Raw genomic sequence first — 110777 nt, forward strand, 5'->3', positions numbered from 1 at the left:
CCCCCCCCGGCCCCCGCCCCCGCCCCCCCCCCGCACCCCCCCCCCGCGCCCCCGGGGCCCGGGGGGCTTCGTCGTACGGGGTGGATCAGCTGCCGAGGGCGTCGAGCCAGATCTTGCGGGCGTCGAGCGCTTCCTGCGCGTCCTTGATCTTGCGCGCGTTGCCGGAGGCCTGTGCCTCGGCGAGCTCCGACTCGAGCTTGCCGATGGCGTCCTCGAGCTGGCTCGCGAGCCCCGTCTGGCGGGCCTTGCGCTCCGGGTCGGACGCCTTCCAGTGCTGGTCCTCGAGCGAGCGCACGTGGTCCTCGACGGCGCGCAGCCGGTCCTCGATGCGGCGGACGTCGCCGCGCGGGACCTTGCCGATCTCGTCCCAGCGACGCTGGATGCCCGTGAGCGTCCGGCGTGCCGCGACCCGGTCGGTCTCCTGCAGGAGCGGCTCGGCCTCGGTCAGCAAGGCCTGCTTCGCCTCGAGGTTGCCGGAGAACTCCTCGTTCTCGGCAGCGCTCTCGGCGTGACGCTGCTCGAACAGCACGTCACCCGCGGCCTTGAACCGGGCCCAGAGCGCGTCGTCGTGGCGCTTGCCGGCGCGACCCGCCTGCTTCCAGTCGTCGAGGAGCTCCCGGTACGCCGGGATCGCGTCCGAGCCGCGGGGCGCGAGGGCCTCGGCCTGCTGGACGAGTTCCTGCTTGCGGTTGCGGGCGTCGCGGTGCTGGGCGTCGAGCTCCGAGTAGAACGCGCGACGGTGCTGGTCGACCGTCGAGCGTGCGGCACGGAACCGCTTCCAGAGCTCGTTCGCCTCGTTCTTGGGGATCCGCGGCCCGTCGTGCTGGTGCTGCTGCCACCGGGCGAACACGTCGTCGAGCTGCGCGGTGATCTGCTTCCACTGCGCACGGGCCGGGTCGACGGCGGCCAGCGCCTCGGCTTCCTCGACCAGTGCGGCGCGGTGCGCGAGCGCGTCGGCCAATGCCTGCTGCGCCTGCTCGGCCTGCTCCTTGGTGAGGGAACCGAGCTGTTCGGTGAGCGCCCCGACGCGGGTCTCGAGCGACTTGAGGTCGCCGACCACGCGGGCCTCGGCCACGAGGGTCTGGAGGTGCTCGACCGTCCGGGCGACGTCGTTCGCCGACGCCCCGCGCTGGACGCGCTGCTCGGCGATCTTCACCTGCCCCTCGAGGTCGGCGTACTTCCGCGCGAAGTAGGCGAGGGCTTCGTCGGGCGTCGCGTCCGGGTACTCACCGACGGCTTTCTCGGTGTCCTCGTACCGGACGTACACCGTCCCGTTCTCGTCGACCCGCCCCCAGGTCGTTGCTTCGTCAGATCCCACAGGTCTCGCCTCGATCGTGGTAGTGCATCACCGACGTCGCCGTCGGCACGGTCAGGTCGTCAGCCTATTGCACGGACGGCCTCTGCGACCCGCCCGGACAGCGCGCCTGTGGACTACTTCTCCTGCTCGATCGTCGCGCCGGTGATCTTCGTCGCCACCTTCGGCTCGCCGGTGCCGTCGCTGCCGGCCGAGGAGATGCCCTTCGACGTGATCTTCGACTCGAGCTCGTCGAGGCCGCTCGTGACCTTCCCGACGACGGTGTACCCGCCCGTCGAGCCGTCGAGCGTGGTGTCGCCGTAGACGATGAAGAACTGCGTCGTCTGCGAGTAGGCGGACGAGCTGCGGGCGATCGCGATGGTGCCCTTCTCGTACTTCCCGTCGCTCGGGACGTTCTCGAGCGGGCCGTACTGGAACCCGGCGTCGCCCGTGCCGTCGCCGTTCGCGGAACCGCACTGCAGGAACTCGAACCCGTCGCTGTCGGCGAGCCGGTGACAGGTGGTGCCGTTGTAGAACTGCTCCTGGATGAGCTTGATCTCGACGCTCGCGGCCTGCGGCGCCTTCTTCCCGTCGAGCTCGATGCCGAGCTTCACGTCCTTGTTGAGCGTGAGGGACCCCGTCCAGGTCGAGTCCTTCGCGATCGACTTGCTCGGGACGTCGCCGGTGTTCGCGGCGGTGGCACTGGCCGACGGGGTCGGCGTGGCCGTCGCACTGGCGCTGGCCTCGGCCTTCTCGTCGGACCCCTGCGAGCCGGCGAACGCGAGTTGCGATCCGGTGGCCAGTGCGGCGATGAGGACGAGCACGCTCGCACCGACGAGGTTGTCCCGCAGGCGACGGCGGCGCTGCCGGTCGTGCAGGCCCTGGCGGGCCTTGTAGAGGCGGAGGCGCTCACGTGCCTCGCGGTTGTCACGCGCCTGGTTCTTCGGTGCCACGGTGCTGGTCGTACCTCTCGTCGAGTGTGCGACGAGCGTACTAGAACCCCCACCCCCACCGCCCTGGAGGCACGCCCCTGTCAGCGGGTCGGCCTACGATTGGGTGCATGGCAGCGGACCGTTCGGGCATGCGTGCGCCCACCACCGGCGGTCGCGCCGGGCTCGCGCAGGGTTCCGTCCCGCTCGCGGTCCGGATGCGGCCGACCAGCCTCGACGAGGTCGCCGGCCAGCAGCACCTGCTCGGCCGCGGCAGCCCCCTCGTGCAGCTCGCGACGGGCACGCGCGACAACCCCGGCGGTGTCTCGGTGATCCTCTGGGGGCCGCCCGGCACCGGCAAGACGACCCTGGCCCAGGCGATCGCGCGGCAGTCCGGCCGCGAGTTCGTCGAGCTCTCCGCGGTGACCGCCGGCGTCAAGGACGTGCGCGAGGTCATGGAAAAGGCGCTCACGCACCGCGACCTCTACGGCTCCACCACGGTGCTGTTCCTGGACGAGATCCACCGCTTCAGCAAGGCGCAGCAGGACGCGCTGCTGCCAGGGGTCGAGAACGGCTGGGTCATCCTCATCGCCGCGACGACCGAGAACCCCTCGTTCTCGGTGATCTCCCCGCTGTTGTCCCGGTCGCTCCTGCTGACCCTCAAGCCCCTCACCGATGAAGACCTCGGCATGCTCGTCGACCGCGCGGTGGAGGACCCCCGCGGGCTCGGCGGATCGGTCGTCCTCGGGGACGAAGCCCGCAGTGCCATCGTGCGGCTGTCGTCCGGGGACGCGCGCCGGGCCCTCACCGCGCTCGAGGCCGCAGCGTCGTCAGCCGTGGCTGCCCAGGCCGACGACGGCGACGACGCCCTCGACGGTGTGGAGACCGTACCGGTCATCGACGCCGACACCGTCGCCGCGGCCGTGGACCGTGCCCTCCTGCGCTACGACCGGCAGGGCGACGAGCACTACGACGTCATCAGCGCGTTCATCAAGTCCGTGCGGGGGAGTGACGTCGACGCCGCGCTGCACTACCTGGCCCGGATGATCGAGGCGGGCGAGGACCCGCGGTTCATCGCCCGCCGGATCATCATCTCGGCGTCGGAGGACATCGGCATGGCGGACCCGCAGGCCCTGCCGATCGCCGTCGCCGCCGCGCAGGCCGTCCAGCTCATCGGCATGCCTGAGGGACGGATCCCGCTGGCCGAGGCCGTCGTCTACCTGGCGACCGCGCCGAAGTCGAACGCCGCCTACAACGGGGTGAACGCCGCCATCGCCGACGTCAAGGCCGGCCGGCTCGGGGTCGTGCCGATGCACCTCCGTGACGCCCACTACCCCGGGGCGAAGCGGCTCGGGCACGGCAAGGGCTACGTCTACTCGCACGACGCCGAGCACGGGGTCGCCGAGCAGCAGTACCTCCCCGACGCGCTCGAGGGCACCGAGTACTACACCCCGACGGCGAACGGCTTCGAGCGCGAGGTCGGCCCGCGGCTCGAGCGACTCCGGAAGATCACCCGCGGCGAGTAGTACCCGGGTCGAGTTCCTGCTACCATTACCGGGCCTACGTCCTGGTCCTCGAGCACGGCTGCGTCGAGGACAGAGTGCCACTCCGGTGGTACGGGGGCAGAGGTTCGGACTGTAGCCGTCCGATCCCACAGGCTCATCCCTCTGGATCCCTTCGTCGGGTTCGACCACACGTGCGCGTGCGTTGGCCGACGATCAGTTCAGTTCAGTACAGAGAAAAGGACCCTGTGTCTACCAAGTCACGTACCCGCAGCAAGACCCGCCTGTCGCGCGCGCTCGGCATCCCGCTGACGCCGAAGGCGGCCCGTTACCTCGAGAAGCGCCCCTACGGCCCCGGTGAGCACGGCCGCACCCGCCGTCGTGCGGACAGCGACTACGCCGTCCGCCTCCGTGAGAAGCAGCGTCTGCGCGCCCAGTACGGCATCCGCGAGAAGCAGCTCCGCATCGTCTTCGAAGAGGCCCGCAAGACGAAGGGCCTGACCGGTGAGAACCTGGTCGAGCTCCTCGAGCAGCGCCTCGACGCCCTCGTGCTCCGTGCCGGCTTCGCCCGCACCACCGCGCAGGCCCGTCAGCTGATCGTGCACCGTCACATCCTCGTCGACGGCAAGCTCGTCGACCGTCCGTCCTTCCGCGTGAAGGAGGGGCAGCTCATCCACGTGAAGCAGCGCTCCGAGTCCCTCGAGCCGTTCCAGGTCGCCGCCGCCGGTGGGCACCAGGAAGTCCTGCCGAAGGTCCCGGGCTACCTCGAGGTCGAGATCGACAAGCTCCAGGCCCGCCTGGCTCGTCGCCCGAAGCGCGCCGAGGTCCCCGTGACCTGTGAAGTGCAGCTCGTCGTCGAGTACTACGCAGCTCGCTGATCCACTGATCACACCCGAACGGCGGGTCGTCCTCTCACGAGGGCGGCCCGCCGTTCGGCGTCGGTGCCCGGTGTCGTCGGTAAGATCGTCTGGGCACGCACCGCTCGCGTGCACAGAGGGAGAGGCACCGTGAAGCAGCTGTTCTTCGTCGCCGTCGGCGTCGTCATCGGGTTCGCAGTCGCGCACAAGGTCGCGAACACCCCCGGAGGCGCCCGGTTCTTCGCCGACGTGAACGCTCGCACGCAGGCCTTCCGGGGTGCCGTCGCCGAGGGCTACCGCTCTCGTGAGGCCGAGCTCCGCACCGACGTCTGACCGTCGTCCGACCGACCTCTCCTCCCACGCACACGACCTGAAACCAGGAAGCACCATGCAGACCGCAGAGATCCGCCGCCGTTGGCTCCAGTTCTTCGGTGACCGCGGCCACACCGTCGTCCCGTCCGCCTCGCTCGTCTCGGACGACCCCTCGCTCCTGTTCACGGTCGCCGGCATGGTGCCGTTCATCCCGTACCTGACCGGGCTCGTCCCCGCGCCGTACCCGCGTGCCACGAGCGTGCAGAAGTGCATCCGCACGAACGACATCGAAGAGGTCGGCAAGACCCCGCGGCACGGCACGTTCTTCCAGATGAACGGCAACTTCTCGTTCGGCGACTACTTCAAGGAGCAGGCGATCCAGTTCGCCTGGGAGTTCCTGACGAAGCCGGAGTCCGACGGTGGTCTGGGCTTCTCGCCCGACGACCTCTGGGTGACCGTCTACGAGGAGGACGACGAGGCGATCGCCTTCTGGAAGCAGCACTCCTCCCTGCCCGAGGAGCGCATCCAGCGCCTCGGCAAGGACACGAACTACTGGTCGACCGGACAGCCCGGCCCGGCGGGTCCCTGCTCGGAGATCTTCTTCGACCGCGGCCCCGAGTACGGCATCGACGGCGGCCCGGCCACCGACGACGACCGCTACGTCGAGATCTGGAACCTCGTGTTCATGCAGTACCAGATCGCCGACGTCCGCTCGAAGTACGACTTCGAGATCACCGGCGAGCTCCCGAACAAGAACATCGACACCGGCATGGGCCTCGAGCGCGTCGCGTTCATCAAGCAGGGCGTCGACAACATGTACGAGATCGACCAGGTCCGCCCGGTCCTCGACCAGGCCGCGGCGATCTCCGGCCGGCAGTACGGCGCCGTGCACGAGGACGACGTCCGCATGCGCGTCATCGCCGACCACGTCCGGTCGTCCCTCATGCTCATCGCCGACGGCGTCAGCCCGTCGAACGAGGGCCGCGGGTACATCCTCCGTCGCCTGCTCCGCCGCACGGTGCGCGCGATGCGCCTGCTCGGCGTCGAGGACGCGACGTTCCCGCGCCTGTTCCCGGCGTCCCGTGACGCCATGCGCGAGGCGTACCCCGAGGTCGCGTCGGACTACGACCGGATCGCCCGGATCGCCTACGCGGAAGAGGAGACCTTCCTCCGCACGCTCGCGCAGGGCACCACGATCCTCGACGTCGCCGTCGAGCGCGCCAAGCAGGACGGTGCGCCGTCGATCGGCGGCGACACGGCGTTCCTGCTCCACGACACCTTCGGCTTCCCCATCGACCTCACGATGGAGATGGCCGAGGAAGCCGGCGTCCGGGTCGACCGGTCAGCGTTCGAGACCCTCATGTCCGAGCAGCGTGCCCGCGCGAAGGCGGACGCGAAGAGCAAGAAGACGGCCCTCGCCGACCTCAGCGTGTACAGCGCGTTCCGGGCCAAGGGCGAGACGGTCTTCCTCGGCTACGACGCGCTCGAGGCCGAGACGAACGTCCTCGGCATCATCGTGGGCGGTGTCAGCGTCGACCGTGCGGTCGCGGGCGACATCGCCGAGGTCATCCTCGGTGAGACCTCCCTGTACGCGGAGTCCGGCGGCCAGGACGCCGACCAGGGCTCCATCGTCGGCAACGGCTTCGACCTCGAGGTCCTCGACGTCCAGCGTCCGGTCGCGGGCCTCTGGAGCCACACCGTGCAGGTCCGCTCCGGCGAGGTCGGTGTCGGTGCCCCGGCGACCACCGTCGTCGACGCGGAGTACCGCCGCGGTGCGACCCAGGCCCACTCGGCGACGCACCTCGTGAACGCCGCGCTGCGCGACATCCTCGGCCCGGAGGCGCTCCAGGCCGGCTCGTACAACAAGTCGGGCTACATGCGCCTCGACTTCTCGTGGTCGCAGCCCGTCTCCACCGAGACCCGCTCCGAGATCGAGGAGGTCGTGAACACCGCGATCCGCTCCGACCTCGAGGTCTCCACGCGGGTGCTCCCGCTCGACGAGGCGAAGTCCCTCGGGGCGCAGGCGCTGTTCGGCGAGAAGTACGGCTCCGAGGTCCGCATGGTGGACATCGGCGGGCCGTGGTCCCGCGAGCTCTGCGGTGGCACGCACGTGGCGTCCAGCGCGCAGGTCGGTCTCGTCAACCTGGTGGGGGAGTCGAGCGTCGGGTCGACCAACCGCCGTGTCGAGGCCCTCGTCGGACTCGAGGGCTTCCGGGACCTCGCCGTCGAGCGCACGATCGTGTCGCAGCTGTCGAGCGCCCTGAAGGCTCCGCGCGCGGACCTGCCGACCCGCGTGCAGTCCCTGATGGAGGACCTCCGGACCGCGCAGAAGCGGATCGCCGAGTTCGAGTCGGCGAACCTGCAGCAGCGCGTGCCGTCGATCGCACGACAGGCCACGACCGTCGGCGCGACCACCGTGGTCGCCGAGACCGTCGAGGGCCTGCAGTCCGGCGACGACCTCCGTGCCCTCGTGACCGGCGTCCGCAGCCAGCTCGGCGACGGCGCTGCAGTGGTCGTCCTGGGCGCGGTCATCAACGACAAGCCCGTCGTCATCGTGGCCACCAACGACGCTGCCCGCGCGGCCGGTGTCCAGGCCGGTCCGCTCGCGAAAGAGGCGGCCGGGGTACTCGGTGGTGGCGGTGGCGGCAAGCCCGACCTCGCGCAGGGCGGTGGCACCGACGCGTCGGCGCTCCCGGCCGCGTTGCGTGCGGTGACCGACCGGCTCGCGGCCTGACCGTGGCGATCCGATCCGGGCGCCGGCTCGGCGTCGACGTCGGGCGGGCCCGGATCGGTGTCGCGGTGTGCGACCGTGACGGGCTCCTCGCGACGCCCGTCGAGACCGTCGCCCGGAAGGAGGCCACCGACGTGCGCCGGATCGCCGAGATCGCCGAGGAGTACGACGTCCTCGAGATCGTGGTGGGTCTGCCACTGTCGATGTCCGGAGGGGACACCCCGTCGACCGCCGACGCCCGTGCGTTCGCCGAGCGTCTCGCCGAGCACCGGCCCGTCCGGCTCGTGGACGAGCGGCTCTCGACGGTGACCGCGCAGCGGGGGTTGCACCAGGCCGGGAAGAACACGAAGAAGTCGCGCGCCGTGATCGACCAAGCGGCCGCTGTTATCATTCTGCAACACGCGCTCGACCACGAGCGTGCGTCCAGTGCCCCACCGGGGGCCACGCTCCCCTGACAGTGCGCCACAGCACCGTTCCCCTGACCGCGGCTGCCACACCGTCGCCCAGCACCGTAGCCCAGGCGGAGTTCCCGACCGAGAGACCGAGGACCGTTGGCAGACGACCTGGACTGGAACGCGATCATCGCGCCCGGCAACGACGCCGAGGGGCGGAAGACGACTTCCGCCCATGAGGCCACCGCACGACCGATGTCCCGCCGGGAAGCCCGAGCGGCCGAGGCGGCGGAGGCAGCTCGCGCTGCTGACGCCGACGCACCCGCTCCGGCCGGAGCGGCACCCGCAGCACCCGTCCCTCCGACGCCTGCGGGCGTCGACCCCGAGGTGCACGCGCTCCTCACCGGCGAACTGCACGTCGACGACGACCAGCGTGCCGCCGCGAGCGGCAGCACGAACCAGGACGCGGGCACGCGCGGACCTGTCCAGGGCGACGACGGCCCTGGAGGCGCGGGAGACGACGGACGCGGCGGTCGCGGCGGACGCGGGGGAGCCTCCAGGGCGCCACGCGAGCCCCGTGAGCCGCGTCGCCGCCGACGCCGCGGACCGCTCATCGCCGGCATCGTGATCGTCGCGGTCGTGCTCGGCGCCGGGGTCTCGGCGTACGCGTTCGCCGCGCCGAAGGTGCAGCAGGTCATCGCCGCGATCAGCGGCAACAAGGAACCCGACGACTACACGGGCAGCGGCACCAGCAAGGTGACCATCACGATCAAGCAGGGCGACATCGGCGAGGACGTCGCGAAGACGCTGCAGCGCAGCGGCGTCGTGAAGGACTCGAAGGTGTTCTACAAGCTGCTGCTCGCCTCGCCCGACGTGCAGTTCCAGCCCGGCTCGTACTCCCTCAAGAAGGAGATGAGCTCGAAGTCGGCCCTCGCAGCGCTGCAGGACTCGAAGAACCACGTGCAGGCCTCGATCGTCATCCCCGAGGGCACGGCCCTCAAGGACATCGAAGCGGGCATGGTCTCGAAGGCCGGGCTCACGGCGGCCGAGGTCGACGCCGCGGCGAAGGACCTGTCCGCCTACGGCCTGCCGGCGAACGTCACCACCCTCGAGGGCTGGCTGTTCCCCGCCACGTACCCGATCAACCCCGGGTGGACGGCCACGCAGTACTTCAAGTCGATGGTCGACACGATGAAGGAGCACCTGTCCGCGGCCGGCGTCGCCGAGGCCGACCAGGAGCACGTGATCGTCTTCGCGTCGCTCGTGCAGAAGGAAGCCGGCCTCGCGGCCGACTACCCGAAGGTCGCGCGGGTGTTCCAGAACCGTCTCGACAAGGGGATGCTCCTGCAGTCCGACGCGACGGTGGCGTACGGCACGGGCAACACGCACACCGTCACGACGACCGACGCCGAGCGTGCGGACGCGTCGAACAAGTACAACACCTACGTGCACGAGGGGCTCCCGCCGGCACCGATCTCGAACCCGGGCGACATCGCGATCACCGCGGTGACGAAGATGGCGACGGGCAACTGGGAGTACTTCGTGACGGTCAACCTGGAGACGGGCGAGACGGTCTTCTCGGACACCTACGCCCAGCACCAGGTGGCGGTCAGGCAGTTCCAGGCCTGGCTGCGCGCGCACCCCGACTACCAGTAGTCGGGGGCGCGTCGCACGGGTCGGCGCTGTGGGAAGATGGACACCATGCTTCGTTGGTTGACTGCTGGTGAGTCGCACGGACCCGAACTGATCGCGATGCTCGAGGGCCTGCCCGCGGGTGTCCCGGTGTCGTTCGAGTCCATCCGTACCGATCTCGCGCGTCGCAAGCTCGGCTACGGCCGTGGCTCGCGCATGAAGTTCGAGCAGGACGAACTGCACGTCTCCGGCGGCGTCCGTCACGGGTACTCCCTGGGCAGCCCGATCGCGATCCGCATCGGCAACACCGAGTGGCCGAAGTGGGTCGAGGTCATGAACCCCGAGCCGGTCGAGCAGACCGAGATCTCGCGTGGTCGCAGTGCGCCCCTGACCCGGCCGCGTCCCGGGCACGCGGACCTGGTCGGCATGCAGAAGTACGGCTTCGACGAGGCCCGTCCGATCCTCGAGCGCGCCTCCGCTCGCGAAACCGCGGCCCGGGTGGCGCTTGGCGCCGTCGCGAAGTCCTTCCTCGCCGAGCTCGGCATCCGGTCGGTCGCGCACACCCTGCAGGTCGGCACCGTCCGGGTCCCGGACGGCACGGCGCTCCCGCTCCCCGACGACGTCGACCGGCTCGACGACGACCAGCTGCGCTGCTTCGACGCCGAGACCTCGGCGCGCATGGTGACCGAGGTCGAGGCCGCGAAGAAGGACGGCGACACGCTCGGCGGTGTCGTCGAGGTCCTGTTCTACGGCGTGCCCCCGGGCCTCGGCTCGCACGTGCAGTGGGACCGCCGTCTCGACGCCCGGCTCGCCGCGGCGATCATGGGCATCCAGGCGATCAAGGGCGTCGAGGTCGGCGACGGCTTCGCGACCGCCGCTCGTCGCGGGTCCGAGGCGCACGACGAGCTGTTCCGTGAGGACGGCGAGATCTACCGCACGACCGACCGCGCCGGTGGCACCGAGGGCGGCATGTCCACGGGCACCGTGCTCCGCGTCCGCGCCGGCATGAAGCCGATCGCCACGGTCCCGCACGCACTGCACACCGTCGACGTCACCACGGGCGAGGACGCCTCGGCGCACCACCAGCGTTCGGACGTCTGCGCCGTCCCCGCCGCGGGCGTCGTGGCCGAGGCCATGGTCGCCCTCGTCCTCGCTGACGCTGTGCTCGAGAAGTTCGGCGGCGACAACGTCGTCGAGACGAAGCGGAACCTCGACGCGTACCTCGCGTCGATCCCGGAGACGCTGCGCACCCGGCGCACCGAGGCCGCCGAGCACACCTCGGCCTGGTGACGCACGCACCCGAGCCGGCGGCGGAGTCGTCGTCGGCCGGTCCCGCGGCACCGGTCGTCATCATCGGGCCGATGGGCGCCGGGAAGTCCAGCGTCGGCAAGCGCGTGGCCAAGGCGCTCGGTGTGCCCTTCACGGACACCGACCGGGTGATCGTCCGCGAACACGGACCCATCCCGGGCATCTTCGCCGACCGCGGCGAGCCGGCGTTCCGCGAGCTCGAGGCGCAGGCCGTGCGCACCGCGATGGCGACCGGCGGCGTGATCGCCGTCGGTGGCGGGGCCGTCACGCACGTGGCGACGCGCGAGGCCATGGCCGGTGCCGCTGTCGTCCTGCTCACCGTCTCGCCGGAGGCCGTCGCCGACCGCATCGCCGGCAGTGACCGACCACTGCTGGCGAACGGCGGCATCGACGCCTGGCAGACCATCATGGACGAGCGGGCGGCCACCTACGCCGAGCTCGCGCACGCGGTGTTCGACACCTCGCGCCGGCCGATGTCGCACGTCGTCGACGACGTCGTGGCGTGGCTGCGGCTCGCCGACGGGCCCACGGGACCGTCCAGCACCACGAACGAAGGAGCACCGTGACCGAGTCCACCCAGTCGATCCTGCCGGAGGGCACCACCGAGATCCGCGTCGGCGGGGACGACGGGTACGTCGTGGCCGTCGGGAACGGTCTGCTCGGGTCCGTGCCGGCACTGCTCGGCCCGCGCGTGGCGAAGGTCCTCATCGTGCACGCGCCGACCCTCGGTGCGCGCGCGAACGACCTCCGCCAGCTGCTCGTCGACGCCGGCCTCGAAGCCCTCATCGCCGAGGTCCCCGACGCCGAGGGCGCCAAGCGCGTCGAGGTCGCGGCGTTCTGCTGGCAGATCATGGGGCAGTCCGACTTCACCCGCACCGACGCGGTCATCGGCCTCGGCGGCGGAGCGGTCACCGACCTCGCCGGGTTCGTGGCGGCGACGTGGCTGCGCGGTGTCCCGTACGTCGCGATCCCGACGAGCGTGCTCGGCATGGTCGACGCGAGCGTCGGCGGCAAGACCGGCATCAACACGAACGAGGGCAAGAACCTCGTCGGCGCCTTCTACCCGCCTCGTGCCGTCGTCGCGGACATCGACCTCGTCCGCACCCTGCCGCGCAACGAGATCCTCACCGGGTTCGCCGAGATCGTGAAGGCCGGGTTCATCGCCGTGCCGGAGATCCTCGAGATCGTCGAGGCGGACGTCGCCCGGGTCACCGATCCGTCGACGCCGGAGTTCCGCCGGGTCGTCGAGCTCGCGATCGAGCTCAAGGCGCAGGTGGTCTCCGACGACTTCACCGAGCAGGGCCGCCGCGAGATCCTCAACTACGGACACACCCTCGGGCACGCGATCGAGCACGCCGAGCGCTACCAGTGGCGACACGGTGCCGCGGTGGCCGTCGGGATGGTGTTCGCCGCCGAACTCGCGCGCCTCACCGGACACCTCGACGACGCGACGGTCGACCGGCACCGGGCGATCCTCGAGTCGCTCGAGCTCCCCACGTCGTACGGCCTCGGCCGCTGGGAGGGCCTCCTCGCCACGATGCGTCGTGACAAGAAGGCCCGTGCCGGCATGCTGCGGTTCATCATCCTGGACGGCGTCGGCAAGCCGGTCACCCTCGAGGGCCCCGAGGACCACCTGCTGTTCACCGCCTACCAGGAGGTCGGGGTCTAGGCAGCGAACTGCTGCACGCCCAGGTGCTCGCGCAGGTGCCGGCCGGAGTACTCCGTCCGGTGCAGCCCGCGGCGCTGGAGCTCCGGCACGACCAGCTGCGTGAAGTCCTCGACGCCGGTGGGGAAGTGCGTCGGTACGGCCAGGAACCCGTCGCACGCACCCGCCTCGGACCACTCCTGCATGGTGTCCGCGATGCTCGACGGCGACCCGATCATCTTCCGGTAGCTGCCCTCGGCGAAGTACCGGGCGGTCTCGATCGTCGAGAGTCCCTGGTTCCGTGACACCGCCATGATCGCCTCGCGGTGCGACTTGCCGGCGTTCGACTCAGGCAGCTCGGGGACGGGGAGATCCGGGTCGAACTGCCGGAAGTCGACACCACCCGCGAGAGGCTTGAGGTTGCTCAGGGCCAGGTCGTCCGGGATGAGTGCCATCATCCGGTCGGCGAGGTCCCGTGCCTGTGCGTCGGTCTCGCCGACGATCGGGGTCATCCCCACCAGGACCTTGACGTGTTCCGGGTCGCGGCCGAACCGCTCTGCCCGGGCACGGATGTCGTCCCGGAACGCGCGGCTCTCGCCCGGGTCGGACTGCAGCGTGAAGACGACGTCGGCAGTCCGGGCCGCGAGCAACCGGCCGGGCTCCGAGGCCCCCGCCTGGAACACCACCGGCCGGCCCTGCGGGCTCCGTCCGGTCGTGAGCGGGCCGCGCACCCGGAAGTGCTCGCCCTCGTGCTGCAGGAACCGCATCTTGGCGATGTCGAAGTACGTGCCGGACTCCTTGTCGCGGGTGATCGCGTCGGCGTCCCACGAGTCCCAGAGCCCGGTGACGACGTCGACGAACTCGCTCGCACGCTCGTAGCGGGCCGCGTGCTGGACGTGGGCGTCGAGGCCGAAGTTCTGCGCTTCGTCCTCGTTGAACGACGTCACGAGGTTCCAGCCGGCGCGACCGTTGCTGATGTGGTCGAGCGTCGAGAACCGCCGGGCCAGGTTGAACGGGTCGTTGAAGGTCGTCGTCGACGTCGCGGCGAGCCCGAGGCGGGAGGTCCGCATCGCCAGGGCTGGCAGGAGCATCGTCGGGTCGAAGTGGACGGAGCGCGGGTTCGCCGCGCCGTAGTCGTCGCCGGCGAGGATGTCGTTGCTGCGGCGGACGGCGGCCTGGTCCTCGAAGAAGATCGCGTCGAGCTTCGCGGCCTCGGCGAGTTCGGCGGCGCGGACGTAGTGCTCGATCCCGAGGTCGAGCTCGGGGACGGCGTCGGGCAGGCGCCAGGCACCGAGGTGGTAGCCGGGGAACAGGAACATGGCGAGGTGGATCTGCTGCACGGTGGTGTCCTCTCAGGGGGACATCGGTGGGACGTCGGTGGACGGTGACGTGGTGCGGCCGACGCGTCTGCGCCGGTCGCGGGGTCGCTCGTCAGTGCCCGTGCGCGATCGCACCGCGGGGCCAGCGGCGGGGCGCGTACTGCGAGTCGTGTGCCGTCATCGCTGCCCCTTCCGTGTCCGCCAGCGGTTCGTCCCGACGATACGGGCGGGGTGTTTCCGCCGCGTTTCGACCGGGAAACACCCTCGAAACCGAGCGCCGCTAGCGTCCTCGCCATGTCCGGACCAGTCCTCGCCCCGTTCCCCACCGAGCTCCGTGTCGGCGTCCCCGAGTGGCTCCGGGCGGCGCAGCTCGCCGCCCCGACGCAGTTGCCCGACCGCGCCGGACGGTTCGCGCTCGTGACCGAGCTGGCCACCCGGAACGTCGACGAGGGTACCGGCGGACCCTTCGCCGCGCTGGTCGTCGACGAGGAGTCCGGCGACGTGCTGTCGATCGGTACGAACCTGGTCCTGCACTCGAACGTGTCGTCGATGCACGCCGAGGTCGTCACGATCGGCCTGGCGCACGCCCGGGTCGGCGCGTGGAACCTCGGCCGTGACGTCGGGCGGCGCCGCACCCTCGTGGTGAACGCGCAGCCGTGCGTGATGTGCCTCGGTGCACTGCTGTGGTCGGGGGTGTCCGCCGTGGAGTTCGCGGCCGACTGCGCCACGGTCGAGCGCATCACCGGGTTCGACGAGGGCCCGGTGCCGTCCGACTGGCAGGAGCAGCTGCGCGCCCGGGGCATCGACGTCCACCAGGAGCACGGTGTCGGGGCGGAGCACGCGTTGCACCGCTTCCGGGAGCTCGTCGAGTCCGGCGCCACCGCTCGCTACAACGGCGACGGTGCCTGACCCGGCCGGTTCACCGCAGCACGCGGCGGGTGCGTCGCCACCACCACTTCACCCGCATCGAGAGGGTGATGACGTCGGTCCGCCGCCACTCGCGGTACTCCGCCATGGTGGCTCCGAGCTCCCATGCGTCGACCTCGTCGTCGTCATCGTCCAAGCCGGGCGCGTCGGGCAGCGGCCTGAAGATCGCCATCAGTCGTCTCCCTCGGTTCGTACGGTCGACCGCGGTGTCGAGCGTCTCCGGAGCGCCCGAGACGCCAGCCGTCGGCCCTTCTTCGACCACCACGCTACGGTCTCGAGCCGTCGGAGCACAGTCGCTGAAATGTCGTACGCACGGTCCTCTTCTCGCTGCGACACGGACCACGTGAACCGGTCCCACGCGTGGTCGCGATCGGCGGTGCGGCGGTTCTGGAACGCCCCGAACCAACTGACGACGGCGGCGACGATCGCCGCGCCCGCGGCGATCACCGCGCCGGTGAGTGCTGTCTCCATGCCCGCAGCCTGACGCCGTGGAGGCGCACCGACGGCGGGCGTCAGCCGATCCGTGGACGGTGAGCCGCGCCTCCAGGCTGTGGAGGACCGACCACGCAGGCCGGGGGAGCACACTGGATCCGTGCCCACCCCGCCCCGCCTGAGCGACCTCGGCGGCTCGCCGGAGGTCGCGGCCGGAACGCTCCGGTCCCGCGGCCGACGGTTCGCCGAACTCCTCGCCATCGCCCGCCGTCACGAGCTCCTGCCGTTCCGCCGCCTCGACTTCTCGCACGACCCGGCGACCTCCGCGCTCCGGACCAGCCAGGCCGACCACCTGCGCCGTGCCCTCGAGGAGGCGGGCGGCGGGTTCGTGAAGATGGGACAGCTGCTGTCGACGCGCGACGACCTGCTCCCCGAGGAGTGGACCGAGGGCCTCGCGCACCTGCAACGGAGCGTCACCCCGGCCGACCCGGACGACGTCCGGGCGCTTCTCGAGCGCGAGCTCGGTGCTCCCGTGGACCAGGTGTTCGCCGCCTTCGACCCGGTCCCGGTCGCCGCGGCGTCGATCGCCCAGGTGCACCGCGCGCGGCTCGTGGACGGGACGAGCGTCGCGGTGAAGGTGCAGCGGCCGGGGATCGACCGAGCGGTGCGTCGGGACGTCGACATCGCGCTCCGGGTGGTCCGGTTCATGTCCCGGCTCTCGACCGAGGCCCGTCAGGTCGGCGTGCAGGACGTCGCCGCGCAGTACGCCGACGACCTCGTGCGGCAGGTGGACTTCTCGTCGGAGCTCCGGAACCTCGTCACGCTCCGGGCCGCCCAGGCCCGCAGCGCCCGCCCGGACGAGGTGCGGTTCCCCACCCCGTACCCCGACCTCTCCGGGCGTCGGGTGCTCGTGATGGAGTTCCTGGAGGGCGACACCCTGAGTGCCATCCGGTCGGAGCGGTCCGACCGTGACCTCGACGAGCCGATGCGTGCGATCCTGCGCGCGTTCCTCCGGCAGGTCGTGTTCGACGGGGTGTACCACGCCGACATGCACCCCGGGAACATCCTGCTGCTGCCGGACGGCCGACCCGGACTCATCGACTTCGGATCCGTCGGGCGGCTCGACCCCGGCCTCCGGGACACCGTGCAGCAGCTCCTCGCCGCGTACATCCAGGACGACACCGAAGCGATCGCCGACGCGGTGCTGCGGATGGCACCCGTCCGTGACGCCGAGGACGAACCCGACTTCCGTCGCGCCATCGCCCGTTTCGTCGCGGACGAGCTCGGGCCGGGTGCCCGCATCGGCGTGGAGACGGTGGACGATGCCGTCGAGGTGTTCGGACGGTACCGGTTGAAGCCGCCGCCGGACTTCGTGGCCGCGGCCCGCGCCCTCGCGATCTTCGAGGGCACGCTCCGCACGCTCGCGCCGTCGTTCGACCTGCTCGACGAGTCCCGCGGCCTCGCCCGCGAGCAGATCCGCGACCAGCTCCGGCCCGGGAAGCTCCGGGACGTCGCGGTGCGCGAGCTGTTCGGGGTCGTGTCGGCCGCACGCCGTCTGCCCCGGCGCGTGGACCGGATCGGCGAGGCGATCGAGACCGGCAAGCTCTCGGTCAACATCCGGCTGTTCGCGGACCGACGGGACCGACGCACGCTGAACGGCGTCGTCCGCCGGGTCCTGCTCGTGCTGCTCGGTGCCGGGGCGGGCATCCTGGCGATCGTGTACCTGGCGTCACCGGCCCGGCCGACCGCCGTGATCTCCACGGGCGTCGCCGGTGCACTGCTCGGGGGAGCGGCGGTGGTGCTGCTCGGCTGGGCGGCGATCGACTCGGTGCTGGCGCGGAAGCGCGAATGAGCCGTCCGCTACACTCGTCCGGGGCGTTCTCGCCCGCAGACCTTCACAACACGACGAACGGGACATCGAACACTCATGGCCAGTACCACTGACATCAAGAACGGCGCCGTTCTCATCATCGACGGGCAGCTCTGGTCGGTCGTCGAGTTCCAGCACGTCAAGCCGGGCAAGGGCGGTGCGTTCGTCCGCACCAAGCTCAAGAACGTCGTGTCGGGCAAGGTCGTCGACCGCACCTTCAACGCCGGCGCGAAGATCGACACCGCGGTCGTCGACCGTCGCGACTACCAGTACCTCTACGAGGACGGCGACTCGTACGTGTTCATGGACACCGACACGTACGACCAGATCCCGGTGTCGGCGACGGTCGTCGGGGACGCCAAGAACTTCCTGCTCGAGTCGGCGATGGTCACCATCGCGATGAACGAGGGCAACCCGCTGTACGTCGAGCTCCCGACGTCGATCGTGACCGAGGTCGAGACCGAGCCCGGCCTGCAGGGCGACCGCTCGTCCGGCGGCACCAAGGACGCGACGATCATCGCGACGGGTCACCGCATCCAGGTCCCGCTGTACCTCGAGAGCGGCACCCTGGTGAAGATCGACACGCGCGACGGCAGCTTCCTCGGCCGCGTCAACTCCTAGGCGCTGACCGTATGAGTGCTCGTTCGAAGGCCCGCAAGCGCGCCCTCGACATGCTGTACGTGGCCGAGGTGCGGGAGCTGCCGATCTCGGACGTCCTCGCGACCGAGACCGTGCGGCACCTGGACCAGCCGGAGCGCGCCTCCAGCTGGGACTACGCACGACAGATCGTGACGGGTGTCGACGACGACCGCGCTGAGCTCGACAAGGTGATCGTCGAGCACGCGCAGGGCTGGTCGATCGCCCGGATGCCCGTGCTCGACCGGTGCATCCTGCGCATGGGCGTCTGGGAGCTCCGGTTCAACCCCGAGGTGCCCGACGCCGTCGCGATCGCCGAGGCCGTCGAACTCGCCCAGTCGCTCTCGACGGAGGAGTCCGCCGGGTTCGTCAACGGCGTGCTCGGAGCGGTCGCCGGCGGGCGTGCACCCGGCGAGAAGACGAGCGGTGCACCGTCCGGTCGGACGGTCGCAGAGGACCAGGAGTCCCGGTAGGGTTGACCACGTCAGCATCCTTTAATGCCGTCCGGTGAGGCGGGGAAGGAGGTCGGCGTGGGAACCAGAACGGTTCTGCAGCACCCCGACATCACGCGTGCTCTGACACGCATCGCGCACGAGATCCTCGAGGCCAACCACGGCGCCTCGGACCTCGTGCTCCTGGGCATCCCGACACGGGGTGCCGTCCTGGCCGAGCGGCTCGACCGCATCCTGTCGGACATCGAACCCGAGTGGACGAGCGAACCCGCGGACGCGTCGACGCCCGGCCCGTCGCACCGCGTCGGCACGCTCGACGTCACGATGCACCGTGACGACCTCGGGCACGGCATCGGGCGGGCACCGCACCGGACGACCATCCCCGCGAGCGGCATCGACGGCAGGGTCGTCGTGCTCGTCGACGACGTCCTGTACTCCGGCCGCACGGTCCGGGCGGCGCTCGACGCGCTGCAGGGGATCGGCCGCCCGCGTGCGGTCCGGCTCGCGGTCCTGGTCGACCGCGGGCACCGCGAGCTCCCGATCCGTGCAGACCACGTCGGCAAGAACCTGCCGACGGCGTCCGACGAGCGGGTCACGCTCCGCCTGACCGAGACCGACGGCACCGACGAGGTCGTCATCGAACAGAGCGAGACGCAGCGCGACGGGGGGATCGCGTGAAGCACCTCCTCTCCACCGCCGATCTCTCCCGCGCCGAGGCGATCCACATCCTCGACGTCGCCGAGGAGATGGCCGAGGTCAACACCCGCGAGGTCCGCAAGCTCCCGGCACTCCGCGGCAAGACGGTCGTGAACCTCTTCTTCGAGGACTCCACGCGCACCCGGATCTCGTTCGAGGCCGCCGCGAAGCGACTCTCCGCCGACGTCCTGAACTTCGCCGCGAAGGGCTCGAGCGTCTCGAAGGGCGAATCCCTCAAGGACACCGTGCAGACCCTCGGCGCCATGGGCATCGACGGCATCGTCATGCGGCACGGCGCGTCCGGGGCGCCCCGCGTCCTCGCCGACGCCGACTGGATCGACGTCCCCGTGGTCAACGCGGGCGACGGCACGCACGAGCACCCCACGCAGGCGCTGCTCGACGCGTTCACGATGCGCCGTCGCCTGCACGGTGCCGGCAGCCGCGGCCAGGGCCTCGACGGCGTGCGCGTGCTCATCGTCGGCGACGTCCTGCACAGCCGCGTCGCACGGAGCAACGCGTGGCTCCTCCGGACCCTCGGCGCGAACGTGACGTTCGCCGCGCCGCCGACGCTGCTGCCCGCGACCACGACGCCGTTCGGGGCCGCGGTGCACCACGACCTCGACGTCGCCCTCGCCGAGGACCCGGACGTCGTGATGACGCTCCGCATCCAGCAGGAGCGGATGAACGACGCCTTCTTCCCGAACCCGCGGGAGTACACCCGGCACTGGGGGCTCACGGCGAGTCGATTCGCTCGGCTGGACGAGCGCACCCTGATCATGCACCCCGGTCCGATGAACCGCGGCCTCGAGATCGCCGGCGTCGCCGCCGACGACCCGCGCTCGACGGTCGTCGAGCAGGTCGAGAACGGCGTGTCGGTCCGGATGGCCGTGCTCTACCTGGCCCTCACCGGGTCCGAACCGAACGCAGCAACGAAGGAGACCGTCGCATGACCGCCCACCTCATCCGCGGCGCGCAGCTGGTCGACGGCACGCGTGCCGACATCCGTCTGGAGGCGCGGCGCATCACCGCGGTCGGGTCCGGTCTCGACGCGGCCGGCGCCACGGTCGTCGACGCGGACGGGCTGATCGCCCTGCCCGGTCTCGTGGACCTCCACACCCACCTGCGCGAGCCCGGCTTCGAGGAGTCGGAGACGGTGCTCACCGGCTCGCGTGCCGCGGCCGCCGGCGGCTTCACCGCCGTGAACGCGATGGCGAACTCGTCGCCGGTGGCCGACACGGCCGGCGTCGTCGAGCAGGTGCAGGCGCTCGGTGACGACGCCGGGTACGTCACGGTCCGCCCGATCGGCGCGGTCTCGCAGGGACTGCAGGGGACGCACCTGTCCGAGATCGGTGCGATGGCGACGAGCCGGGCGAGGGTCCGGGTGTTCTCGGACGACGGCTCGTGCGTGTCCGACCCGCTCCTGATGCGTCGGGCGCTCGAGTACATCAAGGGCTTCGGCGGCGTGCTCGCGCAGCACGCGCAGGAGCCGAGGCTGACGATCGGCGCGCAGATGAACGAGGGCCGTCTGTCGTCGGAGCTCGGGCTCGCGGGTTGGCCGGCCGTCGCGGAAGAGGCGATCATCGCCCGCGACGTGCTGCTCGCCGACCACGTCGGAGCACGACTGCACGTCTGCCACGTCTCGACCGCCGGCAGCGTCGAGGTGATCCGCTGGGCGAAGTCCCGCGGCATCGACGTCACGGCCGAGGTCACCCCGCACCACCTCGTCCTGACCGAGGACCTCATCGCCGGACACGACGGCGCCCCGGGGTACGACGCCCGCTACAAGGTCAACCCGCCGCTGCGCTCCCGCGAGGACGTCGACGCGCTCCGGGCCGCCCTGGCCGACGGCACGATCGACATCGTCGCGACGGACCACGCCCCGCACACCGCCGAGGCGAAGTGCTGCGAGTGGCCGGCGGCGGCGAACGGCATGGTCGGCCTCGAGTCGGCGCTGAGCGTGGTGCACGCGGCCGTGGTCGACAGCGGCCAGCTCGACTGGGCCGACGTCGCCCGCGTGCTGTCCGAGGCGCCCGCGCGGATCGGGCAGGTCGAGGGCCACGGGCAGCGCATCGCCGAGGGCGCCCCCGCCGAGATCACGCTCTACGACCCGTCGGTGCGCCGGGAGTTCGCGGTCACCGACCTCGCCGGCCAGTCGCAGAACTCGCCGTACCTCGGCATGCAGCTGCCCGGCCGCGTCGTCGCGACCTTCCACCACGGGTACCCCACGGTCCTGGCGGGGGAACTCGTCGACGCCGAGACGATCGCCGGGCACGCCCGCGCGACCCGGACGGCGGCGACCGCATGAGCGGTGATGCGCTGCGCTGGCTCGAAGGCGGGATCATCCTCGCCCTCGTCGTCGCGCTGTTCGTCGCCATGGCGCGCACCTGGCGGACGCGGGCCAGGAAGCAGGCGGAAGCCGTGCCTCCAGTCGGTGTCCCGGCCGACCTGTCACCGGCGGCCGGTGCGTGGGACGGGTTCACCGTCGCGACGACCCGCGCCGATCAGCCGCTCGAACGGATCACGGCGGGCGGTCTCGGCTTCCGGGGCCGCGGCGGCGTGACCGTCCACGACACCGGCGTGGTGCTGCACCACGCCGGCACCCCCGACCGGTGGATCGCAGCCGACGCCGTCCGTGGCGCCGACCGCGCCACGTGGGCCATCGACCGTGTGGTCGAGCCCGGGGGACTGGTCCGTCTGCGATGGACGGCGACCGGCGCCGCAGGTGCGACGGACCTCGACACCTACTTCCGGTTCCCGGAGGGCGACGCAGCAGCGCTCGTCGCCCTGCAGGGACTGTCGACGAAGCACGAACACCCGCACACCGCGGGCGAAGGGACGAACTGATGACACGCGAACGGGCCGTACTGGTCCTCGAGGACGGCACCCGGTACGACGGCTGGGCCTACGGCGCCCGCGGGCGCACGCTCGGCGAGGTGGTCTTCGCGACCGGCATGACCGGGTACCAGGAGACGCTCACCGACCCCTCGTACGCCGGGCAGATCGTGGTGCAGACCGCGCCGCACATCGGCAACACGGGTGTGAACGACGAGGACCCCGAGTCCCGTCGCATCTGGGTCGCCGGCTACGTCGTGCGCGACCCCAGCCGCGTCGTGTCGAACCACCGTGCGAACGCGTCGCTCGACGAGCACCTCGTGCGTGACGGCATCGTCGGCATCTCCGGCATCGACACCCGGGCGCTCACCCGCCGGATCCGCGACGCCGGCGCCATGAAGGGCGGCCTGTTCAGCGGTGCCGACGCGGCGCTGTCCGAGTCGGAGCAGCTGGACGCGGTCCGCGGGCAGGCGACGATGGCGGGCGCGAGCTTCTCGTCGATCGTGTCGACACCCGAGACCTACGTGGTCCCCGCGGTCGGCGAGCAGATCGGCCGGCTGGCCGTGCTCGACCTCGGCGTGAAGGCCTCCACCACGCGCTACCTCGCCCAGCGCGGCTTCGAGGTGCACGTCGTGCCGCAGGACATCACCGCGGCTTCGCTGGAGGAGCTCGCGCCGGACGCGCTGTTCTACTCGAACGGCCCCGGTGACCCCGCGGCATCCGACGCCCAGGTCGAGCTGCTGCAGGCGAGCCTGAAGACCGGACGCCCGTTCTTCGGCATCTGCTTCGGCAACCAGCTGCTCGGCCGTGCGCTCGGCTTCGGCACCTACAAGCTGCCGTTCGGGCACCGCGGCATCAACCAGCCGGTGCTCGACACGACCACGGGCAAGGTCGAGATCACGAGCCAGAACCACGGCTTCGCGGTCGACGCGCCCCTCGGCGAGGTCCTCGAGTCGCCGGCCGGCTTCGGTCGCGTCGAGGTCTCGCACTACTCCCTGAACGACAACGTCGTCGAGGGCCTCCGCGCGCTCGACGTGCCCGCGTTCAGCGTGCAGTACCACCCGGAGGCGGCGGCCGGTCCGCACGACTCCATGTACCTCTTCGATCGGTTCGCGGACCTGGTGCGCGCGCGTCGTGACGGGGAGCCGCTCGACGCGGCCACCGCCGACGCCACGACCCCCGCAGCAGACATCACCAAGGAAGCGAACTGATGCCCAAGCGCGCAGACATCAACTCCGTCCTCGTCATCGGCTCCGGCCCGATCGTCATCGGTCAGGCCGCCGAGTTCGACTACTCCGGTACCCAGGCGTGCCGCGTCCTCCGTGCCGAGGGCGTCCGCGTGATCCTCGTCAACCCGAACCCGGCGACGATCATGACCGACCCGGACTTCGCCGACGCGACCTACATCGAGCCGATCACGAGCGCGTCGCTCGAGGAGATCATCAAGATCGAGCAGCCGGACGCCGTGCTGCCGACCCTCGGTGGCCAGACCGCCCTGAACGCCGCGATCAAGCTCGACGCCGAGGGCATCCTCGACAAGTACGGCGTGGAGCTCATCGGCGCGAAGGTCGACGCCATCCAGCGCGGCGAGGACCGCCAGCTCTTCAAGGAGCTCGTCCTCGAGTCCGGCGCCGACGTGGCCCGCAGCCACATCGCGCACACGCTGGAAGAGGCGAAGGAGTTCGCGAAGGACCTCGGCTACCCGCTCGTCGTCCGCCCGTCCTTCACCATGGGCGGTCTCGGTTCCGGCTTCGCCTACAACGAGGAAGAACTCGTCCGCTTCGTCGGTGACGGGCTGCAGTCCAGCCCCACGACCGAGGTCCTGCTCGAGGAGTCCATCCTCGGGTGGAAGGAGTACGAGCTCGAGCTGATGCGGGACAACTACGACAACACCGTCGTGATCTGCTCCATCGAGAACGTCGACCCCGTCGGCGTCCACACGGGCGACTCGATCACCGTCGCCCCCGCGCTGACGCTGACCGACCGCGAGTACCAGAACATGCGGAACATCGGCATCGACATCATCCGTCGCGTCGGCGTGGACACCGGCGGCTGCAACATCCAGTTCGCCGTCGACCCGTCGAACGGCCGCGTCATCGTCATCGAGATGAACCCGCGTGTGTCCCGCTCGTCCGCGCTCGCGTCGAAGGCGACGGGCTTCCCGATCGCCAAGATCGCCGCGAAGCTCGCCATCGGGTACCGCCTCGACGAGATCGAGAACGACATCACCCGCGTCACCCCGGCGAGCTTCGAGCCGACGCTGGACTACGTGGTCGTGAAGACCCCGCGCTTCGCGTTCGAGAAGTTCCCGGCGGCCGACGCCACCCTCACCACGACGATGAAGAGCGTCGGCGAGGCCATGGCGATCGGGCGCAACTACGCCACGGCGCTGCAGAAGTCGCTCCGATCGCTCGAGAAGCGCGGCTCGTCGTTCCACTGGGACACCCCGGCGGCCGAGCTCGACAAGGACGCCCTGCTGCAGAAGTCGACGATCCCGACCGACGGCCGCATCGTCACGGTGCAGCAGGCGCTCGTCGCCGGTGCCACCGCGGAGGAGGTCTTCGAGGCCACCAAGATCGACCCCTGGTTCATCGACCAGATCGTCCTCATCAACGAGGTCGCGGAGGAGGTCCGGAACGCCGAGACCCTCGACGCGGACACCCTGCGCTGGGCGAAGGAGCACGGCTTCAGCGACGTCCAGATCGCCAGCTTGCGGGGGATCACCGAGCAGGAGGCCCGTGACGCCCGCCACGCCCTCGGCATCCGACCGGTGTTCAAGACCGTCGACACCTGCGCCGGCGAGTTCCCGGCCCTGACGCCGTACCACTACTCGTCGTACGACGCCGAGACCGAGGTCGCACCCAGCGACCGCAAGAAGGTCGTCATCCTCGGCTCCGGCCCGAACCGCATCGGGCAGGGCGTCGAGTTCGACTACTCCTGCGTGCACGCGTCCTTCGCGCTGAGCGACGCCGGGTTCGAGACGATCATGATCAACTGCAACCCGGAGACGGTCTCGACCGACTACGACACCTCCGACCGCCTGTACTTCGAGCCGCTGACCACCGAGGACGTCCTCGAGGTCATCGAGGCCGAGGCGGCGTCCGGCGAGCTCGTCGGCGTCGTCGTGCAGCTCGGCGGCCAGACGGCCCTCGGGCTCGCGAAGCCGCTCGAGGCCGCGGGCATCCCGATCCTCGGCACCTCGCCGACGGCCATCGACTCCGCCGAGGAGCGCGGGCAGTTCTCCGCGATCCTCGACGAAGCGGGCCTGCTCGCACCGCGGAACGGCACGGCGCACGACCTCGCCAGCGCGACCGCGGTGGCCGAGGAGATCGGCTACCCGGTCCTCGTCCGCCCGTCTTTCGTGCTCGGCGGCCGCGGCATGGAGATCGTCTACGACTCCGCGACCCTCGCCGACTACTTCGACCGGATGGCCGACCAGGCGATCATCGGCCCGGACCTCCCGCTGCTCGTCGACCGCTTCCTGGACGACGCGGTGGAGATCGACGTCGACGCGCTCTACGACGGCGAGCGGCTCTACATCGGCGGCATCATGGAGCACCTGGAGGAGGCCGGCATCCACTCCGGCGACTCCGCCTGCACCCTGCCGCCGGTCGGCCTCGGCCGCGCCGAGATCCAGGGCGTCGTCGACGCGACCGAGAAGATCGCGCGCGGCATCGGCGTCCAGGGGCTGCTCAACGTGCAGTTCGCCATCGGCGCGGGCGTGCTCTACGTGCTCGAGGCGAACCCGCGCGCCAGCCGCACGGTCCCGTTCGTCTCGAAGGCGCTCGGCATCCCGCTCGCAAAGGCCGCGGCCCGCCTGATGACCGGCACCACCATCGACGCGCTCGTCACCGAGGGCCTCCTGCCCGCCCGTGACGGCGCCTTCGTGCCGATGCAGTCGCCGATCGCCGTGAAGGAGGCCGTCCTGCCCTTCCGCCGCTTCCGCACCCGCGAGGGTCAGGTCGTCGACTCGGTGCTCAGCCCCGAGATGCGCTCCACCGGCGAGGTCATGGGCATCGACCGCGACTTCCCGCGCGCGTTCCTCAAGTCGCAGGAGGCCGCGTACGGCGGACTCCCGACGAGCGGCACCGTGTTCGTGAGCGTCGCCGACACCGACAAGCGCCAGGTCGTCCTGCCGGTGCACCGGCTGCAGCAGCTCGGCTTCACGATCACCGCGACCGAGGGCACCGCCGAAGTGCTCCGTCGCAACGGCATCGAGGTCACGATCGTCGGCAAGTACAGCGAGGGCGGTGAGAGCGTCGTCGACCTGCTGGCCCGCAACGAGGTCGACATCGTCATCAACACACCGTCGGGTGCCGCCGGTCGTGCGGACGGGTACGAGATCCGTGCGGCGACGGTCGCGGCGGACAAGCCGCTGTTCACGACGATCGCGCAGCTCGGGGCCGCGGTCGCGGCGATCGAGACGATCGGGTCGCCGCACAGCGTGCGGAGCCTGCAGGACTACGCGCTCGAGCGCGCGACCTGGTGAGCACCACGACCCTGACTGGAGGCCCGGCCTCCTTCGGCGTCCGGCTCGCGTCCGCCATCGGGTCGCGTTCCGCCCTCTGCGTCGGCATCGATCCCCACGCCGCCACCCTGGCGGCGTGGGGGCTCGGCCGCGACGAGCAGGGCCTGACCGCGTTCGGCGCGACCCTGGTCGACGCGGCCGCCGGCCGCGCCGCGGTCGTGAAGCCGCAGATCGCCTTCTTCGAGGCGGCGGGGGTCGCAGGTTACCGAGCGCTCGACGCGACGATCCGTCGGGCACGCGATGCGGGCCTCCTGGTCGTCGCCGACGTCAAGCGGGGCGACATCGGCTCGACGGGGGACGACTACGCGCTCGCGTGGCTGGACCGCGACGGGCCGTTCGCGGCCGACGCGATGACGGTCTCCCCGTACCTCGGGTACGGCTCCCTCGCGGGGACGGTCGAGGTCGCGCGCCGGAACGGTGCCGGCGTCTTCGTGCTGGCCGCGACGAGCAACCCGGAGGCCCGCGTGCTGCAGACCGCCGTGCTCGCCGAGGGACCTCGTTCGGGGCGGAGCGTCGCGGCCGGTATCGTCTTGGACGTGGCAGACGACAACCGGGCCGGCGGCGACCAGCCCCTCGGGGACGTCGGGCTCGTGCTCGGCGCCACCCTCGACCTCGACGACTTCGGCATCGACGCGGACACCATCGGCACGTCGCCGATCCTCGCTCCGGGTTTCGGTGCCCAGGGTGCCCGCATCGAGGACCTCCGTGCGCTGTACGGCGCGCGAGCGGAGCAGGTGCTCGTGAGCGAGTCCCGCGGCCTGCTCTCCGACGGACCCGACGGCGTGGCGGCCCTCGTCGCCGACCGCGCCGACCGCATCCGCGCCGCGCTGGGGGCGGCCGCATGACGTCGGACCGCGACGACCTCCCCGCCCACCGGAACCCGCCGGAGGTCGACCGTGTCGCCGCTGCGGCGGCCGCGGTGGCGGCACGACGCGCCCGGGCCGCGGTGAAGGCCGCCGTCGCCTCGGGGGAGCGGTCGGCGCTCGACGTCGCCCGCACCGCGTGGTCGGACGCCGAGGCCCCGGCGGAGAAGTCCCTGCGGGTCCGCGACCTGCTGACGAGCCTGCCCGGCATCGGTCCCGCGCGGGCCGAGTCGATCATGGGGGACCTGCGGATCGCGCCGTCGAAGCGCCTCGGCGGCCTCGGCACCCGGCAGCGTTCGGAGCTCGCCGAGTGGCTCGCGGCCCGCGGTCGGAAGCGCGGTTCCTCGAAGCTCGTCGTCCTCGCCGGGCCCACCGCGGTCGGCAAGGGCACCGTGAGCGCGTACATCCGGGAGCAGTACCCCGACGTCAACCTCAGCGTCTCGGCGACCACCCGCAAGCCCCGCCCGGGCGAGGTCGACGGGGTGCACTACTACTTCGTGGACGACGCCGAGTTCGATCGGATGGTCCGCGACCGCGAGCTGCTCGAGTGGGCGACGGTGCACAACTCGTACCGGTACGGCACACCCCGCCCGCCGATCGACCGCGCGCTGGACGCCGGCGACAAGGTGATGCTCGAGATCGACCTGCAGGGCGCCCGGCAGGTGCGCGACGCCATGCCAGAGGCCGTCCTCGTCTTCCTGCTGCCCCCGTCGTGGGAGGAACTCGTCCGCCGACTGATCGGTCGTGGCACCGAATCGGCCGAGGAGCAGGCCCGCCGGCTCGACACCGCGAAGGTCGAACTCGCCGCCCAGGACGAGTTCGACGTGCGCATCGTGAACTCCGATGTCGGCACTGCGGCACGCGAGGTCGTAGACTTGTTCACTGCGCCCTAGCCGGGCGCGCCTGCGCCCCGCCGGGTGCGACCGATCTTTCCGTCGACAGGAGACACCATGGCCAACCCCCAGGGCATCATCGACCCGCCCATCGACGACCTGCTCGCCAAGGTGGAGTCGAAGTACGCGCTCGTCATCTTCGCCTCGAAGCGCGCGCGGCAGATCAACGACTACTACGCCGACCTGCACGAGGGCTCGCTCTTCGACAACGTCGGCCCGCTCGTCGACTCGACGATCGACGACAAGCCGCTGTCCGTCGCTCTGCACGAGATCAACGAGGACAAGCTCACCGTCACCAAGCAGCAGCAGCCCGCCGACTGATCGCGGTGACGAGCAGCAACCTGCGCCTCTTCACGTCCGAGTCGGTGACCGAGGGGCACCCCGACAAGATCTGCGACCAGATCTCGGACACGATCCTCGACGCACTGCTCGCGGTCGACCCGCACGCGCGCGTCGCCGTCGAGACGATGGTCACGACCGGCCTGGTGCACGTCGCCGGTGAGGTCACGACCTCCGGCTACGTCGAGATCCCGAAGCTGGTCCGTGACGTCATCACGGGCATCGGGTACAACTCGTCCGAGGTCTCCTTCGACGGCCGCACCTGCGGCGTCGAGGTCTCCATCGGTGCGCAGTCGCCCGACATCGCCCAGGGTGTCGACGAGTCCCTCGACGCGCGCTCCGGTGCCGGCGTGGACCCGCTCGACCGGCAGGGTGCAGGCGACCAGGGCATCATGTTCGGCTTCGCGACGAACGAGACCCCCGAGTACATGCCGGTGGCGATCTGGCTCGCGCACCGCCTGGCCGAGCGGCTGGCAGAGGTCCGCAAGTCGGGCGAGCTGACGTTCCTCCGCCCGGACGGGAAGACCCAGGTCACGGTCGGGTACGACGGCGTCGTGCCGAAGACCGTCGAGACCGTGGTGCTCTCCACGCAGCACGCGCCGTCCGTCACGCTCGACGAGCTCACCGCCGCCATCACCGAGCACGTGATCCGCCCGGTCCTCGACCAGGTGGACCTCGACTCGTCGCACGTCGACGTCATCGTGAACCCGACCGGCCGGTTCGAGATCGGTGGCCCCCAGGGCGACGCCGGACTCACCGGGCGCAAGGTCATCGTCGACACGTACGGCGGTGCCTCCAGGCACGGCGGCGGTGCGTTCAGCGGCAAGGACCCGTCGAAGGTCGACCGCTCGGCCGCGTACGCCCTGCGCTGGGTCGCGAAGAACGCGGTCGCCGCGGGTCTCGCCGACCGTCTCGAGGTGCAGGTCGCGTACGCGATCGGCCGTGCGAAGCCGGTCGGACTGTACGTCGAGTCGTTCGGCACCGGTCACGTGGACGACGCCACGATCGAGGCCGCGATCCTGCAGGTCTTCGACCTCCGTCCGGCCGCGATCATCCGCGACCTCGACCTGCTCCGTCCGATCTACGCGCAGACCGCGACGTACGGGCACTTCGGCCGCGAGCTCCCCGGGTTCACCTGGGAGCAGCTCGATCGCGTCGAGGAACTCCGCGCCGCCGCAGGACTCGTCGCCGCAGCCGTCTGAGCCACCGCGTGACCACCGTCGCGCGCGTCGTCCTCGACTCGCCGCTCCCGCAGTTGGACCGTCTGTTCGACTACCGGGTGCCGGACGGGCTCGAGGACGACTGCGTGCCGGGGGTCCGCGTCAAGGTCCCGCTCCGGACGGGTGCACGGATGTCCGACGCCTACGTCGTCGAGCTCGTCGACCAGGGTGACTACCCCGGGGAACTCAGCGACATCGAGACGGTGGTCTCCCCGGTGCCGGTGCTCGCCCCGGAGATCTGGACGCTCGCCCGCGCCGTGGCCGACCGGGCCGCCGGAGTCGCGTCGGACGTCCTCCGGCTCGCCGTCCCGACGCGCCAGGTCCGTGCCGAGAAGGCCTGGCTGGCCCGTGACACGTCGTGGTCGCCACCGGTGGTCGAGGCCCCGTCCGTCACCGGCTACGCCGACGGCGTCCTGGAGGCACTGCTCGCCGACCACGGTCGCGCTGCGGTCGCCGCCGTCCCCCACCCGGTCGCGCTCGGTGACGCCGACGCGCCGGTCTGGGTCCCGGGGTGGGCCGCGACGCTCGCCCAGGCAGCAGCGCACACCGTCGCCGCCGAGCAGTCCGCCGTCATCGCCGTGCCGGACTTCCGCGACGTCACCGACCTCGAACGGGCGCTGCTGGCGGTGCTGCCCGCCGAACGGGTGGTGCGGTTCGACGCCAAGCAGACGAACGGGCAGCGCGCCAAGGCCCTGCTCCAGGCACGGACCCACGCGGTCGTCGCGATCGGCAACCGGACCGCGATGTACGCGCCGGCGACCGAGCTCGGCCTCATCGCGATGTGGGACGACGGGGATGCCTCGTTCATCGAGCCGCGTGCCCCGTACGTGCACACCCGGGACGTCGCCCTCGTCCGGGCTGCACAGTCCGGTGCAGCGCTGCTGTTCCTGTCGCACGCCCGGAGCACCGACGTGCAACGGCTGGTCGAGCTGCACTGGCTGCAGGACGTCACGCCGTACCGGGTGAAGACACCAAAGGTGATCCCCACCGTCCAGCAGACCGGTGCGGAGGGCTACGCCGCCCAGGCCCGCATCCCGAGCTCCGCGTGGCGCGCCGCGCGCGAGGCCAGCCAGCACGGCGCGGTCCTGGTGCAGGTCGCGAGCCCGGGGTTCGGCACCGGACTGGTGTGCGCCGAGTGCGGCGAGCGGGCGCACTGTCGGATCTGCGGCGGGCCGCTCGGCAGTCCGCACCGGGGGGCGACGCCGCAGTGCCGGTTCTGCGGCGCACTCGCGGTCGGGTTCCGCTGCCCGACGTGCGGCAACGGCACCGTGAAGCCCGTCGGCCAGGGAGCCCAGCGCACCGCGGACGAGCTCGGGCGCGCCTTCCCGGGGACGCGGATCGTGGCCGCCGACGGCTCACGGCCCCTCGACGAGGTCCCGGACCGACCGTCGGTCGTCGTCGCGACGCGCGGGGCCGAGCCGAGCGTGCCCGGGGGGTACGCCTGCGTCCTGCTGCTCGACGGGGAACGCATGCTCGCCCGCGAGGGGCTCCGCGTGCAGGAGGACGTCCTGCGCTTCTGGACGAACGCCGCTGCGAAGGGTGCACCAGGGGCCGAGGCCTACCTCGTCGGCATCGGCGGCAAGCTCGCGACGGCCCTGGCGCTCTGGCGACTCGACGGGCCCGCGCACGACGAACTCGTCGATCGGCGCGAACTGCACTTCCCACCGGCGGTCCGGGTCGCGACGTTGAGCGGTACGGACGAGGCCGTGACGGCCGCGGTCGAGGCGCTCGAGGGGCTCACCGCCGGCGCAGTGCTCGGACCCGTGCCGGTCGAGGACGACGCGCTCCCGGGGACCGTCCGCGCGATCGTGCGCTTCCCGTACGCGCACGGCGCCGAGGTCGCGGCGACGCTCAAGGCCGAGGTGATCCGGCGGTCGTCGACCCGTCGGGTGCTGCCGGGCGGGAACCGACGTCGTGCGGCGCCGGCGCTCCGGGTGCGGCTCGACGACGCGGAGCCCTTCAGCGAGGTCTGACCCGGCCGGCCGTGCACCCGTGTCCGCGGGGGCGAGGCGGACCCGCACCGTGCCTCCAGGCCGCCCGTCGCGCCGCGCGCCGCCTGCGCGCCGTCCGTCCGCCGACCCGGAACGACGAGTCCGAGGTCGTACGACATCGGCGATGTCGCTCCGGCGCGTCCGCGAATGCGCGCGTGCGCAACCACCGACGAGTCCGACGTTGTACGACGTCGGCGATGTCGTACCGAGTCGACCGTCGCTGCCAGACGCGACCTGTGCCAGGCTGGACGACGGCGGTCACGAGCCGCCACGGACACACATCACGCACGACGAGGTGACGCGGATGACGCCGATGAGGGCGCTGTACAAGCCGGATGCTGCTCCGGGACTGACCATGACCGAACGGCCGGTGCCGGTCCCGACGGAGGACGAGGTCCTCATCCGGGTGCTCCGCACCGGGATCTGCGGGACCGACCTGCACATCCGTCGGTGGGACGACTGGGCGGCCTCCGCGGTCACGGCCCCGCTCGTCCCCGGACACGAGTTCTTCGGCGAGGTGGTCGAGGTCGGCTCCGCCGTCCGTGACGTCGCGGTGGGGGACCGGGTGTCCGGCGAGGGGCACATCGTGTGCGGGACGTGCCGGAACTGCCGCGCCGGCCGACGCCAGATGTGCATCCGCACGAAGGGGCTCGGGGTCCAGCGTGACGGCGCGTTCGCGGAGTACCTGACCCTGCCGGGTGCGAACGTCTGGGTGCACCACACCGACGTCGCCCCCGATGTCGGTGCACTGTTCGACCCGCTCGGCAACGCGGTGCACACGGCGCTCGCGTTCCCGGTGGTCGGCGAGGACGTGCTCGTCACCGGGTGCGGTCCCATCGGGCTCATGGCGATCGCGGTGGCCCGGCACGCCGGCGCCCGGTTCGTGGTCGGCACCGACGTCAGCACGAACCGGCTCGCGATGGCGACCGAGATGGGGGCCGACCTCGGCGTGGACGTCAGCGGTGGCGACGGTGTGGCCGCGCTGCGGAGTGCACAGGGACAGCTCGGCATGCGCGAGGGCTTCGACGTCGGCTTCGAGATGTCCGGTGCGCCGACAGCGCTGCCGTCGATGGTCGACACGATGAACCACGGCGGTCGGATCGCGATGCTCGGGCTGCCGACGGGGGAGATCGGCGTCGACTGGGGGAAGGTCGTCACCCACATGCTGACCGTGAAGGGCATCTACGGTCGCGAGATGTTCGAGACCTGGCAGACCATGAGCTCGATGCTGCAGACCAGCGAGGTCCTGCGACACCGCATCGGCTCGATCGTCTCGGCGCGGTTCGCCGCCCGGGACTGGGAACAGGCGTTCGCCGCGGCGGCGAGTGCGGACGGCGGCAAGGTCGTCATCGACTGGACGGAGATCTGATGTACGGCGCGATCAAGGACCACCTGGCGGCGGAGCTCGCGGGCATCGAGGAGGCCGGGCTGACGAAGCGGGAGCGCGGCATCGCCGGCCCGCAGCGCGCGGCGATCGAGGCGGACGGCGTCGACCTGCTGAACTTCTGCGCGAACAACTACCTCGGGCTCGCCGACTCCGCCGATCTGGTCGAGGCCGCGAAGGGCGCGCTCGACCGGTGGGGCTACGGCATGGCGAGCGTGCGGTTCATCTGCGGCACGCAAGACCTGCACCTCGACCTCGAGCGACGGGTCTCGTCCTTCCTCGGGACCGAGGCGACGATCCTGTACTCGTCGTGCTTCGACGCCAACGGCGGCCTGTTCGAGGTGCTGCTCGGCGCCGAGGACGCGATCATCTCCGACGAACTGAACCACGCCTCGATCATCGACGGCGTGCGGCTGTCGAAGGCGCAGCGGTACCGCTACCGGAACCGCGACGTGCAGGACCTCGAGGCGCAGCTGATCGCCGCCGGGGACGCCCGCTTCCGCGCGATCGTCACCGACGGCGTGTTCTCGATGGACGGTTCGATCGCGCCCCTGGCGGAGATCTGCGACCTCGCGGACCGGTACGACGCGCTCGTGATCGTCGACGACTCGCACGCTGTCGGCTTCGTCGGCGAGCACGGTCGGGGCACCCCGGAGCTGTGCGGGGTCGCGGACCGGGTCGACGTCTACACGGGTACGTTCGGCAAGGCCCTCGGGGGTGCCAGCGGCGGGTACGTGGCCAGCCGCCGGGAGATCGTGGACCTGCTGCGGCAGCGGTCCCGGCCGTACCTGTTCTCGAACTCGCTCGCGCCGGTGATCGCCGCGGGGACCGTCGCCGCGCTCGACCTCATCGAGCGGTCGGACGACGCCCGTGCCCGGTTGCGCGAGAACGCCGCGCTGTTCCGGTCGCTCATGACGGATGCCGGGTTCGACCTGCTGCCGGGGGAGCACCCGATCGTCCCGGTGATGTTCCACGACGCCGCCCTGACCGCGCGGGTCGCGGACGAGATGCAGACGCGCGGGATCTACGTCACGGCGTTCAGCTACCCGGTCGTCCCGAAGGGCCGGGCGCGGATCCGCGTGCAGCTGTCGGCGGCGCACACCGAGGAGCAGGTCCGGCGGTGCGTGACGGCCTTCACCGAAGCCCGGACCGCAGCCGACGCCAGCGCCAGCGCAGGCACCGGCACCGGCACCGCTTCGGTCACGCAGCGCTGACGGGGCGGCGGCGCTCGCGCGGGAACACCACGCCGAGCGCCACCATCCCGATCGAGAGCACCAGGTGGAGCCAGTTGTCCGCCCAGTTCAGCGGCACGAAGTTCGCGCCGAAGGAGTGCCCGGCGGTGAAGAGCCCGTACACCCAGAGTACGAAGTAGACGACGCCGCCGAGGACGAGGTACATCCGTGACCCGGTCGCGTACCCGGCCGCCAGCAGACCGACGACACCGAACAGCAGGTGCACGATGTTGTGCAGCACCGACACCTGGAACAGTCCGAGCAGCATCGCCATCGATCCGTGCCCGGCACCACCGAGGTCACCGGTGGTAAGGCCGGGGACGAACCCGGCGATCCCGACCAGCAGGAAGACGATCCCGACGAGGAGTGAAACCTTCTGGATGCTCGAACCGGCGTAGCGGTCGGTGGGGGTGGTGACGTCGGACATGGTGGAACCTCCTCGTTCGGCTGCGGCCGACGGTACCGATGCCGGACCCGGCCGTCCGGATGCTGCGGACATGGGAGGATCGAACCCATGCGTCTCGTCGTCGCCGGCAGCCCCGCTGCGGCCGTCCCCACCCTCCGCCGCCTCGCGGCGTCCGAGCACGAGATCGCCGCGGTGCTCACCCGTCCGGCGACCCCGCAGGGCCGGAAGCGCGTCCTCACCCCGACCCCCGTCGCCCAGGTCGCCGAGGAGCTCGGCCTCCCGGTGATCGAGGCCTCCCGCGTCGACGACGAGGTCACCGCCCGCATCGCGGACCTCGGGGTCGACCTCGGCGTCATCGTCGCCTACGGCGCGCTGCTCCGTCGGCCGGCGCTCGACGCCCCGCGGCTCGGCTGGGTCAACCTGCACTTCTCCGACCTGCCGCAGTACCGCGGCGCCGCTCCGGTCCAGCGTGCGGTGATGGCCGGCGACACCCGCACCGCCGCGACGGTGTTCCAGCTCGTCGAGGCGCTCGACGCCGGCCCGGTGTACGCGAGCGACCCGTTCGACATCGACCCCGAGGCCACCTCCGGCGAGGTCCTCGCCGCGATGGCCGAGACGGGCGCCGAGACGGTCGTCCGCGTCGTCGACGGCATCGCCGCCGGCGCCGCGGTCGCCACCGAGCAGTCCGGCGAGCCCACCCTCGCCCCGAAGCTCACCATCGACGACGGCCGCGTCGACTTCGCCGCACCCGCCGCCGCCGTCCACGCCCGACTGCGCGGGGTCACGCCCGAGCCCGGCGCGTACGCCCACCTCGGCGAGACCCGCGTCAAGCTGCTCCGCAGCTCCAGACTGCCGGGAGGCACGCCGGACCCCGCCCCGTCGCTCGCCCCCGGCGCGCTGACCGTCCAGGGCGGTCGGCTGCTCGTCGGGACCGCCGACGACCCGCTCGTGCTCACCGAGGTGCAGCCGGCAGGGAAGAAGGCGATGGACGCCGCCGCCTGGGCCCGCGGCCTGGGCGGACTCGACGGGAAGGTCCTCGCATGAGCGGCACGAACTCCGGCCAGCGCCGGAACCACGGTCCCCGGCAGACCAGCGCCCGACGGGTGGCGTTCGACGTCCTCCGCGCCGTGCAGGTCGACGACGCGTACGCGAACCTGCTCCTGCCGACGCGCATCCGCCGTGCGGGCCTGAGCGCGCGAGACGCTGCGTTCGCGACCGAGCTGACCTACGGGTCCATCCGGATGCTCGGTCGGTACGACGCGATCGTCGCCCTCGCTTCGGGACGCCGGATCGACAACATCGAGTCCGACGTGCTCGACGTCATGCGCCTCGGTGCCCACCAGCTGCTCGGCATGCGCACCCCGACGCACGCCGCGGTGTCCGCCACGGTCGAGCTCGCCCGCGAGGTCGGCGCCCACCGTGCCACCGGCTTCGTCAACGCCGTGCTGCGCAAGGTCGGCGCCCGCACCGATGACGAGTGGGACGCGCTCATCACCGAGGGGCGCGGTGGTGACGCCCTCCTCGCTGCCCGCTGGTCGCACCCGGTGTGGGTCGTCTCCGCGCTCCGTGACGCGCTCGCGGCCGAACGCTCGCGCGACGAGCTCGCCGCACTCCTCGCCGCGGACAACGTCGCACCCCGCGTGCAGCTCGCGGCGCTGCCCGGGCTGGCCACCGCCGAGGACGTCACCGCCGCCACCGCCCACGCCGCCGTCGTTGACGACGTGCCCGATGACGTCGACGTGCCGTCCGACGAGTCGGCGCCGGCCGCCCCCGGATCCGCAGCCGACGAGGACACGGAGGCCGCGCCTCCCGTCCGACCCACCGACCACGAGGCGGACCTGCCGGTCTCACCCGTCGGCATCCGCGGGATCAGTGGCGACCCGGCCCGCGTGCCCGGCGTCAGCGCCGGGCGGCTCCGCGTGCAGGACGAGGGCTCGCAGCTCGCGGCGCTGGCGCTGAGCCGGTCGTCCGCGGTCCGACCGGGGGAGCGCTGGCTCGACCTGTGCGCCGGGCCCGGTGGCAAGGCCGCGTTGCTCGCGGCCGAGGCGGCGCAGGGCGGGGCCGTCCTCGTGGCGAACGAACTCGTGCCGGCGCGGGCCGGACTGGTGCGGAAGGCCCTCGCGGGGTTCGGCGACGGCGTGACCGTCGTCGAGGGCGACGGTCGGCGCTTCGGGCGCGACGGCGCCGGCGTGACGTTCGACCGGATCCTGCTCGACGCCCCGTGCACCGGGCTGGGGGCGCTCCGGCGTCGCCCGGAGGCACGGTGGCGGAAGCAGCCGGAGGACGTCCCGGAGCTCGCCGCCCTGCAGGCCGAGCTGCTCGACGCGGCCGTCCGGGTGCTCGCGCCCGGCGGGACCCTGGCGTACGTGACGTGCTCGCCGCACCTGGCGGAGACGCGCGGGCAGGTCGATGCCCTGATGGCGCGGCACGGGGGCGTGCTCGAGCAGCTCGACACCGCGTCCGTCGTGCGGTCGGTCGCTGCTCGTGACCCGCACGTCGCGGACGGCAACACGGCGCAGCTGTGGCCGCACCGCATCGGGACGGACGCGATGTTCATCGCCCTGTTCCGTCGCACCGCCTGACGCGTTGCCCCGCGGGTGCCGCGGGGCCGATTCTCGCGCTGAGCGACAGTTCTCGAGCCGCGGGGCCCGAGAACCGTCTCTGGCGCCGAGTCCCGCGTGCCCGAGCCGCCGGTAGGGTTGTCAGGTGACGATCCGCATCTCGCCGAGCATCCTGTCCGCCGACTTCGCGAACCTCGAGCGCGAGCTCCACCGCATCGAGACCGCCGACCTGGTGCACGTCGACGTGATGGACAACCACTTCGTGCCGAACCTCACGCTGGGCCTGCCGATCGTGCAGCGCCTGCAAGAGGTCTCCCCGGTGCCGCTCGACGTCCACCTGATGGTCACCGACGCCGATGCGAACGCGCCGAAGTACGCCGAGACCGGGGCGTCGAGCGTCACGTTCCACTTCGAGGCGGCGAACGACCCGGTGGCCACCGCCGCCGCGATCCGGTCGAATGGGGCCCGTGCCGCGGTCGCCGTGAAGCCCGGCACCCCGATCACGCAGGTGCTGCACCACCTCGACGCCTACGACATGATCCTGCTCATGACGGTCGAGCCGGGCTTCGGTGGCCAGTCGTTCATGCCGTCCGTGATGCCGAAGCTCGCCGACGCACGCGCGGCGGTGGACGCCTCCGGGCTGGACGTCTGGCTCGAGGTCGACGGCGGCATCGCGGTCGACACCGTGCCCGAGGCCGTCGCGGCCGGCGCGGACACGCTCGTCGCAGGGTCCGCCGTGTACGGCGGCGAGCCGGCCGCGCGCATCGCGGACCTCCGCGAAGCGGCAGCCAGGGCCCGATCGTGAGCACCCGTCCGGACGGTACGGCGGCCCCCGGGTCCGAGGACGGTAGCCTGGTCGGCGTGAAGACGTTCGACGACCTGTTCCAGGAGCTCACCGAGAAGGCGCGCACGCGCCCCGAGGGCTCCGGCACCGTCGCCGAACTGGACGCCGGCGTGCACCAGATCGGCAAGAAGATCGTGGAAGAGGCAGCCGAGGTCTGGATGGCGGCCGAGTACGAGGGTGACGAGCGCACCTCGGAGGAGATCTCGCAGCTCGTGTACCACCTGCAGGTGCTCATGATCGCGAAGGGCCTCACCCCGGCGGACGTCTGGCGACATCTGTAGGGAGACGCACGCGCCACCCGGCGTCGTCGCGACCCGCAGTCGTCCCCGACCTCCAGCAGAAAGCAGACCCACCTGATGCTCCGCATCGCCGTGCCCAACAAGGGCTCCCTGTCCGAGACCGCTTCCGAGATGCTCCGGGAGGCCGGGTACGCCGGTCGCCGCGACCCGAAGGCGCTCCACCTGCTCGACGAGCGCAACGGGGTGGAGTTCTTCTTCCTCCGTCCGCGCGACATCGCCACGTACGTCGGCTCGGGCGCGCTCGACGTCGGCATCACCGGGCGCGACCTGCTGCTCGACTCCGGATCGGCGGCGCACGAGGTCGACGCGCTCGGCTTCGCCGACTCGACGTTCCGGTTCGCCGGGACGCCCGGTCGGTTCAGCACCCTGCAGGACCTCGACGGCGTGCGGGTGGCGACGAGCTACCCGGGGCTCGTCGGGGACTTCCTCGCGAAGCACGGCGTCACCGTGACGCTCGTGAAGCTCGACGGCGCGGTCGAGAGCGCCGTGCGCCTCGGTGTCGCGGACGCCGTCGCCGACGTCGTCTCGACGGGCAGCACGCTGCGGCAGGCCGGCCTCGAGATCTTCGGCCCGGTCATCCTCGAGTCGACCGCGCTGCTCGTCTCGACCGACGAGTCGATCCCGGGCATCGACGTGCTCCGTCGCCGTCTGCAGGGCGTGCTCGTCGCCCGCGGGTACGTCATGCTCGACTACGACATCCCGACGGCGCTGCTCGAGCAGGCCACGGCGGTGGCCTCGGGCATCGAGTCCCCGACGGTCTCGCCGCTGCACGGTCGCGACTGGTCCGCGGTGCGCGTGATGATCCCGCGCGAGGACGCGAACCTCATCATGGACGCGCTGTACGACCTCGGCGCCCGTGCCATCCTCGTCAGCCCGATCCACGCCGCGCGGCTGTGACCGGGGTCTCCGTCCGGGTCATCCCGTGCCTGGACGTCCAGGGCGGTCGCGTCGTCAAGGGCGTGAACTTCCTCGACCTGCAGGACGCCGGCGACCCCGTCGAGCTCGCGGCCCGCTACTACGAGCAGGGTGCGGACGAGCTGACGTTCCTCGACGTCGGCGCGACGGTGGAGAACCGCGCGACGATGTACGACACCGTGACGCGCACCGCGGAGCAGGTCTTCATCCCGCTCACGGTCGGCGGCGGGGTCCGCAGCGTCGACGACGTCTCGCGCCTGCAGCAGTGCGGCGCCGACAAGATCGGCGTGAACAGCGCCGCGATCGCCCGCCCGGAGCTCGTCGGCGAGATCGCGGACCGGTTCGGCGCACAGGCAGTCGTCCTGTCCCTGGACGTCAAGCGGTCCGACCGGATGCCGTCCGGGTTCGTCGTCACGACGCACGGCGGGCGGACCGAGTCCGACCTCGACGCGATCGCCTGGGCCCGCGAGGTCGTGGAGCGCGGCGCGGGGGAGCTGCTCGTCAACTCGATCGACGCCGACGGCACGAAGAACGGGTTCGACCTCGAACTCGTGGCCGCGGTCCGTGCGGTGTCCTCGGTGCCGGTCATCGCGTCTGGAGGCGCGGGTCGGCTCGAGCACTTCGCCCCCGCCGTCGACGCGGGTGCGGATGCCCTCCTCGCCGCGTCCGTCTTCCACCGCGGCGAGATGACGGTGGGCGACGTCAAGGACGCGCTGCGCGCGTCCGGTCACGCCGTACGCTAGGAGTCTCATGACCGACAGCACCAGCACCAGCACGGACGCGGTCCTCGACCGCGCGCGGTTCGGTGCGGACGGGCTGCTCCCCGCCGTCGTGCAGGAGGAATCGTCGAAGGACGTCCTCATGCTCGGCTACATGGACCGGGAAGCCCTCCGCCGCACCCTCACCGAGGGACGCGTGACCTTCTGGTCCCGCTCCCGGAACGAGTACTGGCGCAAGGGCGACACGTCGGGACACGCGCAGTACGTGCGCGGCGCGGCGTTCGACTGCGACGCGGACACGCTCCTCGTCACCGTCGAGCAGGTCGGGGCCGCGTGCCACACGGGTGCGCACCGCTGCTTCGACGTCGACCCCCTCGATCCCGTGACGGCGTCGGCTCCGGCGAGTGGGGCAGTGGAGGCGACCCGATGACCACGGCGACGCTCTCCGACAAGCCGCACACGACCTCCAGGCCGGAGTTCGACGCCCTGCTGGGCGGCCACCGTGTCGTCCCCGTCGTGCGCGCGCTCTACGCCGACAGCGAGACGCCGGTCGGCGTCTACCGCAAGCTCGCGGACGGCCGGCCCGGCACGTTCCTGCTCGAGTCGGCGGGGCAGGGCGGCCTGTGGTCGCGCTGGTCGTTCGTCGGTGTCCGCAGCTTCGGCGTGCTCACGCAGGACGGCGACCGCGCCGCGTGGATCGACACCGGGATCCCGGCGTCGCGCGCCGTCGACTCCCTCGACGGTGAGCCGCTCGAGGTCCTCGCGCGGCTGCACGAGCGCTGGGCGACCCCGCGCATCCCGGGGACCCCGCCGCTCGTCGGCGGCACCGTGGGGTTCATCGGGTGGGAGGCCGTACGCCAGCTCGAACACCTGCCGAACGTGCCCCCGGCCGACTTCGACGTCCCGGGCCAGGCGCTCTCGTTCGTGTCGGAGCTCGCCGCGCTCGACCACCGCACCGGACTCGTCCTGCTCGTCGCGAGCGTGCTGAACGACGGCACCGACGACGCCGAGACGCTCTGGTCGGACGCGCAGACCCGGCTCGACCGCATGCAGGCCGACCTCGTCGCGCCGAGCATCGCGACCGTGGCCGAGGCGTTCGACATCGCCGAGCCGACGCCGACGCACCGCTCCACCCCGGCCGAGTACCAGGCCGCGGTCGAGCGCTCGAAGGAGTTCATCCGCGACGGCGACGTGTTCCAGGTCGTCATCTCGCAGCGGTTCGACCACGACGTGACGGCGGACCCGCTCGACGTCTACCGCGTGCTTCGGACGCTGAACCCGAGCCCGTACATGTACTTCCTGTCGCTGGCCGACACCGCGGGTGACCCGTTCTGGATCGTCGGAGCGTCGCCGGAGGCCCTCGTGAAGGTGCAGGCCGGTCGTGCCATCACGCACCCGATCGCCGGTTCGCGCCCGCGTGGTGCGACCCCGGAGGAGGACGTCCGCCTCGGCGAGGACCTGCTCGAGGACCCGAAGGAGCGCGCCGAGCACCTCATGCTCGTCGACCTGGCCCGCAACGACCTGCAGAAGGTCTGCGAGCCCGGGACCGTCGCGGTCACCGAGTTCATGACGGTCGAGCGGTTCAGCCACATCATGCACCTCGTGTCGAGCGTCGAGGGCGCGGTGCGTCCCGAGGCCTCGGCGATCGACGTGTTCCGCGCGACGTTCCCCGCCGGCACCCTGTCCGGGGCGCCGAAGCCGCGGGCGTTGGAGATCATCGACGAGCTCGAGCCCGCCAAGCGCGGCGCGTACGCCGGGGTCGTCGGCTACTTCGACTTCGCGGGCGACGCGGACCTCGCGATCGCGATCCGCACGGCGCTCATCAAGGACGGTGTCGCGCGCGTGCAGGCCGGTGCGGGGCTCGTGGCGGACTCCGACCCGGAGACCGAGCACGTCGAGGCGATCAACAAGGCCGCTGCCCCGCTGCGTGCCGTCGCGACCGCGAACCGGATGCGCGAGGTGCGCGCGTGAACGCCCGCCGCTCCCGTCCGCTCGTCGTCGTCGCCGGGCTGGCCGTCGCGGGCATCATCATGCTGTCGTGGACGCAGACCTGGTTCACGGTGCACCTGCACGCCGGTGCCGCGGTCACGTCCACGGTGGACGCCGACGGTGCCGCCGCCGTGCCGTCGTACACCGCGCTGGCGATCGCGAGCCTGGCCCTCTTCCTGGCGATGACCATCGCGGGTCGGGTCGTGCGGATCGTGCTCGCGTGCGTCGAGGTCCTGCTGGGTCTCGGTGTGGTCGTGTCCGGCATCACCGCCCTCGCGGACCCGGTGGCGGCGGCCAAGGGTGCCGTCGGCGAGGTCGCCGGCGTGAGCGACCTGACCGCGGTCCGCCGCGTCGTGTCGACCGTGGACGTCACCGCCTGGCCCGTCGTCGGGATCGTCGGCGGCGTACTCGCCGTGCTGCTCGGCATCGTGGTCCTGTTCGTGCAGCGCTCCTGGCCGGGCCCGAGCCGCAAGTACGGTGCCGCGACCGCCGGCGCCGCCGCGCAGGCACGGGCCGCCGCGCCGGTCGAACGGGACGCCGTCGTCGACTGGGACGACCTCAGCGCCGGGGTCGACCCGACCGCCGCGGACGACACCGCCGCCGACACGGGTGCCGGTACACCCGGGGACGACCCGGTAGGATCGAAGGGGCGCCGGTCGAACGACGGCGCCGGAGCAGAACGAGGAGCACCGTGAGCAACACTGAGCCCGCAGAACTCGGCGAAGGCCACTCGCCGGCCGCCTGGACCGCCGTCGTGATCATGCTGATCGGATTCGCGGCAGGCACGCTGTTCTTCTGGTTCGACATCGCCGCGGGCGTCTGGGCATCCGCAGCCGTCGTGCTCGTCGGGCTCATCGTCGGCGCCGTGATGGCGAAGGCGGGCTACGGCGTGAACGGCCCGAAGTTCGTCCCCAAGCACCACTCCGAGTAGGTCCGGCATGCCGAACGTGCTCGAGACCCTCGTCGCGGGCGCGCTCGAGGACGCCGCGGCCCGTCGCGTCGACCGTCCCTACGCGGACGTCGAACGCGACCTGGACCGTGTCGCGTCCCCGCTCGACGCCCTCGAGTTCCTGGCACCAGGCGACAGGGTGAAGATCCTCGCCGAGGTCAAGCGCGCCAGCCCGTCCCGCGGGTCGATGGCGCCGATCGAGGACCCGGCGTCGCTCGCGGCCGACTACGAGCGCGGCGGGGCGTCGACGATCAGCGTGCTCACCGAGGGGCGCAGGTTCCTCGGCAGCCTCGCCGACCTCGAAGCCGTCAAGGCCCGCGTCGGGGTGCCCGTCCTGCGCAAGGACTTCATCGCCGACCCGTACCAGGTGGTCGAGGCACGCGCGGCGGGGGCGGACGTCGTGCTCCTGATCGTAGCGGCGCTCGAGCAGCAGCAGCTGGTCGAGCTCCACACCCTGGCCGAGGAGCTCGGCATGCGCGTCCTCGTCGAGGCACACTCCGGTGACGAAGTCTCGCGTGGCCTCGACGCCGGCGCGCGGATCCTCGGCGTGAACGCCCGCGACCTGACCGACTTCTCGCTCGACCGCGACCTGTTCGGATCGCTCGCCGACCGCATCCCCGACGGGGTCGTCCGCGTCGCCGAGTCCGCGGTCGCCGGTCCTGCCGACGTCGCGCACTACCGCTCCGCGGGTGCCGACGTCGTCCTGGTGGGGGAGGCGCTCGTGACGGGCGACGACCCCGCCGCCACACTCGCGTCGTTCATCGCAGCCGCCGACCGCGGCTGACGACGGCGTCCATCCCGCCCGGTTCGCCGGGCATGTCCCAGCCCGCTCCGGCGGGCGCGTTCCGGGAGACCCATCGTGACCTCACTCCGTGACCTGCACGGCCCGTACTTCGGCGACTTCGGCGGGCGGTTCGTCCCCGAGTCGCTCGTCCTGGCGCTCGACGAGCTCGAGGCGGCGTTCCGCGAGGCCTGGGCCGACCCGGCGTTCCGCGAAGAACTCGACACGCTCCAGCGCGACTACACCGGCCGCCCGTCGATCATCACCGAGGCGCCCCGGTTCGCGAAGCACGCCGGCGGTGCCCGGATCATCCTCAAGCGCGAGGACCTCAACCACACCGGTTCGCACAAGATCAACAACGTGCTCGGTCAGGCGCTCGTGGCGAAGCGGCTCGGCAAGACCCGCCTGATCGCCGAGACGGGTGCCGGCCAGCACGGCGTCGCGACGGCCACCGCGGCAGCGCTGTTCGGCATGGACTGCGTCGTCTACATGGGCGCGGTGGACACCGAGCGCCAGGCGCTGAACGTCGCCCGGATGCGGTTGCTCGGCGCCGAGGTGATCCCGGTCGAGACCGGTTCGCGCACGCTGAAGGACGCGATCAACGACGCCCTGCGCGACTGGGTCGCCAACGTCGACTCCACGCACTACCTGCTCGGCACCGTGGCGGGCCCGCACCCGTTCCCCGAGATGGTCCGCGAATTCCACAAGGTCATCGGCGAGGAGGCCCGCCAGCAGGTGCTCGACAAGGTCGGTCGGCTGCCCGACGCCGTCGCCGCGTGCGTCGGCGGCGGGTCGAACGCGATGGGCATCTTCGAGGCGTTCCTCGACGACGAGTCGGTCGCGCTGCACGGCTTCGAGGCGGGCGGTGACGGCGTCGAGACCGGCCGTCACGCCGCGAGCATCACGCTCGGCCGCGAGGGCGTCCTGCAGGGCACGAAGTCGTACCTCATGCAGGACGAGGACGGCCAGACGATCGAGAGCCACAGCATCTCCGCCGGGCTCGACTACCCGAGCGTCGGTCCGGAGCACGCCTACCTGGCGTCGATCGGGCGGGCGAAGTACGAGCCCATCACCGACGACGAGGCGATGGAGGCGTTCCGCCTGCTCAGCCGGACCGAGGGCATCCTGCCGGCGATCGAGTCGTCGCACGCCCTCGCCGGTGCGATCAAGCTCGGCAAGGAGCTCGGTCCCGAGGGCGTCATCCTCGTCTCCCTGTCCGGCCGCGGTGACAAGGACGTCGCGTCCGCCAGTCGCTACTTCGGCATCCTCGACGAGAACGCGGTGCAGCTGTGACCAACACCCAGACGAACGCGGACCGCACGGTCGCGACGACGATCGACACCGCCAAAGCCGAGCGCGCGGGCGCCGTCATCGGCTACCTGCCGGCCGGCTACCCGGACGTGCAGACCAGTGTCGACGCCGCGGTCGCCCTCGCCGAGAACGGCGTCGACGTCATCGAGCTCGGCCTGCCGTACTCCGACCCGGTGATGGACGGCCCGGTCATCCAGCGTGCCGCCGAGGAGAGCCTGGCGAACGGCTTCCGTGTCGCGCAGGTGTTCGACGCCGTGCACCAGATCACGGAGCGGGCGAACGTGCCCGTGCTCGTGATGACGTACTGGAACCCGGTGCTCCGCTACGGGGTCGAGCGGTTCGCCGACGACCTCGTCGCCGCAGGCGCCGCCGGGCTCATCACGCCGGACCTCATCCCGGACGAGGGCGCCGAGTGGATCCGCGAGTCCGAGCGCACCGGCCTGGACCGGGTGTTCCTCGCGGCACCGTCATCGTCGGACACGCGCATGCAGCAGGCGGTGGAGTCGAGCCGTGGGTTCGTCTACGCCGTCTCGACGATGGGCGTCACCGGTGCTCGTGAGGGCGTCGACGTCGCCGCGCGCACCGTCGTGTCGCGGCTCCGTGACGCCGGGGTCGCGCGCACGTGCGTCGGTCTCGGCATCTCGACCGCGGAGCAGGTGGGCGAGGTCCTCGAGTACGCGGACGGCGCGATCGTCGGTTCCGCCTTCGTGCGCGCGCTGGCCGACCTGGGTGTCCAGGGTGTGGCCGACCGGGCAGCGGACCTCACCACGGGCGCACAGCGCCGCTGACGGTCACAGTTTCCACAGGACCGCCGTCCGCGTTCCTGACGCAGGCACGTCCCGCGCTACAGTGAGCGGGGCCGACGACACGTCGGCACCGCGCCCAGCAAGTACCGAAAGGCGACAGCACCTCCATGCCCCTCCTGAGCATCCCGAGCCCGAGCACGGCCTGGCAGTACTTCGACCTCACGGCCTGGCTGCGCGACGTGTTCGGCTGGTCGCTGCCCCTCGACTTCCGCATCCACGCCTACGCCATCTGCATCCTGCTCGGGATCGTCGCGGCGGTCGTGCTCGCCAACCGCCGCCTGAACGCGCGTGGTGTCGAGCGCTGGATCATCATCGACATCGCGATCTGGGCGGTCCCGGCCGGCATCATCGGCGGTCGCCTGTTCCACGTCTTCACGCACGTCAGCGACTACTTCGGCCCGGGGCGCGACCCGCTGTCCTTCCTCTACATCTGGGAGGGCGGGCTCGCCATCTTCGGCGCGCTCATCCTCGGCTCTGTCGGCGCCTACATCGGCTGCCGCCAGGTCGGTCTGCGCTTCACGGCGTTCATCGACGCCGTCGTGCCGGGTGTGCTGCTCGCCCAGGCGTTCGGTCGCCTCGGCAACTACTTCAACCACGAGCTGTTCGGCATGCCGACGAGCCTGCCGTGGGGTCTCCAGATCGAGTCGTCGAACCCGGCGTTCCCCAAGGGCCTGCCCGAGGGCACGCTGTTCCACCCGACGTTCCTCTACGAGATCATCTGGAACGTCGTCGGCGTCATCGTCATCCTGCTGCTCGACAAGAAGTTCCGCCTGCAGTGGGGCAAGGTCCTGTCGCTCTACCTGATCTGGTACGGCGTCGGCCGGTCGGTCCTCGAGTCCATCCGCGTCGACACGAGCGAGACGTTCTTCGGCATCCGGACGAACGTGTGGATGTCCTTCGCGGCGATCCTGCTCGGCATCATCATCTTCCTCGTCCAGTCCAAGCGGCACCTCGGCAAGGAGCCGAGCACGTACCTGCCCGGTCGCGAGCCCCGCTCGAAGTCCGGGGTAGACTCGGACGACACCTGGTCGGAGACCGACGACGACGCTCCGGCGTCCGTCACCGACTCCGATCCGGTCACCACCAGCACCGCTGGCCGCGCCTAGGAAGCACCCCTCCTGCGTGTCCGATCCCGATCGGGCACGAGTGCCAGCAGCACCCCCAGGACCCACCACAACCGGGTCCGACACCTCGCACGCCGTCAGGGCAACTCGCTGACGGCGGGCACGGGCACCAGTCCCGCCCGTTCGGGCGGAACGCACCACCGGGCCACCGCTGTCCCTGTTCCACTTCCTCGTGAGGACGGTTCCCCATGGCGCTCCAGCCACCCCAGTCCGCAGGCCTCCTGCCGCCGCACCGCCGGTTCTCCGCGGTTCCCGACGCCGCCGGCATGTACGACCCGGCGAACGAGAAGGACGCGTGCGGCCTCGCGATGGTCGCGACGCTCCGCGGCACGGCCGGTCACGACATCGTCGACGCGGCGCTTGGCGCCCTGCGGAACCTCGAGCACCGCGGTGCGGTCGGTTCGGACGCCGGCACCGGTGACGGCGCGGGCATCCTGTGCCAGGTGCCGGACGAGTTCTTCCGCGCCGAGGTCCCGTTCGAGCTGCCGGCAGCGGGGGAGTACGCGGTCGGCACGGCCTACCTGCCCGTCGACGAGGACGACCGTCACGCGGTGAAGGGCGCCGTCGAGCGACTCGCCCGTGAAGAGGGCCTGCGGGTCCTCGGCTGGCGCGAGGTCCCGGTCCGACCGGAGGTACTCGGCACCCTGGCCCGCGCGGCGATGCCCGCGTTCGAGCAACTGTTCGTCGCGTCGATCCGGCACGACGTGCACGGCGAATCGTGGAGCGGCATCGCCCTCGACCGGCAGGCCTTCCGCCTCCGCAAGCGTGCCGAGCACGACGCCGAGGTGTACTTCATGTCGCTGTCGAGCCGGACCATGGTCTACAAGGGCATGGTCACGACGCTCCAGCTCGAGCCCTTCTACCCGGACCTCAGCGACGAGCGCTTCGCGTCGAAGCTCGCGATCGTGCACTCGCGGTACTCGACGAACACGTTCCCGTCCTGGCCGCTCGCCCAGCCGTTCCGCACGCTCGCGCACAACGGTGAGATCAACACCGTCCGCGGCAACCGCAACTGGATGCGGGCACGCCAGTCGCAGCTGCAGAGCGAACTCCTCGGTGACATGGCGCCACTGCTGCCCATCGTCAGCCCCGGTGCGAGCGACTCCGCCTCGTTCGACGAGGTCCTCGAGCTCCTCACGCTGACCGGCCGGTCGCTGCCGCACGCGGTGTCGATGATGGTGCCGGAGGCCTGGGAGAACCAGGTCGGGATGGACCCGGAGCTCCGCGCCTTCTACGAGTACCACTCGATGCTCATGGAGCCGTGGGACGGACCGGCGGCGATCACCTTCACCGACGGCTCGGTCGTCGGCGCGACCCTCGACCGGAACGGCCTGCGCCCCGGTCGGTTCCTCGTCACCGACGACGGCCTCATCGTGATGGGGTCGGAGACCGGCGTCATCGACGTGCCCGCCGGCAAGGTCGTGCGGAAGGGCCGTCTGCGCCCGGGCCGCATGTTCCTCGTGGACACCGAGGCCGGTCGCATCATCGAGGACGACGAGGTCAAGCGCGAGCTGGCGACCTCCGGCCCGTGGGGCGAGTGGCTCGACGAGGGCCGCATCAACCTCGGCGACCTGCCCGACCGCGAGCACATCGTGCACACCCCCGCTTCGGTGACCCGGCGGCAGCGCGCGTTCGGCTACACCGAGGAAGAGGTCCGCATCCTGCTGCGTCCGATGGCGCAGACCGGAGCGGAGCCCCTCGGCGCGATGGGTTCGGACACACCGATCGCCGTCCTGTCCCAGCGTCCGCGGCTGCTCTTCGACTACTTCACGCAGCAGTTCGCGCAGGTGACGAACCCGCCGCTCGACTCGATCCGCGAGCAGGTCATCACGTCGATGGGCATGGGCCTCGGTCCCGAGCGCAACCTGCTCACCGCCGGCCCCGAGCACGCGAAGCAGATCACGCTCGACTTCCCCGTCATCGACAACGACGAGCTCGCGAAGATCCAGCACTTCGAGACCGAGTCCGGCCGCCACCTCACCGTGACGATCAAGGGTCTGTACCGCGTCGACGCCGGCAAGAAGGCGATGCAGAAGCGCATCGCTGCCGTGTGCGACGAGGTCGACGCCGCGATCGAGTCGGGCAAGCAGTTCATCGTGCTGTCCGACCGCGACGGCAACGCCGAGCAGGCCCCGGTGCCGAGCCTCCTGCTGCTCGCTGCGGTGCACCACCACCTGATCCGCACCGAGCAGCGCATGAAGGTCGGCCTGATCGTCGAGGCCGGCGACGTGCGCGAGGTCCACCACGTCGCGACCCTCATCGGGTACGGCGCGTCGGCGATCAACCCGTACCTCGCGATGGAGACCTGCGAGATCCTCGTCCGTCAGGGCATGATCAGCGGCGTCACGCCGGAGCAGGCCGTCAAGAACGTGATCAAGGCGCTCGGCAAGGGCGTCCTGAAGATCATGTCGAAGATGGGCATCTCGACGGTGTCGAGCTACGCGGGGGCACAGGCGTTCGAGGCCGTGGGGCTCAGCCAGGAGTTCGTCGACCGCTACTTCACCGGGACGTCGTCGATCCTCGGTGGAGTCGGCATCGAGGTCATCGCGAAGGAGAACGCCGAGCGGCACGCCCAGGCGTACCCGCAGGACGGCGCGGTGCTCTCGCACGAGCGCCTGCAGACCGGCGGCGAGTACCAGTGGCGTCGCGAGGGTCCGCCGCACCTGTTCAACCCGGACACCGTGTTCCGGCTGCAGCACGCCACGCGCTCACGCCGCTACGACATCTTCCGCGAGTACTCGCAGGCGGTCGACGACCAGTCCGAGCAGCTCATGACGCTCCGCGGCCTGTTCCGCTTCAAGAACGGTGCCCGGAAGCCCGTGGCACTCGACGAGGTCGAGCCGATCGAGTCGATCGTCAAGCGGTTCAACACCGGCGCGATGTCCTACGGCTCCATCTCGAAGGAAGCCCACGAGACGCTCGCGATCGCGATGAACCGACTCGGCGGCCGATCGAACACGGGTGAGGGCGGCGAGGACGTCGACCGACTGCTCGACCCCGAGCGCCGCAGCGCGATCAAGCAGGTCGCGTCCGGGCGCTTCGGCGTCACGAGCATGTACCTGACGCACGCCACGGACATCCAGCTGAAGATGGCGCAGGGCGCGAAGCCGGGCGAGGGCGGGCAGCTGCCCCCGACGAAGGTCTACCCGTGGGTCGCCCGCACGCGGCACGCGACGGCCGGAGTCGGCCTGATCTCGCCGCCGCCGCACCACGACATCTACTCGATCGAGGACCTCAAGCAGCTCATCTTCGACGTGAAGCGGGCGAACCCGTCCGCTCGCGTGCACGTGAAGCTCGTGAGTCAGTCCGGCATCGGGGCCGTGGCCGCGGGTGTGACGAAGGCCCTCGCCGACGTCGTGCTCGTGTCCGGGCACGACGGTGGCACGGGTGCGTCGCCCCTGAACTCGCTCAAGCACGCGGGGACCCCGTGGGAGATCGGCCTCGCCGAGACGCAGCAGACCCTCATGCTCAACGGCATGCGCGACCGGGTGGTCGTGCAGGTCGACGGGCAGATGAAGACCGGTCGTGACGTCGTCGTGGCCGCGCTGCTCGGCGCCGAGGAGTACGGCTTCGCGACCGCGCCGCTCGTGGTCGAGGGCTGCATCCTGATGCGCGTCTGCCACCTGGACACCTGCCCGGTGGGCGTCGCCACGCAGAACCCGGAGCTCCGCAAGCGGTTCAGCGGCAAGCCCGAGTTCGTCGTGAACTTCTTCGAGTTCATCGCGCAGGAAGTGCGCGAGCTGCTCGCCGAGCTCGGGTTCCGCACCCTCGAAGAGGCGATCGGGCACGCCGACGCCCTCGACGTGGACCGTGCCGTCGAGCACTGGAAGGCCTCCGGCCTCGACCTGGAGCCGGTCCTCAAGGGCCCGCGCTTCGAGGCCGACGAGCCGCGCCGGCACCAGCGCGACCAGGACCACGAGCTGGAGCAGCACTTCGACGTGCAGCTGATCCAGCAGACTTCCGACGTCCTCGAGCACGGCGGCACGATCGCGCTCGACCTGCCGATCCGGAACACGGAGCGGGCGGTCGGCACGATGCTCGGGCACGAGGTCACGCTCCGTCACGGCGAGAACGGCCTCCCGTCCGGATCGATCGACGTGACCCTGCGCGGTTCGGCCGGGCAGTCGCTCGGTGCGTTCCTGCCGGCCGGCATCACGCTGCGGCTCATCGGTGACAGCAACGACTACGTCGGCAAGGGACTGTCCGGTGGCGAGGTCATCGTCCGACCGGACGCCGGCTCGGGCTTCGATCCGGCCGAGAACGTCATCGCCGGCAACGTCATCGGCTACGGCGCGACCCAGGGCAGCATGTTCATCCGCGGCATCGTGGGCGAACGCTTCCTGGTGCGCAACTCCGGCGCGACCGCGGTGGTCGAGGGCGTGGGCGACCACGCGCTCGAGTACATGACCGGTGGCCTCGCGCTCATCCTCGGCGAGACGGGTCGGAACCTCGGCGCCGGCATGTCCGGCGGTACGGCGTACGTCCGCGGTCTCCGGACGGAGCACGTGAACACCGACTCGCTCGCGTCCGGCGAACTGCGGCTCGAGTCGCTCGACAGCGCCGACGTCGAGATCGTGAACGACCTGCTCGCCCGCCACGCGGCCGAGACCGGGTCCACGCTCGCCGCCGAACTGCTCGAGTCCGGTGACCTGAGCGACTTCGTCAAGGTGCTGCCGCGCGACTACGCGGCGGTGCTCGAGACCCGACAGCAGGCCGTCGACGAGGGCCTCGACCCGGACGGCGACGTCGTCTGGAACAGAATTCTGGAGGTGACCGGTGGCTGACCCCAAGGGATTCCTGAAGGTCCAGGAGCGCGAGCTCCCGGCCCGTCGTCCCGTGCCCGTGCGGCTCATGGACTGGAAAGAGGTCTACGAGCAGCAGGAGTCCGGCGCGCTCAAGCGTCAGGCCGGCCGCTGCATGGACTGCGGTGTGCCGTTCTGCCACCAGGGCTGCCCGCTCGGCAACCTCATCCCGGAGTGGAACGACCTCACGTGGCGCGGCGAGGGTCGCCAGGCGATCGAGCGGCTCCACGCGACGAACAACTTCCCGGAGTTCACCGGGCGGCTGTGCCCCGCGCCGTGCGAGTCCTCCTGCGTGCTGGGCATCAACCAGCCCCCGGTGACGATCAAGCAGGTCGAGGTCTCGATCATCGACGAGGCGTTCCAGAACGGCTGGGTCACGCCGCACCCGCCGGAGCGACTCACCGGCAAGACCGTCGCCGTCGTGGGGTCCGGCCCGGCCGGCCTCGCCGCCGCGCAGCAGCTGACCCGCGCCGGTCACACGGTCGCGGTGTACGAGCGCGACGACCGGATCGGTGGTCTGCTCCGCTACGGCATCCCGGACTTCAAGATGGAGAAGCGCCAGATCGACGCGCGTCTCGCCCAGATGCAGGCCGAGGGCACCCGGTTCCGTGCCGGTGTCGAGATCGGCCGGGACATCACCTGGGACGACCTGAAGTCACGCTACGACGCGGTCGTCGTCGCGACCGGCGCCACGGTGCCGCGCGACCTGCCCATCCCGGGGCGCGACCACGACGGCGTGCACTTCGCGATGGACTACCTCGTCCAGCAGAACAAGGCGAACGCGGGCACCACGGTCGACAACCAGCTGACGGCCGAGGGCAAGCACGTCGTCGTCATCGGCGGCGGCGACACCGGTGCGGACTGCATCGGCACGGCGCACCGGCAGGGCGCGCTGAGCGTGACGAACCTGGCGATCGGCAAGCAGCCGCCGCTGGAGCGTCCGTCCGAGCAGCCGTGGCCGATGTTCCCGACGGTCTTCGAGGTCACGAGTGCCCACGAGGAAGGCGGCGAGCGGCACTACCTGGCGTCGACCGTCGAGTTCCTGGCGAACGAGGCCGGCGAGGTCCGCGCACTGCGCGTCGCCGAGACCGAGTACCTCGACGGCCGCCGCGTCCCGAAGGCCGGCACCGAGCGCGAGATCCCCGCGGACCTCGTCCTCATCGCCATGGGCTTCACCGGTCCGGAGACCGACACGCTCGAGCCACAGCTCGGTCTGCCGACGACGGTGTCCGGTGCGGTGTCCCGTCAGGCGGACTACTCCACCAACGAGCCGGGCGTGTTCATCGCCGGCGACGCGGGCCGTGGGCAGTCGCTCATCGTGTGGGCGATCGCCGAGGGGCGTGCCGCCGCTGCCAAGGTCGACGAGTACCTCGAGGGTTCGACGATCCTCCCGGCACCCGTCAAGGCCACCGACCGCGCGATCACCGTCTGAGGTCCGACGTGAACGCATCGGGAACCCGGACCGACCAGTGAGCGTCAGGCCACCAGCACTCGATAGGGTGCTGGTGGCCTCGCTTCGTTCCGCGCGGCCCCACAGCGCGGAAACCCAAGCACCATCCACCACCACGAAGGAATCCATTGAGACGCGCAAAGATCGTTTCGACGCTCGGACCGGCAACGTCGGAGTACGAGACCGTCAAGGAGATCATCGAAGCGGGCGTCGACGTCGCCCGCCTCAACCTCAGCCACGGTGACTACAGCGTCCACGAGGCCAACTACGTGAACGTCCGTCGCGCCGCCGAGGAGCTCGGCAAGCCCGTCGCGATCCTCGTCGACCTGCAGGGTCCGAAGATCCGCCTGGCGAAGTTCGCCGACGGCCCGCACGACCTCGCGGTCGGCGACGTGTTCACGATCACCACCGAGGACGTCCCCGGCTCGAAGGAGATCTGCGGCACGACGTTCAAGGGCCTCCCGCAGGACGTCAAGCCCGGCGACCCGCTGCTCATCGACGACGGCCGTGTCCGCCTCCGCGTGCTGGACACCGACGGCGTCCGCGTCCGCACCGAGGTCGTCGTCGGCGGCACCGTGTCGAACAACAAGGGCATCAACCTGCCCGGCGTCGCGGTCAACGTCCCCGCACTGAGCGAGAAGGACGAGGCGGACCTCCGCTGGGGCATCCGTCAGGGCGCCGACCTCATCGCCCTGTCGTTCGTGCGCAACGCCGCCGACGTCGAGCGTGCCCACGAGATCATGGACGAGGAGGGCAAGCGTCTCCCCGTCATCGCGAAGATCGAGAAGCCGCAGGCCGTCGACGCGCTCGAGGAGATCATCGACGCGTTCGACAGCATCATGGTCGCCCGCGGTGACCTCGGCGTCGAGCTCCCGCTCGAGGCGGTCCCGATCGTGCAGAAGCGCGCCGTCGAGCTCGCCCGCCGCATGGCGAAGCCGGTCATCGTCGCGACGCAGATGCTCGAGTCGATGATCTCGTCGCCGATCCCGACCCGCGCCGAGACCTCCGACGTCGCGAACGCCGTCCTCGACGGTGCCGACGCGGTCATGCTCTCCGGCGAGACCAGCGTCGGCGAGTACCCGGTGCAGACCGTCCGCACGATGGCCCGCATCGTCGAGTCGACCGAGGACCACGGCCTCGAGCGCATCGCGCCCCTCGGCACGAAGCCGCGCACGCTCGGTGGCGCCATCACCCTCGCCGCCGTCGAGATCGCCGAGTTCACCGAGGCCTCGTACCTCTGCGTCTTCACGGAGTCCGGCGACTCGGCCCGACGCATGTCGCGCCTGCGCCACGGCCTGCCGATCATCGCGTTCACCCCGAACGAGGCGACGCGCCGCCGGATGGCGCTCACCTGGGGCGTCCGCTCCTTCCTCGTGGACCGCAAGACCCACACCGACGAGCTCTTCTCGCAGGTGGACGACGTCCTGCTCGAGAACGGCCTGGCCGCCCCCGGCGACCGTGTCATCGTGACGGCGGGGTCCCCTCCCGGCATCGAGGGGTCGACGAACGACCTCCGCGTGCACCGCGTCGGTGACGCGCACGCCGAGGCCGCACCGGCCTACGTGCGGGACTGATCCCAGCGTCCGACGTCCGACGGGGCGCGGACTGGAGGCACGGCGCAGCAGCGTCGTCGGCCGCCGGTCCGCGCCCCGTCGCGTTCTCCCTCCACACGTCGCGACCCGACCTGCCGCGTCCGCAGAACGCCGTGGAGCCGGCCCGACGTCGGCCGGAGGCGGCAGGATGGCGGTGTGAGCCTCCAGACCGGATCCACGGCGCAGCGCGCCGACGTGCGCCGTTGGCGCCGCTACCTCGCCGACGAACGTGCGGAGGGAGCCGTGTACCGGAACCTCGCCGCCCGTCGGTCCGGCGAGGAACGCGAGATCCTGTCCGCCCTGGCCGAGGCTGAGGGGCGTCACGAGCAGCACTGGCTGGACCTCCTCGGGGACGACGTCGGACGACCGCAGCGGGGGAGCCTCCGGACCCGGGTGCTCGCCGCACTCGCGAAACGGTTCGGGTCGGTGTTCGTCCTCGCGCTCATGCAGCGCGCTGAGGACCGCTCGCCGTACGCCGACGACGCCGACGCGACCGCGAGCATGGCGGCCGACGAGCGGATCCACGGCGAGGTCGTCCGGGGCCTCGCGAACCGCGGTCGGATGCGGCTCTCGGGGACCTTCCGGGCGGCGGTCTTCGGCGCGAACGACGGGCTGGTGTCGAACCTCGCGCTCATCATCGGCGTCAGTGCGTCCGGCGCGGACCGCCACTTCGTGCTGCTGAGCGGCATCGCCGGACTGCTCGCCGGCGCCTTGTCGATGGGCGCGGGGGAGTACGTGTCCGTCCGGTCGCAGCGCGAACTGCTGACGGCGTCCGCCCCGCACCCCGAGGCGGGCCGGGCCGTGGCGGACCTCGACGTCGACGCGAACGAACTCGCGCTGGTCTACCGGGCGCGGGGCATGAGCGAGTCGGACGCGCAGACCCACGCGGACGAGGTCCTCGGTGGCGCCACGGTGACGGCTCCGGCGCCGGCGGACGACCACGAGGCGATCGGCAACGGGATGAGCGCGGCGATCTCGAGCTTCTGCTTCTTCGCCTCCGGTGCGATCATCCCGGTGCTGCCGTACCTGTTCGGACTGCAGGGCTGGGCGGCCATCGCCGTGGCGGCAGCGCTCGTCGGCATCGCGCTGCTCGGTACCGGTGCGGTGGTCGGCGTGCTCAGCGGAGCGTCCCCGATCCGTCGGGCGCTGCGGCAGCTCGCCATCGGCTTCGGCGCCGCGGCCGTCACCTACGGTCTCGGCCTGCTGTTCGGGACGGGCAGTGCCTAGACAGGCAGCACCAACGGGCAGTGCCTAGCGCCGGACCGCGGCCCGCGGGGGCAGGAGCAGGAGCGCCGCGGCACCGACGACGATGAGCGCGATGCCGGAGAACACCATGAACACGGTCAGCGCGAGCCCGGGTGCGACGAGGACGACCACGCCACCGAGGATCGAGAGCACCGCGCTGACGATCGTCGGGACGCGTGACGACCCTGGGTGCCCGACGAAGCCGCCGACCAGCGAGGCGATCCCCTCGACGATGAACCCGATCCCCGCGAGCACGGCGTAGACCACGAGCGGGATCGCGGGATCGAGCAGCGTCACCAGGCCCGCGACGCCGACGAGCGCACCCACGATCCCCGAGGTCCACCGCCAGACCGGTGGGGTCCCGTGTCCCCGGACGGCTGCGAACACGCGGAGCGCGCCGGCGACGACGAGGTACACGCCGAACAGCAGCGCGACGACGACCAGCGACGGACGCGGCCAGACGATCGCGACCACCCCGAGGGCGATCGCGACGACGGCGGTGACGATGACGAACACGCGGAACGTGCGGACGGCACGAGAGTCCACGAGCACTCCTCCCTGTCAGAACTGCTCGGTTCGACGGTACCTGCCGTCGCCGAGGTCGGTTCGTGCAACCGGATGCAACGTGGCCGGACGTAGCGTGCGGGCAGGCGCGGACCCAGCGCCCCGACAGAGTCGTCGAAAGGTGTCCACCATGACCATCGCACCCTCGCCCACCACCTACGCCGCCCCCGGCGAGGAGGGCTCGCTCGTCTCGTACCGTTCCCGGTACGACCACTTCATCGGTGGCGAGTACGTCCCGCCGGCCGGTGGCCAGTACTTCGAGAACCCGACGCCCGTCACCGGCAAGGTGTTCACGGAGATCGCCCGTGGCGACTCCACCGACGTCGACCGCGCGGTCGAGGCCGCGTGGAAGGCGTTCCCGGCATGGGGGCGGACGAGCGTCGCCGAGCGCGCCGGGATCCTCAACAAGATCGCCGACCGGATGGAGCAGAACCTCGAGGCCCTGGCGGTCGCCGAGACGTGGGAGAACGGCAAGCCGATCCGCGAGACCATCGGCGCCGACATCCCGCTGGCGATCGACCACTTCCGCTACTTCGCCGGTGCGATCCGCGCGCAGGAGGGATCGACGGGGGAGATCGACCACGACACCGTGGCGTACCACTTCCACGAACCGCTCGGCGTGGTCGGCCAGATCATCCCGTGGAACTTCCCGATCCTGATGGCGGTGTGGAAGCTCGCGCCGGCCCTCGCCGCCGGCAACTGCGTCGTCCTGAAGCCAGCCGAGCAGACGCCGGCGTCGATCCACTTGCTCGTCGACCTCATCAAGGACCTCCTGCCGGCCGGCGTGCTGAACGTCGTGAACGGCTTCGGCATCGAGGTCGGCGCGCCCCTCGCGCAGCACCCGGACATCCGGAAGGTCGCGTTCACCGGTGAGACCACCACCGGCCGGCTGATCATGCAGTACGCGTCCCAGAACCTCATCCCGGTGACGCTCGAGCTCGGCGGCAAGAGCCCGAACGTGTTCTTCGCGGACGTCGCCCAGGACAAGGACGCCTTCTACGACAAGGCGCTCGAGGGCTTCGCGTTCTTCAACCTCAACCAGGGCGAGGTGTGCACGTGTCCGTCCCGGGCACTCGTGGCGAAGGAGATCTACGACGGCTTCGTCGCCGACGGTCTCGACCGGGTCCGTGCCGTGAAGCAGGGGCACCCGCTCGACCTGTCGACGATGATCGGCGCGCAGGCCTCCAACGACCAGCTCGAGAAGATCCTGAGCTACATCGACATCGGGAAGCAGGAGGGCGCGAAGCTCCTGACCGGCGGCGAGCGTGCGGACCTCGGCGGTGAGCTGTCCGGCGGGTACTACGTCACCCCGACGGTCTTCGAGGGCGACAACTCGATGCGGATCTTCCAGGAGGAGATCTTCGGCCCGGTCCTCGCCCTGACGAGCTTCAGCGGGTACGACGAGGCCATCTCGATCGCGAACGACACGCTGTACGGTCTCGGCGCCGGGGTGTGGAGCCGCGAGGCGACCACGCTGTACCGCGCCGGGCGGGACATCCAGGCGGGACGCGTGTGGGAGAACACCTACCACCAGTACCCGGCCGGGGCGGCGTTCGGCGGGTACAAGCAATCAGGCATCGGCCGCGAGAACCACAAGATGATGCTCGAGCACTACCAGCAGACGAAGAACCTGCTCGTCTCGTACGCCGAAGGCCCGATGGGCTTCTTCTGATGAGCACCGACCGCGTGGCGGTCACGCCGGCGGCGGGGGAGCTCCTGCGCTCCCTCGCCGCCCGGCACGGCCCGCTCATGTTCCACCAGTCGGGCGGGTGCTGCGACGGCTCCAGCCCGATGTGCTACCCCGTCGGCATGTTCACGACCGGTTCCGGCGACGTGCTCCTCGGCGCGCTCGACGTCCCAGGGATCGAGCCGATCGAGGTGTACATGTCGAAGTCCCAGTTCGAGTACTGGAAGTACACCCACCTCACGATCGACGTCGTGGACGGTCGTGGCGCGGGGTTCTCCCTCGAGGTCCCCGAGGGCAAGCGGTTCCTCACCCGCTCCCGGATGTTCGACGACGCCGAGCTCGCGGATCTCGGCCTGGTGCCGGCAGGCCCTGGCCCGCGCAGGTCGGCGGACGTAGGCTGACGACACCGACGCACCGACGCGGCGGGCGGACCCGGACGGAGGACGCATGGGTGCACCCCGGACGCTCCGCCCGCTCGTCGCCGAGTCCTGGCAGCGCTCCGCCCGCGTCGACCCGGACGGCGTACCGCAACTCGCGCTCGGTGCCGACGAACTCGAGGCACTGCGCCGCCAGGGACCGCTCGGGACCGCCCTGCCGGTCGTCCGGAAGCTGCTGCTCGACGACGTCCGGGCCGCCGGGTGCATCGCTGCCGTGACCGACGCGTCGGGGCGACTCGTGTGGGTGGACGGCGCGTCGAGCGCACGTCGTGCCGCCGAGGGGATGGGGTTCGTCGCCGGGGCGGACTGGGCAGAGGACCGCGCCGGCACGAGCGCGCCGGGGACGGCCCTCCGGCTCGGCCGTGGCGTGCAGATCCGGTCGGACGAGCACTACGCGAACGCCGTGAAGCGGTTCTCGTGCACCGCCGTGCCACTCCGCGACGCCACCGGCCAGGTGGTCGGCGCCGTCGACATCACGGGCGACGACCGGGCGGTCGAGCGGCACACCCTGCCGCTGCTGACCGCCACCGTCGCGGCCGCCGAGGCCGAGCTCGCCCTCGCGGCGCTGCGACACCCCCGTCGACCTGCTGCCCGCGCGCTGCCCGGCTCCGAACTCGTCCTGCTCGGATCGGACACGGCGACGCTCCGGACGGGCGACCACGCGGTCCGGCTGTCCGAGCGGCACTCCGAGATCACGGCGGTGCTGGCGTCGACGCCCGCCGGTCTCGCCGCCGAGGACCTCGCGGCCGCCGTCTACGGCGACCGCCGCGCGGTGACCACCCTGCGGGCGGAGGTCGTGCGCCTCCGACGCGTCCTCGCGCAGCACGCGCCGGGCGCGACCCTGACGTCGCGGCCGTACCGCCTGGACGGCATCCGCACCGACGTCGACACCGTGCTGTCGGCGCTCGAACGCGGGGCGCGCCTCCAGGCCGTCAGCGGGTACACCGGGCCGGTCCTGCCGGGGTCGGCATCACCCGGCGTCGACGACCTGCGCGACCGCGTCCGCCTGCGGTTCCGCGAGGCGCTCGTCGCCGACGGCGGCTCCGACGCCCTGCAGGCGTGGGCGCGCACCGCGGACGGCGGTGCGGACGAGCAGGTGCTGCGCGCGTTGCTCGCGGTGCTGCCGCGGCGGTCGCCGCGACGCGCCGGTCTCGTGGCGGCGATCGAGGCGCTCGAACGTCCGTGACGACGGCCTGGAGGCGCGGCTCGCGTCGACCGGTCGGCCGACGGTCCGCGCCTCCCGCAGTGGTGTTCCGTGCGTCAGGAACCCGAGGTGGGCACCGGTGACGGCGTCGCGCCGTCGGCAGGCGGGGTCGGCGCGTTCCCGTCCTCCGGCGGAGTCGGGGCCTTCCCGCCCGCGGGCGGTGTGGGCGCGTTCCCGTCCTTCGGCGGGGTGGGCGCCTTCCCGTCCGGGATCGCCACGCAGCCCGGTGCGGGCGCAGGTGCCGGCGCGGCCTTCCCGTCCGCGGGCGGGGTGGGCGCCGCCTTCCCGTCGTTCCCGGGGACGCTCGGTGCACCGCTCGGCGCACCGCTGGGTGCTCCGGTCGGAGCAGCCGCCGGGGTCGTGCTGCCGCTGCTGTCCGCGACCGCTGCGGTCACGCCGAGCCCGCCGAGGAGCAGCGCAGCCGCGGCGGCCGAGCCGATGCCGACACGGCGGAGGGTCCGTCGGCGAGTGTCGTGTCGTTCGTCCTGCATGGTGTCTCCGTTCGTCGAGTCGGTGGACCGGGCGGTCCGCCGACGAGGACGACGCTCGAGCTCGAATCTGAAGCAGAACTAAAGCACAGGGGTTCCCCAGGCGGCTCCATGCTCCGTAGTGGCGGAGCCGACCTACGGTGTCCGCCGTGAACGCTGCAGCACGCATCCTCGTGGTCGAGGACGACGACGCCCTCCGCGCCGCCGTCGGGACGACGCTCCGCGCCGAGGGGTTCCTCGTCGCGGAGTCCGCTGACGGCCGGTCCCTCGTCGACGACATCGACCGAGCCGCGCCGGACCTGGTCCTCCTCGACTGGATGCTGCCCGGGCCGAGCGGCATCCTCCTGGCCGCACGGGTCCGGTCGCGCTCCGACGCATCGGTCGTGATGATGACCGCGCGGGACGAGCTGGACGACCGGTTGCGCGGCTTCGCCGAGGGCGCCGACGACTACGTGGTGAAGCCGTTCGCGATGGCCGAGCTCGTGGCACGCGTCACGGCGGTGCTCCGACGACGCGGCCGCGTGCCGTCCGTGATCGAGGTCGGCGACCTCGTGCTCGACCCTGAAGCCGCCACGGCACGCCGTGCGGGTGCGCTGCTCGACCTGACCGCGACCGAGTTCCGACTGCTCCGCTTCCTTGCCGAGAGCCGGGGGCGGACGGTGTCGAAGGGTCAGATCACGACGCAGGTGTGGGGGTACGACGATGTCGCACCGAACCTCGTCGAGGTGCACCTCAGTGCACTCCGCCGCAAGATGGAGGCGCACGGACCCCGACTCGTGCACACCGTCCGTGGGCTGGGCTACCGACTCGACATCGACCGAGGCGCCGCGTGAGGGCGCCCGACGGCCGGCTCCGCACGACGTCCCTCCGGCTCCGGACGGTCGTCGCGATCCTCGTGCTCCTCGCCGTGCTGCTGACCGGGCTCGTGGTCGCGGTCGAGGCCGTGCTCGGCGTGCGGTTGCGTGCGCAGGTCGAGGACCGTCTCCGCGACCGGGCCTCCGCAGCAGCCGCGCTCGTCGGGGTCCTCGACGCCGACGACCTCGCCGATCGCCTGTCCGCACAGGGGCTCTCGGTCCGCATCGTGCAACCCGACGGAGCCGCGGTCGAGGCCGGCCCGACTCCCGCCCAGCTCCGCGCCGGACCGCCGGACCCGAAGGCCCTGCCGGCGCCGGTACCCGCTGAGGAGGGCTCCTCGGCGGCGGGGTCCACGGCGTTCGGTGCTCGGATCACCTCGTCGTCCGTCCACGAGGACGACGGGGTCCTGACGTTGCGGTCCGACCTCGACGACGGCACCCGCATCACGCTCACGGCCGGCACCCGTGACGTGCAGGAGACCCTGGCGCAGCTCGGCTGGGTGATGGGTGGTGCCTCCGCAGCGTTCCTGGGCGTCGCGGTCGTCGGCGTCGTGGTCGTCGTCCGGCGGACCCTGCGACCCCTGGACGAGGTGACCGCCGCCGCGCGGTCGATCGCCGGCGGTGACCGTGGCCGACGCCTCCGACCCGCCCGCACCGACACCGAGATCGGCCGGGTCGCGACGGCCTTCGACGAGATGCTCGACGCGGTCGAGGGGGCGGAGGCGCAGGCGGTCGCCGCCGAGGAACGGGTCCGAGCCTTCCTGTCGGACGCCGCGCACGAGCTCCGGACGCCGGTCGCCGGCGTCCGGGCCGCCGCGGACACCCTCGTGCGGAACGGGGACGACGACCCGACGACCCGCGAGGTGCTCGCCGTGCACGTCGTCCGGCAGGCGGACCGGGCTGCGCGACTCGTCGACGACATGCTCACGATGGCCCGGCTCGACCGAGGGATCGACCTCGAACGACGGCCGACCGACCTCGTGCCGTGGCTCGACACCGAGGTCGACCGGCTCCGGCTCCGGCTGCCGCTGACGACGATCCGGGTCGAGACGCCGGACACGTCCGTCGAGGCGGACGTCGACCCCGACCGCCTCGCGCAGGTCGTCGGGAACCTCGTCGACAACGCTGCACGGGCGACCGGCCCGGAGGGAACCGTCCGGATCGGACTGACCGACACGGTGGACGGCCCGGTCCTCACGGTCGAGGACGACGGTCCCGGGATCGCGTCGGTCGACCGCGAACGGGTGTTCGACCGGCTCGTCCGACTCGAGGACGCCCGCGATGCGCGATCAGGCGGCGCCGGACTCGGGCTCCCGATCGCGCGGGGCATCGCCGTCGCACACGGCGGGACCCTCGCGTGCGGGGAGGCCGGCGACCTGGGTGGCGCGGTCTTCGTGCTGCGGCTGCCGTCGTCGGCACACGTGCACGCCGTCGCACCCCCGCCTCTGGTGCCGGGCGCATCGGCTCGGTAGCGTCGGAGCATGACCGACGGGGCGCAGGATCAGGCGAGGGTGGTGTCGGTCAGCCGTGACGACGCACACCGCTTCAGCAAACCGGTCGTCGACGAGATCGTGCTCGTCGAGGGCTGGGGCATCGAGGGCGACGCCCACGCCGGCACCACCGTGCAGCACCGGTCCCGTGTCGCCCGCGACCCCTCCCAGCCGAACCTCCGGCAGGTGCACCTCCTGCACGCCGAGGTCTTCGACGAGGTCGCGGACGACGGCTTCCACGTCACACCCGGGGCGATGGGGGAGAACGTCACCACGCGCGGCGTCGACCTGCTCGGGCTGCCCGAGGGCACGCTGCTGCGTCTCGGTGACGAGGCGGTCGTCCGCGTCACCGGTCTCCGCAACCCGTGCCAGCAGATCAACGACTTCGAGCCGGGGCTCCTCCGGGCGGTCCTCGGCCGTGCGGACGACGGCACCGTCGAGCGGAAGGGCGGCGTGATGAGCGTCGTCGTCGCCGGTGGCACGGTGCGCGGCGGTGACCGGATCGACGTCGAGCTGCCCGTCGGCGCGCACGTCCCCCTCGCCCCGGTGTGATCGTCAGGCCGTCGCGGCTCCTGTACCCTGGTGTCCTCTGCGAGTGTGGTGGAATGGTAGACACGGGGCACTCAAAATGCTCTGCTTCACGGCGTGCGGGTTCGAGTCCCGCCACTCGTACAAGGTTCTGACGCGACTGACTTCCGAGGTCTAGTAGGCTTCTGGCTGTGAGTGACACAGAAGCAACTGCACCAGCACCCCGTCGCGTCGTCGTCGCCGAGGACGAGTCGCTCATCCGCCTCGACATCGTGGAGATCCTCCGCGACAACGGATTCGACGTCGTCGGCGAAGCGGGTGACGGCGAGACCGCCGTGCAGCTCGCCACCGACCTCCGTCCGGACCTGGTCGTGATGGACGTCAAGATGCCCCAGCTCGACGGCATCTCCGCGGCGGAGAAGCTCTCGAAGAACCACATCGCTCCGGTGGTCCTCCTCACGGCGTTCAGCCAGAAGGACCTCGTCGAGCGTGCGACCGAGGCCGGCGCCCTCGCCTACGTCGTCAAGCCGTTCACGCCGAACGACCTGCTGCCCGCGATCGAGATCGCCCTCTCGCGTCACCAGCAGATCATCACGCTCGAGGCCGAGGTCGCCGACCTCGTCGAGCGCTTCGAGACCCGCAAGCTCGTCGACCGCGCCAAGGGCCTGCTCAACGAGAAGATGGGCCTCACCGAGCCGGAGGCGTTCCGCTGGATCCAGAAGGCCTCGATGGACCGTCGCCTCACCATGCACGACGTCGCCAAGGCGATCATCGAGCAGCTCAGCGCCAAGAAGTAGTCGCTCACCGACGCTCACGCAGCGCCGCCGGACCCGGTGTCCGGCGGCGCTGCTGTGTTCCCGGGGCACGCCGGGCCGACCACCTGCTTGACTGGAGCCGTGGACGACGTGGTGATCCGTGCCTCCAGGCCCGACGACATGCCCGCGGTGGCCGAACTGCGCTGGCGGTGGAGCGTGGAGGAGGGCGGCGCGACGCCCTCGACGACGTCGGAGGCGTACCGCGAGGCGATGGCGGCGTTCGCCGTCGCACACCCCGAGACACACCGCTGCGTCGTCGCGGAGCACGAGGGCCGCGTGCTCGGGATGGCGTGGCTCGGGCTCGTCGCGCGGCCACCGACACCGGACCGACCCGGGCGCCGGCTGACCGCCGACGTGCAGACGGTGTACGTGCACCCGGACCTGCGCGGGCGCGGCGTCGCGAAGCGGCTCGTCACGGCGCTGCTCGACGTGGCCGACGAGCTCGGGGTGGAGCGCACGTCGGTGCACTCGAGCGTCGACGGCGAAACGCTCTACCGTCGCCTCGGGTTCGGCGATGCGCGGCTCCTGCTCCAACGGCCGCCGGAGGACTGAACCGGTCGTTCGTCAGTTCCGGGCGGGCAGCTGCTGGAGCGTCCAGGCGTTCTCGTCGGGGTCGGTGAAGAAGACGAACCGGCCCCAGGCCATCTCGTCGACACCGATCGCGTTCACCCCGAGCCCCTGCAGGTGGGCGAGGGCCTCGTCGGCGTCGGGAACGACGACCTGGATGGACTTGAGCGATCCGGGGACCACGTCGGGGGACATGATGCCCTCGCCGAAGGCGATCGAGCAGGCCGACCCGGGCGGGGTGGCCTGGACGAACCGGAGCCCGTCGGACACCCGTTGGTCGTGGTCGATGGTGAATCCGATGCGTTCGTAGAACTCGCGAGCGCGATCGACGTCGCTCACGGGGACCATGATGAGTTCGATCTTCCAGTCCATGGCGGACTCCCTGCGTCGGTGCGAGGGGTTCAGCGGGCCTCGCGGATCATGTTGGTGATGCGCACGGTGGAGCAGCGCCGCCCCTGGTCGTCGGTCAGGACGATCTCGTGCGTGGTGAGCGTGCCGCCGAGGTGGAGCGCCGTGCAGGTGCCCGTGACCAGGCCGCTCGTGGCGCTCCGCGAGTGCGACGCGTTCAGTTCGATGCCGACGGCGTAGCGGCCGGGGCCGGCGTGCACGTTCGCGGCCATCGAGCCGAGGCTCTCGGCGAGGACGACGTACGCGCCCCCGTGCAGCAGGCCGACGGGCTGGCGGTTGCCCTCGACCGGGATGGTGCCGACGGCCCGTTCGGCCGAGAGCTCCGTGATGACCATGCCCATCTTCTCGGCGAGCTCGCCCATGCCGCGGTCGGCGAGGCGATCGTCGACGGTCCCGGTGGTGGTGGCTTCGTCGGTCACGCTGGCGGACTCCCGTGTCGGATGGCGTCGGTAGGCTGTCCGGGTGTCGGACTCCGAAAAGCCTACCCTCATGGTCATCGACGGCCACTCGCTCGCCTTCCGGGCCTTCTACGCGCTGCCGGTCGACAGTTTCGTGAACCGCGAGGGGCAGCACACGAACGCCATCCACGGCTTCATCTCGATGCTGCTCATGCTCCTCCAGCGCGAGAAGCCGACCCACCTCGCGGTCGCGTTCGACATCTCCCGGTTCTCGTTCCGCACCCGTGAGTACGAGGACTACAAGGGCACCCGCTCCGAGACCCCGGCCGAGTTCAAGGGTCAGATCCCGCTCCTGCAGCAGGCGCTCGAGGCGATGGGCATCACGACGGTCACGAAGGAGGACTACGAGGCCGACGACATCCTCGCCACCTTCGCCCGTCAAGGGTCCGAGCAGGGCTACCAGGTCTACGTCGTCTCCGGCGACCGCGACTCGATCCAGCTCGTGAACGACGACGTCACGCTGCTCTACCCGTCGGTCCGCGGGGTATCGGAACTCACCCGCTACGACCGCGACAAGGTCTACGAGCGCTACGGCATCGAGCCGCACCAGTACCCGGACATCGCGGCGCTCGTCGGCGAGACCAGCGACAACCTGATCGGCATCGACAAGGTCGGCGAGAAGACCGCGGTGAAGTGGATCACGGCGTACGGCTCGCTCGACGGTGTGCTCGAGCACGCCGATGAGATCAAGGGCGTCGTCGGCAACAACCTGCGCGAGCAGAAGGACCGGGCGATCCGGAACCGCAGGCTCAACCGGCTCGTCAACGACGTCGAGCTGCCCGTCGGTCCGGCCGACGTCGCGCTCCGTCCACTCGACGAGACCGCGGTGCGCGAGCTGTTCGCGAAGCTGCAGTTCCGCACGCTGCTCGACCGCGTGTTCAAGGTCGCGGGCTCCGGCGAGCCGTCGGGGTCCGGCGAGGCCGAGGGCTCGGTCGACAGCGGTGCGCCGACCCCGCCGCCGGTGAAGACCCTGATCGACGAGGAACTCGGCTACTGGCTCGAGCGTCGCAACGCGTCCGAGGCGGCGAACGGCTACGGCGTCGCGGTCGAGGTCATCGACGGTCGTCTCAGCGCGATCGGCATCGCGACGCACGACGATGCGGTCCTCGTGCCCGGCGGCAGCGGCGCGAAGGACTACGAGCAGCTGTCGGCGTGGTTCGCGTCGGACGCCCCGAAGCACTTCCACGACGCGAAGGAAGCCATCAAGGCCCTCGCCGGGGTCGGCATCCAGGTGAACGGCATCGCCGGTGACGCCCGCATCACCGGTTGGCTCGCGCAGCCGGGCAAGCAGGGGCAGCCCCTCACGGACCTCGTCTACCAGGAGCTCGGCGAAGAACTCCCGACGGCGGACCCGAACCAGCTCGTCCCCGAGACCGACCCGGTGAACGTGGGGGTGCACGCCTGGTTCGTGCTGCGGGTCTCCACCGCCCTGCGCGCCCGGATCGACGAGTCCTCGCTGCGGGTGCTCGACGACATCGAGCTGCCGCTCGTCCCCGTCCTCGCGGGCATGGAGACCATCGGCGTCGGCATCGACCGTCCCGTGCTGACCGGGCTCTCGCACGACCTTGGGGAGCGCGCCGCCGAGCTCGCACAGCAGGCGTTCGCCGAGATCGGGCACGAGGTCAACCTCGGGTCGCCGAAGCAGCTGCAGGAAGTCCTCTTCACCGAGCTCGCGATGCCGAAGACCCGCAAGACGAAGACCGGGTTCTCGACCGACGCCGCCAGCCTCACCGACCTGCAGGAACAGCACCCGCACCCGTTCCTCGGTCTGCTGCTGCAGCACCGCGACGCGACGAAGCTCCGGCAGATCGTCGACACGCTCGACGCCGCGGTCGTCGACGGGCGGATCCACACGCGGTACGAGCAGACCGGCAGCAGCACGGGCCGGATCTCGTCGACCGACCCGAACCTGCAGAACATCCCGGTGAAGACCGCGGTCGGCCGTCGGGTGCGCTCGGCCTTCGCCGTGGCCGAGCCGTACACGACGCTCATCACCGCCGACTACTCGCAGATCGAGATGCGCATCATGGCGCACCTCTCCGGTGACCCGGGGCTGATCCAGGCGTTCAACGAGGGCGAGGACCTGCACCGCTTCGTCGGCGCGCGGGTGTTCTCGGTCGAGCCGTCGGACGTCACCCCGGAGATGCGCACGAAGGTCAAGGCGATGTCGTACGGCCTCGCGTACGGCCTCAGCCCGTTCGGTCTGTCGAAGCAGCTCCGCATCGAGCAGTCCGAGGCGAAGACGCTCATGACCGAGTACTTCGCCCGCTTCGGCGCCGTGCGCGACTACCTCCGCGGCGTCGTCGAGCAGGCGAGGGAGGACGGCTACACGGAGACCATCTTCGGTCGCCGCCGTCCGTTCCCGGACCTCAAGAGCCCGAACCGCGTCCTCCGTGAGAACGCGGAGCGTGCCGCCCTGAACGCGCCGATCCAGGGGTCGGCTGCCGACATCATGAAGATCGCCATGCTCGGTGTCGCTCAGGACCTGCGCGAGGGCGACCTCGGGTCGCACCTGCTGCTGCAGGTCCACGACGAGCTCATCCTCGAGGTCGCTCCCGGCGAGCAGGATCGCGTCGAGGAGATCCTCCGCACCCGCATGGGCGGCGCTGCCGAACTGAGCGTCCCGCTGGACGTGTCCGTCGGTCTCGGCCCGAACTGGGAGGCGGCGGCGCACTGACGCGCGACCGTCTGTCGGACCGGAGGCACGGTGTCGGCCGGCACCGTGCCTCCAGTCCGTCTGCGGCCGGGTCGCAGACCCGTCGGCGGTCCTCGATAGGGTCGAGAGCATGACCGAAGACCGACCCGTCCGCCAGCCCTCCGCAGTCGACCGTGTCGCCGAGGACTGGGTGACCACCCTCGTCGACCTCGACCCGACCGTCGCCACGTACATCGGTGTGCCCGGGCGCACGGGGGAGTACGGCGACACCTCGCCCGCCGGCGCAGCGGCCCTCGCCGACGCCGCACGCGCAGCGAAGCGCGACCTCGACGCGGCCGACGCAGTGGACGCCGTCGACCGCGTGACGAAGACCGACCTCGGCGCCGAGCTCGACCTGATCCAGGAGTCGTACGACCGGAAGCTCCACCTCCGCGACCTCAACGTCATCGCGAGCCCGGCGCAGTCCGTCCGCGAGATCCTCGACCTCATGCCGACCGGGACCGAGTCGGACTGGCAGGACATCGCGAGCCGCCTGCAGGCGCTGCCCGACGCGCTCGAGGGCATCCGCGAGACCCTGCTCGAGGGCACCCGCGAGGACGTCACGCCCGCGAAGCGCCAGGTCGCGCTCATCGCCGAACAGGCCGCCCGCAACGGCGCCGAGGGTGGCGTCTTCCAGCAGCTCGTCGACGGTGCCGCACTGGAGGCCGGCGGCTCCGTCCCCGAGTCGCTGCGTGCCGACCTCGCCCGCGGGGCCGAGGTCGCGGCGGCCGCGTACCGGTCGTTCGGGCAGTTCCTCGAGCACGAGCTGCTGCCCCTCGCGACCCCGGTGGACGCTGTCGGGCGTGAGGCGTACGAGCTGCACTCCCGCCGCTTCCTCGGCGCCGTGGTCGACCTCGACGAGACCTACGAGTGGGGGATCGAGGAGCTCGCCCGGATGCGTGCCGAGCAGGAGCGCATCGCCGACCGCATCGAGTCCGGTGCGAGCGTCGCCCGCGCGATCGAGGTCCTCGACACCGACCCCGCCCGTGTCCTCCACGGCACCGACGCCCTGCAGCGCTGGATGCAGGAGACGAGCGACGAGTCGGTCCGGGCGATGGACGGCAAGTACTTCGACATCGCCGACCCGATCAAGCGTCTCGAGTGCCGGATCGCCCCCACGCAGGAGGGCGGGATCTACTACACGGGCCCGTCCGACGACTTCTCCCGCGCCGGTCGCATGTGGTGGTCCGTGCCGCAGGGCGTCACCGAGTTCGGCACCTGGCGTGAGAAGACCACGGTGTACCACGAGGGCGTCCCGGGGCACCACCTCCAGATCAGCCAGGGCGTCTACAACCGCGGCGAGCTGAACACCTGGCGCCGGCAGCTGTCCGGGTCGTCGGGCCACGTCGAGGGCTGGGCGCTCTACGCCGAGCGACTGATGGAGCAGCTCGGCTTCCTCGACGACGACGGCGACCGCCTCGGCATGCTCGACGGCCAGCGGATGCGCGCCGCCCGCGTGGTGCTCGACATCGGCGTCCACCTGCAGAAGACGAACCCCGACGGCGGCGCGTGGACGTGGGAGTACGCGCTCGACTTCATGCGCGAGAACGTGAACATGTCCGACGCCTTCGTGCAGTTCGAGGTGGCCCGGTACTTCGGCTGGCCGGGCCAGGCACCGTCCTACAAGGTGGGGCAGCGCGTCTGGGAGTCGATCCGTGACGAGGTCGCCGCTCGTGAGGGCGCGGCCTTCGACCTCAAGGCGTTCCACCACCGCGCCCTCGCGCTCGGCAGCATCGGCCTCGACACCCTCCGGACCGCACTGCTCGACTGAGCGGACTGACCGACAGCGGCAGGCCCGCAACCGGGTGACACGCCCGGTTGTGGGCCTTCGCTGCGTGCGGTTAGACTTGTGCGGCGCATCCCGCGCCAATCAACCACATCGCCACGACGGCTCGCACCGGCATCCGGTACGGACCAGGGGGTCGCTCCCTCGCCGTCACGGCCCGACTCATGTCCGTTCGGAGCAATCTCTACATGACAACCACCACGACCAAGGCTCCCAAGCAGGTCGCCATCAACGACATCGGCTCGGCTGATGACTTCCTGGCCGAGGTCGAGAAGACCCTGAAGTTCTTCAACGACGGAGACCTCATCTCCGGCACCGTCGTGAAGATCGACCGCGACGAGGTCCTCCTCGACGTCGGTTACAAGACCGAGGGTGTCATCCCCTCGCGCGAACTCTCGATCAAGCACGACGTCGACCCCAACGAGGTCGTCGAGGTCGGCGACGAGGTCGAGGCCCTGGTTCTCCAGAAGGAGGACAAGGAAGGTCGCCTCATCCTGTCGAAGAAGCGCGCGCAGTACGAGCGTGCGTGGGGCGACGTCGAGAAGATCAAGGAGTCCGACGGCGTCGTGACCGGCACGGTCATCGAGGTCGTCAAGGGCGGTCTCATCGTCGACATCGGCCTCCGTGGCTTCCTCCCGGCCTCGCTCATCGAGCTGCGTCGCGTCCGCGACCTCACGCCGTACCTCGGCCAGGAGCTCGAGGCGAAGATCCTCGAGCTCGACAAGAACCGCAACAACGTGGTCCTCTCGCGCCGCGCCCTGCTCGAGCAGACGCAGTCCGAGTCGCGCACCACCTTCCTCAACAACCTCCACAAGGGCCAGGTCCGCAAGGGCATCGTGTCGTCGATCGTCAACTTCGGTGCGTTCGTCGACCTGGGTGGCGTCGACGGTCTCGTCCACGTCTCCGAGCTCAGCTGGAAGCACATCGAGCACGCCAGCGAGGTCGTCGAGGTCGGTCAGGAAGTCACCGTCGAGATCCTTGAGGTGGACCTGGACCGCGAGCGCGTGTCGCTCTCGCTCAAGGCCACGCAGGAGGACCCGTGGCAGGTCTTCGCCCGCACCCACGCGATCGGTCAGATCGCGCCGGGCAAGGTCACGAAGCTCGTGCCGTTCGGTGCCTTCGTCCGCGTTGCCGACGGCATCGAGGGCCTCGTGCACATCTCGGAGCTGTCGAACAAGCACGTCGAGCTCGCCGAGCAGGTCGTGTCGGTCAACGACGAGGTCTTCGTCAAGATCATCGACATCGACCTCGACCGTCGCCGCATCTCGCTCAGCCTCAAGCAGGCCAACGAGGGTGTCGACCCCGAGGGCACCGAGTTCGACCCGGCGCTCTACGGCATGCCGACCGAGTACGACGACAAGGGTGACTACAAGTACCCGGACGGCTTCGACCCGGAGACGAACGAGTGGCTCGAGGGCTACGACACCCAGCGCACCGAGTGGGAGGGCCAGTACGCGGCCGCCCAGTCGCGTTGGGAAGCCCACAAGGCGCAGGTCGCGAAGACCATCGCCGACGAGGCGAAGGGCGACTTCGATCTCCCCGCCACGGCCTCGTCGTCGTCGACGTTCGCGAACGAGTCGAACGGTCAGGGCACCCTGGCCGACGACGCCTCGCTCGCAGCGCTCCGCGAGAAGCTCAGCTCGACCAACTGATCGAGCGGTTCGCCCGTACCGGAAGCCCGGCATCCCTGAGAAGGGGTGCCGGGCTTCCGGCCGTTCGGGCAGGTGCGCTCGCTACGCTGTTCCGGTGCGCATCATCGGTCTCACGGGCGGCATCGCCGCGGGCAAGTCGACGGTCTCCGGGCGCTGGGCGGAGCACGGCGCGGTCGTGGTCGACGCCGATCGGCTCGCGCGTGCGGCGGTGGCCCCGGGGAGTCCCGGTCTCGCGCAGGTCGCGGAGCGGTTCGGACCCGGTGTGATCGCGGCCGACGGGTCACTCGATCGTCCGGCTCTCGGTGCGGTCGTGTTCTCGGACTCCGCCGCTCGGAAGGACCTCGAGGCGATCACCCATCCCGAGGTCTGGCGCCTCGCCCGACTCGCCTTCGACGCAGCCGAGGCCGCCGATCCCGATGCGGTGGTCGTGTACGACGTCCCGCTCCTGGCCGAGGCCCGTGGCAGCCGTCCGCTGCACTTCGACGCGGTCGTGGTGGTGGACGCGCCCGCGGCGCAGCGGATCGAGCGACTCGTCGACCACCGCGGCATGGCCCGTGATGAGGCCGAGCGTCGCGTGTCCGCGCAGGCGAGTGACGCTGAACGGCTGGCACTGGCGGACCACGTCGTCGACGCCACCGGGACGCTCGCGGACACCATCCGCTCGGCGGACGAGGTCTGGGGACGCCTCTCCCGATGAAGCACCGGCTGCTCCTGATCGTGGCGGCGGTCGTGCTCGTCGCGATGGGCGCCGCGGCACTGGTCGCGGCGAACGTGCTCGGCGGGCAGCGGGTGGAACAGCACGGACGGATCTCGGCGGCGGACCGGCCGCACGGCGATGGGCACGGCCCGGAGGGGGAGTTCCACCGCTTCCGGCTCGGCACAATCAACGGGCAGCGACTCGAACCGAACCGCGACGACTTCGCGGCACGCACCAACGCCGACGGCCCACTGCTGCTCTTCCTGCCGGCGACCCGCGCGAGACCGGCCGACTACCAGCTGTTCCTCGGCACCGCGCTGCAGGACGGGTACCACGTGCTCGGGCTCGACTACTGGAACCTGGGCAGGACCCTCTCGGGCACGTGCGAGGCCGACGCGCACTGCTACGGCCAGGTGCAGCGCAACCGCTTCGACGGCAGCCGCCCGTCCGAGTTCAGCTCCGTGCGGCCCTCCGGTTCGATCGTGTCGCGGTTCCGTGACGCGATCGCGTACCTCGACGACCACGACCCCGGTGGCGGCTGGGGTCGGTTCGTCCAGGACGGCGACGACATCGCGTGGAACGACATCGTCGTCGCCGGGCACTCGCAGGGCGGCGGCGAGGCGGCGTACATCGCGCACATCCGGTCGGTGCAGGGCGCGCTGATGTTCTCGTCCCCGGTGGAGTCGCTCGGCGCGGAGCACGCCGCCTGGATGGACCGACCCGGCAAGACCCCGGTCGATCGGATGTACGCCATCGACGACAACCGCGACGTGTTCGGTCCGCGGATCCGTGGGTCGTGGAAGGTACTGGGCCTCGACGGTCCGACGGGCCCGTTCCGCACCGACACCGCACCACCGGGCACCGACGCGGACCCGCACGCGATCCTCACCGACATCCGGGTCGGGTCGCCGGGGGAGTCGCACTCCCGGACGATCAAGGACTCGACGCCCCTCGGCCCGGACGGCACCCCTCGGATGCTCGCGCTCTGGCAGTGGCTCCTCCACCGGTTCCCGGCCGGACCCGACGGCGCGGATCCGTCCTAGAAAGACGCGGTGCCTCGGACCCGTCACAGGAAGCCGCAGTACCTCGGACCCGTCATAGGGAGCCGCAATACTCTGAGTCCGTGCAGCAAGCAGGCGAACGACCCGACCTGCGCTCGATCATCCGCACTCGGGCGGAGCAGGACGGCGAGCGCAACTACCTCGAGGACGCGCGCAGTGACCGCGTCCTGACCTACCGTGCCCTCGACGACGCCGTGTCCGCGTGGTCGTCGACGTTCGACGCGATCGGCGTCCCGGCGTCCGGCGCGGTCCTCGTCGACCTCGGTGACCCGCTCGCCTTCGCCGTCGTGCACCTCGCCGCCCTCGCGACCGGTCGCCGTGCGATCCCCGTCGACACCGGCCAGCCGACGACGGAACCCGGTCGGCTCGCCGACCTGATCGGTGGTGCCTCCATGGTGGTGTCGGACCGCGCCGTCGACGCGACCGTCCCCGGGGCTCCCGCCAGCGGGATCGACGCGGCCACGTTCCTCCCGGCCGGCGTCCGCGACGGCGACCTGCCGTCGGAGAGCCCGGATGCTCCGGGCGAGGGATCGGTCGTGCTGTTCACCTCCGGGTCGACCGGCACGCCGAAGGGTGTCGAACTGCCCGAGTCGCAGCTGCTCTTCGTGGCACGCGCCGTCGCACGCCACAACGCCCTCACGTCGGCGGACCGCGGCTTCAACTCCCTGCCGCTCTTCCACGTGAACGCCGAGGTCGTTGGCCTGCTCGCGACACTGGTGTCCGGCGCGACGCTCGTGCTCGACCGACGCTTCCGCCGTACCGGGTTCTGGGAGCTGCTCGCCGAGCGACGGATCACCTGGCTGAACGCGGTGCCGGCGATCCTCGCGGTCCTCGCGAAGACCGGCCCGCTGGACTTCCCGGAGGGCCTGCGCTTCGTCCGCAGTGCGTCGGCTCCGCTGCCCGACCCGGTGCGTCAGGCGCTGGGCGACGTCCCGCTCGTCGTGAGCTGGGGGATGACCGAGGGCGCGTCGCAGATCACCGCGACGCCGCTCGGTGCGTCGGCACGCGTCGGGACCGTGGGCGTGCCAGTGGGTTCGGAGGTGCAGGTCCGGGGCGAGGACGGCTCCGTCCTGCCCGCCGACGAGGTCGGTGCGCTCTGGGTCCGCGGCGAGGGCATCGTCCACCGCTACCTGTTCGGCCGCGCCGCCGAACGCTTCGACGCCGACGGCTGGCTGAGCACGGGTGACGTCGGCTCGGTGTCGGCGGACGGATGGGTGTCCCTCGCGGGGCGCTCCGACGACGTGATCAACCGCGGTGGCGAGAAGGTCTACCCGTCCGAGGTCGAGGACGTCCTGCTCGGGGACGAACGCGTCCTCGAGGCCGTGGTCGTCGGACGCCCGCACGACGTCCTCGGTGCCGTGCCGATCGCGTACGTCATCCCGCAACCCGACGAGCCGGTCGACGCCGAGGCCCTCGTCGCCGACCTGACCGCACGCGCCGAGGCACGCCTCACCCGGTTCCGGCGCCCCGTCGAGATCGTCGTCGTACCCGACCTGCCCCGCGCACCGACCGGCAAGGTGCAGCGGGCGAAGGTGCGCACGATGGCCGCCCACCCGTGAGCGCCGCTGCCACCGCTCCGAGCACCGGCGAGCAGACGCCCACCCGGACCGCGGAGGGGAAGCCCCGTCACCTGTACGAGGTGGACGTCCTCCGCATCCTCACCTTCGCGTGCGTGATCGGCGTCCACACCACGAGCCACACGGTCGCCACCGACGACGTGCCGCTGAACGCACTGCTCGGGCTGTTGCACTTCACCCGCCTGGTGTTCTTCTCGCTCACGGCGTTCGTGCTCGTGTACAGCTACACGCTCCGGCCGCGGCCGATGGCGCAGTTCTGGCCGAAGCGCTTCCTGCTCGTGGGTGTGCCGTACCTGGCGTGGTCGTTCGTCTACATCGCCGCGTCGTGGTTGCTCAGCAGCACCCGGCGAGGCGACGTCCCCGACCTCGTCCGCACCTACGCCGAGGGCATCGTCACCGGAGTCTCCTGGTACCACCTGTACTTCCTGCTCGTGACCATGCAGGTGTACCTGCTGCTGCCGGTGATCGTCTGGCTCGTCCGGAGGACCCGCGGCCACCACGTCACCCTGCTCGTCGTCTCCCTGGTGGTCCAGCTGGTCGTCTTCGCCGGGTACAAGTACTTCCCCGCGAGCGACGCCTGGCTGCAGGGGTACCAGAAGCAGTTCTTCTTCTCGTACGTGTTCTTCATCGTGTCCGGCGCCATCGCCGCGGACCACGCCGACCGCTTCCTCCGCTTCATCCGCGTCCACCGGCGTGCCGTGCTCTGGGGCTTCGCCGGGGTGGGCGTCCTCACCCTCGGCGTCTGGGCGCTGCAGGTCGGGCTCGGGCAGTCGCTCTACGCCGCCGGCACGCCGTTGCAGCCGATCCAGGCGGTCTGGAGCGGCGCGGTCTTCGTCGGGTTCCTGGCGATCGGAGCCCGCTGGGCGGACCGACGCCGGCCCGGCAGCCCGCTCGCACGCTTCATCGACTACGGGTCGGACCGGTCGTTCGGGATCTTCCTGAGCCACCCGTTCATGATCTGGATCCTGCTGTACGGCGACAGCTGGCTCGAGCGGGTCGTGCCGAAGCCGTGGCTGACGCTCGTGACGTACCTGCTCGTGCTCGTGCTGTCCGTCGCGGTGACGGAACTGTTCCGGTGGACGCCGTTGAGCGTGCCGCTGACCGGGCGGCCGTCGCTCGCGTCCCGCGGGCAGCGGGAGGCACGGGCGCGGAAGCGTGCGGCTGCTGCGGGGGCGCCGTCGCCGGTGCCCGCACCGGCGCGGTCGGCGGAGCCGGTCGAACCCGACGACGCGCTCGTGGGCGAGACGGACGACGTGGGGCGGCGCGCCGCGCGCTGACGCGGGCTGCGGCGGGGTCGCTCCCGCGAAAGCGACAGTGTGCTGCGGATGGTTCCGCGGAATCTGTCGCGTTCACGGCAGCAACGTGGCGCGGTTGACGGGATCTGTCGCTTCGGCGAGTGGGTGTCGGTCCGGAGGCGCGGGACGGGCTGGCGCCGCGCCTGCCGTCCGGTAGGCGCTGCGTCGCGAAAGCGACAGAGTGCTGCGGACGGTTCCGCGCAATCCGTCGCCTTGGCGGTAGCAAGGTGCTGCGCGTGACCGGATCTGTCGCTTCGGCGAGTGGGTGTCGGTCTGGAGGCGCGGGGCGGGCTGGCACCGTGCCTCCAGGCCGGTGGACGCTGCGTCGCGAAAGCGACAGAGTGCTGCGAATGGTTCCACGCAATCTGTCGGGTTGGCGGCAGGAAGGTGGTGCGGTTGACGGGATCCGTCGCTTCGGCGAGCGGGTGTCGGCCCGGAGGCGCGGGGCGGGCTGGCACCGCGCCTCCCGTCCGGTGCCGCGCGAGCGGGCGAAATGCGCACCTTTCGAGTGCCGAGAGTGACGAATTTCGCCCGCTCGCGCGGCGAGCGGGCCGTCAGGCGGCCGGCTGCTCGGCCTTCGGGGTGCCGATCTCGAGGACGCCGTCGGTCATCGTGAGCCGCTGCGGCTTCATGACCCACGCGACGACCGCAGCCGCCGCGAGCAGTGCGCACGACAGCGCGAACGGCAGTTGCCAGCCAGAGGCGTCGATGAGCACGCCGAACACGATCGGCGAGATGACGCCGGCGATGCCGAAGCCGGTGTTCATGAAGCCGGACGCCGTGCCGGACCACTGGGGCGCGACGTCCATCGGGATCGCCCAGAGGTTCGCGTTGCAGAGCTCGAGGAAGAAGAACGAGAGGGCGAGGGAGATCGTCGCCACGACGAGCCCCTGCCCGATGACGAGCGGAAGGAGGCAGACGAGCGAGCCGCCCAGTCCGATGACGAGCACGATCCGTCGGGCGTTCCGGCTGTTGCCCCCTCGGTGGATGATGCGGTCGCTCAGCATGCCGCCGACCGTGTCGCCGACGACGCCAGCGAGCAGCACCAGGGTGGTGAAGAGCGCGAACTGGCTGATCGGCAGGCCGTACGTGCTGCTCAGGAAGGTCGGGATCCAGGTGAGGAACACCCAGAGCACCCAGCCGTAGCCGAAGTCGACGAAGGTGACCGGCAGGATCTGGCGGGCGAGCGTGCGCCACGGGACGGGCGGGCGGGTCGCGCGGGTCTCGACCGGCGGGAGCTCGTCGAGTTCGACCTGCTTGATGCCCGCGGTGTCCTCGGGCTTGTCGCGGAACCAGACGAACCAGACGATGGCCCAGGCGATCGACAGGACGGCGGTCGCGAAGAACGCCCAGCGCCAGCTGCCGGTGGCGCCGATCACCCATGCGACGAGGAGCGGTGCGAGGGCGTTCCCGAGCCGGGCGGCCGAGTGCACGACGCCCTGCGCGAAGCCGTTCCGGTCGCGGGGGATCCAGCGGCTCATCGCCTGGGTCGCTGCGGGGAACGCTGCGGCCTCACTGAGACCGAGGAGTGCGCGGGCGGCGAAGAGGGTCCAGAACCCGACCGAGAACCCCGTCCACAGGGTCGCCACGCCCCAGACGACGGTGATGACGAAGAGGGCCTTCCGCGGGCCGAACTTCTCGGCGATGGTCCCCCCGAAGACCTGCAGCAGCGCGTACGGCAGGGCGAAGGCGGAGACGATGAGCCCCGCCGTCGTCTCGTTGAAGCCGAAGTCCTCGGTGATGTGGGGGAGTGCGGTGGAGATGTTCGTGCGGTCGATGTACGAGATCGCGTACATGCAGCACAGCAGCATGAGCACCCGCCCGCGGATGCGTCCGCGGATCGGGGTGCCCTTCGTCGGTGCGGCGGGGGTCGCCGTCGTCATGGGGCCTCTTCGGGGAGTGAGAAGGTGTCGGGTTGCTGAACGGATCGGAGGCTATGCCCGGTCGCTATCAGCCGTCTTGGAGGCTGCTTGGGACGGACGATACGCCGAGGGCGAGCAGACGGCTCCGGTGTCAGGGGTCCCGACTACCGTTGGAGCCATGGCAGTGTCAATCGAGCCCACGCGCGCGGTCCGCCCGTTCGAGGTCATCAGCGAGTACTCGCCGAGCGGCGACCAGCCCGCGGCGATCGCCGAACTCGCGGGACGGATCAACGCCGGTGAGACCGACGTGGTGCTGCTCGGTGCGACCGGTACCGGCAAGTCCGCGACCACCGCCTGGCTCATCGAGCAGGTGCAGCGGCCGACGCTCGTCCTCGCGCACAACAAGACGCTCGCGGCCCAGCTCGCGAACGAGTTCCGCAGCCTGCTGCCGGAGAACGCGGTCGAGTACTTCGTCTCCTACTACGACTACTACCAGCCCGAGGCGTACGTCCCGCAGACGGACACCTTCATCGAGAAGGACTCCTCGGTCAACGCCGAGGTCGAGCGGCTCCGGCACTCGACGACGAACTCCCTGCTCAGCCGGCGCGACGTCGTGGTGGTGTCGACGGTGTCCTGCATCTACGGTCTCGGGACGCCGGAGCAGTACATGAACGCGTCCGTCGCGCTGCACGTCGGCCAGACGATCTCGCGCGACCAGCTCGTCCGCAAGTTCGTCGCGATGCAGTACCAGCGCAACGACGTCGACTTCGCCCGCGGCACGTTCCGGGTCCGCGGCGACACGCTCGAGATCATCCCGATGTACGAAGAGCAGGCGATCCGTATCGAGATGTTCGGTGACGAGGTCGAGGCGCTGTCGTACCTGCACCCGCTCACCGGCAACGTGATCGAGGACATGCCCGCAGTGTCGATCTTCCCGGCGTCGCACTACGTCGCCGACACCGAGGTGATGCACCGGGCCATCGGCACCATCAAGGAAGAACTGGCCGAGCGCCTCGCCGAACTCGAGGGGCAGGGCAAGCTGCTCGAAGCCCAGCGGCTGCGGATGCGCACCACGTTCGACATCGAGATGATGGAGCAGATCGGCTTCTGCTCCGGCATCGAGAACTACTCGCGGCACATGGACGGCCGTGGCGCGGGCGAGCCGCCGCACTGCCTGCTCGACTTCTTCCCCGACGACCTCCTCATCGTGATCGACGAGTCGCACGTCACGGTGCCGCAGATCGGTGCGATGTACGAGGGCGACGCCTCCCGGAAGCGCACGCTCGTCGAACACGGCTTCCGCCTGCCGAGTGCGCTCGACAACCGCCCGCTGACGTGGGAGGAGTTCCTCGAGCGCTCCGGGCAGAAGGTGTACTTGTCGGCGACGCCGGGGCGGTACGAGCTCGGCGTGACCGACAGCGTCGTGGAGCAGATCATCCGCCCGACGGGCCTGATCGACCCCGAGATCGTCGTGAAGCCGAGCGACGGCCAGATCGACGACCTGCTCGAGGAGATCAAGCAGCGCGTCGACAAGGACGAACGTGTGCTCGTCACCACGCTGACGAAGCGGATGGCGGAGGAACTCACCGACTTCCTCGGCAACGCCGGCGTCCGGGTCCGGTACCTGCACTCCGACGTCGACACCCTGAAGCGCGTGGAGCTCCTGACCGAGCTCCGCCAGGGCGTCTACGACGTGCTCGTCGGCATCAACCTGCTGCGCGAGGGCCTCGACCTGCCCGAGGTCTCCCTGGTCGCCATCCTCGACGCCGACAAGGAGGGCTTCCTCCGCTCGTCGACGTCGCTCATCCAGACGATCGGTCGAGCTGCCCGCAACGTGTCGGGCCAGGTGCTCATGTACGCCGACAAGATGACCGACTCGATGAAGCAGGCGATCGAGGAGACCGACCGCCGTCGCGAGAAGCAGGTCGCCTACAACACCGAGCACGGCATCGACCCGCAGCCGCTCCGCAAGAAGATCGCCGACATCACCGAGGTGCTGCAGCGCGAGAACGACGACACGAAGGCGCTGCTCGAGGGACGTCCCGGCGCCGACGGTCGCCGCTCGCCCACGCCGAACCTGAAGCGCGGCGGCATCGCGGGCGAGGGCGCGACCCAGCTCGAGGCGACCATCGGCGACCTCAACGGACAGATGCTGCAGGCCGCGGCCGAGCTGAAGTTCGAGCTGGCCGCCCGCCTTCGCGACGAGGTGCAGGACCTCAAGAAGGCACTGCGGCAGATGGAGTCCGCCGGCCATGTCAGCTGACCGTCGGACCGTCGTCGTCACGGGGGCGAGCGCCGGCCTCGGGTACTTCGCGGCCGAACAGCTCGCGGACGCCGGGCACCGCGTGGTGCTCGCGACGCGCAGCGCGACCCGTGCCGCGGCAGCCGAGCGGAGCATCCGTCGCCACGTGCCGGACGCCGACCTCGGGCACGTGCACCTCGACCTGGCCGACCTGGACAGCGTCCGGGCCGGTGCCGACGAACTCGCGCGGCTGGAACCGGACGGTGTGGACTCGATCGTCAACAACGCCGGCGTGGTCGGGTCCACCTCGATGCAGACCACGAGGCAGGGCACGGAGCTGCAGATCGGCACGAACCACCTGGGGCACTTCGCGTGGACCGCGCTGACACTCCCGCTGCTCGAGGCTCGGTCGGGGCGAGTGGTGCACCTCGGGTCGATCGCACACCGATGGGCGCGGCTCGACGGCGCCGACCCGCTCGGGGCCGGTCGCTACTCGAGCTACCGGCAGTACGGCCGCAGCAAGCTCGCGGTGATGCTCTTCGGCTTCGAGCTCGCCGAACGGCTGGCGGACGCCGGGTCGACCGTCGCCAGCGTCGTCGCGCACCCGGGGTTCTCGCTCGACGTCCTCGCCCCCGAGCGACCGGACATCGCGGCCTCGCGGTCGGAGCCGGCGTGGACCCGCCCGGCGCAGCGGCTGTACGCCCAGGGCAAGGACGCTGGTGCGGAGCCCCTCGTGCACGCCGCGGTGGGCGCTGGTGTCCGCTCCGGGCAGTACTGGGGACCCGACGGCTGGATGCAGCTGCGGGGACCCGCGGCGGTCGTCCGTGCCGAACCGAAGGCCCACGACCGCACCGAGGCAGCCCGGCTCTGGGCCGCGAGTGAGCGGGCCTCCGGGGTCGCGTTCGCTCTCGACGCACTCGTCTGACCGTCCATCGCGGCCGAATGTCGGTGCCGCTTCGTAGAATCGACGACGATGACCATCACCTCTGACCGCGGTACCTCGACCTCGGGCCGGAACGCCTTCGGCGAGCCCGTTGACCTCCACCTCCCCGGCGGGACGGCACCCCACAGCACCTCGACGCTCAGCGTGCGGGGTGCTCGCGTGCACAACCTGCGTGACGTCGACCTCGAGATCCCGCGGGACTCGCTCGTCGTGTTCACCGGCCTGTCCGGATCCGGCAAGTCCTCGCTCGCGTTCGACACGATCTTCGCCGAGGGGCAACGTCGCTACGTGGAGTCGCTCTCCGCGTACGCGCGCCAGTTCCTCGGGCAGGTCGACCGTCCCGACGTCGACTTCATCGAGGGACTGTCGCCAGCGGTGTCGATCGACCAGAAGTCGACGAACCGCAACCCGCGCTCCACCGTCGGCACCATCACCGAGGTCTACGACTACATGCGTCTGCTCTGGGCGCGCATCGGCATCCCGCACTGCCCCGTCTGCGGCGAGGTGATCAGCAAGCAGAGCGTGCAGCAGATCGCCGACCAGCTCATGGAGTTCGAGTCCGGCACGCGCTTCCAGGTCCTCGCGCCCGTCATCTCCAAGAAGAAGGGCGAGTTCGTCGACCTCTTCCAGGAGCTCGCGGCGTCCGGCTACGCCCGCGCGATCGTCGACGGGGAGCGCATCCAGCTCAGCGACCCGCCGAAGCTCAAGAAGCAGGTCAAGCACGACATCTCGGTGATCGTCGACCGACTGGTCTCCAACGAGGACATCCTCGGACGCCTCACCGACTCGCTCGAGACGGCGTTGCGCCTGACCGACGGCACGGTGGCGATCGACCTCGTCGACGCCGAGGGGCCCGGCGCGGTCCGGACCTACTCCGAGAACCTGTCGTGCCCGAACAACCACCCGCTGGCACTCACCGAGATCGAGCCGCGGACCTTCTCGTTCAACGCACCGTTCGGCGCCTGCCCGGAGTGCTCCGGCCTCGGGACACGCATGTCCGTCGACCCGGACCTCGTCCTCGGCGACCCCGAGGCGTCGCTGCGTGACGGCGTGCTGCTGCCCTGGACCGGCACGAGCGGGCTCTACTCGTACTTCGAGAAGCTCCTCGCCGGTCTCGGCAAGGAGCTCGGCTTCGACCTGGACACCCCGTGGAGCAAGCTCGACGCGTCGGTCCAGGCAGCGATCCTCACCGGCAAGGACTTCCAGGTGTCGGTGTCCTGGCGGAACCGCTTCGGCCGCGAGATGCGGTACACGAGCGGGTTCGAGGGCGTCATGCCCTACATCGAGCGCAAGTTCGCCGAGGCCGAGTCGGACTCGCAGCGGCAGCGGTTCCAGGGCTACCTGCGCGAGGTCCCATGCCCGGTCTGCGAGGGCACGCGCCTCAAGCCCGAGGTCCTCGCGGTCTCGGTCGACGGTCGGAGCATCGCGGACGTCACCGAGATGTCCCTCGACAACGCGTACGCGTTCATGGACAGCCTGACGCTGACGGAGCGCGAAGCGCACATCGCGGCGGCGGTCCTCCGCGAGATCCGGGCGCGCCTCGAGTTCCTGCTCGAGGTCGGCCTGAACTACCTCACGCTCGCACGCGGCGCCGGCGGCCTGTCCGGTGGCGAGGCACAGCGCATCCGTTTGGCGACGCAGATCGGTTCCGGCTTGACCGGCGTCCTCTACGTCCTCGACGAACCGAGCATCGGCCTGCACCAGCGCGACAACCGGCGGCTCATCGACACCCTGGTGAAGCTCAAGGACCTCGGGAACACCCTGATCGTCGTCGAGCACGACGAGGACACCATCCGCACCGCGGACTGGGTCGTCGACATCGGCCCCGGCGCGGGCGTCAACGGCGGCAACGTCGTGCACTCGGGGTCCTACGAGGGGATCATCGAGAACCGCGAGTCGATCACGGGGGACTACCTCGCCGGCCGACGCGCGATCGAGGTCCCGGCGGAGCGCCGCAAGGTCAACCTGAAGCGCACGATCAGTGTGCAGGGAGCGCGGGCGAACAACCTCAAGTCGATCGACGCGGACTTCCCGCTCGGCGTCTTCACCGCGGTCACCGGGGTGAGCGGCTCGGGCAAGTCCACGCTGGTCAACGACATCCTCTACAAGGTGCTCGCCAATCAGCTCAACGGGGCCCGGCACATCGCCGGCAAGCACATCCGCGTGAAGGGCCTCGACCAGCTCGACAAGGTCGTGCACGTCGACCAGGCGCCGATCGGCCGCACGCCGCGGTCGAACCCGGCGACGTACACGGGTGTGTTCGACCGCATCCGTCAGCTGTTCGCCGAGACCCCTGAGGCGAAGGCGCGCGGGTACCAGCCCGGTCGCTTCAGCTTCAACGTCAAGGGCGGCCGCTGCGAGAACTGCTCCGGCGACGGCACGATCAAGATCGAGATGAACTTCCTGCCCGACGTCTACGTCGCGTGCGAGGTCTGCGGCGGTGCGCGCTACAACCGCGAGACGCTGCAGGTGCACTACAAGGGCAAGGACATCTCCGAGGTCCTGGACATGCCGATCAGCGAGGCTGCCGAGTTCTTCGAACCGATCTCCGCGATCCACCGCTACATGGCGACCCTGGTCGACGTCGGCCTCGGCTACGTCCGGCTCGGGCAGAGCGCGACGACCCTCTCCGGTGGCGAGGCACAGCGCGTGAAGCTCGCGACCGAGCTGCAGCGGCGCTCGAACGGCCGGACCGTCTACGTGCTCGACGAGCCGACGACGGGCCTGCACTTCGAGGACGTCCGGAAGCTGCTGCTGGTGCTGCAGAGCCTGGTCGACAAGGGCAACACCGTGATCACGATCGAGCACAACCTCGACGTCATCAAGTCGGCGGACTGGCTCATCGACATGGGCCCGGAAGGCGGTTCCGGTGGCGGGACGGTCCTGGCGACCGGCACCCCGGAGCACGTCGCGAACGTGCCAGAGAGCCACACCGGTGTGTTCCTCAAGGAGATCTTCGACGCGCAGGACGCGCGCGTGGGCAAGCAGCAGGCGGTCGGTGCCCGGACGGCATCGCAGAAGGCGCAGAAGCCCAGCAAGCAGAAGGCGGGTGCTCGATAGGTGGCGGACACCGTCCCGTGGCGCCCGAAGGCCGGTGAGATCCCGACCGACCCGGGCGTCTACCGTTGGCGCGACGAGGCCGGTCGGGTGCTCTACGTCGGCAAGGCGAAGAACCTCCGCGCGCGGCTGAGCAACTACTTCGCGCCGCTGCCGACGCTGCACGAGCGGACGCGGCGGATGGTCCTCACGGCGCGCAGCGTCGAGTGGACCACCGTCGGCTCCGAGATCGAGGCGCTGCAGCTCGAGTACACGTGGATCAAGGAGTTCGATCCGCCGTTCAACGTCAAGTTCCGCGACGACAAGTCGTACCCGTACATGGCGATCACCCTGGGCGAGGAGTCCCCGCGGGTGATGGTCACGCGGAACCGGAAGATCAAGGGCGCGAAGTACTTCGGGCCGTACCCGAAGATCTGGGCCGTGCACGACACCATCGACCTGATGATCAAGGTCTTCCCGATCCGCACCTGCTCGGACTCGTCGTACAAGAAGGCCATGCAGACGGGGAAGCCGTGCTTCCCGGGTCAGATCGGCAAGTGCGGCGGTCCGTGTTCGCAGAAGGTCACGATCGCAGAGCACCGGGCCATGGTCGAGGAGTTCGTCCGTTTCATGGGCAGCTACGACCGTCGGGTGATCACCACGCTGCGGCAGCGGATGGGCGCCGCGGCCGACGCCATGGACTACGAGCAGGCCGCGAAGTACCGCGACCAGGTCGGCGCGCTCGAGGCGGTGCTCGAGAAGTCCGCCGTGGTGCTCCGGGACTCGGTGGACCTCGACCTGTTCGGCATCTCCGAGGACGAACTCGCCGCCGCCGTGCAGCTGTTCTCCGTCCGGGGCGGGCGCATCCGCGGTGTCCGCGGGTGGGTGGTCGACAAGGAGCTCGACATCTCGACGGGTGACCTCATCGAGCAGATCGTGCAGGGGCAGTACGCGGTCGAGGAACCCCCGCGCGAGGTCGTCGTGCCCGAGCTGCCGGAGGACGCCGACGCCCTGCAGCAGTGGCTGAGCGAACGGCGTGGCGGACGCGGCACGAAGCTCAGCACGGCCCAGCGCGGTGACCGAGCGGGCCTCGCGCGGACCGCGGCGCAGAACGCGGCGCAGGCCCTCATGCTCTACAAGACCAAGCGCTCGGCCGACTACACGACCCGTTCTGCCGCCCTCGCGGACATCCAGGACGCCCTCGGCATGACCGAGGCACCGCTCCGCATGGAGTGCTACGACATCTCGCACCTGCAGGGCACGAACGTCGTCGCCTCGATGGTCGTGTTCGAGGACGGTCTGCCGCGCAAGGACCAGTACCGGCGGTACTCGATCGCCGAGACGACCGACGACACCGACAGCATGTACCAGGTGCTCAGCCGGCGCCTGGCACGCCTGGACGAGGACGCCGAACTGCCCGACGTGCCGGACGTCACGAGCGACGAGGTGGTCGAGGGTTCGAAGCCGACCAAGCGGTTCGCGTACCGGCCGCAGTTGCTCATCGTCGACGGCGGGCAGCCGCAGGTGCAGGCCGCGAAGCGCGCGATGGACGACGCCGGCGTGCACGACATCGCCCTGGTCGGGATCGCGAAGCGACTCGAGGAGCTCTGGCTGCCCGACGACGACTTCCCGGTGATCCTGCCGCGCAACTCCGAGGCGCTGTTCGTCATCCAGCGCATCCGCGACGAAGCGCACCGCTTCGCCATCACCCACCAGCGGACGCGTCGGAAGCGCGACGTCCGGTCGCGGCTGTCCGAGATCCCCGGACTCGGTCCGACGCGGGTGAATGCCCTGCTGAAGCACTTCGGGTCGGTCGCGCGGTTGCGCGAGGCCACCGCCGAGGAGATCAGCGAGGTCAACGGTGTCGGGCCGGCGACCGCCGCAGCGGTCGTCACCAAGCTGGCGCAGACCCCGACGAGCGCACCCGCGACGAGCGTGCCGGAGCCGGGCAGCGCACCGGAGCCGGGCGGTACGCCGGAACCGGGCAGCGCACCCGAACCGGACGGCCAGCCGCTCCCCGGAGGCCCGGTGCGGGTCCCCGAGGTGACCCATGACGGACCGCACCTCCCGTCGTGACGCAGCCCCGCGCCTCCCGTCCGGGCGATAGCCTGGTCTGCAGCCGAGACCTCCCCGAGCCGGAACGACACACGCGCCGCGCCCGGGCCGCCACGACGGAGCCCACTCCCAGATGACCGACAGCGCCCAGGCAGCGACACGATCGCCGCAGCAGCACGACATCCTCATCGTCACCGGCATGTCCGGCGCCGGTCGGTCCACGGTCGGCAAGGCCCTCGAGGACCTCGGGTGGTACGTGGTCGACAACCTGCCGACCCAGATGCTCGCGCCGCTGACCGAGCTCGCCGACCGCGCGGGCGAGAAGATCCCGAAGATCGCCACCGTCGTCGACGTGCGCGGCGGGCGCTTCTTCACGGACCCGGAGCAGGCCGTCGAACAGGTGCGGAAGTCCGCTTCAGCGAGGGTCCGCGTGCTCTTCCTCGAGGCGACCGACGCCGTCCTGGTCCGACGCTTCGAGCAGGTCCGTCGACCGCACCCGCTGCAGGGCGAGGACACCCTGCTCGACGGCATCGCCCGCGAGCGTGGTCGGCTGGCGGCGCTCCGCGAGGCCGCCGACGTCGTGATCGACACCTCCGACCTGAACATCCACCAGCTCGCGAACGCGGTCACCGAGCAGTTTGCCGACGACCACTTCGTGGGTGTTCAGGTGACGCTGATGAGCTTCGGCTTCAAGTACGGACTGCCCGCCGACGCCGACATGGTGGCCGACGTGCGGTTCCTGCCGAACCCCTACTGGGTCCCGGAACTGCGGGCGCACACGGGCCTCGATGCCCCGGTCTCCGACTACGTCCTGGCCCAGCCCGGAGCCCGCTCCTTCGTCGATCGCTACGCCGATGTCCTCGAGCCGGTGTTCGAGGGGTACCAGCGCGAGAACAAAAGACACGCTACGATCGCCATCGGCTGTACCGGCGGGAAGCACCGCTCGGTCGCCATCGTCGCCGAGTTGGCGAACATCCTCCGCGGGATGCCCGACGTCGCCGTGCGTGTGAAGAACCGAGATCTCGGCCGGGAGTGACCGTCCCTCCGGCCGCTCCACACGACGTGCGCCGGGGCACGCGGACCCCACCAGAAGAAACGTTAGGAATGATGCTGTGCCGTTGACTGCCGAGGTCAAGGACGAACTGGCCCGGGTCGTCGTGAACCGCAACACGGTCCGCGCCGCCGAACTCGCGACCATCCTGCGGTTCGCGGGCGGCCTGCACGTCATCTCGGGCCGGATCGCGGTCGAGGTCGAACTCGACACCCGGATCATCGTGCACCGTGTGCGCAAGGACCTCGCCGAGCTGTACGGCGTGCGGAGCGAGGCGTCGGTGGGGTCGTCCGCGTCCGCCCGTCGTGGCACCCGGTACCTCGTGCGCGTGCTCGAGGCGGGGGAGACCCTCGCCCGGCAGACCGGCCTCATGGACGCCCGCCGCCGTCCGGTCCGCGGCCTGCCGAACCGCCTGACCACCGGCAACCGCGAAGACCTCGCCGCGATCTGGCGCGGTGCGTTCCTCGCCGCCGGCACGCTCACCGACCCGGGCCGGGCCGCCGCGCTCGAGGTCACCTGCCCGGGCAACGAGGCAGCGATGGCGCTCGTGGGTGCCGCGTCGCGCCTCGGCATCGCCGCCAAGGGCCGTGAGGTCCGCGGGGTGCACCGCGTCGTGATCCGCGACGGCGAGGCCATCGGTCAGATGCTCACCGTGATGGGTGCCGCGCGCACCACCGCCGAGTGGGAGGAGATGCGCCAGCGCCGCGAGGTCCGCGCCACCGCCAACCGCCTGGTCAACTTCGACGACGCGAACCTCCGCCGCTCGGCGCAGGCCGCCGTCGCCGCCTGCGCTCGCGTCGAGCGCGCGCTCGAGATCCTCGCCGACGAGGTCCCGGACCACCTCAAGTACGCCGGCGCCCTGCGCCTGCAGCACCGCGACGCGTCGCTCGACGAGCTCGGCCAGCACGCCGATCCGCCGATGACGAAGGACGCCATCGCCGGTCGCATCCGCCGACTGCTCGCGATGGCCGACAAGAAGGCGTCGGACCTCGGCATCCCGGGGACCGAGGCCAGCGTTCCCGAGGAGCTCGAGGGAGCCTGATCGGTCGCGTTCCGACCACCGGACGGGAGGCGCGGTGCCAGCTGGCACCGCGCCTCCCGTCCGTTCGTGGGGTGCGTCCAGGGCGCCGCTCGCGACCGTCCGGACGGACCGTCATCCCGCGCGGTCTGGCAGTGTCCGACTGCTAGGGTCGTTACGGCGACGTTACGGGGCGTATCGTCCACCACACGCGGGCCCGAAGGGCCTGTGACTCCGAAAGCAGCGCCCCCTGGGCGCTCCACACCCACCAGGAGATCCATTGACCGTCAAGATCGGTATCAACGGCTTCGGCCGTATCGGCCGCAACTTCTTCCGGGCCGCCCTCGCGAAGGGCTCCGACCTCGAGATCGTTGCGGTGAACGACCTCACCGACAACGCCGCACTGGCGAACCTGCTGAAGTTCGACTCCATCACGGGTCGTCTCGGCAAGTCCGTCGAGCTCGACGGCGACAACATCGTCGTCGACGGCAAGGCGATCAAGGTCCTGGCGGAGCGCGACCCCGCCAACCTCCCCTGGGGCGAGCTGGGCGTCGACATCGTCATCGAGTCGACCGGCTTCTTCACCAAGGCCGCCGATGCGCAGAAGCACATCGACGCGGGCGCCAAGAAGGTCATCATCTCCGCCCCGGCCACGGGTGACGACGTCACCATCGTGCTCGGCGTGAACGAGGACCAGTACGACCCGGCGAACCACAACATCATCTCGAATGCGTCGTGCACCACGAACAGCCTCGCGCCGCTCGCCAAGGTGTTCAACGACAAGTTCGGCATCGAGCGTGGCCTCATGACCACGGTCCACGCCTACACCGCCGACCAGAACCTGCAGGACGGCCCGCACAAGGACCCCCGTCGTGCCCGTGCGGCCGCGCTGAACATCGTCCCGACCTCGACCGGTGCCGCCAAGGCCATCGGCCAGGTCATGCCGGAGCTCGCCGGCAAGCTCGACGGCTTCGCGCTCCGCGTCCCGGTCCCGACCGGCTCGATCACCGACCTCACCCTCGAGACCAAGTCCGAGGTCACCGTCGACGAGATCAACGCCGCGTACAAGGAGGCCGCTGAGGGCCCCCTCAAGGGCATCCTGCTCTACAGCGAGGACCCGCTGGTGTCGACCGACATCACCACGGACCCGCACTCCTCGATCTACGACTCCGGCCTGACCAAGGTCATCGGTGGTCTCGTGAAGATCACCTCGTGGTACGACAACGAGTGGGGCTACTCGAACCGCCTCGTCGACCTCACCGAGTACGTGGGCGAGCGGCTCTAAGCAGATGGCGCTCCGCACCCTCGAGGACCTCGGCGACCTCGCCGGCAAGCGCGTCGTCGTCCGTTGTGACCTGAACGTCCCGCTCAAGGACGGCACGATCACGGACGACGGCCGCGTCCGGGCGTCGCTGACGACCCTGAACACCCTGATCACCGCCGGCGCGCGCGTCATCGTGATCTCCCACCTCGGGCGCCCTGACGGCGAACCGAAGCCGGAGTTCTCGCTCGCCCCGGTCGGCCAGCGGCTGTCCGAGTTGCTCGGGAAAGAGGTGACCTTCGTCGGCGAGACCGTCGGCGACGAGGCCACCGCTGCCGCCGAGGCCCTCGAGGACGGCGACGTCCTGCTGCTCGAGAACCTCCGCTTCAACCCGGAGGAGACCTCGAAGGACGCCGCCGTGCGCGGCGGTTTCGCGGACCGGATCGCAGCCCTCGGGGACGCCTTCGTGTCCGACGGCTTCGGTGTCGTGCACCGCAAGCAGGCCTCGGTCTACGAACTCGCGTCCGCGCTGCCCAGTGCAGCCGGTTCGCTCATCGAGACCGAGCTGCGGGTGCTCGAGCGGCTGACCAAGGATCCGGAGCGGCCGTACACGGTCGTGCTCGGTGGTTCGAAGGTCAGCGACAAGCTCGGCGTCATCGACCACCTCCTGCCGCAGGTCGACACCCTGTGCATCGGGGGCGGCATGCTCTTCACCTTCCTCGCGGCCCAGGGCCACGGGGTGGCGAAGTCGCTGCTCGAGGCCGATCAGCTCGACGTCGTCCGCGAGTACCTCTCGCGGGCGAAGGAGCTCGGCGTGACCATCGACCTGCCGACCGACGTCGTCGTGGCCTCCGGGTTCGCGGCAGACGCGCAGCACGAGACGGTCGCCGCGGACGCCATCGAGTCGTCCTCGTTCGGCGCCGACGGCATCGGTCTCGACATCGGCCCGGAGACGGCGGCGCGCTTCGCCTCGGCCGTGTCCGGTTCGAAGACGGTGTTCTGGAACGGCCCGATGGGCGTGTTCGAGTTCCCGGCGTTCGCCGCCGGCACGAAGACCGTCGCGCAGGCGCTCACCGAGGTCGACGGCCTCGGGGTCGTCGGCGGTGGCGACTCCGCTGCTGCCGTCCGGTCCCTCGGGTTCTCGGACGACCAGTTCGGCCACATCTCGACCGGTGGCGGTGCGAGCCTCGAGTTCCTCGAGGGCAAGTCGCTCCCCGGTCTCGAAGCCCTGGGGTGGACTCGATGACCCGTACGCCCTTCATCGCTGGCAACTGGAAGATGAACCTCGATCACCTGCAGGCGATCGCCACGGTGCAGAAGCTCGCGTGGACGTTGAAGGACGCCCGCCACGACTTCGACGACGTCGAGGTCGCGGTGTTCCCGCCCTTCACCGACCTCCGCAGCGTGCAGACGCTCATCTCGGCCGACAAGCTCCCGATCCGCTTCGGTGCGCAGGACCTCTCGCAGCACGACTCGGGAGCCTTCACGGGCGACGTGTCGGGTGCGTTCCTGGCAGCGCTCGACGCGCAGTACGTCATCGTCGGGCACTCCGAGCGGCGCACGCTGCACGGGGAGACCGACGAGGTCGTCGCCGCGAAGACCGCCGCGGCCGTCAAGCACGGTCTCGTGCCGGTCGTCTGCGTCGGTGAGACGGGCGAGCAGCGCGAGGAGCGCGGGGCCGGTGTCGTGCCGGTCGAGCAGCTCAAGGTCGTACTCGACGCGGTGAAGCCGTCCGAGATCGTCGTCGCCTACGAGCCCGTCTGGGCGATCGGTTCCGGCCAGGCCGCGACCGCCGAGCAGGCCCAGGAGGACTGCGCCGCACTGCGTCGCGGGATCGCCGCGGCCTGGGGCGACGAGGCCGCAGCCGAGACCCGTGTGCTCTACGGCGGTTCGGTGAAGTCCGGCAACATCGCGGGCTTCCTCCGCGAGCCCGACATCGACGGCGCGCTCGTCGGTGGCGCCTCGCTCGACGTGCAGGAGTTCGCGGCGATCGCGCGCTTCCGGCAGCACGTCGGACTCTGACAACCGTGCTCAGGCCGGCCGTGTCCGCACGGCCGGCCTGAGCCACGCCCGGCCTGCGGGCCCGGTCCGGTCCACCGGGCCGGTATACTCGCATGGCTGACTGACACGAAAGGTACGTCGTGGCGATTCTCTCCGTCGTGCTGCAGGTCCTGCTCGCTATCACGAGCCTCCTGCTCACGCTCCTCATCCTGCTGCACAAGGGCCGCGGTGGCGGCCTCTCCGACATGTTCGGCGGCGGCGTGACGAGCAACCTCGGTGCGTCCGGCGTTGCCGAGCGCAACCTCAACCGCATCACGGTGATCCTCGGTCTGGTCTGGATCGTGTCCATCATCGTGCTCGGTCTCATCAACAAGTTCACGGCGGGGAGCTGATCCATGGCAAGCGGAGGCAGTGCAATCCGAGGGTCTCGCGTCGGCGCGGGCCCGATGGGGGAGCAGGACCGCGGGGTCCAGGCCGAGCGTGTGGCGATCTCGTACTGGGACGCCCTCGGCAACGAGGTCGTGCGGTACTTCGCCGCCGGTCTCCCGGACGAGGAGATCCCCGAGACGGTGGACTCGCCGTCGACCGGGCTCCCGGCCGGCCGTGACAAGGAGAACCCGCCCGTGGTCTCCAAGACGGAGCCGTACAAGACGCACCTCGCGTACGTGAAGGAGCGGCGCACCGAGGAAGAGGCAGCCCAGCTCCTCGAGGACGCGCTGCAGCAGCTGCGCGAGCGTCGCGGCACCGCGAAGAAGGACTAGCGCCCCGAGCGCCCGAAGGCCCCCGCACCGATCCAGTGCGGGGGCCTTCGTCGTGCGGCGTGCGTGCGTGCGGGTGGTTGCTTGCGTGCCGAGGTCGCACGACATGCCGCGTGCGAGGCGCCGAGGTCGCACGACCTGTCGCTTTGGGGCGTGCAGGGCGACAGGTTGTGCGACCTCGGCGGGAGCCCGGGACCTCGCCACGAACGGACGGGAGGCGCGGTGCCAGCTGGCACCGCGCCTCCCGTCCGTCAGGGGGTCGCGTCTAGTACGTCGACGCGATGAGGTTCTCGGGGACGTCGCGGGCGGCGTCCTGGTCGACGAAGAACACCGTGCGCTTGCGGCCCTGGACGCCACCGACGGGGACCTCGTCGACGGAGGCGCCGGCGAGGGCGAGCCCGAGGACCGAGGCCTTCTCGGCGCCGGACAGGATGACCCAGACGCGCTGCGAGGCGTTGATCGCCGGGTACGTGAGCGTCAGGCGCTGCGGCGGCGGCTTGGGGGAGTCGTCGACCGAGAGCACCACGCGGTCCGTGACGGACAGCTGCGGGAACTCCGGGAAGAGCGAGGCGGTGTGACCGTCCGGGCCGACGCCGAGGAGCGTGATGTCGAACCGGGGCGCGATGGCGTCGTCCGGTGCAGCGGCGTGCAGCTCCTGCTCGTAGCGGGTCGCGGCGTCCTCGATCGAGATGCCTTCGTCCGACGCAGCGATCGGGTGGATGTTCGACTCGGGGATGTCGACGTGGTCGAAGAAGTCGGTCTGCGTCCCGGTGATGTTGCGATCGGCGTCGCCCGCGGGGACCCAGCGCTCGTCGACCCACCACACGTGCACCTTCGACCAGTCGACGCTCTCGCGCGCCGGCGACTGGCCGATCGCTGCGAGGACGAGGGACGACACGGAGCCACCGCTGATGGCGATGTCCGCGCGCTCCTGCTCGTCGAGCACGTCGATGATCTTCGTGATGAAGCGTGCGGCGACCGAAGCGCCGAGGGCCTGCTTGTCCGGGTGCACCAGCACCCGCCGTCCGTTGGTCACGTGACTCCCGTGTTCGTGGCGGTCGACCGGTCGTACGACCGCCTTCGGTCCGACCGGGCCCCGTGCGGATGCAGGGGGCCCGGTCGTGTGGGGCTTGCTCAGCCGGCGATGGACTCGCGCAGCTGGGGAACCCCGTGCTTGACGACGTCTCCGAAGAGGACGTCCGGGTCGAGTCTACGGAGTTCCTCGGCCAGGCAGTCGCGCAGGTTGCGGCGCGGCAGCGACAGGTCGTGCGTCGGCTGTCCGGGCATCGAGAGCGTCGCGACGTCCACCAGGGACCGCTCGAGCTCGATGGTGCCGGACTCGCGCACGAGCTTCACGCCGTGGATGCCGCTCGACCCGGTCGCACGCGGCGACGTGACGACGGCCACCGGCACCTCGAGCTGCAGCTGCAACCACGCGGCGAGGAGGATCGTCGACGGGCTGTCGTACGCGCCGGAGACCTCGACCGCGGTGATCGGCTCGTACGGCGGCTGGTCGAGCGCCGCGGCGAGTTGGTTCCGCCACAGGGTGAGGCGCGTCCACGCGAAGTCCGTGTCGCCCGGCACGTACGAGGCACCGAGGGCCTCGATCGCGCCGTTCGGGTCCCTCTGCGCGGCCGCGTCGGTGATCCGGCGCTGGGCGATGCGGCCCAGTGCCGAGGCCGACGGCTGTTCCGGAGCGGTCTGCGGCCACCAGGCCACGACGGGTGCGTCCGGCAGCAGGAGGCCAGTGACCAGGCTCTCCTCGTCGGTCGCGGTCTCGCCGTAGGCACGGAGGACGATGACCTCGCTGGCGCCCGCGTCGCTGCCGACGCGGATCTGCGCGTCGAGGCGGCCAGGGGACTTCGTGTCGCCGTCGTTCTTCGACACGATGATGACGCGCATCGGGTGCTCGCGCGAGGCCTCGTTCGCAGCCTCGATCGCCTCTTCCTCGTGGCCGAGGGCCGTCGAGATGATGAGGGTCAGGACGCGGCCGAGGGCGACGGCGCCGCCCTCTTCGCGGATGTGGACGAGCTTCTTCTGGATCTTCGAGACCGTGGTGTTCGGCAGGTCGATCTTCATGGACGCCTCCAGGTCCGGCCGTCGCGGGCGAGCAGGGCGTCGGCGGACGCCGGACCCCACGTGCCGGGACGGTACTGCTCGGGCTGGCCCTGCGTGGCCCAGAACTCCTCGATCGGGTCGAGGATCTTCCACGACAGCTCCACCTCTTGGTGACGGGGGAACAGGGGCGGGTCGCCGAGGAGGACGTCGAGGATGAGTCGTTCGTACGCCTCGGGCGAGGCCTCGGTGAACGCGTGGCCGTAGCCGAAGTCCATCGTCACGTCGCGCACCTGGGTGCCGACGCCGGGGACCTTCGAGCCGAAGCGGAGCGTGACGCCCTCGTCCGGCTGCACGCGGATGACGAGCGCGTTCTGGCCGAGCGGCGACTGCGAGTTGCCGTAGACGTCCTCGGGGACGCGCTTGAACACGATCGCGATCTCGGTCACACGGCGACCGAGACGCTTGCCGGCGCGGAGGTAGAACGGGACGCCCTGCCAGCGACGGGTCGCGATGTCGAGCTTGATCGCGGCGTACGTCTCGGTGCCGGACTCGGGGTCCATGCCGGCTTCCTCGAGGAAGCCGAGCACCTTCTCGCCGCCCTGCCAGCCGCCCGCGTACTGCCCGCGGGCCGTCGCGGTCGCGAGGTCCTCGGGCAGCCGGACCGCGGAGAGCACCTTCTCCTTCTCGGCGCGGAGGTCCGCGGCCTTGAACGAGACGGGCTCCTCCATCGCGGTGAGCGCGAGGAGCTGCAGCAGGTGGTTCTGGATGACGTCCCGCGCCGCACCGATGCCGTCGTAGTACGCGGCACGTCCGGCGACGCCGATGTCCTCGGCCATCGTGATCTGCACGTGGTCCACGTAGTTCGAGTTCCAGATGGGTTCGTACATCTGGTTCGCGAACCGCAGCGTCAGCAGGTTCTGGACGGTCTCCTTGCCGAGGTAGTGGTCGATGCGGAACACGTCGTCGGGAGCGAAGACGCTCTCCACGATCGCGTTCAGCTCGCGCGCGGTGCGGAGGTCGGAGCCGAACGGCTTCTCGACGACCACGCGGCTCCACGACCCGTCCTGCTTCTCGGTCAGGCCGGACAGCTTGAGCTGCTCGGTGACGACCGGGAACATCTTCGGCGGGATGGACAGGTAGAACGCGTGGTTGCCGAGCGTCCCGCGCTCCGCGTCCAACGTGTCGACGGTGCGCTTGAGCTCGCGGAACGCCTCCGGGTCGTCGAACGACCCCTGGACGAAGCGGATGCCCTGTTCGAGCTGACGCCAGACGTCCTCGTCGAACGGGGTGCGCGAGTGCTCCTTGACCGCGTCGTGGACGAGCTGGGAGAAGTCTTGGTCCTCCCAGTCACGCCGAGCGAAACCGACGAGGGCGAACCCCGGGGGCAGGAGCCCTCGGTTCGCCAGGTCGTAGACCGCGGGCATCAGCTTCTTGCGGGACAGGTCGCCCGTCACGCCGAAGATGATGAGGGTGCTGGGTCCCGCGATCCGGTTCAGTCGACGATCCGTCGGCAGCCGGAGCGGGTTGTGCTCCGGGGTGATTGCCACCGGTGACATGAGTCGGTGAACTCCTTCGAGAGTCAGAGGGTGACGGCGGATGCCAGTGCTGCTGTGGCAGCGGCGACGTCCGTCGTCGTGAGGGTCAGGACCGGGCGGCCGTGCTGCGCGAGGACACTCGCGTCGCCGGAGGCCTGGGCCTGGATGAGCTGGCCGAACGTGAACGGCCGACCGGGGATCGCCAGGTCGTCGATCTCGTCGGCCACGATCTGCAGGAAGACGCCGTTCGCCGGGCCGCCCTTGTGGTACTGGCCGGTCGAGTGCAGGAAGCGCGGGCCGTAGCCGAACGTGACGGGACGGCCGCTGCGCGCCGCCAGGGCGTCGCGCAGCGACTCGAGGTCGCGGTTCGCGGTGCGGTCCACGTAGGCCTGCACGGCCAGGTAGCCGGTGGCGTCGATCCGGGCCAGGAGGCTCGTCACGGCTTCGGCGAGGGTCGTCCCGACCGTCAGGTCCTGCGTCGCGCGGACGGCGATGCCGTCCTCGGTGAACGCGGGCTCGGTCGGCGCGGGGCGGTCGTCGAGCAGCGCGCGCGCCGCGACCTTGGCGGCCTCGACGTCGGGCTGGTCGAACGGGTCGATGCCGAGCAGACGCCCGGCGACCGCGACCGCGTACTCCCAGACGAGGAACTGGCCACCGAGCGTGCCGGTGATCTCGACCTCGCCCTCGGCGACGTGCCGTTCGTCCTCGCGGGAACCGACGAGTCGGATGACCTGCACGTCGGGGAGGCCTGCGGTGACCTCGGGGGAGTCGACGCCGAGCACGACGGGGAGCAGGCCGCGGCCGCTCTTGCCCGTGGACTCAGCGATCAGCTGCTCCACCCAGTCGCCGAACCCGACGATGTGCGTGCCGTCCGGGACGATCGCGATCTTGTCGCGCAGCGGGTCGGTGCCACCGAGGACTGCGCCGAGCACGAGGCCCGGGTTCTCGTCGATGTCGACCGACAGCAGCGCGGAGATGGCGTCGGCCTCGTCGAGGAGTTCCGCGATGTCCGCACCGGCCAGACCGGAGGGCACGAGGCCGAAGGCGGTCAGCGCGGAGTAGCGGCCGCCCACGTTCGGGTCGGCGGTGAAGACGCGGTACCCGGCGTCGGTCGCCTCGGCCTCGAGCGGGGAGCCCGGGTCGGTGACGACGACGATGCGCTGTGCCGGGTCGATGCCGGCGTCGCGGAAGGCCTGTTCGTACGCACGGCGCTGCGAGTCGGTCTCGAGGGTCGAACCCGACTTCGAGGACACGACGAGCACCGTGCGGTCGAGCTGGTGTGCGAGCGCCGCCCGGACCTGTGCCGGGTCGGTCGAGTCCAGCACGGTCAGCGGGACGCCGGCGGTTCGGGTGATGACCTCGGGCGCGAGCGACGAGCCGCCCATGCCGGCGAGGACGACGTGGTCGACCCCTTCGGCGGCGAGCGACTCACGCAGTGCGAGCACCTCGGCGACGAGCGGGCGGGAGACCGAGACGGCCTCCACCCAGCCGAGGCGCTTCGACGCCTCGGCCTCGGCGTCCGGACCCCAGAGCTCGGGGTCCTGGGCGGTGATGCCCGACGCCACCAGGTCGGCGACGAGGCGCGGGACCACCGTGTCGATGGCCCGCGCCGCGTCGCCGCTGGCGGCGATGGAAACCGTCACTACTTGGAGCCCTCGAGCGCGGTCTTCACGGTGTCGACGAGCTCGCCCCACGACACGTTGAACTTGTCCACGCCCTCCTTCTCGAGCAGCGCCACGACGTCGTCGTAGTCGATGCCCGCGGCGGTGAGCTGGTCGAGGACGCCCTGCGCCTCGGCGTAGGAACCGGTGATGGTGTCGCCCGTGATCTCGGCGTGGTCGAACGTCGCGTCGAGCGTCTTGCCCGGCATGGTGTTGACCGTCTGCGGCGCGACGAGCTGCGTCACGTACAGGGTGTCGGGGAGCGACGGGTCCTTGACGCCGGTCGAGGCCCAGAGGGGGCGCTGCGGGTTGGCGCCGGCCTCGAGCAGGCCCTTCGCACGCTCCGAGGCGAACGCCTGCTCGAACACCTGGTAGGCGAGCTGCGCGTTGGCGATGCCGGCCTTCGACTTGAGGGCCTTGGCCTCGTCGGTGCCGACGGCGTCGAGACGCTTGTCGATCTCGGAGTCGACGCGCGACACGAAGAAGGAAGCGACCGAGTGGATCTTCGAGAGGTCGTGGCCCGCGGCCTTGGCCTTCTCGAGCCCACCGAGGTAGGCGTCGATCACGGCGCGGTAGCGCTCGAGCGAGAAGATCAGGGTGACGTTGACCGAGATGCCGGCGGCGATGACCTCGGTGATCGCCTCGAGGCCCTCGACGGTCGCCGGGATCTTGATGAGGACGTTCTCGCGGCCGACCTTGTCGAACAGGAACTTGGCCTGCTCGATGGTCTTGGCGGTCTCGTGGGCGAGGCCCGGCTCGACCTCGATCGACACACGGCCGTCGAAGCCGTTCGTCGAGTCGTACAGCGGCTTGAAGACGTCGGAGGCGTTCGCGACGTCCTGCGTGGTGATCTCGAAGATCGCGTCGGTCACCTCGGTGCCCGCGGCCGCGAGCTCCTTGACCTGTGCGTCGTAGCGCTCGCCCTTGGCGAGGGCCGAGGCGAAGATCGTCGGGTTCGTGGTGACGCCGACGACGTTCTTCTCGGCGATGAGGAACTCGAGCTTGCCGGTCTCGAGGAGCTCGCGGGAGAGGTCGTCGAGCCAGATGCTCACGCCGGCCGCGGAGAGGGCGGCGGTGGGGGTGTTCTCAGCCATGTGTTTCTCTTCTTCTTTCATCGACTGGCCGACGTCGTGGAGGTGACGAGGGCCGTGAAGTCGGGGTCTGGGGGACCGGGAGGCGCGTGGCGGAGCCGAGCCGCGCCTCCCGGAGGAAGGGCCGGATCCGGCGAACCGGACCCGGCCCTCGGTGGGTCAGGAAGCCGCGAGGGATTCCTTCGCGGCGGCCACGACGTGCTCCGTCGTGAAGCCGAACTCCTTGAAGAGCGTCTGGTAGTCGGCCGAGGCACCGAAGTGCTCGATCGAGACGCTGCGGCCCTTGTCGCCGACGATGTCGCGCCAGCTCATGGCGATGCCGGCCTCGACCGACACGCGTGCGGTGACGTCCTTCGGCAGGACCTGGTCCTGGTAGTTCTCCGACTGCGCGCGGAACCACTCGATGGACGGGGCGCTCACGACGCGGGCGTTGATGCCCTCGGCCTTGAGCTGCTCGCGGGCCTCGACGGCGATCTGGACCTCGGAACCGGTCGCGATGAGGATCACGTCCGGGGTGCCGTTCGGCGCCTCGGCCAGGATGTACGCGCCCTTGGCGACGTTCTTCGCCGAGGCGAAGACCTCGCCGGAGGCGTCGCCCTCGCCACGCTCGAAGACGGGGAGGTTCTGACGGCTCAGCGCGATGCCGGCCGGGCGGTCCTTGTGCTTGAGCATCTCGAGCCAGGCGTACGCGACCTCGTTGGCGTCGGCCGGGCGGACGACGTCCAGACCCGGGATCGCGCGGAGGGCACTGAGCTGCTCGATCGGCTGGTGCGTCGGGCCGTCCTCGCCGAGGGCGACGGAGTCGTGCGTCCAGACGTAGATCGCCGGCGCCTGCATGAGCGCGGCGAGACGGACCGCCGGGCGCATGTAGTCGCTGAAGATGAGGAACGTGCCGCCGAAGGGGCGGGTGTTCCCGTGCAGGACGATGCCGGAGAGGATCGAGCCCATGGCGTGCTCGCGGATGCCGAAGTGCAGCACGCGGCCGTACGGGTCGGTGCTCCACGCCTTGGTCGAGGCCTCGACCGGACCGAAGGACTTGGCGCCCTCGATGGTGGTCAGGTTCGACTCGGCGAGGTCGGCCGAACCGCCCCAGAACTCGGGCATGAGCGGCGCGATGGCGTTGATGACCTTGCCGGAGGCGGCACGGGTCGAGACGGCCTTCTCGGTCGGGAAGACCGGGAGGGCTTCCTCGAGGCCCTCGGGCAGCTCGCCGGCGTTGATGCGGTCGAGGAGCGTCTTCTTCTCCGGGTTGGCCGCAGCCCACGCGTCGAAGGTCTTCTGCCACTCGGCGTGCTCCGCCTGGCCCTTGGCGACGGCACCGCGGGTGTACTCGAGCACCTCGGGGTCGACGTGGAAGGTCTGCTCGGGGTCGAAGCCGAGGACCTCCTTGAGGCCCTTCAGCTCCTCGCCACCGAGGGCGGAGCCGTGGATCTTGCCGGAGTTCTGCTTGGTCGGCGACGGCCAGCCGATGATCGTCTTGAGGACGATGAGCGACGGCTTGTCGGTGACGGCCTTGGCGGCCTCGACCGCGGCGAAGAGGGACTCGACGTCCTCCGAGTACTCGCCCGTCTTCTTCCAGTCGACGGTCTGGACGTGCCAGCCGAGCGCCTCGTAGCGGTCCGGGACGCTCTCCGAGAAGGAGATGTCGGTGTCGTCCTCGATCGAGATCTGGTTCGAGTCGTAGAAGACGACGAGGCGACCGAGCTGCTGGCGGCCGGCGAGGCTCGCGGCCTCGTTCGTGACGCCCTCCTGCATGTCGCCGTCACCGGCGATCACGTAGGTGAAGTGGTCGAACGGCGAGGTCCCATCGGCTGCATCGGCGTCGAAGAGGCCGCGCTCGAAGCGCTGCGCGTAGCCGAAGCCCACGGCGGAGGCGAGGCCCTGGCCGAGCGGGCCGGTGGTGATCTCGACACCGTCGGTGTGGCCGTACTCCGGGTGACCCGGGGTCTTCGAGCCCCACTTGCGGAGGTGCTGGAGGTCTTCGAGCTCGAGGCCGTAGCCGTGCAGGTAGAACTGCACGTACTGGAGGATCGAGGCGTGACCGGCGGAGAGGATGAAGCGGTCGCGGCCGATCCAGGTGGAGTCGCTGGGGTCGCGACGCATCACCTTCTGGAAGAGCAGGTGGGCGACCGGCGCGAGGCTCATCGCGGTGCCGGGGTGACCGTTGCCGGCGGCCTCGACCGAGTCGGCGGCGAGTACGCGGGCCGTGTCGACGGCCTTCCTGTCGATGGCGTCCCAGGTGAATTCAGCCACTTGGATGTTGACCCTTCTTGATGCGACATGTGCGAGGGCTCGTGCCATCGCACGGACATGATCGCCATCCCGGGGCCTTCGTCGGGTCGCCGTCTCGCGGCGGCCGACCGGCTCTTCGCGGCCGACGTCATCGGGGCACGCACTGCGGGAGGGCGACTCCAGCATAGTGACCATGCACTCAGAAGGGGTTCAGGTGACGCCGGTTGTTCACTCGTCGTCAGGGGGACCCGCCGTCGGCCGGGCGTGTCGGAGGGCGACTTCGGTCCGGATGGCGGGGCGGGGCATCATCGCAGCGCCGCCATCACGTAAACTGTCCGGGACCCGTGAGCATTCCGGGTCGACGCACGCCCCGACGACGACGGAGCCGTCCCCCGAGCGTGTGAGCTGACGCGAACAGACTGAGGTTCCCTTGCCGACTGCCACCGTGACCCGGCCCGACACCGATCGACCCCGCTCGACGCTGTCGCGCAAGGTGCGCGCCTACGTCTCGCTGACGAAGCCGCGGGTCATGGAGCTGCTCCTCGTCACGACGGCACCGACGATGTTCCTCGCCGAGCGCGGGGTCCCGGATCTCTGGCTGGTCTTCTGGACGATGCTCGGCGGTGCGATGTCGGCCGGGTCCGCCTCGGCGTTCAACTGCTACATCGACCGTGACATCGACCGGCTGATGAAGCGCACGAGCACGCGTCCGCTGGTCACCGGCGAGCTCTCCGACCGTGAGGCCCTGGTGTTCTCGTGGGTGCTCGGGGTCGCGTCGACCGCCGTGCTCGGCTTCCTCGTGAACTGGCTCGCCGCAGCGCTGAGCGTCATCGCGATCCTCATCTACGTGTTCGTCTACACGCTGTGGCTCAAGCGCCGCACGCCGCAGAACATCGTCTGGGGCGGGTCGGCCGGCTGCATGCCCGTGCTGATCGGCTGGGCGGGCGTCACCGGGTCGCTGACCTGGGCGCCGGTCATCCTCTTCATGGTGATCTTCCTCTGGACGCCGCCGCACTACTGGCCGCTGTCGATGAAGTACCGCGACGACTACGACGCCGCCGACGTGCCGATGCTCGCGGTCGTTCGCGGTCGCACCGTCGTCGGGCTGCAGGTCGTGCTGTACGCGTGGGCGACGCTCGTCTGCTCGCTGCTGCTCATCCCGGTCGCGCACATGGGGCCGCTCTACACGGTCGTCGCCCTGGCCGGCGGCATCTGGTTCGTCGTCGAGTCGCACCGGCTCTACTCGCGGGCGATCCAGCACGTGGAGCACGTGCAGCCGATGCGGGTCTTCCACAGCTCGATCACGTACCTGACGCTGCTGTTCATCGCCGTGGGCATCGACCCGCTGCTGCCGCAGGTCTTCACCTTCTAGGCAGGGCTCGCCAGACGAGCGGGGACTGCGCCGACTCGTTGCGACTTCGTCGCTGTCGTACGACAGCGACGAAGTCGTTCCGTGCGGGCGCGGCCTGTTGCGCGCGCTGGCTTGCGACGACGCCGCTGTCGTACGACGTCGGTGGTGTCGTTCCGGGTCCGCAGGCGGGCCCTGGTCGCGACCCACCACCGGCCTGGAGGCGCGTGGCGGCCCCGCACCGTGCCTCCAGTCCGCCGTCTGGTCGCGTTGCGCGCGAAGCACGACGTCCCACCTGTCGATCGACAGGTGGGACGTCGGAGACCGCGTGCGGTGTCGGGCCTCAGCCCGCGATCGGCTCCCGGACGGCCTGGCGGCCGGCCGTGCCGCGCGTGGAGAGCGCCACCACGGTCGTCGCGCCGACGAGGAGCCCGGCGAGGACCATGTGCGTGCCGACCAGTCCGACCGGCAACCCGGTGCGGGCCTGCGTGAGTCCGACCGCGATCTGGACGAACTCGACGACCAGCAGGAGCAGTGCCCACTTGCTCGACAGGCGCAGGCGGACCGCGCCGACGACGAGCACCAGGGTCAACGCGAAGAGGACGTACGCGGGAACGGCGTGCAGGTGCTCCATGACGGCCGGGTCGAACCCGGTGCGGTGCAGGCGTCCGCCGTCGACGGCCTCGTCCGCTCCGGCGTGCGGGCCGCTGCCCGTCGTGAGGATGCCCACGAGGACGGTCACGACGACCGCGGCGATGGTGCCGCCGACGACGCCGCGGTACCAGCGGGGCACCGTCCTGTCCGCGGTGCGCGGGCCGCGCATCGCCCGGTAGACGAGTGCCGCGGTCACGGAGGTGAGCGCCGCGGAGACGACGAAGTGCAGCCCGACGACGAAGGGGTTGAGGTTCGTCCAGACGCTCATGCCACCGATGACGGCCTGCACGGGGATTGCTGCGCCCTGGGCGAACGCCAGCCAGAAGAGCTCGGGGCGGGTCCGGCGCATCCGGACGACGAGCAGGAACATCGCGATCGCCACGACGACGAGCACGAAGGTGAGCAGTCGGTTGCCGAACTCGATGACGCCGTGGATGCCCATCTCCGGCGTCGAGACCAATGAATCCGCGGTGCACTTGGGCCAGGTCGGGCACCCGAGGCCCGACGCCGTGAGCCGGACGAGGCCGCCGGTCCCGATGAGGATGACCTCGACCACGAAGGACGCCCATGCCAGCACCACGACGCGCTGGTCGACGACGCGGGGGAGCGACCACCAGTGCTGGGAGCGGACGTCCTGGTCGACGGGGGATCCGACGCGAGTCACGAGGGTGGTGCCTTCCTGTTGTTCCGTGCAGCGAACCTGTAGGATTCGAGGGTTCAGCAGCAGTCAAGTCTAGGCAGGCGCCGGCTCCGAAAGGTCCGAGATCGCCGCTCACGCCCAGGACTGCGTGGAACCATCGACGTTGCGAGGGAGCAACACCGTGTCCGCCGTGCACGAAGCACCATGTCGGCGGTCTGCGGTGGAATGGCGTCCAGACGCCACGGGTTGACACCCAGAACGCTGCCGCGAGAAGGAAACGAGGAGACCATGTCCGACGTGCTCATCGACCGTCCCGAGCTCGAAGGGCTCGGCCAATACGAGTTCGGCTGGTCCGACTCCGACTCTGCCGGTGCCTCCGCGCGCCGTGGCATCTCGGAAGAGGTCGTGACCGACATCTCGAACCTCAAGTCCGAGCCCGAGTGGATGCTCAAGAACCGACTCAAGGGTCTGCAGCTCTTCGGTCGCAAGCCGATGCCGACGTGGGGTGCCGACCTGACGGGCATCGACTTCGACAACATCAAGTACTTCGTGCGCTCCACCGAGAAGCAGGCCCAGTCGTGGGAGGACCTCCCCGAGGACATCCGCGCGACCTACGAGAAGCTCGGCATCCCCGAGGCGGAGCGTCAGCGCCTCGTCGCCGGTGTCGCCGCCCAGTACGAGTCCGAGGTCGTGTACCACCAGATCCGCGAGGACCTGGAGCAGCAGGGCGTCATCTTCATGGACACCGACACCGCGCTCCGCGAGCACCCCGAGATCTTCGAGGAGTACTTCGGCACCGTGATCCCGGCCGGCGACAACAAGTTCGCCGCGCTGAACACGGCCGTGTGGTCCGGTGGCTCGTTCGTCTACGTCCCGAAGGGCGTGCACGTCGAGATCCCGCTGCAGGCCTACTTCCGCATCAACACCGAGAACATGGGCCAGTTCGAGCGGACGCTGATCATCGCGGACGAGGACTCCTACGTCCACTACATCGAGGGCTGCACGGCGCCGATCTACAAGTCGGACTCCCTGCACTCGGCCGTGGTCGAGATCATCGTGAAGAAGAACGCCCGCGTTCGGTACACGACGATCCAGAACTGGTCGAACAACGTCTACAACCTCGTCACCAAGCGTGCGATCGCGCACGAGGGCGCGACGATGGAGTGGATCGACGGCAACATCGGCTCGAAGGTGACGATGAAGTACCCGTCGATCTACCTCGCCGGTGAGCACGCCAAGGGCGAGACGCTCTCGGTGGCCTTCGCCGGCCCCGGCCAGCACCAGGACGCCGGCGCGAAGATGATCCACATGGCGCCGTACACGACGTCCTCGATCGTCTCGAAGTCGATCGCCCGTGGCGGCGGTCGTGCGGGGTACCGCGGTGAGGTCCGGGTCGACCCGGCAGCCCACCACGCGGCGAACACCGTGCGCTGTGACGCGCTGCTGGTCGACACGATCAGCCGTTCCGACACCTACCCGGCGATCGACATCCGCGTCGACGACGTCCAGCTCGGGCACGAGGCCACGGTCTCGCGCGTGAGCGAGGAACAGCTGTTCTACCTGATGTCCCGAGGCATGCCCGAGGACGAGGCGATGGCGATGATCGTCCGCGGCTTCATCGAGCCGATCGCCCGCGAGCTCCCGATGGAGTACGCACTCGAACTCAACAAGCTCATCGAGATGAGCATGGAAGGATCCGTCGGCTAGATGTCCAGCACCACCCCTCCCCACATCGACCAGCCGATCGAACCCTCGGCAGCGGCGCAGACCCCTGCGCAGCACGGCGCCGGTGCGCACTCCGACGGTGGTTGGGACGCACCCGACAAGTCGATCCCGGTCCAGACCCGCTCCGAGCGGTTCCAGTCCGGCGACCTGGACGCGTTCCCGACCGTCACCGGGCGCGAGGTGAACTGGAAGTTCGCGCCCCTCGCGAAGCTCCAGCCGCTGCTCGACGGCGGGCTCGACGGATCCGCCTACCCGTTCCTCGCTCGTCAGTCCGACGGCGCCGACGTCGAGTGGGGTCGCAGCGACGACCCCCGCGTCGGTTCCGCCGGTCTCCCCGAGGACCGCGCCGCCGCAGCCGCGTGGTCCGCCCGTGACGCCGTGCTGGCCGTCACGGTCAAGGCGACCGACGCGCACGAGTTCATCACCATCACCCGGTCCGACTTCGGGACCCAGCCCCGCGCCGCGCACACCGTCATCACGGCCGAGGCGCACGCCCAGGGCATCGTCGTGCTCGACAACCGCGGTTCGGCGCTCCTCAGCGAGAACGTCGAGATCGTCGCCCAGGACGGCGCACGCCTGACGGTCGTCAGCCTGCAGGACTGGGACGACGACGCCGTGCACGTGTCGACGCACTTCGCCGAGGTCGGCCGCGACGCCTTCCTCAAGCACGTCGTGGTCTCGCTCGGCGGCGACGTCATCCGGGTCAACCCGTCGACGCACCTCGGTGCGCAGGGCGCCGACACCGAGATGTACGGCGTGTACTTCGCCGACGCCGGGCAGTACATCGAGCAGCAGGTCTACGTGAACCACGACGCGCCGAACACGCGCGGTCGGGTCAACTACAAGGGTGCGCTGCAGGGCCAGGGTGCGCACACGGTGTGGATCGGCGATGTGCTCATCGGACGCGCCGGCGACGGCACGGACTCGTACGAGCAGAACCGCAACCTCGTCCTCACCGACGGCACGCGTGCGGACAGCATCCCGAACCTCGAGATCGAGACGGGCAACATCGAGGGCGCCGGCCACGCGAGTGCCACCGGTCGCTTCGACGACGAGCAGCTGTTCTACCTGCAGTCCCGCGGCATCCCCGAGGAAGAGGCACGCCGTCTGGTGGTGCTCGGCTTCCTCGTCGAGGTCATCCAGAAGATCGGTGCGCCCGAGCTCGAGGAACGCCTCATCGCCGCAGTGGAGCAGGAGCTCGCCGAGGGCCGTTCGGTGATCGCCGCGCCGGCGTCGTCGGACGAGGCCGGAGCCACCGCCTGATGTCGACGAAGGTCTGCGCCGAAGCGGACATCGCGGTGGACAGCCCGATGCGCGCCGTGGTCGACGGCACCGCGGTCGCCATCGTGAAGGACTCCGCCGGCACCGTGCACGCCATCGGCGACACCTGCACGCACGGGGACATCTCCCTGGCCGAGGGGTTCGTCGAGGGCGACACGCTCGAGTGCTGGGCCCACGGGTCCCGGTTCTCGCTGGCCACCGGCAAGCCGCAGAACTTCCCGGCGTACGAGCCCGTCCCGGTCTTCCGGGTCGAGGTCCGCGACGGCGAGGTCTACGTCGACGTGCACGACCCCGTCCCGGTCGACTGAGACCGGACTCCACTCACTTCCCGCGGCTGACGCCGCACACCAGCTGCAACCGAAGGAACGCAATGTCCACTCTCGAAATCCGCGACCTGCAGGTCTCGATCGACACCGACCAGGGTGTCAAGGAGATCCTCAAGGGCGTCGACCTCACCATCAACGAGGGCGAGATCCACGCGATCATGGGGCCGAACGGCTCGGGCAAGTCCACCCTCGCCTACACGATCGCCGGCCACCCGCGCTACAACGTCGTCGGAGGCTCGATCACCCTCGACGGCGAGGACGTCCTCGCGATGAGCGTCGACGAGCGCGCCCGCGCCGGCATGTTCCTCGCCATGCAGTACCCGGTGGAGATCCCCGGCGTGACGGTGTCGAACTTCCTCCGCACCGCGAAGACCGCGATCGACGGCGAGGCCCCGGCGCTCCGCAGCTGGGTGAAGGACCTCCGCCAGTCGATGGCCGACCTCAAGATGGACTCGGCCTTCGCCGAGCGCAACGTCAACGAAGGCTTCTCCGGTGGCGAGAAGAAGCGCCACGAGATCATGCAGCTCGAGCTCCTCAAGCCGAAGTTCGCCGTCCTCGACGAGACCGACTCCGGCCTCGACGTCGACGCGCTGAAGATCGTGTCCGAGGGTGTCAACCGTGCGAAGGCCGCGACCGGCCTCGGCGTGCTGCTCATCACCCACTACACGCGCATCCTCCGCTACATCAAGCCGGACTTCGTGCACGTGTTCGTCGCGGGCAAGGTCGCCGAGCAGGGCGGCCCCGAGCTCGCCGAGCGCCTCGAGAACGAGGGCTACGACCGCTACGTGCAGGCCGCAGCCGCAGCGGCGGGGAACTGATGATCACCGCACTCGCCCCGGAGAAGTTCGACGAGGTCGTGGAAGGCCTCAAGGAGGTCCAGGACCCGGAGCTCGGCGTGAACATCGTCGACCTCGGGCTCATCTACGACCTCGCCATGGACGACGAGGCGAACGCGCTCGTGATCAGCATGACGCTGACGAGCGCGGGCTGCCCGCTGACCGACGTCATCGAGGGTGACACCGCCAACGCGCTCGACGGCATCGTCGACGCGTTCCGGATCAACTGGGTCTGGATGCCGCCGTGGGGCCCGGAGCGGATCACGGACGACGGGCGCGAGATGATGCGCGCGCTCGGCTTCTCGATCTAGTCGCGACCATCCCCGGCCTGGAGGCGCGGTGCCAGCTGGCACCGCGCCTCCCGTCCGTTTGTGCGGGCACGCGCGCGGGGCGCGACGCCGAGGTCGCAAAAAGTGCCGCCCGTCCGGAGACGGAGCGGCACTTCGTGCGATCTCGGCGACACGCCCGCGGCGTGTCGTGCGACCTCGGGTGCGACCTCGGGCGCGTCAGCGGCGGCCGACGAGCTTCCACGCGATCGGCAGGACGCCGGCCGCGATGAGCGCCTTCGCGATCCCGCCGACGATGAACGGGTAGAGACCGGCGGCGAGCACCGACTGCAGGTCGTTCGGCGCCCCGAGCGTCCCGAGCGCGACCGCGAGGTACGGCAGACCCGTCACGAACGGGATCGCGCTCGCGAGCAGCATCGCCGCGGCGGCACGACCGACGTGGCGGTCCCAGTTGCGGCGGGCGAGCCAGCCGATGACGCCGGCGGCCGGGATGAAGCCGATGACGTAGCCGAAGCTCGGGACGGCGAGGGCGCCCAGGCCACCGGTGAAGCCGGCGAAGAACGGCGCACCGGCGAGTCCGGCGACCGCGTAGACGAGCAGCGAGAGCATGCCGCGGCGGGCACCGAGGGTCGCGCCGACGAGCACCACGGCGAGCGTCTGCCCGGTGATCGGGACCGGCCACATCGGGACCTCGAGCTGTGCCATCGCAGCGGTGAACAGGGCTCCGCCGGCGACGAGGGCGGCGTTCGTGGCCAGCCCGTGCGTCCGCAGACGGTCGGCGAGGACTGCGCGGGGAGCGAACCCGGTGGCGTTCGTCATGGATTCTCCTAGAATGGACTGCTGGTCCCGTTCGGAACCATCGGTCCCGTCAGCGTAGCGGTGCACCTCACGCACACGTCGTTGTGCAAACCCACCAACTGATTGGACGTCCACTGTGCTTGCCGTGCACGAACTCGAGATCCGCGTCGGAGCTCGCCTCCTCATGGAGGACGTGTCCTTCCGTGTCGAGAAGGGCGACAAGATCGGGCTCGTCGGCCGCAACGGCGCGGGCAAGACGACGATGACGAAGGCCCTCGCGGGGGAGACGCAGCCGACCGACGGCAAGATCGACCGCGGCGGCGAGATCGGCTACCTGCCCCAGGACCCGCGCTCGGGCGACCCGGAGGAGACCGCGCGCAAGCGCATCCTCGACGCCCGCGGCCTCGGCGAGCTCGTGGAGGGCATCCGCCTCGCCACGCTCGACATGGCGAGCGACGACCCCGACGTCGCCGAGAAGGCGATGCGTCGGTACAGCCGGCTCGACGACCAGTTCAACGCACTCGGCGGGTACGCGGCCGAGGCCGAAGCCGCGTCGATCGCCTCGAACCTCAAGCTGCCGGACCGCATCCTCGACCAGCAGCTCAAGACGCTGTCGGGTGGTCAGCGGCGCCGCATCGAGCTCGCGCGCATCCTGTTCTCCGACGCCGAGACGATGATCCTCGACGAGCCGACGAACCACCTCGACGCCGACTCGGTGGTCTGGCTCCGCGAGCACCTGAAGACCTACCCCGGCGGCGTCATCATCATCTCCCACGACGTCGAGCTCGTGGACGAGGTCGTCAACCGCGTGTTCTACCTCGACGCCAACCGCCAGACCATCGACATCTACAACATGGGCTGGAAGCTCTACCAGCGGCAGCGCGTCGCCGACGAGGAGCGTCGCCGCAAGGAGCGTGCGGGCGCCGAGAAGAAGGCCGCGACGTTGAAGGACCAGGCCGCTCGGTTCGGTGCGAAGGCCTCGAAGGCCGCCGCGGCGCACCAGATGGTCGCGCGTGCCGACAAGCTGCTCGCGGGCCTCGAGGACGAGCGTGTCGCCGACCGGGTCGCCAAGATCCGCTTCCCCACGCCGGCCCCGTGCGGCCGCACCCCGCTCATGGCCGAGGGGCTGTCGAAGTCCTACGGGTCGCTCGAGATCTTCGCGGGCGTCGACCTGGCGATCGACCGCGGTTCGCGCGTCGTCATCCTCGGGTTCAACGGCGCCGGCAAGACGACCCTGCTCCGGATCCTCGCGGGTGCCGACCAGCCGGACACCGGGGAGATCCAGCCCGGCCACGGCCTGCGCATCGGGTACTACGCGCAGGAGCACGAGAACATCGACGTCAACCGCACCGTGATCGAGAACATGGTGTCGGCGTCGACCGACCTCAACGAGACCGAGGCCCGTCGTGTCCTCGGGTCGTTCCTGTTCACCGGGGACGACGGCTACAAGAAGGCCGGCGTCCTGTCCGGTGGCGAGAAGACCCGACTGTCGCTCGCGATGATCGTGGTCTCCGGCGCGAACGTGCTGCTGCTCGACGAGCCGACGAACAACCTCGACCCTGCTTCGCGCGAGGAGATCCTCAACGCGCTGGCCGGGTTCGAGGGCGCGGTCGTCCTGGTGTCCCACGACGCCGGTGCCGTCGAGGCGCTCAACCCCGAGCGTGTGCTGCTGCTGCCGGACGGCACCGAGGACCACTGGAACAAGGACTACGCGGAGCTCATCGAGCTCGCGTAGCGAGCGTGGTCGCGGACGCGACCGAAGGGCGGACTGGAGGCCCGTGGCGGCGCCGCCACGGGCCTCCAGTC

General features: G+C 70.7%; 96 protein-coding genes and 1 tRNA gene. 78 read left to right on the plus strand and 19 right to left on the minus strand.

Annotated features, from left to right (window positions below; translation table 11 throughout):
* Positions 1–85 precede the first annotated feature (85 nt).
* Together FS532_RS01160 and FS532_RS01165 are read right to left on the minus strand one after the other, a co-directional pair.
* Positions 86–1318, minus strand: a complete 1233-nt coding sequence (locus tag FS532_RS01160) for a DUF349 domain-containing protein (RefSeq protein WP_186321861.1) — start codon at positions 1316–1318, stop codon at positions 86–88.
* Positions 1319–1431: 113 nt separating this feature from the next.
* Positions 1432–2247 (minus strand): peptidylprolyl isomerase, encoded by an 816-nt coding sequence (locus tag FS532_RS01165; protein WP_144749610.1) that lies wholly within the window; start codon positions 2245–2247, stop codon positions 1432–1434.
* Between the two features lie 107 nt (positions 2248–2354).
* On the opposite strand from FS532_RS01165, the gene FS532_RS01170 reads away from it, so the two are divergent.
* The 9 genes from FS532_RS01170 to aroB all read left to right on the plus strand — a co-directional run bounded on the left by FS532_RS01170 (position 2355) and on the right by aroB (position 12626).
* On the plus strand, positions 2355–3749 hold the full coding sequence (locus tag FS532_RS01170; protein WP_440130691.1) for a replication-associated recombination protein A: 1395 nt from the start codon (positions 2355–2357) through the stop codon (positions 3747–3749).
* A 224-nt stretch (positions 3750–3973) separates the two neighbouring features.
* Positions 3974–4603: a 30S ribosomal protein S4 gene (gene rpsD, locus FS532_RS01175; RefSeq protein ID WP_022905490.1), complete on the plus strand. Its 630-nt coding sequence runs from the start codon at positions 3974–3976 to the stop codon at positions 4601–4603.
* A gap of 129 nt (positions 4604–4732) precedes the next feature.
* On the plus strand, positions 4733–4915 hold the full coding sequence (locus FS532_RS01180) for a hypothetical protein (protein WP_144749612.1): 183 nt from the start codon (positions 4733–4735) through the stop codon (positions 4913–4915).
* Between the two features lie 55 nt (positions 4916–4970).
* Complete coding sequence (gene alaS / locus FS532_RS01185) at positions 4971–7628, plus strand: alanine--tRNA ligase (RefSeq protein ID WP_144749614.1); 2658 nt, start codon at positions 4971–4973, stop codon at positions 7626–7628.
* A gap of 8 nt (positions 7629–7636) precedes the next feature.
* Complete coding sequence (gene ruvX, locus FS532_RS01190; protein WP_186321909.1) at positions 7637–8080, plus strand: Holliday junction resolvase RuvX; 444 nt, start codon at positions 7637–7639, stop codon at positions 8078–8080.
* A 96-nt stretch (positions 8081–8176) separates the two neighbouring features.
* Positions 8177–9673, plus strand: a complete 1497-nt coding sequence (gene mltG / locus FS532_RS01195) for an endolytic transglycosylase MltG (protein WP_260852481.1) — start codon at positions 8177–8179, stop codon at positions 9671–9673.
* Between the two features lie 45 nt (positions 9674–9718).
* Positions 9719–10939 carry a chorismate synthase gene (gene aroC / locus FS532_RS01200; RefSeq protein WP_079236173.1) on the plus strand — a complete coding sequence of 407 codons (1221 nt, stop codon included), beginning with the start codon at positions 9719–9721 and terminating at the stop codon, positions 10937–10939.
* 71 nt (positions 10940–11010) lie between these two features.
* Positions 11011–11523, plus strand: coding sequence for a shikimate kinase (locus FS532_RS01205; protein ID WP_079238919.1), 513 nt, complete (start codon positions 11011–11013; stop codon positions 11521–11523).
* Positions 11524–11543: 20 nt separating this feature from the next.
* Positions 11544–12626 carry a 3-dehydroquinate synthase gene (aroB, locus tag FS532_RS01210; RefSeq protein WP_079238918.1) on the plus strand — a complete coding sequence of 361 codons (1083 nt, stop codon included), beginning with the start codon at positions 11544–11546 and terminating at the stop codon, positions 12624–12626.
* Here the strand turns inward: aroB and FS532_RS01215 are convergent.
* On the minus strand, positions 12623–13942 hold the full coding sequence (locus tag FS532_RS01215; RefSeq protein WP_222121918.1) for an LLM class flavin-dependent oxidoreductase: 1320 nt from the start codon (positions 13940–13942) through the stop codon (positions 12623–12625). The genes aroB and FS532_RS01215 overlap by 4 nt on opposite strands.
* 273 nt (positions 13943–14215) lie before the next feature.
* Between FS532_RS01215 and FS532_RS01220 the strand changes: the two genes are divergently transcribed.
* On the plus strand, positions 14216–14830 hold the full coding sequence (locus FS532_RS01220) for a deaminase (protein WP_144749616.1): 615 nt from the start codon (positions 14216–14218) through the stop codon (positions 14828–14830).
* Positions 14831–14840: 10 nt separating this feature from the next.
* On the opposite strand, the gene FS532_RS01225 is transcribed toward FS532_RS01220, so the two are convergent.
* Together FS532_RS01225 and FS532_RS01230 are read right to left on the minus strand one after the other, a co-directional pair.
* On the minus strand, positions 14841–15020 hold the full coding sequence (locus FS532_RS01225) for a hypothetical protein (protein WP_144749618.1): 180 nt from the start codon (positions 15018–15020) through the stop codon (positions 14841–14843).
* Positions 15020–15319, minus strand: coding sequence for a hypothetical protein (locus tag FS532_RS01230; protein WP_144749619.1), 300 nt, complete (start codon positions 15317–15319; stop codon positions 15020–15022). The genes FS532_RS01225 and FS532_RS01230 overlap by 1 nt, the downstream gene beginning before the upstream one ends.
* A 121-nt stretch (positions 15320–15440) precedes the next feature.
* Between FS532_RS01230 and FS532_RS01235 the strand changes: the two genes are divergently transcribed.
* From FS532_RS01235 to FS532_RS01310, 16 genes are all read left to right on the plus strand, one after another.
* A complete protein-coding gene (locus FS532_RS01235; RefSeq protein ID WP_144749621.1) occupies positions 15441–17132 on the plus strand; it encodes an ABC1 kinase family protein in 1692 nt (563 codons plus the stop codon).
* A gap of 75 nt (positions 17133–17207) precedes the next feature.
* Positions 17208–17771, plus strand: coding sequence for an elongation factor P (gene efp / locus FS532_RS01240; RefSeq protein WP_144749623.1), 564 nt, complete (start codon positions 17208–17210; stop codon positions 17769–17771).
* Between the two features lie 11 nt (positions 17772–17782).
* Positions 17783–18259, plus strand: coding sequence for a transcription antitermination factor NusB (gene nusB, locus FS532_RS01245; RefSeq protein WP_144749625.1), 477 nt, complete (start codon positions 17783–17785; stop codon positions 18257–18259).
* A 24-nt stretch (positions 18260–18283) separates the two neighbouring features.
* Entirely contained in the window at positions 18284–18916 is a 633-nt protein-coding gene (pyrR, locus tag FS532_RS01250; RefSeq protein WP_144749627.1) for a bifunctional pyr operon transcriptional regulator/uracil phosphoribosyltransferase PyrR, read from the plus strand.
* On the plus strand, positions 18913–19884 hold the full coding sequence (locus FS532_RS01255; protein WP_144749629.1) for an aspartate carbamoyltransferase catalytic subunit: 972 nt from the start codon (positions 18913–18915) through the stop codon (positions 19882–19884). The genes pyrR and FS532_RS01255 overlap by 4 nt, the downstream gene beginning before the upstream one ends.
* Positions 19881–21239, plus strand: coding sequence for a dihydroorotase (locus FS532_RS01260; RefSeq protein WP_144749631.1), 1359 nt, complete (start codon positions 19881–19883; stop codon positions 21237–21239). The genes FS532_RS01255 and FS532_RS01260 overlap by 4 nt, the downstream gene beginning before the upstream one ends.
* Positions 21236–21778, plus strand: coding sequence for a PH-like domain-containing protein (locus tag FS532_RS01265; RefSeq protein ID WP_097178993.1), 543 nt, complete (start codon positions 21236–21238; stop codon positions 21776–21778). The genes FS532_RS01260 and FS532_RS01265 overlap by 4 nt, the downstream gene beginning before the upstream one ends.
* Positions 21778–22977 carry a glutamine-hydrolyzing carbamoyl-phosphate synthase small subunit gene (carA, locus tag FS532_RS01270; protein WP_144749632.1) on the plus strand — a complete coding sequence of 400 codons (1200 nt, stop codon included), beginning with the start codon at positions 21778–21780 and terminating at the stop codon, positions 22975–22977. Before FS532_RS01265 ends, carA begins: the two co-directional genes overlap by 1 nt.
* Positions 22977–26255: a carbamoyl-phosphate synthase large subunit gene (carB, locus tag FS532_RS01275; RefSeq protein WP_144749634.1), complete on the plus strand. Its 3279-nt coding sequence runs from the start codon at positions 22977–22979 to the stop codon at positions 26253–26255. The genes carA and carB overlap by 1 nt, the downstream gene beginning before the upstream one ends.
* Positions 26252–27139 carry an orotidine-5'-phosphate decarboxylase gene (gene pyrF / locus FS532_RS01280; RefSeq protein WP_260852484.1) on the plus strand — a complete coding sequence of 296 codons (888 nt, stop codon included), beginning with the start codon at positions 26252–26254 and terminating at the stop codon, positions 27137–27139. The genes carB and pyrF overlap by 4 nt, the downstream gene beginning before the upstream one ends.
* Complete coding sequence (gmk, locus tag FS532_RS01285; RefSeq protein WP_144749636.1) at positions 27136–28050, plus strand: guanylate kinase; 915 nt, start codon at positions 27136–27138, stop codon at positions 28048–28050. Before pyrF ends, gmk begins: the two co-directional genes overlap by 4 nt.
* A 57-nt stretch (positions 28051–28107) precedes the next feature.
* The gene (gene rpoZ, locus FS532_RS01290) at positions 28108–28371 is read left to right on the plus strand and encodes a DNA-directed RNA polymerase subunit omega (protein ID WP_071249552.1); all 264 of its coding nucleotides are present in this window, start codon (positions 28108–28110) and stop codon (positions 28369–28371) included.
* Between the two features lie 5 nt (positions 28372–28376).
* On the plus strand, positions 28377–29591 hold the full coding sequence (metK, locus tag FS532_RS01295; RefSeq protein ID WP_144749638.1) for a methionine adenosyltransferase: 1215 nt from the start codon (positions 28377–28379) through the stop codon (positions 29589–29591).
* Positions 29592–29599: 8 nt separating this feature from the next.
* Positions 29600–31582 (plus strand): primosomal protein N', encoded by a 1983-nt coding sequence (locus tag FS532_RS01300; protein WP_144749640.1) that lies wholly within the window; start codon positions 29600–29602, stop codon positions 31580–31582.
* 331 nt (positions 31583–31913) lie between these two features.
* On the plus strand, positions 31914–32969 hold the full coding sequence (gene tdh / locus FS532_RS01305) for an L-threonine 3-dehydrogenase (RefSeq protein ID WP_144750764.1): 1056 nt from the start codon (positions 31914–31916) through the stop codon (positions 32967–32969).
* A complete protein-coding gene (locus FS532_RS01310; protein WP_144749642.1) occupies positions 32969–34198 on the plus strand; it encodes a glycine C-acetyltransferase in 1230 nt (409 codons plus the stop codon). The genes tdh and FS532_RS01310 overlap by 1 nt, the downstream gene beginning before the upstream one ends.
* On the opposite strand, the gene FS532_RS01315 is transcribed toward FS532_RS01310, so the two are convergent.
* Positions 34185–34643, minus strand: a complete 459-nt coding sequence (locus tag FS532_RS01315) for a DUF4383 domain-containing protein (RefSeq protein WP_186321862.1) — start codon at positions 34641–34643, stop codon at positions 34185–34187. The two genes, FS532_RS01310 and FS532_RS01315, sit on opposite strands and share 14 nt — an antisense overlap.
* Positions 34644–34730: 87 nt before the next feature.
* Between FS532_RS01315 and fmt the strand changes: the two genes are divergently transcribed.
* The 18 genes from fmt (at position 34731) to FS532_RS01405 (ending at position 55991) form a co-directional block, all read left to right on the plus strand.
* A complete protein-coding gene (gene fmt, locus FS532_RS01320) occupies positions 34731–35666 on the plus strand; it encodes a methionyl-tRNA formyltransferase (RefSeq protein ID WP_144749644.1) in 936 nt (311 codons plus the stop codon).
* The gene (locus FS532_RS01325; protein WP_260852485.1) at positions 35663–37204 is read left to right on the plus strand and encodes an RsmB/NOP family class I SAM-dependent RNA methyltransferase; all 1542 of its coding nucleotides are present in this window, start codon (positions 35663–35665) and stop codon (positions 37202–37204) included. Before fmt ends, FS532_RS01325 begins: the two co-directional genes overlap by 4 nt.
* Positions 37205–37328: 124 nt before the next feature.
* Positions 37329–37988 (plus strand): ribulose-phosphate 3-epimerase, encoded by a 660-nt coding sequence (rpe, locus tag FS532_RS01330; RefSeq protein ID WP_144749646.1) that lies wholly within the window; start codon positions 37329–37331, stop codon positions 37986–37988.
* 56 nt (positions 37989–38044) lie between these two features.
* A complete protein-coding gene (locus tag FS532_RS01335; protein WP_079238914.1) occupies positions 38045–38308 on the plus strand; it encodes a phosphoribosyl-ATP diphosphatase in 264 nt (87 codons plus the stop codon).
* Positions 38309–38383: 75 nt separating this feature from the next.
* Positions 38384–39223, plus strand: coding sequence for an ATP phosphoribosyltransferase (gene hisG, locus FS532_RS01340; protein WP_144749648.1), 840 nt, complete (start codon positions 38384–38386; stop codon positions 39221–39223).
* Positions 39220–39984: an imidazole glycerol phosphate synthase subunit HisF gene (hisF, locus tag FS532_RS01345; protein WP_144749650.1), complete on the plus strand. Its 765-nt coding sequence runs from the start codon at positions 39220–39222 to the stop codon at positions 39982–39984. Before hisG ends, hisF begins: the two co-directional genes overlap by 4 nt.
* Positions 39985–39991: 7 nt before the next feature.
* Entirely contained in the window at positions 39992–40390 is a 399-nt protein-coding gene (hisI, locus tag FS532_RS01350) for a phosphoribosyl-AMP cyclohydrolase (protein WP_097179004.1), read from the plus strand.
* Positions 40387–41931, plus strand: coding sequence for an anthranilate synthase component I (locus FS532_RS01355; protein ID WP_144749652.1), 1545 nt, complete (start codon positions 40387–40389; stop codon positions 41929–41931). The genes hisI and FS532_RS01355 overlap by 4 nt, the downstream gene beginning before the upstream one ends.
* Complete coding sequence (locus FS532_RS01360) at positions 41928–42644, plus strand: Trp biosynthesis-associated membrane protein (protein ID WP_144749654.1); 717 nt, start codon at positions 41928–41930, stop codon at positions 42642–42644. Before FS532_RS01355 ends, FS532_RS01360 begins: the two co-directional genes overlap by 4 nt.
* Positions 42641–42880: a DUF6704 family protein gene (locus FS532_RS18560; RefSeq protein WP_097179007.1), complete on the plus strand. Its 240-nt coding sequence runs from the start codon at positions 42641–42643 to the stop codon at positions 42878–42880. The genes FS532_RS01360 and FS532_RS18560 overlap by 4 nt, the downstream gene beginning before the upstream one ends.
* A gap of 16 nt (positions 42881–42896) precedes the next feature.
* On the plus strand, positions 42897–43682 hold the full coding sequence (gene trpC / locus FS532_RS01370) for an indole-3-glycerol phosphate synthase TrpC (protein WP_144750770.1): 786 nt from the start codon (positions 42897–42899) through the stop codon (positions 43680–43682).
* A gap of 75 nt (positions 43683–43757) precedes the next feature.
* A complete protein-coding gene (gene trpB, locus FS532_RS01375; RefSeq protein ID WP_144749658.1) occupies positions 43758–44972 on the plus strand; it encodes a tryptophan synthase subunit beta in 1215 nt (404 codons plus the stop codon).
* Entirely contained in the window at positions 44969–45778 is an 810-nt protein-coding gene (gene trpA / locus FS532_RS01380; RefSeq protein WP_144749660.1) for a tryptophan synthase subunit alpha, read from the plus strand. The genes trpB and trpA overlap by 4 nt, the downstream gene beginning before the upstream one ends.
* Before the next feature lie 125 nt (positions 45779–45903).
* Positions 45904–46902 carry a prolipoprotein diacylglyceryl transferase gene (gene lgt / locus FS532_RS01385; protein WP_144749662.1) on the plus strand — a complete coding sequence of 333 codons (999 nt, stop codon included), beginning with the start codon at positions 45904–45906 and terminating at the stop codon, positions 46900–46902.
* Between the two features lie 206 nt (positions 46903–47108).
* Positions 47109–51704, plus strand: coding sequence for a glutamate synthase large subunit (gene gltB, locus FS532_RS01390; RefSeq protein ID WP_440130692.1), 4596 nt, complete (start codon positions 47109–47111; stop codon positions 51702–51704).
* Positions 51697–53154 carry a glutamate synthase subunit beta gene (locus FS532_RS01395; protein WP_144749664.1) on the plus strand — a complete coding sequence of 486 codons (1458 nt, stop codon included), beginning with the start codon at positions 51697–51699 and terminating at the stop codon, positions 53152–53154. Before gltB ends, FS532_RS01395 begins: the two co-directional genes overlap by 8 nt.
* A 146-nt stretch (positions 53155–53300) precedes the next feature.
* Positions 53301–54746 carry a pyruvate kinase gene (gene pyk, locus FS532_RS01400; RefSeq protein ID WP_144749666.1) on the plus strand — a complete coding sequence of 482 codons (1446 nt, stop codon included), beginning with the start codon at positions 53301–53303 and terminating at the stop codon, positions 54744–54746.
* Positions 54747–54920: 174 nt separating this feature from the next.
* Complete coding sequence (locus FS532_RS01405; protein ID WP_144749668.1) at positions 54921–55991, plus strand: VIT1/CCC1 transporter family protein; 1071 nt, start codon at positions 54921–54923, stop codon at positions 55989–55991.
* Positions 55992–56015: 24 nt separating this feature from the next.
* On the opposite strand, the gene FS532_RS01410 is transcribed toward FS532_RS01405, so the two are convergent.
* Positions 56016–56555 carry an HdeD family acid-resistance protein gene (locus tag FS532_RS01410; RefSeq protein ID WP_186321863.1) on the minus strand — a complete coding sequence of 180 codons (540 nt, stop codon included), beginning with the start codon at positions 56553–56555 and terminating at the stop codon, positions 56016–56018.
* 148 nt (positions 56556–56703) lie between these two features.
* Between FS532_RS01410 and exaC the strand changes: the two genes are divergently transcribed.
* Genes exaC through FS532_RS01425 form a run of 3 tightly spaced genes read left to right on the plus strand, consistent with a single transcriptional unit; the run spans position 56704 to position 59883 of the window.
* Positions 56704–58245, plus strand: a complete 1542-nt coding sequence (exaC, locus tag FS532_RS01415; RefSeq protein WP_144749672.1) for an acetaldehyde dehydrogenase ExaC — start codon at positions 56704–56706, stop codon at positions 58243–58245.
* A complete protein-coding gene (locus FS532_RS01420) occupies positions 58245–58661 on the plus strand; it encodes a DUF779 domain-containing protein (protein ID WP_144749674.1) in 417 nt (138 codons plus the stop codon). The genes exaC and FS532_RS01420 overlap by 1 nt, the downstream gene beginning before the upstream one ends.
* 46 nt (positions 58662–58707) lie before the next feature.
* Complete coding sequence (locus FS532_RS01425) at positions 58708–59883, plus strand: GAF domain-containing protein (protein ID WP_144749676.1); 1176 nt, start codon at positions 58708–58710, stop codon at positions 59881–59883.
* Between the two features lie 74 nt (positions 59884–59957).
* Here the strand turns inward: FS532_RS01425 and FS532_RS01430 are convergent, their stop codons facing one another.
* Positions 59958–60392, minus strand: a complete 435-nt coding sequence (locus FS532_RS01430) for a hypothetical protein (RefSeq protein ID WP_144749678.1) — start codon at positions 60390–60392, stop codon at positions 59958–59960.
* A 146-nt stretch (positions 60393–60538) separates the two neighbouring features.
* Between FS532_RS01430 and FS532_RS01435 the strand changes: the two genes are divergently transcribed.
* The 6 genes from FS532_RS01435 to FS532_RS01460 all read left to right on the plus strand — a co-directional run bounded on the left by FS532_RS01435 (position 60539) and on the right by FS532_RS01460 (position 64628).
* Positions 60539–61222 carry a response regulator gene (locus FS532_RS01435; protein ID WP_260852491.1) on the plus strand — a complete coding sequence of 228 codons (684 nt, stop codon included), beginning with the start codon at positions 60539–60541 and terminating at the stop codon, positions 61220–61222.
* A complete protein-coding gene (locus FS532_RS01440; protein ID WP_144749682.1) occupies positions 61219–62715 on the plus strand; it encodes a sensor histidine kinase in 1497 nt (498 codons plus the stop codon). Before FS532_RS01435 ends, FS532_RS01440 begins: the two co-directional genes overlap by 4 nt.
* A 9-nt stretch (positions 62716–62724) precedes the next feature.
* Positions 62725–63285: an MOSC domain-containing protein gene (locus FS532_RS01445; RefSeq protein WP_144749684.1), complete on the plus strand. Its 561-nt coding sequence runs from the start codon at positions 62725–62727 to the stop codon at positions 63283–63285.
* 39 nt (positions 63286–63324) lie between these two features.
* A tRNA-Leu gene (locus FS532_RS01450) sits at positions 63325–63405 on the plus strand.
* A 47-nt stretch (positions 63406–63452) separates the two neighbouring features.
* Positions 63453–64058 (plus strand): ANTAR domain-containing response regulator, encoded by a 606-nt coding sequence (locus FS532_RS01455; RefSeq protein WP_079236134.1) that lies wholly within the window; start codon positions 63453–63455, stop codon positions 64056–64058.
* A gap of 99 nt (positions 64059–64157) precedes the next feature.
* Positions 64158–64628 carry a GNAT family N-acetyltransferase gene (locus FS532_RS01460; RefSeq protein WP_144749686.1) on the plus strand — a complete coding sequence of 157 codons (471 nt, stop codon included), beginning with the start codon at positions 64158–64160 and terminating at the stop codon, positions 64626–64628.
* Positions 64629–64640: 12 nt separating this feature from the next.
* Here FS532_RS01460 and FS532_RS01465 read toward each other — a convergent pair whose 3' ends face one another.
* A complete protein-coding gene (locus tag FS532_RS01465) occupies positions 64641–65015 on the minus strand; it encodes a VOC family protein (RefSeq protein WP_144749688.1) in 375 nt (124 codons plus the stop codon).
* Between the two features lie 29 nt (positions 65016–65044).
* Entirely contained in the window at positions 65045–65413 is a 369-nt protein-coding gene (locus FS532_RS01470) for a PaaI family thioesterase (RefSeq protein ID WP_079238910.1), read from the minus strand.
* A gap of 100 nt (positions 65414–65513) precedes the next feature.
* Here FS532_RS01470 and polA point away from each other — a divergent pair, with 100 nt between their 5' ends.
* The 7 genes from polA to FS532_RS01505 all read left to right on the plus strand — a co-directional run bounded on the left by polA (position 65514) and on the right by FS532_RS01505 (position 76254).
* Positions 65514–68186, plus strand: coding sequence for a DNA polymerase I (gene polA, locus FS532_RS01475; protein WP_144749690.1), 2673 nt, complete (start codon positions 65514–65516; stop codon positions 68184–68186).
* Positions 68187–68295: 109 nt separating this feature from the next.
* Positions 68296–69975 (plus strand): DUF885 domain-containing protein, encoded by a 1680-nt coding sequence (locus tag FS532_RS01480; protein WP_144749692.1) that lies wholly within the window; start codon positions 68296–68298, stop codon positions 69973–69975.
* A gap of 203 nt (positions 69976–70178) precedes the next feature.
* Positions 70179–71642, plus strand: a complete 1464-nt coding sequence (gene rpsA / locus FS532_RS01485) for a 30S ribosomal protein S1 (protein WP_144749694.1) — start codon at positions 70179–70181, stop codon at positions 71640–71642.
* 94 nt (positions 71643–71736) lie between these two features.
* Positions 71737–72339, plus strand: coding sequence for a dephospho-CoA kinase (gene coaE, locus FS532_RS01490; protein ID WP_144749696.1), 603 nt, complete (start codon positions 71737–71739; stop codon positions 72337–72339).
* Entirely contained in the window at positions 72336–73382 is a 1047-nt protein-coding gene (locus FS532_RS01495) for a BPSS1187 family protein (protein WP_144749698.1), read from the plus strand. The genes coaE and FS532_RS01495 overlap by 4 nt, the downstream gene beginning before the upstream one ends.
* 80 nt (positions 73383–73462) lie before the next feature.
* Positions 73463–74959: a class I adenylate-forming enzyme family protein gene (locus FS532_RS01500; RefSeq protein ID WP_144749700.1), complete on the plus strand. Its 1497-nt coding sequence runs from the start codon at positions 73463–73465 to the stop codon at positions 74957–74959.
* Positions 74956–76254 carry an acyltransferase gene (locus tag FS532_RS01505; RefSeq protein ID WP_144749702.1) on the plus strand — a complete coding sequence of 433 codons (1299 nt, stop codon included), beginning with the start codon at positions 74956–74958 and terminating at the stop codon, positions 76252–76254. Before FS532_RS01500 ends, FS532_RS01505 begins: the two co-directional genes overlap by 4 nt.
* A 572-nt stretch (positions 76255–76826) precedes the next feature.
* On the opposite strand, the gene FS532_RS01510 is transcribed toward FS532_RS01505, so the two are convergent.
* Entirely contained in the window at positions 76827–78155 is a 1329-nt protein-coding gene (locus FS532_RS01510) for an MFS transporter (protein ID WP_144749704.1), read from the minus strand.
* 169 nt (positions 78156–78324) lie between these two features.
* Here FS532_RS01510 and uvrB point away from each other — a divergent pair, with 169 nt between their 5' ends.
* The 11 genes from uvrB to FS532_RS01565 all read left to right on the plus strand — a co-directional run bounded on the left by uvrB (position 78325) and on the right by FS532_RS01565 (position 92502).
* Positions 78325–80397: an excinuclease ABC subunit UvrB gene (uvrB, locus tag FS532_RS01515; RefSeq protein ID WP_144750774.1), complete on the plus strand. Its 2073-nt coding sequence runs from the start codon at positions 78325–78327 to the stop codon at positions 80395–80397.
* Complete coding sequence (locus tag FS532_RS01520) at positions 80387–81301, plus strand: SDR family NAD(P)-dependent oxidoreductase (RefSeq protein WP_144749706.1); 915 nt, start codon at positions 80387–80389, stop codon at positions 81299–81301. Before uvrB ends, FS532_RS01520 begins: the two co-directional genes overlap by 11 nt.
* 48 nt (positions 81302–81349) lie before the next feature.
* Positions 81350–84379, plus strand: coding sequence for an excinuclease ABC subunit UvrA (gene uvrA / locus FS532_RS01525; protein WP_260852495.1), 3030 nt, complete (start codon positions 81350–81352; stop codon positions 84377–84379).
* Positions 84380–86431, plus strand: coding sequence for an excinuclease ABC subunit UvrC (uvrC, locus tag FS532_RS01530; RefSeq protein WP_144749708.1), 2052 nt, complete (start codon positions 84380–84382; stop codon positions 86429–86431).
* A gap of 112 nt (positions 86432–86543) precedes the next feature.
* Positions 86544–87446, plus strand: coding sequence for an RNase adapter RapZ (gene rapZ, locus FS532_RS01535; protein ID WP_144749710.1), 903 nt, complete (start codon positions 86544–86546; stop codon positions 87444–87446).
* 76 nt (positions 87447–87522) lie between these two features.
* A complete protein-coding gene (gene whiA, locus FS532_RS01540) occupies positions 87523–88503 on the plus strand; it encodes a DNA-binding protein WhiA (protein WP_144749712.1) in 981 nt (326 codons plus the stop codon).
* A 256-nt stretch (positions 88504–88759) separates the two neighbouring features.
* On the plus strand, positions 88760–89764 hold the full coding sequence (gene gap, locus FS532_RS01545; protein ID WP_144749714.1) for a type I glyceraldehyde-3-phosphate dehydrogenase: 1005 nt from the start codon (positions 88760–88762) through the stop codon (positions 89762–89764).
* 4 nt (positions 89765–89768) lie between these two features.
* Positions 89769–90986, plus strand: coding sequence for a phosphoglycerate kinase (locus FS532_RS01550; protein ID WP_144749716.1), 1218 nt, complete (start codon positions 89769–89771; stop codon positions 90984–90986).
* Complete coding sequence (gene tpiA / locus FS532_RS01555) at positions 90983–91762, plus strand: triose-phosphate isomerase (protein ID WP_144749718.1); 780 nt, start codon at positions 90983–90985, stop codon at positions 91760–91762. The genes FS532_RS01550 and tpiA overlap by 4 nt, the downstream gene beginning before the upstream one ends.
* Positions 91763–91881: 119 nt before the next feature.
* Positions 91882–92133, plus strand: a complete 252-nt coding sequence (gene secG / locus FS532_RS01560; RefSeq protein ID WP_058727797.1) for a preprotein translocase subunit SecG — start codon at positions 91882–91884, stop codon at positions 92131–92133.
* A gap of 3 nt (positions 92134–92136) precedes the next feature.
* Positions 92137–92502 carry an RNA polymerase-binding protein RbpA gene (locus FS532_RS01565; protein ID WP_079236116.1) on the plus strand — a complete coding sequence of 122 codons (366 nt, stop codon included), beginning with the start codon at positions 92137–92139 and terminating at the stop codon, positions 92500–92502.
* Positions 92503–92764: 262 nt separating this feature from the next.
* Here FS532_RS01565 and pgl read toward each other — a convergent pair whose 3' ends face one another.
* From pgl to tkt, 6 genes are all read right to left on the minus strand, one after another.
* Positions 92765–93535, minus strand: a complete 771-nt coding sequence (gene pgl / locus FS532_RS01570; RefSeq protein WP_144749720.1) for a 6-phosphogluconolactonase — start codon at positions 93533–93535, stop codon at positions 92765–92767.
* Between the two features lie 98 nt (positions 93536–93633).
* Positions 93634–94578, minus strand: a complete 945-nt coding sequence (locus FS532_RS01575) for a glucose-6-phosphate dehydrogenase assembly protein OpcA (protein ID WP_144749722.1) — start codon at positions 94576–94578, stop codon at positions 93634–93636.
* Complete coding sequence (gene zwf, locus FS532_RS01580; RefSeq protein ID WP_144749725.1) at positions 94575–96113, minus strand: glucose-6-phosphate dehydrogenase; 1539 nt, start codon at positions 96111–96113, stop codon at positions 94575–94577. Before zwf ends, FS532_RS01575 begins: the two co-directional genes overlap by 4 nt.
* A 23-nt stretch (positions 96114–96136) precedes the next feature.
* Positions 96137–97735 (minus strand): glucose-6-phosphate isomerase, encoded by a 1599-nt coding sequence (locus tag FS532_RS01585; protein ID WP_144749727.1) that lies wholly within the window; start codon positions 97733–97735, stop codon positions 96137–96139.
* Positions 97735–98847 (minus strand): transaldolase, encoded by a 1113-nt coding sequence (gene tal, locus FS532_RS01590; RefSeq protein ID WP_144749729.1) that lies wholly within the window; start codon positions 98845–98847, stop codon positions 97735–97737. Before tal ends, FS532_RS01585 begins: the two co-directional genes overlap by 1 nt.
* Positions 98848–99003: 156 nt before the next feature.
* The gene (gene tkt, locus FS532_RS01595; protein WP_144749731.1) at positions 99004–101097 is read right to left on the minus strand and encodes a transketolase; all 2094 of its coding nucleotides are present in this window, start codon (positions 101095–101097) and stop codon (positions 99004–99006) included.
* 424 nt (positions 101098–101521) lie between these two features.
* On the opposite strand from tkt, the gene FS532_RS01600 reads away from it, so the two are divergent.
* Positions 101522–102448 (plus strand): heme o synthase, encoded by a 927-nt coding sequence (locus FS532_RS01600; RefSeq protein ID WP_070416200.1) that lies wholly within the window; start codon positions 101522–101524, stop codon positions 102446–102448.
* A 319-nt stretch (positions 102449–102767) separates the two neighbouring features.
* Here FS532_RS01600 and FS532_RS01605 read toward each other — a convergent pair whose 3' ends face one another.
* Complete coding sequence (locus FS532_RS01605) at positions 102768–103742, minus strand: COX15/CtaA family protein (RefSeq protein ID WP_144749733.1); 975 nt, start codon at positions 103740–103742, stop codon at positions 102768–102770.
* Between the two features lie 264 nt (positions 103743–104006).
* Between FS532_RS01605 and sufB the strand changes: the two genes are divergently transcribed.
* From sufB to FS532_RS01630, 5 genes are all read left to right on the plus strand, one after another.
* Positions 104007–105425, plus strand: coding sequence for a Fe-S cluster assembly protein SufB (gene sufB, locus FS532_RS01610; RefSeq protein WP_070419047.1), 1419 nt, complete (start codon positions 104007–104009; stop codon positions 105423–105425).
* A complete protein-coding gene (gene sufD, locus FS532_RS01615; RefSeq protein ID WP_186321865.1) occupies positions 105426–106706 on the plus strand; it encodes a Fe-S cluster assembly protein SufD in 1281 nt (426 codons plus the stop codon).
* Positions 106703–107032: a non-heme iron oxygenase ferredoxin subunit gene (locus FS532_RS01620; protein WP_402738097.1), complete on the plus strand. Its 330-nt coding sequence runs from the start codon at positions 106703–106705 to the stop codon at positions 107030–107032. Before sufD ends, FS532_RS01620 begins: the two co-directional genes overlap by 4 nt.
* A gap of 62 nt (positions 107033–107094) precedes the next feature.
* Positions 107095–107868, plus strand: coding sequence for a Fe-S cluster assembly ATPase SufC (sufC, locus tag FS532_RS01625; protein ID WP_070419045.1), 774 nt, complete (start codon positions 107095–107097; stop codon positions 107866–107868).
* Positions 107868–108197, plus strand: a complete 330-nt coding sequence (locus FS532_RS01630; protein WP_079236104.1) for a metal-sulfur cluster assembly factor — start codon at positions 107868–107870, stop codon at positions 108195–108197. The genes sufC and FS532_RS01630 overlap by 1 nt, the downstream gene beginning before the upstream one ends.
* Positions 108198–108392: 195 nt before the next feature.
* Here the strand turns inward: FS532_RS01630 and FS532_RS01635 are convergent, their stop codons facing one another.
* A complete protein-coding gene (locus FS532_RS01635; protein ID WP_144749735.1) occupies positions 108393–108992 on the minus strand; it encodes a biotin transporter BioY in 600 nt (199 codons plus the stop codon).
* A 115-nt stretch (positions 108993–109107) separates the two neighbouring features.
* Here FS532_RS01635 and FS532_RS01640 point away from each other — a divergent pair, with 115 nt between their 5' ends.
* Positions 109108–110706 carry an ABC-F family ATP-binding cassette domain-containing protein gene (locus FS532_RS01640; RefSeq protein ID WP_144749737.1) on the plus strand — a complete coding sequence of 533 codons (1599 nt, stop codon included), beginning with the start codon at positions 109108–109110 and terminating at the stop codon, positions 110704–110706.
* The last annotated feature ends 71 nt before the right edge of the window (positions 110707–110777 follow it).

It is taken from the genome of Curtobacterium pusillum, assembly GCF_007673235.1.
In the GTDB taxonomy this organism is placed as follows: domain Bacteria; phylum Actinomycetota; class Actinomycetes; order Actinomycetales; family Microbacteriaceae; genus Curtobacterium; species Curtobacterium pusillum_C.

Coding starts and splice junctions, on each gene's coding strand:
- FS532_RS01170 (WP_440130691.1), top strand. CDS start 2,355: ATGGCAGCGGACCGTTCGGGCATGCGTGCGCCCACCACCGGCGGTCGC.
- alaS (WP_144749614.1), top strand. CDS start 4,971: ATGCAGACCGCAGAGATCCGCCGCCGTTGGCTCCAGTTCTTCGGTGAC.
- aroC (WP_079236173.1), top strand. CDS start 9,719: ATGCTTCGTTGGTTGACTGCTGGTGAGTCGCACGGACCCGAACTGATC.
- FS532_RS01205 (WP_079238919.1), top strand. CDS start 11,011: ATGGGCGCCGGGAAGTCCAGCGTCGGCAAGCGCGTGGCCAAGGCGCTC.
- FS532_RS01220 (WP_144749616.1), top strand. CDS start 14,216: ATGTCCGGACCAGTCCTCGCCCCGTTCCCCACCGAGCTCCGTGTCGGC.
- FS532_RS01225 (WP_144749618.1), bottom strand. CDS start 15,020: ATGGCGATCTTCAGGCCGCTGCCCGACGCGCCCGGCTTGGACGATGAC.
- FS532_RS01230 (WP_144749619.1), bottom strand. CDS start 15,319: ATGGAGACAGCACTCACCGGCGCGGTGATCGCCGCGGGCGCGGCGATC.
- efp (WP_144749623.1), top strand. CDS start 17,208: ATGGCCAGTACCACTGACATCAAGAACGGCGCCGTTCTCATCATCGAC.
- nusB (WP_144749625.1), top strand. CDS start 17,783: ATGAGTGCTCGTTCGAAGGCCCGCAAGCGCGCCCTCGACATGCTGTAC.
- pyrR (WP_144749627.1), top strand. CDS start 18,284: ATGCCGTCCGGTGAGGCGGGGAAGGAGGTCGGCGTGGGAACCAGAACG.
- FS532_RS01260 (WP_144749631.1), top strand. CDS start 19,881: ATGACCGCCCACCTCATCCGCGGCGCGCAGCTGGTCGACGGCACGCGT.
- FS532_RS01265 (WP_097178993.1), top strand. CDS start 21,236: ATGAGCGGTGATGCGCTGCGCTGGCTCGAAGGCGGGATCATCCTCGCC.
- carA (WP_144749632.1), top strand. CDS start 21,778: ATGACACGCGAACGGGCCGTACTGGTCCTCGAGGACGGCACCCGGTAC.
- carB (WP_144749634.1), top strand. CDS start 22,977: ATGCCCAAGCGCGCAGACATCAACTCCGTCCTCGTCATCGGCTCCGGC.
- gmk (WP_144749636.1), top strand. CDS start 27,136: ATGACGTCGGACCGCGACGACCTCCCCGCCCACCGGAACCCGCCGGAG.
- rpoZ (WP_071249552.1), top strand. CDS start 28,108: ATGGCCAACCCCCAGGGCATCATCGACCCGCCCATCGACGACCTGCTC.
- tdh (WP_144750764.1), top strand. CDS start 31,914: ATGAGGGCGCTGTACAAGCCGGATGCTGCTCCGGGACTGACCATGACC.
- FS532_RS01310 (WP_144749642.1), top strand. CDS start 32,969: ATGTACGGCGCGATCAAGGACCACCTGGCGGCGGAGCTCGCGGGCATC.
- FS532_RS01315 (WP_186321862.1), bottom strand. CDS start 34,643: ATGTCCGACGTCACCACCCCCACCGACCGCTACGCCGGTTCGAGCATC.
- fmt (WP_144749644.1), top strand. CDS start 34,731: ATGCGTCTCGTCGTCGCCGGCAGCCCCGCTGCGGCCGTCCCCACCCTC.
- FS532_RS01325 (WP_260852485.1), top strand. CDS start 35,663: ATGAGCGGCACGAACTCCGGCCAGCGCCGGAACCACGGTCCCCGGCAG.
- hisG (WP_144749648.1), top strand. CDS start 38,384: ATGCTCCGCATCGCCGTGCCCAACAAGGGCTCCCTGTCCGAGACCGCT.
- hisI (WP_097179004.1), top strand. CDS start 39,992: ATGACCGACAGCACCAGCACCAGCACGGACGCGGTCCTCGACCGCGCG.
- FS532_RS01355 (WP_144749652.1), top strand. CDS start 40,387: ATGACCACGGCGACGCTCTCCGACAAGCCGCACACGACCTCCAGGCCG.
- lgt (WP_144749662.1), top strand. CDS start 45,904: ATGCCCCTCCTGAGCATCCCGAGCCCGAGCACGGCCTGGCAGTACTTC.
- gltB (WP_440130692.1), top strand. CDS start 47,109: ATGGCGCTCCAGCCACCCCAGTCCGCAGGCCTCCTGCCGCCGCACCGC.
- exaC (WP_144749672.1), top strand. CDS start 56,704: ATGACCATCGCACCCTCGCCCACCACCTACGCCGCCCCCGGCGAGGAG.
- FS532_RS01420 (WP_144749674.1), top strand. CDS start 58,245: ATGAGCACCGACCGCGTGGCGGTCACGCCGGCGGCGGGGGAGCTCCTG.
- FS532_RS01425 (WP_144749676.1), top strand. CDS start 58,708: ATGGGTGCACCCCGGACGCTCCGCCCGCTCGTCGCCGAGTCCTGGCAG.
- FS532_RS01430 (WP_144749678.1), bottom strand. CDS start 60,392: ATGCAGGACGAACGACACGACACTCGCCGACGGACCCTCCGCCGTGTC.
- FS532_RS01445 (WP_144749684.1), top strand. CDS start 62,725: ATGACCGACGGGGCGCAGGATCAGGCGAGGGTGGTGTCGGTCAGCCGT.
- FS532_RS01465 (WP_144749688.1), bottom strand. CDS start 65,015: ATGGACTGGAAGATCGAACTCATCATGGTCCCCGTGAGCGACGTCGAT.
- FS532_RS01470 (WP_079238910.1), bottom strand. CDS start 65,413: ATGGGCGAGCTCGCCGAGAAGATGGGCATGGTCATCACGGAGCTCTCG.
- FS532_RS01480 (WP_144749692.1), top strand. CDS start 68,296: ATGACCGAAGACCGACCCGTCCGCCAGCCCTCCGCAGTCGACCGTGTC.
- rpsA (WP_144749694.1), top strand. CDS start 70,179: ATGACAACCACCACGACCAAGGCTCCCAAGCAGGTCGCCATCAACGAC.
- FS532_RS01495 (WP_144749698.1), top strand. CDS start 72,336: ATGAAGCACCGGCTGCTCCTGATCGTGGCGGCGGTCGTGCTCGTCGCG.
- FS532_RS01510 (WP_144749704.1), bottom strand. CDS start 78,155: ATGACGACGGCGACCCCCGCCGCACCGACGAAGGGCACCCCGATCCGC.
- FS532_RS01520 (WP_144749706.1), top strand. CDS start 80,387: ATGTCAGCTGACCGTCGGACCGTCGTCGTCACGGGGGCGAGCGCCGGC.
- uvrA (WP_260852495.1), top strand. CDS start 81,350: ATGACCATCACCTCTGACCGCGGTACCTCGACCTCGGGCCGGAACGCC.
- rapZ (WP_144749710.1), top strand. CDS start 86,544: ATGACCGACAGCGCCCAGGCAGCGACACGATCGCCGCAGCAGCACGAC.
- FS532_RS01550 (WP_144749716.1), top strand. CDS start 89,769: ATGGCGCTCCGCACCCTCGAGGACCTCGGCGACCTCGCCGGCAAGCGC.
- tpiA (WP_144749718.1), top strand. CDS start 90,983: ATGACCCGTACGCCCTTCATCGCTGGCAACTGGAAGATGAACCTCGAT.
- FS532_RS01565 (WP_079236116.1), top strand. CDS start 92,137: ATGGCAAGCGGAGGCAGTGCAATCCGAGGGTCTCGCGTCGGCGCGGGC.
- FS532_RS01575 (WP_144749722.1), bottom strand. CDS start 94,578: ATGAAGATCGACCTGCCGAACACCACGGTCTCGAAGATCCAGAAGAAG.
- zwf (WP_144749725.1), bottom strand. CDS start 96,113: ATGTCACCGGTGGCAATCACCCCGGAGCACAACCCGCTCCGGCTGCCG.
- tal (WP_144749729.1), bottom strand. CDS start 98,847: ATGGCTGAGAACACCCCCACCGCCGCCCTCTCCGCGGCCGGCGTGAGC.
- sufB (WP_070419047.1), top strand. CDS start 104,007: ATGTCCGACGTGCTCATCGACCGTCCCGAGCTCGAAGGGCTCGGCCAA.
- sufD (WP_186321865.1), top strand. CDS start 105,426: ATGTCCAGCACCACCCCTCCCCACATCGACCAGCCGATCGAACCCTCG.
- sufC (WP_070419045.1), top strand. CDS start 107,095: ATGTCCACTCTCGAAATCCGCGACCTGCAGGTCTCGATCGACACCGAC.
- FS532_RS01630 (WP_079236104.1), top strand. CDS start 107,868: ATGATCACCGCACTCGCCCCGGAGAAGTTCGACGAGGTCGTGGAAGGC.
- FS532_RS01635 (WP_144749735.1), bottom strand. CDS start 108,992: ATGACGAACGCCACCGGGTTCGCTCCCCGCGCAGTCCTCGCCGACCGT.